Raw genomic sequence first — 115,343 nt, forward strand, 5'->3', positions numbered from 1 at the left:
TCCTACCCTGAGCACGAATCCAGTAGCCGGAGCTTATAATTCATCTCGAAATGTTTCTATTATTTGTTCGGACACTGGGGGAGCCGGTTGTGATAAGATCTCTTATGTTACTGACACTTCTACCCCAGATATTGATGGGGCAACTGGGACCATAAATGTAGGAACTCAATATTCTACTCCTATCAATGTCCCTGCAAATTCTACTACTTCATTTAAGTATGTTGCAAGAGATAAGGCGGGGAATGTAACCTCAGTTGATAGCGCCGATATATCAGTGGATACCGTGACTCCTACTATCTCGGCTACTAATCCGAGTAACAATGCGACTGGAGTAGCTCTTTCTCCAGGAGCAATCAGTTTAAGTTTTGCAGAACCTATGGACACATCTCTTACCATGTCCATGACTACAGAAATTTATAATGGAACATCTTGGGTAACTATTCCAAACAACAATACTATATTTGATTGGCAGGATTCCCAAACTTTAGTCATTACGATCAGTTGGACATACTTTCCAGAAGATTCGCAAATTCGTTGGACCATTCCTTCTAGTTCTTTGCAAGACTTAGCTGGCAATGGTGTCTCACAACAAGCCTCCTTTACTACTATAACCGGTGCCGCAATCACGGGAGCCCAGACATATTCCGGGCCAACTGCGCATGGAACTTATACAGCAGATATTACCACTACGGATACTTCTACAGGTTTAGTTTGGAAAACTTGTTGGGAAGGAAAAATGGGTGCCGGTTGCGCTTCCGGCTCTGCCACAAATTCTTCTTGGGCGGACGCATTAGACGGATGCTCCTACTTAAATTATATCCATGGCCCAGGGATAGGATATGCAGATCGAGAAAACTGGAGACTCCCTCGTGCAGAAGAATTATATTCTTTGGTAGAAGGAAGTGCTAATCCATACATAAACACGACTGCATTCCCGAATCCGGTATCTCCAGCAACTTGGACATCATCCCGAGGTGTCGCAGGCTCTCCATTGGAACAATTTGCTAGAACCGTTGTATTCGCGTACGGAATCTTAAATGAATTCGATAAGAGCCTAAGTTATGCAATTCACTGTGTAAGCGACTGATCTTACTTCGCTACTAAACTAGGATGATACCCTTCTGGAGTTTCATATCCCATAATATCTAATATCGTAGCCGCAACATTCGCAAGCCCAGGGTTTTGAAGATCTGTTCTCAATTTAATCTTGTTTTCAGGGTCCAAAACGCTGAAAGGAACCGGATTTAAGGTATGAGAAGTTTTAGGAACAGGTTTACCTTCTTTGTCCTTCTCTACATTTCCTTTTTTGTCTAGTTGATACATTTCATCTGCATTTCCGTGATCTGCACTCACTAACAGAACTACATTATTTTTTTTGCATGCTTCTGCAAGGCGAGCCATACATCCGTCCAGGAATTCCATTGCCTCGACTGTAGCTTTATAATTTCCAGTATGACCTACCATGTCACCGTTTGGAAAATTGATCCTATAGAAGTCTGAATGATTCTCTCCTAAAACTTTTTCAAGTTCCGCAGTGATAGCCTGCGCCTTCATCTCAGGAGTTTGATCGAAAGGAATTACATCAGAAGGAATTTCCTTATATTCTTCACTCTTGGAGTCAAACTTACCGGAACGATTTCCATTCCAGAAGAATGTTACGTGCCCATATTTTTGTGTTTCGGATAATGCGTATTGGTTAATCCCAGATTTAGCCATGTATTCACCCAAGGTACGATCAATCGCGGGTGGACTTACTAAAAAACGTTCAGGTAATTGCAAATCTCCGTCGTATTGCATCATCCCCGCGTAACATACTTCAGGAAAAATTCCTCTATCGAATTTGTCGAAATTTTTCTGAGTGAATGCTTGGGAGATCTCAATTGCTCTATCACCTCTGAAGTTTGTGAATACTACAGAGTCTCCACTTAGAATTTTCCCAACGGGTTTTCCTGATTCTTCTACTACAAAACTAGGAAGATATTGATCAATTACTGTAGGCTCTTCTTTTCTAAATGTTTCGATTGCCGTCTTTGCATCAGGGAAACTTCTGCCTTCTCCGTGGACGTGAATCTTCCATCCTCTTTCTACCATGGACCAGTCTGCTTCGTAACGATCCATGGTGATTGTCATTCTTCCTCCACCGGACGCGATCTTTATGTCAGCACCATTTGATCTGAGTGTGGTCAGCCATTCTTCGAAAGGATTCAAATATTCTAAAGCGGACTTTTCAGGCACATCCCTTCCGTCTAGAAGAATGTGCAATCTGATGCTTGGGACCTTGTCCTGTATTGCTGCTTGTATTAAAGACTTTGTATGATCTATATGTGCATGAACATTTCCGTCAGAAAACAAACCGATTAAATGAAGAGTGGAATTTTTAGTTTTTGTATTTTCTACAATTTCCTTCCAAGCTTTTCCTTCGAATAACAGTCCTTCGGCGATAGAGTTATTGACTAGCTTAGCGCCCTGATCGAAAATACGCCCGCAGCCTAAAACATTATGACCTACTTCTGAATTTCCCATATCCTCATCTGAAGGCATACCAACTGCGGTTCCATGTGCTTTTAATAGTATGGTAGGGGATTCTTTCCAAAGTTTATTAAGAAAAGGAAGATTGGCACCAGCGATTGCGTTCCCGAATTCGGGTCCTTTAGGAGTATAACCTACGCCGTCTAAAATTACGAATAATAGCTTTTTGGGAGAGAAGGGAGTCTTTTTCTTCAGTTGCATTCTATTCCAGGAAAGCTCTTCCCTATGCTTCGTCAAGAGGATTCATGTAGGGCCTTTGGCATACTTATTTCGGTTTATGCAGGTTTTATCGAAAAAGAAGTAGGATTTAGGTTTTTCGGTGGAAGCGTTTAGAATGCATTATATCATGGTTTTGAATATCCGGGAGGATACTCATATCTTCATGCGAATATCTTTCCGTAACTATATGCTAAATTTTTAATATTTAATTATTTATAGACAAAGATGAACGCAAAAGGCCCCAAACCCTTAGATCCGAACACAGGCAACGTAGCCGTTCCTAGCTTCTTAAAAGTTAAGAAGTTAAACGAAGTAGTGAGTTACTACATGAACGACAAGATAACTCACTCAGTTTACAAAGCCATTTCTGCTGCGACATCTTTTAAAAATGTAAAGAAGAGGCAATTATTCGAACCTCATCATAAAGTACCTGAAGTTGGAGAATTAGGTCCAAAGGACATAGACCTTCACTTAAAACGTCTGTTAGAAGACGGCACAATTTCTCAGCTAGCATACTTGATCAGCGATAGTGCAGAAAAACAACCAGAAGCACTTCCTTGTTATGCGTCCTTTCCGGAAGCAGAATCTTTAGATCTGAGCAGGATCTATCTTGAACTTCTGGATTATTCAGTATCTTCTCTTTTGAATTATCTAGACCGAAAAGAAGAAACAGGTAAAACCTTACTTTGGGAAAATTTGGAATCGGATCTAGAATGGGGAGCAAGGAAAGAATCTCCTTTTCCTCAGTTATTTTTGTATTTGAGACAAGCATTCCATAATGAACATTTTCGAATTGCTGCAAATCCAGAGTTTGTTAAAGATTTCTTATTTGAATTAGAAGACGATCTTCATAAAAAAGGAAGAGTAATAGATGTTCCAGGTTATGGATTATTCGGGATCAAAAATTCCAAAGAAGCAGTCCAAATCATGGATCATGTGGATGATTTTATTCAATCTAAAGGAACAAAACAATTACGTCATGTTCTGATAGAAGAATTTCAAAAGATCGCCATGGAAGAAAAATTATATTATTCTAATACTTCCAATCCTGAGACTACAAAGTTCAAAATAGAAAGAGCGGAAGCGTTTGCAAGAGCCCTGCCTGGCACTCCAAGCCCGGGAACTCCTGGAATGTTAAGTGTAGTTTTGATTCGTAGCCTTTCTGAACTCGCCGAAAAAGAACTTCATAAACAGTCCGCAGAAAGAGATCGAAATAAATTTCATGATATTAAAAGAAATCTTCTCTCCGAATCAGGTTCTTGGGAAAGGAAGGTTCTATTAGTTCCGGACAAAGAGTTTAAATCTTATCCAGAAGAATTAAAAAGAATGCTGATAGATGATCTGGAAATCGGTTATTCTACCTGGGAAACCAAGACCACGACTATACACGCATTCTTTCATAAAAATGCAAACAGCGTCAGACAGATCATCCTGAGTTTGGGAGCGGCCACAAATGTAGAAACCTGGAAAATTCTCTGCATCAGACAACTAGTAGAATCCAACGAACCTCAGATCAAATCAATATTCCGAGAACCTGATTTGGTCAAAGCTTACGGAAAAGTATTAAGAAAAGGTTATTTAGATTATTTCCCTTGGTATTATACCATCTTGGATCTGATCGGGATAGGAAGAATATTCCAAGACATGTTCTTTGCCCAAGCAAAAGAAAAAATAAAAGGCCAACAAAACCAACTCAAAGCCAGAAACCACGAGACTTCTAAAAAAGAAGAGCAGGCCAAAATACAGGAAAAGATCAAAGAAGAAGAAAAGATCCGCTCTGCAGAACAGAGAACTAAAATTTCTTCTGCAATGGATGAATTTTATTTTAGACGTGCCCTTCCACCTACTGCATCCGAGATCCAAGGAATTGTGGTAGAATTCCAAGCAGATCTATTTTACCAAATTCTGGATCGGGAAAAATTCGTTTTTATTCCTTGGGAAAAAGGAAAGGAAAGAATGGATCAGATCATTTGTTATCCTGCAAACGAATCGTTCAGGAACAAAGCTAGAGAATTACATCGTATTCTGTCCGAAAAAATGGAAGTCCTACAAAATAAAGTCAGGACGGCAGAGGAAGAAGATAGCAGAACTAGGATCTCAAAAGTAATTAAACATGTAGATGAATGGTTTGCTTCTTACAAATCTTCTGCAGACAAATCAACCCCTCAAAAAGGAAAAGTCGAATCTGACGATCCGTATGAGTCTTTCCGAAAGGAAATTGATAAATTAAGGAAAGTGGATAAACCTTAAAAAAATTTATTTTTTCCTAAAAATGTGAGCAAAAACTCGCAATTTAGTCTGTAATTCCTCATAAGAAATCACCCGACCAGGAACTATGAATTCGCATCCAAAGATCCTTTTCAGACTTATCCCGATCGTATCGCTATTTTCCCTATTCTCTTTTTGCAATCAGGCAAACCCGATCAATTTGGACGGCAGCAGCAGTGCTGCCGGCGTTCTTTTAAACGTTGTTTTACCGAATATTATCGGAGCTGAGGTAGTTCCCGAAGGTCTTCCAGAACTTTCTTCTAACACTATGTTTGATGCTGGAGACACTTATATAGATTTAAATTTTTCTGAAACAAGTGCAGTGGATGAAAACTTTAGTATGGTGATTGAATCTTATACCACGACGTATGAACCTCATTTTATAGGATACAATACATTCACTCTTCCGGCAAATACAATCACGCATTCTATCGGTTTTTCTTTAGAAGCAGATGATGACAACTGTTTAGATAATGCGGCAAGTAAGTTCAGTTTCAGAATTACGAAAGGTTCTACAGGAGATACCTTCGTATATAATGTAAATGTAAAGGATGGAGATTATTGTATTTTCGAATCTTCTGCCAAGACTCTGGCTCAATTAGGTGGACTAGGTGCAATGGATAATCATTGTAAAAACTTAGCCAGCTCAAAAGGACTTCCTAGAAACCCGGCTTATTATAAAGCAATGGTTGGTGCTCTTTCTGCTACTCTTGGAGATAGAAATCCTGGAGAATCATTATCTTCTACTTCCTTCTTCAGAAACAATAAAAGATATGTTCGCAAGCAAGGGAACGGAACTTGGGTAAAAACTTTTTCTATCTATGGCGCTTGGCCTCCAAGTTCAGATTTTGAGAATCCATTGATCGATTCAGGACAATATTGGACCGGAATGCATTCAGGTTGGGGCAGAATGGACAGTAATACCTGTCTGAATGGTTCCGAAAGTTGGACAAACTCAAGCAGTTCCTCAAGCGGAAACTTAGGCACTTCAAGCGTAGTGACCGGAGATGCTGCCTATATGACTCTTGCCAGTTGCGATTCTCCTATGGCTTTGCCGTTTATTTGTGTTTATTCCCCGGATTAAACCAAAAAATCGTTCAATTTTTTTCCTCCCTGTCTGTTTTCTTACTTTAGGGGTATTATCCTCTGAGAGATCGGGCGGGTGCAAATATGAAAGAATCTAAATTAGGACGAGCAGCTTTCATTCTATTATGTCTTACTTTATGGATTTCCAAGTGTAATAATGCAGAATCCACTGCCCTGGATGGAAGTAAGCCCAGTCTTGCAGGTGCAATTACAATAGATCCTTCGATTTTCTGGAATTTATTCGTTACTCTTCCCCCTTACCCTTTGGTTGGCTATTATGACGAAGGAGAAACTACCTTTACCGTCGAAGAAAATAATGAATCGGATATTCTGGTCGGCATCCAAAACCCTCCAACAGACGGAAGCGTGATCGAATATAGATTTTACCCTAATGACAATATTTATTTTTCAACAGATCTAGATCCTAATACCGGTGAATCTTTAGGTTATTCCACAATTAGTTTCGCTCCGAATCCTCAAAACGCTAACTTCGATTATAAGACCACTGTGAATATCAACGGAGCTGAAGACGCAAATTGCCTAAGCACAACATATGATCTTGTCACAGTAGAGGTATCCTCCGGAATTTCTCAGACACTTAAAGTTAAAATAAAAGATATTGATAAATGTATTTTCGTAGCTACGAATAACGGAGCAGGTTACGCAGGAAACTTTGCTAAAAAGGCAATGGATAATACAACCTTCGCAGGTCCGGTAGAAGTTGCAGACGATATTTGTAATTCGAATGTTCCTGACGGAGTAAACAAAGACGTAGGTTATAAGGCTATGCTTGCTGTAAGTTATAGCCCGAGTAATAATCTCAGAAACCCTTCTACAGATTGGGTGTTTAGCTCCTACCTTAAGTATTATAGCCAGGGTGGTAAGAAGTTGGCATATAGTTTTACTTCTGGCACTACTATTGGATTTGCAAATGCACAACAATGGACAAATGCTCTTGGAACTTCCGGTAGAATATGGACAGGATTTAGTTCGATAGACTGGACAACTGATACTCCTACAGTAACTCAATGTGCATCATTACAAGTAACCGGAGCGCCGTATTCTTCTTGGTATTCTGCTACTGCAACTGGGACTCAAGGAGTTCTGTCTGCAGTAGATGGAAACTCTATTGCAGAAATGACTACTACGGATCCAGCCATTGTGATCCCGACTCTATGTTCTCAGAGACGGAATATTGTCTGCGTCGGCCAATAGCCTTTTCCATTAACTGAATAAGCCTATCTGACAGAAGTCGAGAAAGCCCCTTCCAATAAGGGGCTTTTTTTTCGAACAAGCCTTCGATTTATATCTTATTCCAATACATTTTAGTAAAAAAATTATTCCCTCGGGAAAAAAGGATCAAAGAGCTTAGGATCGATTGTTGCCCTTGTTATGGGGAAAACTATCCGAATTTTCCCCTCTTCTAAGTGGAGAACTAAAATGAAAAAATTCCTGAATTCAAACAAGATCATAAATGGATTTTACCTATTAATTCACGGATGTTTTCTACTCTCGTTTTTATTGGTCCAAGGCTGTAATAATGCCAAGGCAATAAGTATAGACGCAAGTTCTTCAGCCATAGGCGCCCTACTCTCCGATGGTGACTTTGGTATATTTGGGAATCTCGGAAATGCCGGAGGAACTTCTCCTGCTGCTACTTCTGCCGTAAATGTTTCTTTAAGTGGTTACGTAAATGTTACTGCTAACGATCTAAGTCTTACTTTATCCGATTCGACCGATAGTACAACCCAAACCTTAGCATTAACTGCAGACGGTTCTTATTCTTTCTCCACAGAACTTACCAGTGGAGATTCCTATTCGATCACATTAGATTCTTACACTCAAGGACAGTCTTGTAGTATTTCTACAAATGCAAGTGGCACTGCTGGTACTACCGGAACTGCTACAATTGTTTGCGAAAGACAATTAGCGATCGCTGCGGGATGGAAAACAAATGCTGGAACTCCAGTTTTAAAATTGTTTGGAGTAAATCATTCTGCTTCTCCTTATGTGGTAACAAAAAATCTATCTATTACCGTTGGAGGAGCGCCAAGCTCAGTTGACCCTGAATTGGTATGGACCGGAAGCAATTATTTACTTGTTTGGAAGTCTGCTGATACAACTATCAAAGGACAGTTTTATGATATAAGGCTCACTGCGATAGGATCTGCATTTACGATCTATACATTAACTGGTGTAACTATCGGAAAAGTTTCCGCAGCATATAGTTCAAGCGGAGAATTTGCAATAGTCTGGACAGAGGCTGCTTCTACAAGAGCAGCGAAATACCAAAGGATTAATTCTTCTACTGGTGCTACTATTGGAGCTACGACAACCATTGCATCTTCAACTAGTACGAATTATTTTAATGCGGACGTTACCTTAAGTGGTAGCACTTATTATACTGCATTTCGCCAAAGAACAAGTGGAGGAGCAAATTCTTTACTCGCTTATAGCTTCTCAACTGGGGCAGCTACTTCTGTAAAAACTTATACGGCTACTAACGGAACAGATTCTCTGGCTTTGGATTACCCTTCTTTACTAACTCAAGGTTCTAATATTTGGTTATTCTATAGCCAAACAAATACTGACGGCTCCGGAAACGTAAATTCGGCTACTTTAAAAAGTTCTAATAACTTCCAAGTTACTCCTGCAACAATGAGAACGGAAACAAGTCCTTACGGTTGCGACCCGGTCAATAGTAGTGGGGACCAATATATGATTCCTTCCGTAGCAATTGCAAACAGCACGAATCTATTGGTTTCCTATGATTCATTCTGTGCGGATATGGGAGTATATAATGAAGTGTCCAATCTTCCGGTTACGATCACTTCCGGGGCGATCACTTCCGGGGCTGCAGGAACTCCTACAGACTATTCCGTCTCCGAAATAGGCTCAAGTAGCACTATGGGTTCTTCCATTACTTGCAGAACTACAGCTTGTTTTATCGCCACAGGAGATGAATACAATGACACGATCTACTTATTCGATCCGAATTTTGACGGTAGTATCGGAGGAACTTCTACCATTTATCCTAATGATGGAAACGGTATTCAAACTCCCGTAACTGTGATCCAATAATTAGCAATACCATTTAAAACAAAAAACCCGGGCACTCTTTACGGTGGTCCGGGTTTTTCTATTTAGGGCAGAAGAGACCTTCTACACTAAAATAACTTATTTCCTATCTTAACTTAATAGCGAATCTCGTATTTCAATTCTCCATTCCAACCTAAACCATTTCCTCCGACAGTCATAGGCTGGTAAGAAGGAGCAAAACTAAATCTAAAGCCTGAGCTTGGTCCTTCTGCAACCCCTTGCTCTGCTTTTACTCCCAAATAATAGGAATAGAAGAGTTGTAATCCATAAGCAATCCCAAACAAGTATTGGTAATTATTGGATTCTCCTGCAAGATTTTGGTAATGGTTGAACGCGCCCTTGTTTACCAAGAAGGCTCCGATCAAACGTTGTGTAGTATTTGCAGGTAAGGAAAGAACAGGGTCGTTCAACGCAAATATGAAATAATTTCTTGCATTCTCCTCATAAGCGCTTTTAGCAGCACCAAAATCGTTCTGAGCCTTGACCGCCAGATATGTTGCCCCTAAAACTGCTACAAATGCTGCAGTAGCCCTATATTTTTTGTCTGCCTTCCAAATTCCCCAACCTGGAACAACTGCTGATTTGAGAGAATAATCCCAACGAGGTTTTTGGTACCATCTCTGGACCGCTGGTTCCTCTTCAGTCTTTTTAGGTTCCTCTTTAGGTTTAACAGGATCCTTTTTCACTTCCTGTTTAGGGGTATCTTTTAAGTTCAATTCAGCAATCTCAGTTTTGGGAATGGTTAGAACCTTTCCATCCACTTCGATCTGAACATCCGTACGTGTTTGGTTTACCACTTTCCCTTGTAGTACCTTTCCGTTTTTTAAGGTTAGGCTAGAGCCAAAAATGGAATGGGAAACGATTAGGAAACAAATTGCAAAAAGCCAACGATAAGGCATAATCTATCTTAAATCCCTTTGGTCTAGGATTACAGACACTAAAATTGTCTGCCTATAACCGTTTTAAAACTGATTGCTTTCTACAAGAAAAAACCGAATTTACTTGAAAAAAGACCAATAGAAAAAAATTTCTATTCTACCGTGTCTGAAACCTTGTTTTTTGAAAAACTATACAATAAAAATAAGGATCACTTGTTTTCATTTATTCGGCGCTCCGTCCAAGATGAATCCACAGCCTTGGACCTATTACAAGACACTTTTTTGAACTTCTTTAAACATTATTCCGGCAAGGAATTACCGGATGAGCAAGTCTCCAGGATGATCTTATTTAGGATCTCCAGAAATTTAATGATAAACCACGGCAAGTCCTATTATCAAAAGAACGTTGCTCTCGTTGGAGAGGAAACTTCTTCTTTATTTAGCTCCAAAGGCCAAGGTCCTGAAAGCCAGGTATTGGATGAGATGGAAGCTCAAAATCTTGGAAAGATAGTAAGCGAATTATTAAGCACCCTACCGGAAGAACAGAAGACTGCTATAGATCTGCGTTATACCCAAGGATGCAAATTGGAAGAGATAGCCTCAGTATTGGACTTATCCGTATCTGGGGTTTCCAGACTTCTGGAAAGAGCCGAAAAACAGCTTTTACAAGAGGGAAAGAAGAGAGGCATACAACCTTCTTCTTTTCTAAAATCCTAGGATTTTCGCCAATATGTATTTCGAACAATCGATTCATTTCGTCAAAAAAGCTATCCTCACTCAAAAAAATGAGCAAGGTACGTTCCTTCAGTTTGTTGATCCAACTGAGCGGGCAGGACAATGTGAACAGGCCCGGAACTAAAGGATACGGTAAAGAGGATGGAAAGAATGAACCCTGAATTCCAAACATTCGCAGAGCTCCTCAAAAAGTCTCTACCGGATTCTAAGGCACCGGACTTCGATCCAAAATGGGTCGGCATGTCTCCTCGCTTCTCTGTGGAGGCAAATATTATGCAATCTCCTACTAAGGACAATGTAGTTCAACTGAGCGGCTCCAAAAATAAAGTATGGTTCTTAGCTGCGGCAGCAATCCTATTCGTAGGAATTGGAGCCGGAACTTATTTCACTATTTTCAAAAAAGAAGCCGCACCTGTAGCTGAAGGCACACTGCTTAAAGCGGCGGTCGTATTCGTTAAAGGCGAAGCAAAAAATGTAAAAGAGACTCCAGTCGCATTACATTTAGGTGATATACTTAGCGAAGGCGATAAGATCGTAACGGGCAAAGGTGGATCGATCGATATCGGTCTGACCGATTCCAGCGTCATTCGCTTAAAAGAAAACTCTGAGTTAGTTCTCAAAAGTTTAAGACAAACGGACGCTTCTCAAATCAGGATTTCCTTAATGTCAGGTAAGATCCTGAACTTAGTTGAGAAGGAAAAGAAAAACGCAAACTACTTCGTAGATACTCCTACTGTGGTGGCTGCGGTCCGAGGAACTTCTTTCGAAGTTAATGCTTCCGATAAAGAATCTTCTGTCTTCGTGGTCGAAGGTGCTGTAGAAGTAACTCCTTTGATCCATGACAAGACTGAAAAAGCTTTAATCACCGGCGGATTGATCATAGTCACAAACGAAAAAGTCATAGTGATCGAAGATACAAAACGTGCAAAAGCAGAAGGTCCTGAATACGGCGATATGCGCAAGAACTTGAGTGGTCTGGACAAAGAAGTTCTGGCATCTACTCAAAACTTAAAAACCGCAAAGACCGAACAAGAGCTGGAAGAAATTTATGATAAAAGTATCGAACAAATCATAATGAAAGATGGCCGCGAGCTTAGAGGTGTTGTGGTTTCTCAAAAGAAAGGAAAACTGATCGTTCAAACACTGAAAGGATCTTATATCCTGGATGAGAACTCAGTCGAAAAGATCATCTATTAAGAAAAATTAATAGATAGTTCTAAAGCGAAGACCCGGGATTTCTTTCCCGGGTTTTTTTATACCTACTCAAACAGACCATTCACCTAATTTTTTATCAAAGGAGAAGGATCCAGCTCCTCTGAATAAAAGAGAAAGCGCAGCAGACACTGCGAGAATATGGTATTCGAAACCTTCTCCACCTTTGTCCCCGAACCAATTCATAAAGAAGCCGTATTCTTTATGAGTGAAACCTGCTACTGTCAATGTGATTGCAAGTCCAAGAGCCCAGAACCTGGTTAAGAACCCGAATACAAAACAGATGGTCCCAATGAATTCAAAACCAATAACCATTACTCCTAAAACATAAGGAGCACCCAGGGTCTCAGTAAAATAGTCCATTGCGGTATAGAACCCGGAACCTTCGAACCAACCCAATGCCTTTTGGGCCCCATGTGGGAAGACACAAATAGCAAGGCCCAATCTTAGGAATAAGGGACCTAACCCTTCTTTCGTTTGAAATAAATTATATAACATGCCGAATCTGCATCCTATAGAACCCAAATCCGAACATATTTCCATTCTAATTTATCTGCGCCGAGACCGGAAGCCTGCTTAGAAGCCAAAATAGGTTGTCGAAAGGGGTATTTCCGTAAATTTTGGCAATACGAACGCATCGGAAGGTACCTATGTCTGAAGAGACAGCCGAAAAGAAGAATAAAAAAATCAACAAGATGAGCGCAGGCGAGCTTGATCAAGCTCTGAAAGACGCAGTCGAGAAGATGAACGGGGAAACGAGCAAGTACGTACAACATCTTAAAGCGAGAAAAGAAGAACTCGCGAATAAGAAGTAAGCACTACTTTCAAAACCCGCAAAACCCTCCGCGGACTCGTGCGGAGGGATCTCAATATTCTCAGGAACCATGCTACAATTCATCGATATCAAGCACCGGTTCGGTAGCTCTACACTTTTCGAAAACTTCTCCTGGCATATCAAACCAGGTTCCAAGATTGCCTTAGTAGGACCAAACGGTTCAGGCAAATCCACCCTATTCAAAATGGCTGTCGGAGAACTAAATCCTGAAGAAGGTTTAGTCAGTCGATCCAAACATACTGAAATTTCTTTATTCCAACAGATCCCTGATTTCAATTTCGAAGCAAGGGTAATCGATACAGCACTTTCTAAACATAAACATTATAACGAATATATAAAACGTGCAGAAGACATTCATGCAAGAATGGACCGCACTGATCATGATTCTCCTGAGTTTACAGCGTTATTAGAAGAACAAAGCTCTTTAGAAGAATATGCATTTACTTATGGTGTCCATGAATTAGAAGCACAGGCAAAGAAGATCATTGGTGGTTTAGGCTTTTCTAATGATCAAATGGAGAAGAAGGTAAAAGAATTTTCTCCTGGTTACCAACATAGACTTGGACTTGCAATTGCAATTCTGAATCCAGGAAACCTTCTTCTCTTAGATGAACCAACCAACCACCTGGATCATGCTTCTAAGGCATGGCTTGCAGAATATTTAGTAGATACAAATCGTTCTTTCGTTCTGGTGACTCACGATCCAGAGTTTTTGAATGCAACTACTGAGACGATCGCAGAATTAAATCCTTCCGGTGTTCTGGAATTTAAAGGAACCTTAGAAGATTATTTCGAACATAAAAATGAACTTTTAGATAAGTTAAGACTTCAATTCAAAAAAGAAGAAGCATACTTAAAGAAAAGGACTGAGTGGATAGAACGTTTCCGGTCCAAGGCTACAAAAGCAAAAGCAGTCCAAAGTGTTATTAAACGATTAGAAAAAAGAGATAAGGTAGAAGAACCTGAGGATTCTTTCTGGAATTCCAAAACCGAATACAGGTTCAATTATACTCCTTGCGGAAATCTTTCTTTTAGAATAGAAAATGCTTCCTTCGCTTATGAAAAAACAGGGAAGAATATTTTCTCAAACGCGGAACTTCATGTTTCAAATGGGGATAAAATCGCGATCATCGGCCCGAACGGTGCCGGTAAATCCACTTTTTTAAGAAACATATTAGGAATTCATAAATTATCTGAAGGTTCTGTTACTTTCGGACCTAAAACAAAGATCGGCTACTTCTCCCAAAATCATCACGAGCACCTGGATCCTGAAAAAAATCTTTTAGAAACTATTCTTTCCGTGTATCCGGATCTTCCGGATGTGGAAGCTCGAAAACTATTAGGTTATTTTTCTTTTAGCGATGATAGAGTTTTTAAAAAAGTAGGACTTCTTTCCGGAGGAGAACAGAGCAGATTAAGATTGGCTCTATTAGTTAGATTCTCCTCTAATACTTTGTTTTTGGATGAACCTACAAACCACTTGGACTTAGTAGTAAGAGATAATTTAAAACGTGCACTCCAAGAATATCCTGGAGCAGTTTTGGTCATCTCCCATGACCCTGATTTTTTAAAGGATCTGTGCACAAGGACCGTTTCTGTTTCCAACGGAAAAGTAAAAGATCTGAATACAAGCTTCTCTGATTATCTAAAATTCCCTCCGGAAGAATTAGAAGCAGAAGGCGGTTTTACTGTAAAAGCTCCAGCTGAAAACGCGAGCAGCGAGAACAAGAGCAGATCTCAAAAGAACGCTGACAAAAATCGGGTTAAAAAAATCCAAAAAGAAATAGAACAAATCGAAGCTAAGATCGCTCTATTAGAAAAGAATAAATCCAACTCAGAGGAACTTCTCGCAGATCCGGAGTTTTATAAAAAGCGCAGTTATCAAATGGAATTAGACACTTATAACGAGACCAAAAAAGAGATCTCTAAATTGACTGAAACCTGGGAAAAGCTGCAAATCGAAATGGAAGAACTTTCTTCCGTAGTATAACGAATCCATAAGGAGACTGAATGAATCCGAAAGAATTAAAAAACAGATTAGATGCCAGAAAATCGGGAAGTGATGATTTTTACCTTCTGGATGTACGTAACCCTAACGAACAAGAGATTAGCACTATTGATGGAACAGATCTTTTAATTCCTGTTGCTGAATTGCCTGGTCGAATCGGAGAATTGGATTCTTGGAAATCTTCCGGAAAAGAAATTATAGTATATTGCCGTTCCGGAGCAAGATCTGCAAATGCGTGTGGAGTTTTAAAATCCACAGGATTCTCCAAAGTATTTAACTTAGAAGGAGGGATCCTTTTATATTCTGATGAGGTGGATCCGTCCCTGGCTAAATATTAAGAATTTATCATTTACTTAGATAAAAACTTAGAGATGGCCGGAAGAACTACTTCCGGCTTTTCTATATGAGGTAAATGTCCAGCATCTTTCACCAAAACGAATTCGGCGTTCAAAAGCTCCTTCACATATTCTCCTTTTTCCAAAGGAGTAGTATGGTCCTGAGCTCCCCAAAAAACCAACACCTGCTTTTTAGTTAAGGCCAAACTTTCGAATTCAGGTTTAGGATCGAAAGAAATAATATTTCGGATCGTAGAAAGAATAGCTCTTCCAAAACCTTTAAAGCTAAGCTGAGTCTCGTATTTCTCCACCCAACCGCTCGGAACCTTAGAAGGATCTACAAAATCAGCAGAGATACCTTTAGGCAAAGAAGGAATATAAACAACAGAGCTTAAATATTCTCCAACCAAAGGAATAGTCAGAGGGAATGTATTCGTCTTTGAAGTAAAAGGATCTACTAAAACCACTTTGTTGATCTGGTCAGGATGTTTAGAAACATAATGAGCAACTATAGGACCTCCCATAGAAAGTCCCATTATATCGAAAGATGCATTTATATGCAGAAAATTTAATAGATCAGAGATCTGAGTTGTAAACAGGTCCAGATTATAAACTGTATCCGGTCTGTCAGAATACCCTCTACCATACAGATCAAAACGTAAAACTCGGAAACCCGCATCCGTAAGTGATTTTTGAACAGGGTCCCAAATAAAATATGGAGTAGAAAAACCGTGAACTAAAACTACAAGATTTCCTTTTTCAGGCCCGGACAATTCATAATGAGTCCAGCCTAAAGGAAGTTCTGCAAATTGTCCGGAGACTCCGGAACGGATCGATTCGTTTAATTCGATTTTTTCTCTAGAGCGTACAAATGGCAAAGCGGTAAGTACGATGAGTACAAATACCGCTAGGCCTAGGAGATATTTCTTTTTCATTCTTTATCTAAAAGAATTTTACGGAAAAATAAAAAGCCTTCGTCGAGAGGATCGCCGATCCCTCTTTTTTTCAACATTCCAGTCATATCCAAAACGATAATCCCATACATCCAGGAATACATTGTTCTCGCTAGAGAAGGATAATCTTCTTCTTTGATCTTGAATTCCCCCGATCTAACGCCCGCTCGGATAGTTTCCAAAAAAACGCGATAACTGGTTGGAAGTTTAGGGAACGCTTTTCTATGCATATGCCCATGAACTGTATTGAACATTACCTTATGCAACTCTTGGTTATTTCCCGAAAAATCGTAATAAGCCCTTGCGATCAGGGTCAATTTTTCGTAAGAATTTTTTCCGTTCAGTCTAGAAGCTCTAAGTGTTTCGGTTAACTGAGCTTCTCCCTGGGAAATGATAATTTTGATAATATCTTGCTGGCTTTTGAAATGAGAATAGGGACTCGCTACACTACAATCCAACTTCTCGGCGATCCTTCTCATGGAAAGCCCATCAATTCCCTCTTCGTTCAATATATCCAACGCCGCCTGGACGATGGATTCTTTATTTAAACTATTTCTAGTGCGCCTTCTTGGACGCGGAGCAGCTACTGCAGTCATAATTTTTGCCTTAAGAACGATCGAAAGCCGAGAACGGCTCGAATATCGTCCCCATTGTCCAGTTATCCCAAAAATGGGCAGGATGTTCAAGAGTTTCCTTTTCAAATTAAGGGATTTTCCTAGTATAGGATACAAAAAAAATAGAAACGGACCCCTAGAATGAAAGCAACTGCCTCTTCCAAGGTTAAACCAAAGACCAAAGCCTCAAAAAACACACAACAATCACCCAAAAAAGCCACAAACGCCAAAAATGGGGCCCAATCCTCTAAGAGACATTTTCCAGCTCCTTGGTCATTAACAGGAGAAGGATTCCTATTCCCCCTATTCGGTAGGAAGTCCTACAACTCTGAAATGGCATTTTTGGATGAAGAAGATCGTAAATCCTACAAAGGAGGACTTGGTTCTTTGATGTTAGTGAATTATGAAAGATCTGATGTAGGACCTTATCACGAACTTTTATATATCCCTGGGAATTTCGAACATAAGGATACAAATTATAAAAGGATCACTCGCATTTTTGTATCCAGCCAAACTTCTGTAGACGAAGGAATTCGTAACTGGGCTATTCCAAAAGAAAGAGCAGACTTCGTTTGGAAAAAAGAAGGCCGAGTAACTAAGATAGAAGTTTCCAGAGATGGAAAAACTTTTTTCAAAATTAAGATCCGCACATTAGGTTTTAATTTTCCCGTAAGCACTTCTATTCTTCCTTATGTACTTTTACAAAAAGCAGAAGATGGATCCAAACTTAGCACAGCATTTATAGGCACAGGAAAAGGAAAATTCGCAAGGATAGAATCCGTTTGGTCGGATGAAACAATCTTTCCTGACTTTATCAAAGGTGGAGGAATGAAAACTGGAATAGGAGCTTCTCCTTTCTATCTCACCTTCCCTGTCGCAGAACTTGTAGAATAAGCTAAACATTAAAATTTGATAAAATACCTTTTATAAAAAATCCGCGAGGAGTGTGCTATGAAGAAATTCCGTTTAGCGATTATTCTTCCGTTCTTATTTTTGCTTTTTTCCGGATCAGTATTTTCCGGAACAGCCAAACCTCAGATTAGAGATTTTAATTTTGAGGCTGGAATGTCCAAGGTAGACATCACTGGACCTCCAACAGGGATCATGTTCTGGGGTTACGCACAAGAAGGTCAAAAAGGAGAAGGTATACATCTCCGACAATTCGCAAGAGCCCTAGTTATCAAAGATCCTAAGAGCGGGAAAGTATTAGCTTATGTGACTGCGGAATTAGGTGGTGTTCCTCATGAAGTCCAGAGAGACGTAGTAGCTCGATTGAAGAAGGAAGTAGATCCTAATTTTAATTTGGCAAACGTTCTTTTGAACGCTTCTCATACTCATAGCGCTCCTGCCGGATTTTTCCATTATATTCAAAATTCAATATATACTACTAAGTTTTTTCCTGAATATTATTCGGTAATCACAAATGGTATCTTTCAGGCGATCAAAGAAGCTTATTCTAAAAAAGAAATAGCTCAGTTATTGATCGGAAGCGCAATTGTAGAAGGCGCTGGAGCAAATCGTTCTTTAGTAGCTTACCAAGCAAATCCTAAAGAAGAAAGAGATAAGTATAATTCAGATACTGATAAAACGATGATCCAAATCTCTGTGAATACAAGAAGAGGTGTTATCGGGATTGTAAACTGGTTCGGGGTGCACACAACAAGTATGACCTTCGACAATCATTTGGTTTCTACAGATAATAAAGGATATGCTTCTTATCTTTCAGAATTTGAAGCTTCGAAAAGAGGACAAAAAGATTTTATCGCAATCTTTGCTCAAGCAAACGAAGGGGATGTAACTCCAAACCTAAACCTGAATAATACTGGGCCCGGAAAAGATATGTTCGAGAGCACCAAGATCATTGGAGAAAGACAATATCATGCAAGTGCTAAGATCTTAAATGATGATAATCTCAGAGCATTACCTTCCGGCCTTAACTATACTCAGTCTTTTATAGATATGCCTAACTCAATTGTTCGTAAGGAATTTTCGGAAACTGGAAAGGACGAAAGAACTTGTTTGTCCGCATATGGATATGCTTTAGCTGCGGGTTCTACAGAAGAAGGTGGAGGACATTGGCTTTTCCATGAAGGAATGAAGGATGAGGATAGAAAATTCTATATTGATTGGTTAGCAGCAAGATTACTCCAAGCTCCAAGCGATGAATTGCGAGTTTGCCAAAAACCTAAGGCAATCCTATTTCCAATGGGAGAAACAAAACCGGATCCTTCTCTTTCTCAAATTCTTCCTTTGGGTCTTGCTACAATCGGTGATTTTGCTTTAATCGTTTCACCTAATGAAGTTACTACGATGTCTAGCAGAAGGATGAAAGAAACGGTTAAAAAAGTTTTAGGAACTAAGATCAAAGAGATCGTACTTTCAGGCTTAACTAACGATTTTGCAGGATATATCACTACCAAGGAAGAATATTCTACTCAACAATACGAGGGTGGACACACTCTTCATGGACCTTTTAGTTTGGATCTTTTCAGACAAGAATACGACAGACTTGCAAATGATCTTTTAAAGAACAAGACAAGCGTTCAAGGACCATCTCCTAAAGATTTGAGTTCTACAGTTATAGGCACTGATATTCCTCATAGAGATAGGATCTCTTCTTTCGAACCTAAAATCAAAACTCCGAATGAGAATATTGCAAAGACAGGAGAAACCGTTTCTTGCGAAGTCAGTTCCATAAATCCAAACATCTCTTATCCAAAACAAAAATCCTATTTTGATGTGGAGAAAAAAGAAGGAGATAAATGGATAACTGCTTATACGGATTCAAGCTGGGCCACTAAATTCTATTATAAAAAATCATTCTTACCTTTGTTTGATGATAAGATCCGATTGGTTTGGGAAACGGATAAGAATGATACGCCTGGAGTTTATAGGTTAAAACATTCTTCCTTCTATATTAACAAAGAAGGAAAAGAAGTCCCATTCTCTATTGATTGCCCCGAATTCGAATTAAAATAGTATGACTCGGAAACGGCGTAAATTGGAATGGTAGTACACCGTATTGATCTGCAGTTAATAACTGCGTTATGTTAATATTTTTAGGACTGGAAAATGGAAGAAGCAGTTTTGTTAGACGGAATCCGCACCCCTTTCGGAAATTTCGGCGGAACATTAAAAGATGTAAGCGCAGTGGATTTAGGAGTATTAGTTTCTAAATCATTGTTGGAAAGAACAGGAGTTAATCCTTCCGATATAGGTGAGTCTATTTTCGGAAACGTGGTCCCTACTGGAAAAGAAGCTATCTACTTAGCGAGACATATAGGACTCAAAACCGGATTACCTATCACAGTTCCAGCTTTGACCTTGAACAGGCTTTGCGGTTCCGGAATGGAAGCAATCATACAAGCAGCTAAAAAAATCTACTTGGGAGAATCTGAAGCGGTTCTTGCAGGTGGATCTGAATCCATGAGCAATGCACCTTATGTTGTGCGTAACGCAAGGTGGGGAGTTAAATATGGTTCTGCTGAATTCGAAGATTCATTAGAGCAAGGATTAACTGACCAATACGTTGGACTTATCATGGGTGCTACTGCAGAAAATCTTGCAGACCAATACAAGATCAGCAGAGCAGAACAAGATGAATGGGCTGGAATTTCCCAAACCAGAGCAGAAAAAGCTACAGTAGAAGGTAGACTAAAAGAAGAAATTCTTTCTGTAACCGTTGGCGGAAAGAAGCCAGTTACATTAGAAAAAGATGAATTTATCAAAGGTGCTGCTTCTATCGAAAAACTTTCAGGACTAAGACCTGCTTTTAGAGAAGGTGGAACAGTTACTGCTGGAAACGCATCTGGTCTAAATGATGGAGCTGCTGCTACTATCATTACTTCTGCTTCTTACGCTAAGAAGATTGGTAAAAAACCTTTAGCGATCATTAGAGGATACGGACACGCAGGATGTGATCCTGCGAAAATGGGAATCGGACCTGCATTAGCAATTCCTATCGCTCTTAAAAAAGCAGGCTTAAAACTTTCAGACATGAGCCTTGTAGAAGTAAACGAAGCGTTTGCTGCTCAGTATCTTGCAGTCCAAAAGGAATTAGGTCTAAATCCTGAGATCACAAACGTAAATGGTGGAGCAGTTGCGATCGGGCATCCGCTCGGGGCAAGTGGCGCAAGAGTAACTATAACTTTAGCTTACGAACTTAGAAGAAGAAAGGCAAAATACGGAGTCGCTTCTCTTTGTATCGGTGGTGGACAAGGGATAGCTCTTATCCTGGAAAACCCGGAAGCATAATAAAAAAGACTAGGTCCCGCTTGGTTTGCAGGACCTAGTCCAGTTCTCACTTCCCTAGTTTACGCTTTTATAATCTATTTTCCAATTCGAATGCTTCTGCCAAAAGTTCGTAAGAACGAACCCTGTCTTTAAAATCGTAAGTGATTGTAGAAACCACTACTTCATCTATCCCATATTCTTCAGTCAGATCTAAAATCCTTTTTTTAACTGTATCGGGAGTTCCTACAATCATTCTCCCCCGATTATGTAATAATCTGACCCTTTCCATATCAGAATATACGTAAGGTTTAATTTCTTCGTAAGAAAGTATACCTTCACTAATTCCTTTTTCAATATTTAAAAGTTGCCTGTCCATTACAGCCTGTAGTTCTTCTGCCTTCTCTTTTGTATCAGCACATAACACGAAAATACCTACACTTGCATGAGGAGTCGGAAGAGCTTCGGAAGGTTGGAATCTTTCTTTATAAGCCCGAATGCTAGCATATCCTCCTGTTGGATTGATAAACTGTGCGAAAGATAGAGCCATTCCAAAATGGGCCGCGATCAAAGCGCTTTCTCCACTCGAAGTTAATATCCAAAGTTCAGGACAAGTTTCTGCGACAGGGATCGCTTTTACCTTCTCTTGGATAGAATCAGGTTCTGCATTGTCCGTCAAGAAATCTCGTAAATCCATCAATTGTTGGATAAAATCATTTTGAACAAAACTGTTAGAAGGATTCAATATAGCAGCCGTTAGTCGATCTCCGCCAGGCGCCCTGCCAAGTCCAAGATCTATTCTTCCCGGAAACAAAGTCTCGAGCATTCTAAAATTTTCGGCCACCTTGAGAGAACTATGATTCGGAAGCATAATACCACCTGAACCCATTCGAATCCCTTTTGTTTCGCCAGCAAGATGAGAAATCAAAACTTCAGGAGAAGATCCGGCCAGTCCCAGAATATTATGATGTTCTGAAACCCAATATCTATGATAGCCTAACCTATCAGTAAGTTTTGCAAGTTCGATAGTCTCCTGGACCGCTTGGGATGCGGTCCCACCTTTACGAATTGGAGACTGATCTAAAACACTTAATCGGATCATATTAGAATGCAGACTTGACCACTCCCCCGTCTACTCTGAGTGCAGCACCATTTGTTGCGGAAGAAAGTGGAGAAGAAAGATAAACCGCAAGATTTGCGACTTCTTCTACTGTTGCGAATCTTTGTAAAAGAGAGGTAGGTCTTGCGTTTTTGAAAAATTCTTTTTCTACAGTTGAAGTGGAAACGTTTTGTTGTTTGGCAAGATCTTCTAAAAATCCTTCTACACCTTCGGAACGAGTTGGTCCTGGGAGAATAGAATTTACAGTAACATTGGTTCCTTTTGTGAGTTCTGCAATTCCTCTGCCTAAAGAAATCTGAGCACTTTTTGTGACTCCGTAATGGATCATTTCATTCGGGATCTGAATTCCGGATTCACTGGATATAAATAAGATCCTCCCCCAATTCTTTTTAAGCATAGAAGGTAGGTAAGCTCTGGAAAGTCTGACCCCACTCAAAACATTTACCTCGAAAAATCGGATCCAATCTTCGTCCGGGATATCTACAAAATCTTTAGGTTCGAAAATCCCAACATTATTCACAAGAATATCTACATTAGGAAATTTTGATGCAATTTTGTTTACTTCTTCTTTGTTAGAAAAATCTGCTTCCACTCCGAGAAGATTTGCTTTGGGGACTTTTTTCTGAATGGTAGAGATGGCTTCTTCCACCCTGGCTTTGGTCCTTCCATTTATAATGACCTGCGCTCCTTCTGCCGCGAGGCCCGTAGCGATTGCGAGGCCGATTCCGGCAGTTGATCCTGTGACTAATGCGATTTTATCTTTGAGTTGGGTATCCATGTATTATTTTCCATTACTTAGACGAAGCTAACGCAGATCTAGGCAAAAAGGGTTTTAGTCCGTGACTTGGCCTTAGGTCGGCTTTTAATTAAATCATAAGATCCATAGTAAGATATTTTACAGCAATTTTCGGGTTGTGCTAAATTCAAAAAATCTTTTATACTTAGGCAAAGAGATGGTCCTCAGTAAAGAAATCCAAACCCCTTTAGGAATACTTCTCGCGGGTGCCGTGGAAGAAGGTATCTGCCTTTTAGAATTCACGGAAAAAGAGAGGTTGGAACTCCAACTTACTCGGCTCAAAAAAGTTTTTGGCGAGGATATCCAACCGGGAGAGAGCAAGTTTTTTCATCCTTTGGAAGAACAGCTTCAGGAATATTTCGAAGGTAAAAGAAAGGACTTCGATGTTCCTCTGGTCGTCTTAGGCACTGATTTTCAGAAAAAAGCTTGGGAAGCTCTACATTCTGTAGTTTACGGTAAGACAAATTCTTACGAGGCCCAGGCAATCCGGGTCGGAGACAAAAATGCGGTTCGAGCAGTTGCAAAAGCGAATGGAGAAAATCGGATCGCGATCTTGATCCCATGCCATAGGATCGTTGGCAAAAGTGGAGACCTAACTGGATACGGCGGAGGACTTTGGAGAAAAAAATTCCTGCTCGAGTTAGAGCAAAAATTCTCAGATTCTCCTACTTTACCTTTTTTCCGAGGTGAATGACAGAAGCAATACTCCCTGGGAATGTAACCCCTTCGAAAGGAGACCAACCGCTCTTACTTTTTATATCTTCTTTTTTGAATGTAGTTGGAGTTTCAAAATCTAGAACAGTAAAACTTCCGCAGTAACCTTCTTCGATCTTTCCAAAACCTTTTCCATATTCTTTAGGCAAAAATTCTGCTACAAAATCTCCAGGATTCTCAGCGCAGATCTCCGAAATTTTTTCTAAAGAAATTCCTGCGGTCTTATACAACCATGTCACGAATAAAGAATACGTGTCGAGTTGAGAAATCCCAGATGTGCCCTTCAGTTTTTCTTCAATAGAATGAGGGGCATGATCAGTTGCTAGGAAGTCAATCCAACCTTCTTTTACTCCCTTGAGTAAAGCCTCTTTGTCTTCAGGTCCTCTCAACGGTGGATTCATCTGGAACCAATGACGGTTTTCGTCGGTGAGCATGGTTCGATCAAAGTACAAATGAGTAGGAGTCACTTCACATTTTACTTTGACTCCTCTCTTTCTAGCTTCAATGATTTTCTTTAAACCTTCTTCCGTAGAATAATGGCATAACTTTCCGACCAGTTCATATTTTTCGATCAGATAAAGTGCAAAGTCGGTAGCCAAAGTTTCAGCAATAGCGGGCCTTCTATCCTCATGATATGTTTCGTTTTGGCTTTTTTCTAAAATTTCAGGATCTTCACAATGAAAACTAATATTACATCCTTTATAATGACGGATCGTCTCTTCTAACTGCTCATTGGAATAAAAGAATAATTCTCCAATCGAAGGACCCATGAACGCTTTATACGGAACATGAGCTTTTAGAGGTTTTGTATGAGGACCTATACCCGCATATAAAGTGATACGAACAGGAGAATGATCTGCGAGTTCTCTCTTTTTAGAATAAGTAATATCGTCGGTAGGAGGGATCGGATTATTGGGCATGTCTGCGATATGGATCACACCTCCATTGATCGCAGCATTTCCCGCGGATAAAAAATCTTCTTTGTATTTATGTTTTCCAGATTCGTCTTCTCTTGCATGAACATGAATATCGCCGAAACCAGAAAAGATCGTAAACTTATCCGGATCAAATAACAATTCTTCTGCATTAGAAGATTGCAATACTTTGTCTTTTTGGATGGAGACTATGAGGCCTGTTTTCGGGTCCAATTCCACTGTGCCCATAAAAGATCCTTTGGAGTTTTGGAATTTTCCTGAAATTTTTCGAATCTGAAGAGCCATTTAGTACAGTTTATCTTAGGCGCCTTTTTTTTCTATCGCATTCAAAAGTTTCGTAACTGCCGCAGAAGGTCCCTGCTCTTTACGAATTTGGATAGCAAGATCCCTGGCTTCATCTAAACGATTTGTATGATAATACATATCCGCAAGATGTAAATTGTTTTGGGTATGACCGTCGGAGATTGATCTCAATTCTTCCGACAAACGGATGGCCTCTTGGATATCCCCCATTTTTTTAGCACAATAAGAGAGTATAAAAAGCATCTCAGGATCTTTCACGATCCCCATCTCTCTCAATTCTTGTGCTGCCAGATACGCGGTTTGATAATCTTTAATCTTCAATCCAAGTTTTAAGATCAACTTAGAACGAACTGGATGTGAATCTTGGCTTCCTTGTAGATCAGAAAGGAATCTTCTTAATTCTGAAACTGAACTGGTCTTTTTGATCCGATCTGAAATTTCTCTCCAAGAAGAAATTCCTTCATTTAATCTGGATGGAGTTTCGGCCCGATTAGAAGAATATTCTGAACCTTCTTCCGTTCGGATAGACTGGATCATTCTATTAAATTGATCAGCTAAACTTCCGATCTCATCCCAAGCTTCTGGATGTAATTCTCTTTGCAAATCTCCTTCGGTAGCAAGCTCCAAAGCAGAATATAATCTATCCAAAGGATGGATCACGAAGAATGAGAAAAACGAATTGATCGCAATCGAAAACAGAAGAATACAAACTAAAAATGCGAGCACTGGTTTTTTAAGTAATCCAGTCTCAAATGTCAAGAACTCTTGATAAGGAATTCCTATCTCTTTTACTTGAGTTTTACCTGGAGATTTCTGGATTACAGAATAATAATATTCTCCCATGGCAAGTCCAGGGATCCTTCTGAATCGAGGCTCCCCTTCAGGGACAAGTTCTCTCATTTGGTCCAATGTAAAACTTCGTAATGTCTCTCCTTCTGCAGAAGAATTTTTAACAGAACCGGAAAGTATTTTTAAGAATAATGCAAACTTCTCCTCTTTACCTTCAGGAGAGATTTGTTCCAAAATCCCATCTCGAATATCTTTAGGAGGAAGGTTCTTAACCTTTTTACGGACCTTCTCCAAACCTTTGGAAAAGTTAATTAGATTTTCAGAATATTTTTCTGAACCTTTTAAAGACTCAGCGACCTTTGCATAAGAAGGAAATTCTTTATTTAAAGCTGATGGATTATTCCAAATAAAAGAAAGGATCAAATCTCTTTTGGATTCTACAAAAAAAGAAGTTTCCAATCCACCGGAAGCAGTGAGAACAAACCCATCATTATCCTGAACAGAAAGTAAATAAGAATCAGGAGATAGATCCTGTGCTTTCAACTTTTCCTTAACTGTTTCATTAAAAGATTCTAATCCAGGTTGTAAAAATAACCAACTGCTTCCTTGGAATACGAATAATAATAACAATACGATCCCGAGTAAAATGGGAGATCTAAGACTGAAAGCTTCTCCAGAGGCTCTCAAATGAATCAGCCATGCTAAAAATAATGCGGTTAGAAAAATAGGATTCCAAAAGGACAGTCCGATAGCTCTGTCCAAAGGATAAGCAATTTCTTTTAGATGGAAAAGAATCGTTGTTCCAAGAAGAAGTAAAAACGGCACCCAAAGAGAAAGCGCCATTAGCTGAACATCTGATCTATGAGCCTGAAAACCTCTCCAAACACCGAAGAGTAATATTACAGAAACATAAATGATTCCAAACCAAAATATAACTTTTTCGTCGGCCCGATGGATTACGTCGTAGACTCCTCCACCAAAATCATAAACAGGTTTTGCAAATATTGTTCCTACTATATGAAGAACCAAAATACTTAGGGCCAGAAAATATCCAGCGCCCAATAAGATCCTTCCTGTCTTTTCGGAGGCCTGTGAATTCAGTAGGAAAAAGTATAAACATAGATGTGCGCAAAGTAAAAACGCAGACGGTAAAGAAAGCCATCTATGTAAAAAAGAAAGAGGGTGAAAAAAAGAGGTCCCGAGCAAAAAGGAAAGCTCGAGTAACGCACAATATAAGAATACCCAGCCTAAATGTAAGGTTGTTTCGTATTTTTCCTTTCTAATTAAAAGAAAAAAAGCGCAGAGTCCGGAAAGAAGAAATCCAGTAAGATAACTGACGCTGGAAAAAGTTAAAACAGCCATGATGTGTATTAAAGCATCATTTCACACAAATTACAGCGAATTTGTTTGTGCTGGGACTTGGAGAAAAATCTCCACTACCTAAGTTTACGGTCATATAATCCCCTTTGTCTCCAGCTGCACTCGTAGACCAAAACAATCCGATAGTTTTGATCTTCTTATCTGCTCTTTTGGAGAATGTCTTAAGCTCTTCCTTATCTGGAAGTCTCTTTCTTCTGGAAGAACAATAACGAACTGCATCTTCCCAAGCAACCGGAGATCCAGCTTCTTCGTCCCAACCATGTTTCCCATAAACAGGGGTCTTATCCAAATATTCTTGAACGATAAAATATCCGAAAAATACGATCAATGCTGCTGCGAGAAATCCAATCACTTTTACAAGAGTTCCTGAACTTCCCCCGGACTGTTGAGGAGCCTTCATTGGAAGTTCTTTCATCGTTTCTGAAATTTTAGTAGCTACAGTATGCTGTTGGTGACGATTCGGACGACCATGCTCCGGTCTTTTTTTCTGCTGGTGCCCGCGGTTTCCTCCGCCTGGATGTTTGTGGGAAGATTCTTGTTTTTTATTCCCGGAGGTTTTGCGAGGAGGCTTACGACGGTTCGCCATAAAGTGGATTATCCTTTCAGTCGATGGATTTGGACCTGTTTATTCTAAAAGGTCCTAAACGAATTTTAAAATCGTCCGTAAAAGAATCTCTACCAAGACTAGCTCATTTAGTAAAGAAAAAACCGCCAGGTCGAAAGGAAAGCCCCTACACATACTTAAAAAAGGTCGAATGTTTCCAGTATAGCCGAAAGGATTGTCCCAGAATGCAGACGATTCGAATCGGATTAATTGGCGCAGGCACGGTCGGCTCAGGAGTTCTTAAAATTCTTTCAGAAGAATCCGCAAGATTCGAAAAAGAATACGGTATCTCTCTAAATGTACATACAATTTGTACCAGAACTCCTTCAAAAATCGCCCCTATTTCTAAATTATTTTCTAAAGTAAAAATAACAGACGATTACAAACAAGTGGTGGGAAACCCCGAAATCGATACGATCATCGAACTTGTAGGAGGTACAACAATCTCCGAAGAGATCGTACTCGGTGCCTTACAATCCAAACAGACTGTAATCACAGCTAACAAGGCACTTCTTTCCGAAAAAGGTGAGATTATATATAAAACTGCAGAAGAGAATCATACCGAAATTGGATTCGAAGCTTCTGTTGGTGGTTCTATTCCGATCATCCGAGCTATACGGAATTGTTTGGCGGGAGATAAAGTTCTAGGACTTTACGGGATCTTAAACGGAACAACGAATTTCATTCTTTCCAAAATGGAAACAGAAGGTTTAGATTATAAAGAAGCTCTAAAACTGGCTCAGGAAAAGGGATTTGCAGAAGCAGACCCAAGCTTCGACGTAGAAGGTATAGACACAGCTCATAAGATCAGCATTCTAGGATCTTTGGCCTTCGGAGAAAAAATCCCTCTACAAAACATTGTGGTCGAAGGTATAACAAAGATTACACGATTAGACATCGCATTCGCTTCTGACCTGGGTTATAGGATCAAGTTACTCGGCCTTGTAAGAAAATTGGACGGCAAGGTAGAAGCCAGGGTCCAACCTGTAATGATACCAAAACATCATGCGTTCGCAAGTGTGATGAATGAGACAAATGCTGTGTATTACAAAACTGCATTTGCTGGCCCGGGTCTAATTGTAGGAAAAGGTGCAGGCGCTTTACCAACAGCTTCTGCAGTAGTTTCGGATCTGATCTATTACAGCTCAAGACGAGGCAAAAATCTTCCGATGGAAAAGAACAGATTTCCAAAAGCCTCTATTTCTGAAGCCAACCAAACAGAAGCTAGATATTATCTAAGATTTAATACCTTGGACCAGCCAGGGGTTTTAGCGGAAATTGCAAAAGATTTGGGAACAAACGGAGTATCTATATCTTCTGTTCGCCAAAACGAATCTGAAAAGGAACCTGCAGAAGTAGTCGTGGTCACACATCCATGTGTCGAAGCTTCAATTTCTGCGTCTTTAGGAAGGATAGATGCTTCTGAAGTGGTATTAGAACCCTCTGTTGCGATCCGCTTGGAAGACAAATTGTAAAAGTATGAACGAATTTCCCTGCACATTATCCTTACATGAAGGATTCGGGGATTCACATTTGGATTTATTTTTGGATATTGACGGAATTTCTCGTCTAATCACCTTCGGAACAGTCGCATCTTATTGGGAATTACTCCAAAGTGGATCGAAAATAACTTTTCAAAGAAAGAATGATCACAGAAGGATCTATCTGGACTTAGAAGGCGAAATCGAAGAGAAAGGACGACTGAGGATACTTTACCGCGGATCCGCCAAAACGGATTCCAAACCGGAAGAAGTCTCCAGCTGGACGGAATTGACAGCTACCATCAAAGATGGAACAATGATGCTTTAACGCGGATCGGGGCAAAATGGCAAAAACGGAATTCGAAGGCCTTTACATAGAAACTAAAAGAGACTCCGTCGGAGACAAAGAAGTTTTAGTCGTCATCATGAACGGAAAAGTGACGAATTCGAACGCTTTCGAAATTTCCAGAAAGATCAATTTCGTTTTCGACGAAGGGATCTACGAGATTATCTTAGACCTTTCTTCTTTGGAATATATCAATAGTGTTGGGGTTGCGACTCTTTTAACACTGATCAAAACTGTAGACCAGCATAACGGAAAGATCGTGATCGGAGGATTGAATCACTTCTTAGAGAATGTGATCCGATTGATGGAATTACCTAAAAAGGTAGCGATCTATCATACTCTAGACGAAGCCAAAGCAGTCTTTAAATAATATTATCTAATACTTTCTTGTTTAGAAAGAATATCCAAATATTCTAAAATACCTTTTGCAATGGTCTCCTTAGAAGCGGGACCTATTTCCTTTTTAAAACCTTCTTTTCCAAAAATGATCACGCTTGTATCCAGGTCTCCAAAACCTTTGGAGTCTTTACCCACGTAATTCCCTACGATAAAATCCAGATTTTTTCTTTTAAGTTTACCAAGTGCATTTTGATCCAATAAATCTGTTTCCGCGGAGAAGCCTATACGGAGAACATCTTTCAGATTTTGTTCCTGGATCTTTTCATGAACAGAAACAAGTATGTCTGGATTTTTGATCAGTTCCAGAACTAAGGTATCGCTACCTTCTTCTTTTTTGATCTTGGAATCGTTTGCATTTTTAGGACGAAAATCAGCCGGAGCTGCTGCCATGATAAGGATAGAAGAAGAATCCACTTCTTTCAGAACTGCGTCTCTCATTTCCAGAGTGGTTTCTACCTTAAGAATTCTTGCTCCCTTAGGTTCAGAATATTTTGGCTCAGTCAAACCACGAATATAAACTACATCTTTTACTAAATGGGCCGCTTCTTCGGCCAAACAATATCCCATTTTTCCTGAGGAAGCATTAGAAATAAATCGTACAGGATCAATCCACTCTCTAGTAGGCCCTGAACTTATTATAATTTTTGAATATTTAGCCAAGATAAAACATCTTATTGAGAAGTTTTGAGATACAATTCCAGGATCTTTTTTTGCATTACTGGAACGTCAGCAAGTTTGCCGTAACCTTCGTCACCACAAACCACAACTCCTTCTTGAGGATCCAAGATAATGACTCCGTCTTCTTTCAAACGCGCCAGATTTCTTTGTGTGGCTGGATGAGTGAACATATTCGGATTCATTGCAGGAGCAACTAATACAGGACATTTCGCGGCAAGATATGTAGAAGTTACAAGATCGTCCGCAATTCCGTTGGCCATTTTTGCGATAATATTTGCAGTCGCAGGAACAACAGCAATTACAGCTGCACGATTCCTTGCATCAATGTGAGCCATACCTTGCTCGTATTCATCTACCTGGACTTTTTTACCCGTAAGTGCTTCGAATGTGATCGGACCAATAAACTTGGTAGCATTCTGGGTCATAATCACAGAAACAGGATAACCTTCTTTAGTAAGATTACGCACCAGTTCGCAGGCCCTAAAAGCTGCAATACTTCCGCTGACTGCGATTAGAATATCCTTTTTATCCATAGTGCAGATCCAAAACCGATCTCGTAGTTTTACAACTTAAATCGCAAAAGAAGAAGGAGCAGAAAGTCTAGTAAAACGAACGGTCATAATCTTATTCCCATCCATTTTTTCTACAGTCAGCTTACCTTCAGGGATGGCGACTTCGGTCCCTTCCTTAGGCATATCTTCTAACTTCTCTAAAATAAAACCTGCGATAGTGCGAATATCGTTTAACTCGTCCTCTTCAATTCCAGTTAGGATCTCTTTTAATTCGTCGAGTTCGGTTTCTCCATCTATATCAAATGCATCAGGAGAATGTGATGGAACCGCATCTGTTTCATGATCGTCGGTCTCATCTCTGATCTCGCCGAAAACTTCTTCCACTATGTCTTCCATAGTTAGTAGTCCGGAAACTCCGCCATACTCATCGATCACAATCGCCATATGTTGTTTTGCGACTCGTAATTTCTGGAGAACCTTCTCGATGGACATACCTTCTGGAACTACGATAGGAGGTTGCATGATTGTAGTAACTTTTGCTTTCTTATTTCGTTTGGATTCGGAAAGCCAAGCAAGATAAGCCTGAACGTGAATAATACCTACAATATTGTCAGTTGTTCCATCATATACTGGATATCTGGAAAAATGATGTTCTGCGATAATAGAAAGAACTCCATCCATTTGGCTGTCGGCAGGAATTCCTACAATACTCAAACGATGAGTCATTACATCTTTCGCCAAATGTTCAGAGAACTGAAAAGTATTTTGTATGATCTGGAATTCTTCCTGATCTATATTTCCTTGTTTGTTCTGTTCCTGGATCAGGATCATCAATTCTTCGGGAGAATGAATGATACGATGAGAATCTTCCTTAAACCCGATCCTCTTCAAGATAAAAGAAGTCATTCCATTTAAGAAAAACGTAATGGGAAAAAATAAATAATAAAAGAAGAATATAGGAGCACTTGTCACCAAGGCCATGGTTTCTGTTTTCTGTATCGCAACTGTTTTAGGAAGAAGTTCTCCCAAAAGAATATGCAAAAATGTGATCAATGCAAATGAGATCGCTACTGCAATACCATGAACGGTTAGATCGGAATCAGGATATCCTGCGTAATGAAAAATAGGCTCTATCCAACTGGAAAGATAACCTTCTCCCACCCAACCTAAAAGTAAGCTCGCAATTGTGATCCCCACCTGGCAGACGGAGAGCATATCGTTCAACATTGTGGCCGCTTTTTTGGTAAGAACAGCCATAGGTCTGCCGTCTCGGATCAATTCTTCCAGACGAGAAGGTCTGATCGAGACCAGAGCAAATTCTGCGGACACAAAAAATCCGTTCGCAAAGATAAGAAGAAGTATTACTAAAAATCCAATCACGTCCATTAACGACAAAATCTTCCGAATGTAAGATTTAGGCGGATTGCTAGATCGAAAGAATAAAACAAGGAGGGTAAAATATCGCTTTGGTCCGGAAAATTCCGGCTTCTACTGTCGGGGTCCATCTATCTGTGATACGATCCATGAAAAACGGTGCATTGTCGAGTGTTTTGGAGACGAAAAAATGAAAATTTCCCCTTTTACGGAGCGGGATTTAAGCGGGTTATTCCGCGTTTCGAACCATTTTAAGGACTCTAGAATTCAAGTTTGGGTCCCCATTTTCATTCGCGAGTCTTTCTATTAAATTTATGTCGGATTCCGACTCTGGATTCCAGGATTTAACAAAATAAAGGCGAGAAGTTCCTACTGATAACCAGAACCTTGCCCAGTCCAGAAAGTCTTCTGATTTATCTCCCCAGCCCGTGCCGCTAAGAGAGTCCTTTGTAAATACAATCCTATCCGGCAAATTCCTAAAATCTAATCTACGTTTTGCCTTTCTGAAAGAAATGGAATCAGATCCGCAGGTCCATTCATAATCCCTAAGACCGTTAGGAGATTTAGAAGTCACCTTCATATTCCAAACAAGCAAAGCAGACTTTCCTTGGAGCAATTTAGATCCATCATAATATTGTAATGGAAAGGATTGCCAGCCCAAATGACTTTCCCCTTCCGGAAGGTTTTTAGGGAAAAGATTCTCACAAGCAGGACCGAATACTTTTTTAGCAGAATCTGACTCGTCTCTTTTATCGAATCTTAAAAATAACTTAATCTCAGAATCAGGGAATTCCTTTCTCAGATATTCTGCTGCTTCCACTCCAGGTGAATTCAGATAAATTTGAATTTTATCCTTCTTAGAAAATGATTCCAATGTACTCCTAAAAGCAGATTGAGCAGTGTAGCTAGTAGGATTGTCTGTATTCAACTCTCTTGCTTCCAGCTCGGAAGAATCTCCGTCCTTATGAAATAGAAATACTCTCTTATCTTTCACAAAGACCGCGATCAGTGGATGAGTTAACTTTTTGAAATTCGCATTTTTCAGAGGATCTGATTCTTCTCTGATGCGAGAAGATTCTTTGGTTCTCATTTCGGACCAAGCGGATTTCCAAGGCTCTCTTCCCGGAGGATAAAATCCTTTATATCTAGAAATTCTATTATGAGTTTTAAGGATAGCAAGGTCAGGAGGAGAATCCTCTTCCTGAAGTTCAGAATTTTCCTCATAATGGATCATAAAAGAAAGTAGATCGTTTGTATAACCATGTCTGGTATAAAAATCTATGGCGGAATTTTCTAAACTTTTACTTCCAAAAGAAGGAGGAAGATAATTTTTGATCTCGAAAGTTTTATCATCCGTATGACCAGACGCGGAAATTTTAAGAGCTTGGTCTAAGAAACTTTTTACTCCTCTTAAATTAGAGGATTCTTTATGAGAAAGAAATAATCCATTCAATCGGATCCATTCTTCTTTATACGAAGGATCTTCTTTTAAAATACCGCCTGCCTTGGTAAACTCTATGATCGCTTTTCTGAGATTATTCGTTTTTAACTGCAAAAACCCGTGGAGCAATGTGGCGGAATATTCTACTCTTCTCCAACCTTTACTTTGTGCAAGAAAGCTTAGGTCCATCGCAAGTTTGGAAGCAACTTCTGGTTCGTCTTCTGAAAGTATTTGAATAATTCTCAATTTAGTAAATAGATCGTCTTCGGTCAGATTTTTTGGAGTACTGACTGACTGCAGAGCATCCACTGCTTTATGAGAATTTTTAGATTTCCAAACTGCAACAGATACTAAATCGCGAGCACTATTGATCGGAATAGGTTCTCCCAAAAATGGATGAAGTATTTTAGTAGACCAATGTAAAAAATCTAAATTCAAATAATATTCAAGCGCTCTTGCAGGTTCACCTTGCAAGTAAGCAAGAGTTCCTAACTTCAGATATAATGAGTTTTTATAAGCGGGAGCCATCTCCCCTTGTCTTTCTATAATATACTTTAAAACTTTTTCGGCAGAATTCGGATCTCCATCTACCAAATAGTAATACGCCAATTTTTCGTAAGAATGAGAAAACATTCTTCCACCTAAATTTTCTGAAACAATACCAACTTTAGAAAATTGGATCGCATCTCTGGCAAATCCTAACTCCGAAAGATAATCCGCAATATTAGGAAGAAAATTAGATAAGAAAGGAATATGTTTTAGTTCCTTCTCCTCCGGATCAGTAACTCCAGGAAAAGGAGAAAGTATTCTTTGCAGATTTGTATATTCTCTATCATGGTTCGGATCAGAAAGTTTGAAATCCGCCATATAACTTCCTAAACGAAGCATTCTACAAAGAGAATAATATTGTTTTTTGGGAGAACATTTGATCTTATCTGCAGGCTTCTTATGAAGAAGAACGTTACGCGTCGATTCTACCAATTCTTTTTGATATGTGTCGCCTGCGGGAGGATTCCAAACTTTTAGGAAATTTTCCCCGTTAGATTTTTTGGAAAAGTAGATATCTTGAAAATAAAGTAAAAGAACTTCTGCGAAGCCTAGATCTTTTTCCTTTCGGATGGAATTGATCAGGTTAGAAAATTTTCCGGAATCTTTATTAAGAAGTAAATATTCACCAGCTAAAAGTGCAAACTCTGATTTTTGGACTGAGTTCAGGCCTTCTGGAAAGGAATTAAAATCGGTTTCCTTTGTAAGAACGTTTTTGCCATCCATCAAAAGATAAAAATTACCCGGAGAACCTGTCCAACCGTAATCACTACGGGTCTGGGCAGAGAGGGATGTACAAAAAGAACAGAACGAAATTAATAAAAATGGAATATACTTGAAAATTAGGCTAATGCCACCTAGTTTACGAATATTTAAAATTGCATTTTGCAAGGGAATCGATCGCGATTTAAGAGCGGTTTATAGACCTTCTCTTTTTAAGTCCCGGCCCATTAAATCTCTAACAACCTCCTTCGGATTCTTATGCTCGTAAAGCATTTTATACACCTCGGTGGTTATTGCCATTTCGATACCTAATTTCTGGGATAATTCGAATCCACTTTTTGCGGTTTTAACCCCTTCTGCAACTTCTACCATTCCACCTAAAATAGAATCCAAACTTTCTCCTTGTCCCAATCTAAAACCGACTGTCCTGTTTCTGGAAGCATCTCCACAACAAGTAAGGATCAAATCTCCCATTCCGGAAGGCCCTAAAAATGTAAGAGGATCCGCTCCCAATTTGACTCCTAACCTGGAAATTTCGGTTAATCCTCTTGTGATCAAAGCAGCTCTAGTATTCTGTCCGAATCCTAATCCGTCAGAAACTCCTGCAGCAATTGCGATCACATTTTTTAAAGAACCGCCAACTTCTACTCCGACCACATCTGGAGTCCAATAGGTCCTAAAATAAGTGAAACTGAATATTTCTTGTACCTTTCTTGCAGTTGCTTCATTCTTAGATGCGATACTCACTATCGTTGGTACACGTTTGACCAACTCTTTTGCAAAACTAGGTCCAGAAAGATAAGATAATTTGCTATGAAATTTGCCTGGAAGTTCTGCTTCAAAGATTTCGGAAACCAATCTAAGACTTCCATTTTCTATTCCTTTACTTGCGGAAACAATAGGAGCCTTTTCAGGTAGAAAGGATTTAATTTCTTTTAGAATATCAGTAATTGCGTGGGAAGGAGGAGCAGAAACGATCATGTCCTTGTCCCGAACAGCCTCTTCTAAACTTGTACTTCCTTTTAAATTTTTAGGAAGATCTATGCCTGGTAAATATTTTTCGTTCCGATGGTTCTCGTTAATCTCTTGGATCAGTCCAGAGTTCCTTCCCCAAATGGTAACATCATAACCTTTGTCTGCTAACAACACACCTAAAGAAGAACCAAAACTTCCAGATCCGATAACGCCGATTTGCATGAGATACCCTTTCCCCGACTAACCCTAAGGAGTGATGATCCTGACCTGGAAAGCCTAAACGGCAAGAAAAAAAAGCAGGGAAAAAGGAAGCTCATTCCATTCTTATTTTAGCATAAAACAGAAATGAAGTTTACCGACCAAATCCAAAGGATTAATTTTGTTCTCCATGCTCGATTTGCGGAAACTTTCGGGATTCAATCTTTTAGATTTTCTGACGGGGAAAAATTCCTTGGAAGAAAAAGCCTTAAAGAGCAATTACAGGATCGCCGTTTTACTTCATTCTTTGAATAAGGTTCTGCAAAAAAAAGTGGTAGAGGGAACTGAAGATCTAGAGTCCCTAGTAATGGATTCAGGTCGGGGTGTCTTATACCTTTCCGGACATTATTCTATCCAAGGATTGGCCTGGTCCAAAATTTTAAGAACAAATCATATCAGATACAAACTCTCTTTACGACCTGTAAAAGTGGACGGAAACAGAGTGGTGTTTCGAATAGAAGCATTTAGACTCTATGATCATAACCCAAGATCCATAGATCCAATACGGATTTTTTCTAAAGTTTTCAAATTCCATAGAAAATTAATATTAGAGGAAATAGTCGAAGAAATTCCTGAAATATTATCCCTTACGGAAGTCGGGAATGAGATCAGAGTCGACTTAAATTATTTTTTAGCAGAAATTCCGGAAGTAGCAGGAGCTGTTTCAGTCCAAAAGGTAATCCCCGAAAAAGGAAATGTATTCTTATTCGTGCGCTCTAATACAATTTTAAAACCATTATTGGATTTTTTTGGTCCGGACTATCTGAGAATAGAACCGATATCGGAGAACGAAGACAGCATGCTCATGCTGTGGAGGGATTAGAAAGATTGGACATTATCGTGGGTTTTTCAAGAATCAGTATAGAAAGGGTCGAACGGCTTTAAGTCGTTTAACATAAAATTAGGATAAGTCCAAATGAGGATCATTTACCTCACCGATATCCACGACGGACTCAGAGGATTGAAAGAAGTCCTTCTAGGAACCGAATGCGACTTGTACCTATTCTCCGGCGATATAATCTATAAAGCCTTTTTTAACCCAGAACGTATTATCGAATTTGTAACACTTCAAGAAGATATGTATCGGATCATGGATGATATCAAAGAAGAGATCAATCCTTATGATTACGCAACAAGAGCGGTACGTTTTCCGGAGAAGTACCAGCCTAACGTGGTAGAAAAATCCCACGATTACAGAAGATTATTCCACCAAGCCGCAAAAACGATGAAGGAAAAATACGAACTCATCGAGATCATTATCCAAAAATACGCAAAAGCTCCTGTATGGTTACTACCAGGAAATTATGATATAGATCTTCAATATTCCGCGTTATACGAAAGAGACCTGCACAGAAAAACCTTCGATATGGGAGGATTAAAATTTGCAGGTTATGGTGGAGCTCCAGTGATCACTTCTGGAATTCCAGAAAAGTTAGCAGTAAAATTCCACGAGTACAATCGTAACGGAAAAAATTACAGCGAACCAGAAGACTTTTTCAAAGAAGAAAATCCAGATGTGGTTGTGATCCATAATCCAGCTTATGGATTTTTAGATAAGATCCCAAGTTTTGGTAATGTAGGCTCCCAGGGGATCAGAAGATATTTAGACGATTATTCTCCTGCCTTAGTTGTCTCGGGCCATGTTCACGAAGACCAAGGGATCGTAAAAAAAGGAAAAACAGTGTTTTTGAATCCTTCTAATTTTGGACCGGTTGATTCAGTCTTCGGATTTCAACCTGGAGGCTTCTTCTCTGAAATAGAAATAGAAAACAATCTTGTAAAAAATGTAAAACTGAATAGACTATCGGATCACTCAATTCGCCACCTTTTAGAAGTCGATTGCTCTGGAGACAAGTTAGAGCTTGTCCATGCAAGCAGCGACTCAGAAGTTTCGGCGGAAGATTTTATCCGATAGTTATGACTCTTCCCAAACTAAGTTCAAACTCCAATATTATAAAATTTTTAGGTCTGAAAAAGTTTTTCAGATCTCACGAAACTGGAGTCTCCAGAGAAAGAATAGAAGATTTCAAAAAATTTAATAAACTCATCAATTACGGAGGAGACGAAGTAGCATTCGATATCTTAGGCTCCTTAAATTTCGGCCAGGCCACTTCTGATTCTGACACAGACATAGTAATGTATACCAGATGTGAAGAAGGTAAGATGGGAGAATGTGGACTGGAAAATTGTTATAAAATTGCACTTTTCAAACATATGTTCTTGAACCTGGTTACCTTTGAACATAATTCTCAAGCTTATAAATTGGAAATCGTGGATTGTATCAATCTAAACCAATTAGAAAAAGATATAAAAGATAAGAATGCTGATTCTGCTTTACTCATTCGTTTTTGCTTTTACAGATCTATTTGTAGAGGAGTGAATCGTAGGCTTCTTCATAAATACGAAAATATGATCTCAGAGAACCTTCCTCTTTGGGAAAAAATTTCAGAGTCACTAGAAGAATGTTTCGAAGGAATTATTAAATCTTCTCAGCATACTTATTCATTTCATAAATACGCAGGAAGATTAGCAGACAAGGGAATCAAATTGCCCGGTTCTATGGCGGAGAAAATAAAGGATTATCTAAAACAATGATCACCTTTCTCACCTTAGTTGCTTGTTTGGCCGCCGCCGCCATCTTCTTCCATGTTTTATATACTGTAGATACAAAACGTTTGGATAAAAAAGATTCCAAACGACCTAAAGACAAAGATTATGGAAATCCAAGAAAAGTATACGGTGGAAATTGGGACCCGAACATTCCTCGCCCCAGACTTTGTCCTGTATGTGGTCGGTTCTTGGATAAGAATGAATACTTATACGCAGTTCTTTTTGAACCTGCAACTCCTGGCGCAAAACGACAGGCGCGGATTTATGGTTGCCGTTACTGTTACCTAGGATTGGATGATTCAAGTTCGGCTCCAGAGGAGATGGTGCAAAATTCTCCTCAACCGAAACCAGTCCAGGATGAAGAACTCGGTCTCTGATAAAAAAAATTCTACCGTTTCCCTAACTAGCTCCATCGGAGTCGTTAAAGGTGTTGGTCCTAAAAAGCAGGAAGTTTTGGAATCCGTAGGGATCAAAACTATTCAGGATCTTTTAGGATGGTTTCCGCGCAGATACTTAGATCGGAACTTAACAGAAAACATTCTACTCAAGCAAGGAGAATCAGTTACCTTAATTTTAGAAGTAATCGATTCTTATCTGGCTCATGGAAAAAAATCCAGACTAGTAGTTTCTGCAAAAACAAAAAACAACGAACCTATCAGTTTAGTTTTCTTCAGAGGTATCCAGTTTTTTCGGCGAGTTTTCCAACCCGGAATTCTTGTAGCTGTAACCGGTAAATTGGAATATTTCAGAGGATTCCAACTCATGCATCCTGATTACGAAGTTCTATCTTATGGTGGGAACTCCGACATTTCAGAAGATGATCTTCCGGAAAGCATTCACACTGGTCGTATCATTCCTCTTTATCCTACAACGGAAGCGATGAGAGATGAACATCTTAACTCCAGAGAACTTCGCAAACTCATACACTTTGCTTTAAGACTTTTAGAAGGTAGAATCCAGGAAATCCTACCAGCACAAGTCGTTAAAAAAAGAAATCTAATGGATAGAGCCCAGGCTTATAATGAGATCCATTTTCCTACAGAAGATGAACAATTAGGAAGAGCAAGGACAAGATTTAAATACGAAGAACTATATTATTTCAATCTTCTGATAGAATATAAACGTTCTCAAAGAGCAAAAGTTCCCCGGCTTTTATGGCCTCTTCCTGAATCTAAAACGGCAAAAGATCTGATCAAAAATCTACCCTTCGAATTAACTCCGGACCAAAAAGAAAGCATCGCAAAAATTTCAGAATGGACCAAGTCAGATACTCCGGCTGCAATCCTATTGCAAGGAGATGTAGGTTCCGGAAAAACCTTGGTAGCACTTTTAACCGCGCTCAAATATACGGATAATCAAGTTCAAGTGTGTATGGTCGCACCTACAGAAATTTTAGCCAGACAACATTACCAAACTGTAATGAATTTTTTAGGAAACATGCCTTTCTTACGAATAGAACTTTTAGTAGGAAAAGAACCTAAAAAAACCAGGGCAGAAAAACTATTCAGGATCAAAACAGGAGAATCTTTATTTATTATAGGGACTCACAGTGTTTTCCAAGAAGACGTGATCTTCAAAGACCTGGGACTTGCAATCATAGATGAACAGCATAAGTTCGGAGTAGAACAAAGAGAAACATTAAGATCCAAAGGAAAAAATCCGGACATTCTCGCGATGACTGCGACTCCTATTCCAAGAACACTTTGTCTTACTCTGTACGGCGACTTAGAATTAGTGACCTTAAAAAATCGACCTGCTGGCAGAATCCCGATCAAAACATTATGGTTCACAGAAGGTAAAAGATCCGGAGTTTATAAATCCATCCAAAAATACGTCTCCCAAGGAAGACAATGTTATATTGTTTACCCTTTGGTAGAAGAATCCGAAAAATCGGATCTTAAATCCTGTATAGAAGCATACGAAACATTAAGAAAAGATGTTTTTCCAGAATTCAAAGTGGGACTTCTTCACGGGAAAATGGAAACTTCCGAAAAAGATAGGGTCATGAAATTGTTCCAACAAAATGAGATCCAAATATTAGTCAGCACCACAGTTATAGAAGTAGGTGTAGACGTTCCGAATGCTTCTGTAATGGTAATAGAACACTCAGACAGATTCGGGATCTCTCAACTTCACCAGCTAAGAGGGCGTGTGGGCCGGGGAAAACATGAGAGCTTTTGTATCTTAATTTCAGACTCCAAAATTACAGAAGAAGCAAGATATCGCATCCAAGCCTTAGTCGATTCTGATGATGGCTTCTTCTTATCCGAAGCTGACCTAAAATTGAGAGGCCCCGGAGAACTTTTAGGCGTAAGACAAAGTGGACTGCCAGACTTTAAGATCGCTGACTTAAGAGAAGATAGCCAATGGATTGAGATTTCCAGAGAAGATGCGAATCAATTTGGGAATTTGGGAGATCTTGAAAAATCGGAAATCGTTTCCAGATTTTCGGAAGGCGCTTTATTGTTTTCGAATTAAGAGGAAAAATTTCCGGCCGACTAAGAATGTTCAGTCGACCGAAAATTAACGATCCGCGAACGGATCAGTAGATAAACGGAATAATTGTCGGTCTAGGGTTTAGATCGCAAGTAAAACCACCTAAATCCACAGTAAGTATGTTAATGATCAATGCTTCATTTGCACAATCGTCAACATCTGCTTTGTTATAGTATTTATCTTCTTCTACTTTTGCTAATTGAGGAGCAAGAATAGAAAGAACTTCGAAACCGCCCACTGCGGATCCAATAACTGCACTTGTCAGGATAATACTTTTTGCTTCTTTTCCATCTACGGTATCCGGATAGGATAGACCAATTGCATCGAATAGAACACAATTAAAAGTTAGGAACAGGGGCAGAAGAAGAGCGATGATTTTTTTCATCCAGGGTTCTCCCAATTTGTTTTTTACAAAAAATTTCCAATTAGAGCTTAACTTCAACCGAATTTCATAAGTAATGCAATACAAATTTCCAGATTTCAAGGCCGGAGTTTGTCATAAAGTCCCAGAAATTTCTGTAGTAGCATTTGTGTCTTTAACAGATTAGGGCTACTAGAAAATCCCTTTTCTCCAAGTCGCCGAAGAAGAATATGGAATTATGCCGTTCCTATTCCGATGTTTAGTACTTGTTCTGATTTTCGGTACCTTCTCCTTATTTTCGCAAACAACAGACGAAATCTACCAAGGTATCGCTGAAACTTCTTACCTGATTGGAGATTTTCCTAGGGAAAAAGCTCTCGTGTCTTTTACAAACCCTGGAGATCCAAGACAGTTCTTTCTAAGAAAGGAAACCAAAGCTGCATTTATAAAATTAAAAGAAGAATATAAAAAAGACCATCCTCAAGAAAGGCAAGAGCCGTTTTTAATTTCCGCTCATAGATCTTTTGCAGACCAAAAATCCATCTGGGACGATAAGTATTCTGGAAAGAAGAAGATGAGAGAACCAGTAAAAGATAAAACTCCTTCTCAGATCATCTCCTTAATATTGGAATTTTCCAGCGCACCTGGAACTTCTCGACATCACTGGGGAACTGACATTGATATCAATGCTTTGGAAAACTCCTATTTTGAAAAAGGAGGAAGAGGAGAAACATTCTATACTTGGATGAAGAAGAATGCGCACAGATTTGGATTCTGCCAGCCTTATTCTCCCAAATCAGAAAGAGCAGGAAAAGGTTATAATGAAGAGAAATGGCATTGGTCTTATGCCCCTTTATCTAATAAATTCCAAAAAGCTTGGGTAGATTCTTATAAAAAGGGAAAATTGAATTTTAAAGGAAAATTCCAGGGATCCGACTTTTTAGGAGATCTTCCCCTGGAATATGTAACATCTATTAATCCGGACTGTGCCAGGATAGATTGAGATAAGCGAGCGTGTCGGAGTTCCAACACGCAGAAACTTTCGATTATCTGTGGTTCATTACTCCACGATCACTATTTCTAAAGAATTTAATGATCTGCAGAACTTCAGCAGGATGGCCTGATTCCTTCTCCAATTGATCCAATGCAGTTCTATAATTCAATCCTGAATGATAGATCGTCTTGTATGCGTTCTTGATCGCTGATCTGGTTTCAGGAGAAAATCCTCCCCTTTTCAAACCAACAGTATTTAAACCGATGATTGTGCAAGGGTTTCCATCTGCAGTAGCAAAAGGAGGAACGTCCTGCACTACTTTGGAGCAACCTGCTATCATTGCATAATCACCCACAAAACAAAATTGGTGAACTGCAACTAAACCTGAAATGAATGCCTTATTACCAACTGTAACGTGTCCTGCCAAAACAAGACCATGAGTTAGAATATTATCATCTCCTAAAATACAATCATGACCTACGTGAGCATTTCCCATCACATAGTTCCGGTTTCCGATAATAGTGGGAGAATCTACCTTGGTTCCCTTATGAATATTGGAATATTCCTTAAAAGTATTATTATCTCCGATGATTGTTTTACTCGGAGTGCTAGGATCAAAACCTAAATCCTGAGGACCTACTCCGATTACCGCTCCATGATGTACTTTGTTGAATTTACCTAATTTAGTACCTGCGAAAATTCGGGCTCCGGTTTCGATTACGGTTCCTTCGCCGATTACCACATCTTTTTCTATAATTGTATACGCACCGACTTCGACGGACTCGTGTAGTTCCGCTTTCGAATCGACGATGGCTGTTGGGTGAATTTTCATTAAGTTTCGCCTCTTAAATCTTCCATAATACGAAAATCGACGTGGATTTTTTATTCAAGCTATAAATAATTGGGGTCGGTAAACGGTTTAGCGCTTCGTCGAATTTGGGAAGCCGCAACCATTTACCAAACGCGGTTCGGGAAGGAGAATTCTATGCTAGTGGATTGGTCTCGTCTAGATTCCCTAAAACAAGGCGATGATGAAGATGATATTATTTGGCTGGAAGAAATGGTACGTTCTTTACGTAAGAACATGAACAGCCGTTTAGAGAATATCAAAACTTTCACTGAAGAAAAGAAAGACGTAGAACTCCAAGCAGAATTACACCAAACAAAAGGTGTCGCAGCAAATTTCGGGCTCGCAGCGGTTCAGAAGAATGTTACGGAGGCTGAACTGAAATTAAAGGAAGGAAACTTAGAAGCTTGTTTAGCTCTTTGTCAGGAACTTCCGAGTCTTTGGGAGCAAACCAAAAAAGAATTAGCTCCCAAATTTCCGGAATAAGTCAGAACTTTCCGACTTATTTTTTCCCCTTACGTTCCAAAAAATAAGAATCTACCTTATCAGTTATAGGTTTGATTTTATCTTCGTAGGTTAAAATAGCTTCTACTGTTTTTTCGTAAAGAGTCATGAGAAGTGCCTGAGCCGCATCACACATCTGTTCTTTACGGAACTCTTCTACATGTAAAGTTTCAGTAATGGATCCATCCGGATTAAACGGAAGAGAAGCCAATAAATTAGAAACCACAATCTTATCGTCACCAGCAACATGGCTTGGGTCGAAGATCACAGGAAGAATTGTTTGGTTCTTAGCATGAGTGATCACATTCAGATCCGGAGTGTTACGGCAATATCCTTCCTTGATGAAAAGAGTTTTTACTCCTCTTTCACAAAGAACTATATTCAAATTTCCTTGATTAGCAATATATTCTGCAGCGGAAAACCATTCGATAGCTTCGTTACCGAAACCTCTTTTTAAGATCACAGGTTTACCAGTGCGACCAACTGCTTCTAAAAGTTCGAAGTCTTGAGCATTTCTTGTTCCGATCTGGATCATGTCCGCATGTTTGGAAACTTCTTCCGCCATGGTATGGTCCATAACTTCGGTTACATAAGGAAGTCCGGTTTCTTCTTTTACTCTATCGAGTAATTTGATTCCGTCCCAACCCATTCCTCTCCAATCAGTCGGACGAGTTCTAGGTTTGAATGCTCCACCTCTAAAGATGATACGATCTAAGATCCCAAATTTTTTACCAATCTCCACCGCTTGTTTCGCGATAGTAACGGTTTGCTCATAAGTCTGAGGAGAATCCGGACCAACTAGGAAGATATGTTTTCCAGTTCCAAACTTACGAACTAATCCATCTTTTCCGTGAACTTCTACAATTCGGTTCTCACGATGGACCACTTCTCCGTTTTTACCCGCAGCAGTACGAGCGATATTTTTATAAGGCAATGATACGTTCCAGATTCTAGTCACACCAGGAAGTTCTTTTACATAACCTTCCTTGTCGGAGATCTTACGGGTATCCCCGATAAAATGAATGGTATCGGATACAACCGCTCCGCGAATAATCTCGGTGGCGTTCCCACATTCGGATGCTAAAGCCTTTATTTTTGCTTCAGTTTCCGGATATCCCTTCTCCAGTTCGACTATGTCCACGTATCTTCCGTCCTATCTTTGTTCGATTTTACAATCGGGATTGATTCTCTCTCCAGCCTTTACTTCACACATGGAACGTCAAGAAATCCGCAGAGAAAAGAAATTAATGAGAATGTTCCGGCCCAGGAAAACTTCCATTTCTCACTTCCTGAATATAGTTTTTGACTGCGCCGAAGACATCATCGTATCCATTCAGGAAAGTTTTTAAGAACTTAGGCTTAAAGCCCTTATTCAATCCAAGAAAATCGTAAATTACCAGCACCTGTCCATCGGTCGCTGCTCCCGCTCCTATCCCGATCGTAGGAATTGGGACAGATTCAGAAATTTCTTTAGCGAGAGCAGAAGGTATTAGCTCGAAAACAATGGAGAAGGCTCCGGCGTCGGAGATCCCTTTTGCTTCGCTTATCAATCTCGCCTTATCTTGTTCAGCTTTTCCTTGGATTTTATGTCCTCCGAAAACGTTCACGGATTGAGGGGTAAGACCTATATGTCCCATAACTGGGATGCCTATTCTTTCCAATTTATAGATAAGTTCCAATATCTCAGGGCCGCCGCCTTCGAATTTTACTGCGTCGCATCCGCTTTCTTTCATTACCTTTCCGGCAGAGCGGATCCCTTCTTCCAAAGAAACCTGATAGCTTAAAAACGGAAGATCCACGACTACGAATGTATTCGGTGCACCTCTTCTGACCGCCTTTGCATGATAGATCATCTCATCCAAGGTAACGGGTAAGGTGGTTGGTTGGCCTTGGTAAACAACTCCAAGAGTGTCTCCAACGAGAATACAATCCACGCCCGAATCTTCTAAAATCCGAGCGAACATAAAATCATAGCAGGTCAATACCGTGATCTTTTTCTCTACAGGTTTTGGCCCTCTGGGAAATATTTTGCTAACATCTCTCATATCATCCCTCCGAAGGATTCCCAAAAGCTTGGATCAGGGAACCTTCTCCGAGTTCATTTAAAAGTTCTAATATAAAAGGACGGGTAAACAGACTATGATGGGGAAGATGTAAACCCTTCTCATGGACTTTCATATCGTCGATGGACAAAATATCTATATCGATAACACGAGGGCCTTTGTCTCTTGTGCGGATCCTTCCCATTTCATTTTCAATTCCTAATAAAAAATCCAAAAGTTCTTTAGGAGAAAGATGAGTGGATATTTGCAGAAGTTGATTTAAAAAGTCAGGTTGGTCCGTAACTTCTAATGCTTCTGTGTTTAAAGCAGTTCCCTTTTTTAGGATCTCTATCTCGGGATGAGCACCGATCTTTTGGATCGCATCAGAAAGATATAATTCACGATCTCCTAGATTGGTTCCCAAACACAAAAATGCGATGTGATTATTTTTATCCATCAATGATTTCCGAAAGCACTATGACTTAGACGATAATCAGGACAATCTAAATGGATTTGTTTTGCCATCTCCATTAATCTAGAAAAGATCCTTCCTTCTGCTTTATCCTTCCAGTCACTCGGAGGAATATTAGAAGTGAGAATGGTTACCTTCTCTTCTTCATATCTTGCATCTATTAGGTCATATAACTGAGAGTTAGCCCAATCGGACTCTTTATTTGCTCCGAAATCGTCTAAAACCAAAACTTCCACATCAGTGAATTGTTTTTTTATAGTTTGCTCCATACCATGGAGTTCACTTTCTTTTTGATAACTATCTCGGATGGTAGAAAGAAAGTCACGATTGATCTTTGCGTATTTACATTCCAAACCGTAACGAAGAATGAGTTCGTTTAAGATAGCGCATGCAAGTAATGTTTTTCCGGAACCAGTTCCGCCCCAAAGATACAAACCTTGTTGTATTCTTTCTCTTTCTTTCCATTGTACTACGATATCATTTGCCCAGTCATGAGCCGCTAAAAAAGAAAGTTCAGTGGTATCCATTCGATCCAAGGTTCTGTACTTGTATCTAGCTGGGATCCCTGCCTTCTTCACCAAATATTCTACCCTGCCGAGTTCCACTCTAGCGTTATGACAGACGCAAGGTAACATTCTATTTTGACTTTCGTCATAGACCATGTAAGGAGCCTTTCCACCACAAGGGCAGGACTCTCCCACGCAGGAACAAAGTAACAGAACTCCAGAGCTAGAATTCTTTACGTTCTCTTCTAAAAGGAATCCGACTCCCGCACAGAATTTACAACTGGGAGAACCTTCTCGGATCGGGGTTAAATTCTTTAAATTCATGGTCTAGATCCAGACTGGAAAAAAGGAAAGTAATAGAAAGAAAGAAATCTAAGAGCCAATCATTTCCTAGGAATTCCTAAAAATCTGCTGACAAGTTCTGCTTTAAGCAAGATTCTGGAGGAGTCTCTGAACGGATTCGGAGAACAAAATTAGCAAAAAATGATAGAATTTCGCTAATGGATAGAGTAAAAAGATCCTCGTTTATGTCCCTTGTATAGGAAAAGTGGGAAATTTTTTCTAATCCAGGTTTATATCTAAAGGTCCCTGACCGATAGATAAACAGAAGAAAAGGACTTTGCTGTCTTTTTTCTAAATCCTATCTTTGAAAGAGAAGGCACAGGTGTGAGCACTATGAAGGTGATGAAGACTATATTCGTTCTTCTGGCCGTGGTCGGACTCAACCTCTCCTTGTTCGCACAGAACCAAGGGGGGCAGGATACGACAGATGCCAAGGCGGCAGCTGATAAGATCGACGAACTGCTGAAAGGTGAGCTCGTTCCGGAAGACGACGACAAGAATCTAACGGAAGAAGCTAAGAAACGTAAAAAAGAAATCCAGGAGCAGGAAGCGATCTGGAAGAACCCTGACTTCAAAGGTTACGACAAGAACTTCCAAGAACTCCATCAGCTTTCTAAGGCTTTCGCGAACAACAAGTTCCGCCTGGCCCTGACTAGCTATCAATCCGGAGTTAATACCGTCCTCAAGATGAGGGAAGCTGTTGAGCAGTACCGTAAAGAGGAAGCGGAGAAGAAACGTCTAGACGAGAAATGGTACTGGCAAAAGGTCGACCGTAAAGCTCGCGAGGATCGTGTCGTTTCCCGCCAAAAGTTGGAAGCAAAACAACAAGCATTGAATTATTTCACCAAGGCAATCAACCATTTGGATGAGATCAAGAACCCGGATTTACGTGAACGTGCCGAGTTCAAAAGACTTCTTTCAGATGTATACAGATCTTGGATTGTTACTGAATACGATCTACAAAACTTACCTCAGTGTATTCCTATATTGGAACTTTACATCGAGGTTAATGAAAATGAGAAAGAATACCCAGCTCACAAGTATCTTGCAAGCTGCTACGCTTTCGAAGAAAACATGATCAAGAAATACGGTGGAGCAAGCGAAGACCAGATGTTTAAATTCCGTCACAAGAAAAACATCCACCTTCTCCGCGCTACCGAGCTGAAATATGGAAAGGATTCCCCGGAATATAAACACATCGTTGCTTTGATTAACAAAGACGAAGTGATTTCGGTTCGCCCATAATCCTCTCTTTTCATTTCAATGTAGGAAAAAACCCCGGCTTTAAACCCGGGGTTTTTTTATACCCAAGCAGAATGGAATTCCTTACTGATTCCGGAATTTATTAGTATTTCCCGGTATCAAATCCTAAGATCGGACGATCCTTTTCCAAAAAGATTGTATTCTATATCTCACAGAACACCGGAATTTCCGGAAAGAATGTTTAGAGGAGAGAATAAGAATGGTAGCTCAGACATTAGAAAGACCGAGCCTCAACCAGAACTCCCAAGCGGAAAAAGTATATGATGTAGTCATCATAGGAACTGGATTCGCTGGGTTATGTATGGGAATCCGTTTGAAACAAGCGGGAATAGAATCTTTTGTTATTTTAGAAAAAGGAAATGGGGTTGGAGGAACCTGGAGAGATAATACTTATCCTGGAGCGGCCTGTGATGTTCAGTCCCATCTGTATTCTTTCTCCTTCGCACCCAAATCGGATTGGTCCAGACTTTTCGGACCTCAAGAAGAAATCCTAAATTATATGAATCAATGTACGGACCATTTCGGGATCCGTTCTTATATCCGCACAAACTCAGAAGTGAGTGGAGCCTCATTTGATGAAAAAACAGGTTTATGGGAAATCAATATTGTAGGTGGAAAATCCTACAAAACAAAATCTGTAGTAAGCGGCACAGGCGGTTTGAGTAGACCAGTTCTTCCAAATATCAAAGGAATTGATACTTTTAAAGGAGCAAAATTCCACTCTGCAAAATGGGATCATAGTTATAATCTTCAAGGGAAGAAGGTAGCAGTGATCGGAACAGGAGCAAGCGCAATCCAGATCGTACCTACAATCGCTCCTATCGTAGGAACATTAAAACTTTTTCAAAGAACTCCTGCTTGGATCATACCGAAACCAGATAGTAATATCTCTGGTTCCGTAAAAGGGATCTTTAAATTCATTCCTCCATTAAGATGGTTATTTAGAAAAGCAATCTATTGGTTGAACGAAATCGGAGTATTAGCTTTCGCAATCAATCCAAAGCTAATGAGAATTTTTGAGAAGTTCGCTAGAAGTTTTATCAACAAAAGTATCCATAACGAAGAACTTAAGAAAAAGCTAACTCCGAATTATACAATTGGATGTAAACGGATCCTTCTTTCAAACGACTATTATCCTGCATTGAACCGGGAGAATGTTGAATTGGTTACTGATGGAATAGAAGAGATCACTTCTTCCGGAATTAAAACAAAGGACGGAGTAGAACATAAGGTAGATGCGATCATTTTCGCTACAGGATTCCAAGCAGCAGAAGCAGTTTCTCCTTTTGAGATCAGAGGAAGAGGCGGAAAACTTTTAGCAGATGTTTGGAAAGATGCTGCAGAAGCTTATTTAGGAACCACAGTTTCCGGTTTTCCAAATATGTTCATGATCGTAGGCCCAAATACTGGTTTAGGTCATAGTTCTATGATCCTAATGATAGAATCCCAAGTGCAATATACTCTCCAAGGGATTCGTTATCTACTTAATAAGAATATAAAGTTCATAGATGTTCGTAAAGATGTTCAGGACCATTATAACGAAGAGATCCAAAGACGTCTTAACAAATCCATTTGGTTGACCGGAGGATGCGTAAGCTGGTATAATACTAGTTCTGGTAGAAATACGACTCTCTGGCCAGGATTCACTTTCGAATTTAAGGCCAGAACGTTCTTCCTTCGTCCTAAAGATTACGAATTTGTTCGTGCAGATGGAAAGATAAAAAAACCTGGGATCGGATCCAGAGTTTCTATGGCTTTAGATGCAACCTTTGGTTAAGCGTATCGCCTAAATTAAAGAGTCCAGTATACCAAGATTTCCCGGTTACCATCTCTCCCGGTAATTGGGGAATCTTCCAAACCTATCCGTTTTCCTTTAATTTCACTTTTCAAAAACCGCAAAAAAGAACGGATCGTTTTCCAACGTATCCAAGGATCTCGCAAGACACCTTTATCCAAATTTCTGGATTCAGTTTCGAACTGAGGTTTGAATAGACTAACTATATTCCATCGAACGTCAGGATTTTTACTTTTGAGTTCAGAAAGAACAGGAAGAACAATACGAAGAGAAATAAAACTCAAATCCATTACGAGAAAGATCTCATCCGGAAACTTTTTCTCTGTTTTTTCAGCCCATAAAGAAGACAATAATTTCCAACTAGTATCTCTAATATGGAATCTATCTCTAACGGTAACCTTTGGATTCATCGCGACTTTGGAAGCCATCTGTCCATAGCCAACATCGAAGGCGAAAACTAACTCTGCTCCTTCTTCCAAAAGAACCTGAGTGAATCCCCCAGTCGAAGCTCCCCAATCTATACAAAGTTTTTCTTTAACGGATATATTCCATTTTTCGAATGCGGCTTTAAGTTTGTAAGCTCCCCTACTTACATATTTAGGAATAATCTCTCTAATACGGATCTCTACCGACTCTTCGAATAATGTACCAACCTTGTCGGACATTCTATCGTTCACAAGAACTGAACCGGATAAGATTAGGCTTCGAGCCTTGGAAATATCTTCAGCCAAACCCTTTTTCAAGAGTAAGTCATCTAGTCTAATTTTTTCTTTTGCCAATGTTAGAAGGTAAGGATTGAAAGAATTCTGGAAATTCGGAAACTTCTATTTTAGAAGAAGAAGTATCCAAATCGAATCCTAATTCTTCCAATTCAGAAACTATATGTGAAACCATCTGTTTGCAAGTTTCCATTCCATATAAAGAAGGGTAAGTGATCTTTCCTGATTTTCCATCTTTTCCTGGAGTTTTTCCGAGATCTTCTTTAGTACCTTCGATATCCAAAATATCGTCTGTGATTTGAAATAATAAACCAAGCTTAGCACCATATTCGGAAATAGTTACTTCTCTTTCTAGGAAATCTTCTCTCAATCGATTTCCCATTAGAAAGGACGCCTGGATCAAAGCTCCGGTTTTCAATCTATGAGTTTTAGAAAGTAACTCTTCTTTTGTTCCAGTTAAAGAAGAAGGATTTCTCTCCAATAATAGATCATACATTTGTCCGGAAACCATTCCCGCGGCACCGGCACCTTTTGCCAAAGTCCTAACCAAATCCTTATGTAAATTTTTTTCAGAAGAATCGATCCCGGTCAACCAATCAAACGCATACGCCTGCAAAGCATCTCCAGCAAGTATCGCAGTTGCCTCTGAAAATTGTTTATGAAGAGAAGGTTTACCTCTTCTGAAATCATCATCATCCATACTAGGAAGATCATCATGGATCAAACTATATGTATGAACAAATTCTAATGCAGCTCCGATCGAAAGAGAATCATTATCTATCTTTCCAAAAGACGCGAAGGCAAGAATCGGCCTTAATCTTTTTCCACCAGCTCTCAGACTATATTCCATGGCTGCAGCAAGTTCAGGAGCAGATTCTTTTTTAAAAAACGGATATACTTGGTTTTCTAAGTAATCTTCGAAACGATCTTTAGAACGTTTTAGTAGTTGAGAAAGTTCGTTTGTTTCCGTTCGATTTGTCATTTTCCCGATTCGACAGTAATCACCACTTTGCCGGTAGTATTTCCAGTTTGGAAATGTCGGACTGCTTCCGGAAGATCCACAAAAGGGTATACGGAACCGATATGAGGTGGTTGCAAATTTAATTTTAAAAGTGCTTTTAGATGAACAGTTAGTTCATCGATCTTCTCATATAACCAGATCAGATTGAATCCCATGACAGCTTTATTTTCAGAGACAATCTCTAATGTATCTACTTTAGGTCTGGTCAAATATCTCCAAGCTAAAGTCAGCCAATTGACCTTATCTCCCTGGCTCATAAAAGAAGCGGAGCCATAAACTACCATGCGACCCATAGGAGAAAGAGCGTCGTAGCTTGCTTTGAAAATTTTACCGCCGATACATTCTAAAACTAAATGTAATTCTCTGCCACCTAGTGCGGTTTTTAATTCTTCTGGAAACCGAGAAGATCGAATGATCCAAGCATCATAACCTTCCTTCTCCAAAAGAGAAATTTTAGAATGATTTCCTACAGAACCTAAAGTCCAAGCTCCGAATTTTTTAGCGATACGATTAGCGTAAATTCCTACTCCACCCGCAGCACTATGTATCAAAACGTTTTGACCTTTTCTTAGATCTCCTAAAGGAAGAAGAGCATAATAAGCAGTAAGTCCTTGGACTAAAAATCCCGCTCCTTGCTCAAAACTCCATTTTGATGGAAGTGGGAAAATATATCTAGAGTCTATGTTTATATAATCCGCATAAGCTCCGAATCTGGTCACTCCCATGACCTTGTCATTTTTTTTGAAGTTTTTGACCTTCTTACCAACAGCGATCACCTTGCCGGAATATTCCAAACCTGGAATAAAAGAACCTTTAGGTGTAGCGCTATACAATCCTTGGATCGCAAAAATATCTGCAAAATTCAGACCGATTGCACGGATCTCTATAGTGACTTCATTATCCTGCGGAGGGGGAAGTTCCTCTTCTCTTCTTTCCAGAGAATCTAAAGAACCCTTGGTATCGACTCTATAAACGGAGCGAATCATGAGGGCATTCTGCTCTTTTAATTCCTATCCTAAAAGGAAAAAATAGATACGAACGGAGGAAAAATTTCCTCCGTTTCTTGGATGGTTACTTAGAAGGGAAAATTTCTTTTAGGAAATTCTTGAGCTCCAACCAGGAACGTTTATCCGCTTTTTCATTATAAGCCGCCCCTTTAGAGTTATCATTCCCTGCTTCTTTGATGGTGAAAGAATGAACCGCTCCTCCGTAAGAAACAAGCTGCCAATCCACTCCAGCATTTCTCATTTCTTCTTGGAAAGCTGCCACCTCATCCGGTTTTACAAAAGGATCATCTGCTCCATGAAGTGCCAAAACTTTGCCTTTAATATTTTTTGCATCTTCTGCCTTAGGAGCAGATAGACCACCATGAAAGCTGATGGTTCCTTTTAGCGGAGCTCCACTTCTTGCCAACTCTAGGGCAGTGGTTCCGCCAAAACAATATCCTAAGATCGCGAGATTTTTTGGGTCCACACCAGTTTGGGATTTTAACGCGTCTAACGCGGCCTGGCCTCTGGCTCTCAATAATTTGCGGTCGCCTTCTCTAAAAGAAGCAGCTAATTTAGAAGCTTCTTCCATAGATTTAGGACGTACACCTTTTCCATAAATATCCGCAGCAAAAGCAACATAACCTAATTCTGCGAGTTGTTCTGCTCTTGCCTTTGTATTTTCTCCTAAGCCCATCCAATCATGGACAAGCACAATACCTGGAGCTTTTTTGGCTCCTTCCGGATAAGCAACAAAACCTTCTAAGACAGTGTCGCCTTGTTTGTATTCTACGAATTCGGATTTAACTTTTGCAGATAAAACATTCGTCGCTAAAAGAAACGTTATACTGAACCAAATGATCTTTTTCATGCTTATATTCCTCGGGAATTCCCGTTTGAAAAATAAATTTGATATTAGACTGATTCGAAATTTAAAGCGAAAAACTTAAGATCAAAAATAAACTACACGAAGATCCAAACCACCATGAGTGATATGTACTGTTTGTAATTTAGAGCTAATTCCTTTTAAAAAAGCAGACCAAGTTTCTTCGTCTGGGCAAAGAATAAATCCGGAAACTTCGCAAGGAAGCTCCCACCAAACTTTTAAAGTTTCTGCGATACGTTTGTACAATCCAAGGTCGGAACCTTTTTGTATTCTCAAACCATAAGGTGGATTAAGAGGCATCCAGATTTTTCCTGGTTTGCCTGCGGATTCCCAGACTTCTTTAGGAGATAAAGAGAAGAAGTCACCACCTTTCCCGATAAATCGATTTTGTGAACTCAAAGGAAATTGTTTTATAAATTTCTGATATTCTTCGCTTCTTTCGTTTAGATAGGAGAAAATTTCCGGTTCTGAATCGTTATACCAGAATGTGAATTTTTTATTTTCTTCTTCCGGTCCTATCTTACGTTTTAAAAAATCCCAACTAGGCGCTGGAAATTCTTTCAGTTCTTGGAACATATAGTTCCTATCTAAATGAGGAAATCCAAGTTTAAAAAGTAAAGAAGCTGATTCCCAAATAAATGTCCCTGAACCTGCAAATGGTACAAATACTCCATCAGGATCTGGCATACTTTTCTTTAATAAATGTAAAAGAAAAGCGGCGGTATCTTCCCTGACAGGAGCAGATTTAGATAGAGGTTTAAAATTTCCCCTTTGGAACAGGGGAGCGCCTGCCAAACTTAAAGAAAGAATGATACTTTCTCCAAGAGCAAGTGCATTCAGTTCAGTGTTTTTAGAATCAGGATCTCCAGATGAGGAATAAGATTCTTCCCAAAAAGAATATAATTCTTCTCTGGAAATTTCTTTTCTTCCCCGCACCTGTGGATGGAAGTTTATCCCCCAACCTTCTGGTAAAATTTCATTTTCTCTTAAAGATTCTATCAAACCGGAGAAATTAAACTCTTCATCCAAAGGGAATTTACCCAGGTTCAAACGAAAATCTCTGATCCAAGGAATTCTAACCAATACTTCTAACGCTTGGCGAAAATTCGTTTTTTCTAATATAAACTTCTCTGGAAAAACCTTAAATTCAGGAGTATGATTTCTAGGAAGAAATGGATCGGAAATAATTTGAGAAAGTAAAACTTCCGTTTCTTTAGCAGAGCCAGGAGGAACTAAAAATTCCCATCTAAGAGGTTTGCCGGATTTAAACTTGGGAATTTTCCAATCCATAGAGATATTTTTTTAAAATCGATTCTCCAGGAAAGGAAAAAGTCCCAGATACTTCTCACTTAGAATTTAAAGCGGAAACTCCTGCTCTGGCTACTTGCCCATCTTGAGTAGATTGGGCTCCCGAAACTCCAATCGCCCCTATAATTTTTCCGTCCAGAAGGATCAGCTCTCCACCTTCTAAAGGAAAAACTCCTGGAACAGCTAAAAGCCTGAGACCAATACCACCTTTTTCAACCGCCTCTTCCAATGCGCGGCTCGGTCTTTTAAAATTATTAGCGGTCGCAGCTTTTCCCTTTGCGATATCAATGGAACCTATCTGAGTATTATCCATTTTTTGAAGTAATACCAAATTTCCTCCTGTATCAACAATAGCGATCGCCATATTCCATTGGTTTTTCTTTGCTTCAGCTTCTGCGGCAGCGATTACCTTTTTGGCCTGTTCCAAATTAATATTGGGTCCATAACTTAAAGGTTGGGCATGGGAGGGTAAGACAATTCCGAAAAATAAAAAGCAGAAGGCCAAAAACTTTGGGAATAAATTTACAAATATCGAATGTTTTCTTTTCAAAAGAATTCTCCTTAAACACAAAAACGCACTTTCTGATCTCTCAAAAAGGACTATAGTGTTAGATTTTGGATTTTAGTCTGAGAAGCGGAAAAATCTATCTGTCAATTAAAAAGAAGATCTTTCCGCCTTTGTAGATTTAGAATTCTGGAGAAACGAACTTGGCTTGGCCAGCGCGAGGACGGATCACAAATCTATATTTACGTTTTGCAATTTGTTCCGGGTTGTACCAACGAACTTGATAAACTGCCATTCCTTTTCCTGAGTTAGAAGTTTTTCTCACTTCTATATCAACTCCCTTATCGTCTACAGGTTCTCCATCCAGGGTTAACTCTTTCCAATCATTACCTTCTTTGTATTCAATAGAAACTAAAGATTCATGTAAGGAAATTTCAGAACGACCCACATCTTTATAACGGAAGACCCAATGTTTTTCCAGATTTTCTTCTGCTAAGATTAGCTCAGGAGAATCTACTAATTCTCTTACGCCTTCTGATTTTTCAGTTTCAGGAAAACGATCAGAACGATCCAATTCGTAATTCCAAGACGCAGGGAATGCTTCTTTTCCTCCAGCAGCTGGAAGATTTTTGGTCAGGTCAGCAAGATGTGCCTGTAAGAATGGTTGGGTGCCTGGTCCGTAAAGAGTATGACCACCTTCATAATGTTGGCGAGTATATTCTTCTGGAGTAGTTACATAACCGAAGTATCCGTTTGCACAACTGATCACAGATGCATTCTTGATCGGTTGAGAGCTGGACTTTAATGCCTCATCCACAAATCTTTTTCCAGATTCTTTAGTAACTTCAAAAGGAACAGGAAGAAGAAGTGTGTCTGCAATTTTCACAGACTGTAAAAGAAGTTTATGAGGGAACTTTGATTTTGGAAGAACGATAGGTTGAAGATATTTGAAACCTACTATTCTTTTATGACCTTGGCAACCACCTGTCAAAAACCAACGAGGCCAACCTTCTGCAAAGAATGGTAACCAGCTCAATACTGGAGTGAGTCCATCTTCAGCTCCGCCTGTTAATGCAGTTCCTACATAAGGACGATCACAAACTTCTGCATCAGCTATCTTTTGGTTTTCATACAGATCCACTTCTCTTGTATTAAAAGAAAGATTAGCTTCAGTGCTTAGAGAGTTTTGCAAAGAATCAAAAAGTTTGGAAGCTTCTGCCCCGATTGCTTCTCCAATTCTTCTGGATTCTATGAATCCTTGCATGTCTTCACGATAATCGGGAGAATTATCTCCGTGGGTAGAATTGTTTAGAGCATGGATTGGATCCCAGCTTGGTTTAAAATCTTTACGGATTTTCTTCTCTAAAATTCGAGTTGGATAAGCAAACACATCTGCGTTCGCAACATCATTTGAATTAGGTACAGTCGTCCCGTGAACAGAGAATGTAGAGAATGCACCAAGAGGTTTGTATCTTCCGTCTTTATCTTGTGCATCAATGCGGATCATCACTAGATCAGGATTGATTGCTTGGTATTGGATCTCTGGTTTTAATTCTTCGAATCCAGAGTTTTTATTAGCTCGATAAGCATCCAAAGATCTGTTTCTGGTCAGTCCCCAAATAGCGGTTTTTCCAGAGGCGATCTTAGCTGGTTTTGCAGATTTGTATGCTTCTTCTACTCCATTGGTCAAACGATCCAATACGAAATCAGTCCAACCCTTATCGAATCCAGGTTTGTTAGAAGCAAACTCGTTATAAAAATTATTATCGTAAAAGTTAGCAGGAGCAGAGTGTGTATGAGTTCCTGCAAACACTATCCCACCAAAAGAAATATCTGTCTTAGAAGCCAAACGTTCTGCAAGCAAATGATGGATCAAAAGTGATCCGGATAAAAGATCACTTTGGATCAGAACGACTGGCTCATTTGCATCTTTTCTAATATAGAAAATCCTAGCATAAAGACGAGTGCGGAAACCTTTTTCGGTCTCAGCCATTTTGGAATAACCTGCTAAAGGTAAACCGGGAGGAGGAGTTAAATCCACCTTGGAAATTCCAGCAACCAGCCCTCTGGTTTTGGATATGACTTCCGGTTTTTTATAAGCGATCTTATATTCGGCGACGGTTCCGCAAGCGACTGCAGAAAAGATTAGAAGGATCGAAATTAGGTACGGTTGTATTTTCTTCACTATTTGATTCGGTTTCATTCCCCCTCCGGGAATTCTTTGGTTTTTTTAGCCTCTACTTGCTATCAGAAGGGTAAGTTCTTAGCAAGAATTTTCGGATACGAGTATGTTATCGATCCGTCTTACAAACCAATTATATTCTCCAAAAATAGCTCGGATTTTTGACCCTCTTATTAGTTTGAGACAAAATAAGAAATAAAGATCAGGAATCTTCTATGTCCCAACCGGGCTTTTTACAAAGACTTAAATTTCATTTTTTCAATTTCTATCCTCCTTACTTCGGTGCGGGTATCAAGGTGAAAGCTTTAAACAAAGATAGGACCTTATTCTCCACTACAATGAAACTCACACCATTCAATAAGAACTATGTGGGAACACAATTCGGAGGATCTCTCTACTCCATGTGTGATCCTTTTTATATGTTGATCCTAATGGAACATTTAGGGTCCGGATATTTGGTCTGGGACAAAGCAGCAACTATCAGATTCATAAAACCAGGAGAAGGTACTGTAAGAGCTGAATTCCATATCCCTAAGGAAAAAATCCAAGAGATCAAAGAAGAAACAGATCGTAAAAGAAAAATGGACGTTACATTCACGGCTCAGATCGTCGATGTGAAAACAGGCAAGCTCGTGGCAGAAGTAGACAAAGTTATCTATGTCAGAAAAAAATTGAAAGAGTAAGATCTTAAACTCTTCCGCCCAAATTTCGTCAGTGCGGAATTTGTTGGAGTTCCTACAAAGCCTAGGACCTTCTACTCGAATGATCCTAAAGAAAGCCCTTTAAATCTTTTTTAAAGGGGCCTAAAATTGTTTTTCCCTAGGAACTACGATGAAATGATGGCCCCAAACGCTTATGTCCCAATGGAAAACCACACCTCTGTATGAGGAGCATAAACTTTTAGGCGCTAAGATGATACCTTTCGGCGGCTGGGATATGCCTGTTCAATATTCAGGAATCATCGCTGAACATACAGCGACTAGAGAAGCTGCCGGTCTCTTCGATGTTTCCCATATGGGGGAAATTTTTATCGAAGGCCAGGCTGATATTATTCTCGGCTTTCTCGAATCGGTTACCTGCAATTCTGTTTCTTCTTTAGCAAATGGACAAGTGCAGTACAATGCAATCATCAATGAGAATGGCGGACTAGTCGACGATATCACTCTCTACAAGTTTAACGATCAAAAATATATGATCTGCGCAAACGCGTCCAATGTGGATTCAGTTTATGCGTATCTAAAAAAGTATGTACCAAGTTCTGCAAAATTAGAAAACCAAAGTTCATCGTGGCATCAGATCGCGATCCAAGGCCCCAAAGCAGATTCCATTCTTTCTTCTTATTTTAAATCTGATCTAAGCCATATCGGATATTATAAATTCGTGTTATTCTCCTTTGCGGGAGAAGAGATCATTCTTTCCAGGACTGGTTATACAGGCGAAGACGGATTCGAAATTTACAGTTCTAATTCTACTGGTGTTAGAATCTGGAAGGAACTATTAGAGTTCGGAAAAACAGAAGGACTTCTTCCTGTAGGTTTAGGCGCGAGAGACACACTTCGTATTGAAGCAAAATATCCTCTTTACGGTCATGAGTTGGACGAGAACAGAAGTCCAATCCAATCCGGGATAGGCTGGATCGTAAAAGAAAAGAAAACACCTTATCCTAAATACGAACAGATCATCTCCGAAAAAAAAGAAGGGCCTAAAAGAAAGATCGTGGCATTCGAGCTGCAAGAAGCAGGTGTTCCAAGAGAGAATATGCCAGTATTAGATTCTAACGGCAAAAATATCGGGATCACAACTTCCGGTACCTTCTCCCCCTCCTTAAAAAAAGGAATAGGGCTTGCTCTCGTTGACTCTGAAAAGATCCAACATGGAGAATCCATCCAAATCGAGATCAGAGGACAGGCAAAGTCCGCAATTATATTCACCCAATCTTTCATTCCGGGTAGCATTCGGAAAAATTAAACTAAGGATTTTCAAATGGCAGTAACTAACGCACCTCCGGGTTATAAGTTCACAGAAAAACACGAATGGGTAAAAGTAGAAGGAGATACCGCATTGATCGGGATCTCTGACTATGCTCAGGCGGCACTTGGAGATATCGTTTTTGTGGACCTTCCAAAAGTAGGAAAATCTATCAAACAATCGGATACATTCGGAACAATCGAATCCGTAAAGGCTGCAGAAGATTTATACGCTCCTATCAGCGGAGAAGTAGTCGAAGTTAATGGAAACCTTTCCAAAAACCCGGCTGAAGTGAATTCAGATCCTTTTGGATCTTGGATGATCCGAGTCAAAGGGATCAATTCTTCCGAGTTGGAGAAATTATTAGATCCCGAATCTTACAGAGAATTAGTAAGCAAACTGGATTAGGAAAATAGAATGAGTACGGCAACTTGGAACGAATCCGGCAAACAAACTGAAATGAAGAATCCACTCGATCCTTTGGATACTTTTTCCAGAAGACATATAGGTCCTGATGAAGATCAGATCAAAGAAATGTTATCCACACTCGGATTGTCCGGGTTGGAAGAATTGGTGGCAAAAGCAGTTCCAGAAGGAATTCGTTTGGAAAAAGCTTTGGATCTTCCTAAGGCTTCTACCGAAAGAAAGATCTTAAACGATCTGAAAAAGATCGCTTCCAAGAACAAGTTGTATCGCTCTTATATCGGTTCCGGTTACCAAGCGAGTGTAATGCCAGGAGTCATCCAAAGAAATATTTTGGAAAACCCAGGTTGGTATACTGCCTATACTCCTTACCAAGCAGAAATTTCCCAAGGAAGATTAGAGGCACTTCTAAACTTCCAAACTATGATCATGGATCTAACCGGTTTGGAAATTTCTAATGCTTCTCTTTTGGACGAGGCTACCGCTGCTGCAGAAGCAGTATTCTTAGCTTATGGAATTCGTAAAAACGAAACATCCAAATTACTTTTTATCTCTGAGTTATGCCATCCTCAAACAATTGATGTGGTCCGTACAAGAGCACTTCCACTTGGGATCGAAGTAAAAATCGGAAACCATTTAAACGCAGAATTAAACGAAGATTATTTTGCAGTATTAGTTCAGTATCCAGGAACAGAAGGAACCATTTATAATTACGAAAGTTTCTTCCAGTTAGCTCATAATATTGGAGCTCTAACAATCTGTGCTGCTGATCTACTTTCACTCACAGTTTTAAAAGCTCCTGGAGAATTCGGAGCAGATATCGCTGTAGGAAGTTCCCAAAGATTCGGGTTACCTTTTGGATTCGGCGGACCTCACGCAGGTTATTTTGCGACCAAAAATGAATTCAAAAGAAATATGCCAGGAAGACTTGTAGGAGTTTCCAAGGATAGTCAAGGAAATCCAGGACTCAGACTTTCTCTACAAACAAGAGAGCAACATATCAGAAGAGATAAAGCTACTTCTAATATCTGTACCGCACAGGTTCTATTAGCTGTTCTTTCCTCTATGTATGCGGTTTATCATGGACCTAAAGGTTTAAAAGATATCGCCCTTAGAGTTCATAGACTTACAGAAACATTGGCTAAAAATTTGGAGAAGGCAGGCTTTGCTATCGAAAACAAAACCTTCTTTGATACAATTGTTTTAGATTTAGGATCCAAGGCTCAAACTTACATAGATGCCGCTTCTAAAAAAGAGATCAATTTCAGAAGTTTAGGAAATGGCAAAATTTCTATCGCCCTAGACGAAACTGTAGAAGTTTCCGATCTGGAAGATATTCTTTCTGTGTTTGGAATCTCTAAGATCGACCTTTCTCTAGAAGGAATTTCTATTTCGAACGAATTTGCCAGAACTTCTGAATATCTTACTCATCCTGTATTCAATTCTCATCATACAGAAACAAAGATGTTGAGATATATTAGAAAATTGGAATCTAGAGACCTTTCTCTTACAACTTCCATGATCCCTTTGGGTTCTTGTACAATGAAACTCAATGCAACAGTGGAAATGTTCCCTGTTACCTGGCCTGAGTTTTCCAATATTCATCCATTCGCGCCTGCTTCCCAAACAGAAGGATACAGAACTGTATTCTCTCAATTAGAATCTTGGCTTTCTCAGGTAACTGGATTTCCAGGAATTTCACTACAACCAAACGCTGGTTCTCAAGGAGAATATGCGGGACTTCTCGCAATTCGAAACTATCATATTAGCAGAGGAGATAAGGATAGAGATATTTGTTTGATCCCAATCTCTGCTCACGGAACCAACCCTGCTTCTGCAGCGATGGTTGGATTCAAAGTGGTAGTCGTTGCTTGTGATGCAGAAGGAAACGTAGACTTAGAAGATCTAAAAGCGAAAGCAAAAGAACATTCTAAAGATCTAGCGGCATTGATGATCACCTACCCTTCTACACATGGAGTGTATGAAGAACCTATTAAAGAAATCTGTTCCATCATTCATGAGAATGGAGGACAGGTTTATATGGACGGAGCGAATATGAACGCTCAAGTAGGGATCACAAGACCTGCAAATATCGGAGCCGATGTTTGCCATCTGAACTTACATAAAACTTTCTGTATTCCTCACGGCGGTGGTGGTCCTGGTGTAGGACCAATCGGAGTCGCGGAACATTTGAAACCATTCTTACCTGGTCACCCTCTTGTAGATAACGGAACAGGAAACGAACATGGTGCCGTCTCCGCTGCTCCTTGGGGAAGTGCAAGTATCGTTCTGATCTCTTGGGTGTACATTGCACTTTTAGGAACAGAAGGTTTGGAACAAGCAACCAAAGCTGCGATCTTAAATGCGAACTATATCGCTAAACGTTTAGAAAACTATTTCCCAGTTCTTTATAAAGGTAAAAACGGATTTGTTGCCCACGAATGTATCCTGGATGTAAGACCGTTCAAAAAGACTAGCGGAATAGAAGTCGAAGATATTGCAAAACGCCTGATGGACTATGGATTCCACGCGCCTACAATGTCCTTCCCTGTTCCTGGAACTTTGATGATAGAGCCTACTGAATCGGAGTCCCAAGAAGAATTGGATCGTTTTTGTGAAGCTATGATTTCTATCCACTCAGAGATCCAAGAGATAGAGCAAGGCAAAGCGGATGCAAAAGATAACCCTTTAAAGAACGCACCTCATACTTCTGCGATGGTGATCTCTGATAATTGGGAACATGCTTATTCCAGAGAAAAAGCTGCTTATCCTGCGCCTTGGACCAAAGAGCATAAATTCTGGCCTTATGTAGGGAGAATAGATAACGTATATGGAGATAGGAACCTGGTTTGTTCCTGCCTTCCTTTAGAATCGTATCTTTAATTTTTTCTAAAAGCCAGAAGACAATAAAAAAGACCGGGGCAAAAACCTCGGTCTTTTGTTTTAAGAAGAATGAAGATTAGGAATTAATCGTTTTTCTTTTTCTTTTTGGATTTTTTAGACTTCTTGGAGTCATCGTCATCATCTTTGTCTATTTTAGACTTCTTTGACTTTTTAGATTTTTTGGAATCTCCATCATCATCGTCCTTATCTTTATCCTTCTTGGATTTTTTGGACTTCTTAGAATCAGAATCGTCGTCATCTTTATCTTTTTTGGATTTCTTGGATTCCTTATCGTCATCCTCGTCCTTGTCTTTCTTAGCCTTTTTCTTTTTCTTAGGCTCGTCTTTATCGTCGTCTTCGTCCTTATCTTTGGACTTCTTAGCCTTAGATTTTTTTACCGAATCTCCTGAATCAGAAGCCTTTCCAGGTTTAGCCCTGCAATAAGCATCTACATTAGTTCCGTCTTGTTTACTATAACCGGAAACCCAAGTACAATCTGAATCGGATTCACATTGGCCTTTAGATAAACCTTGGCATTGGGATTCTGCAGAAAGAGAAGTCCCACTTAAAATAAGCAGACCTGCAAAGAGAATACTAGTTATGAATTTTAAAAGATATATCGGCTTACGATACATTCTATCGACTCCTAAATCGAATGGTTCGACAAGGTTCTATGTCGAAAAAGAATTTGCGATCTGAAATATTCCTATATTTCAAAAAAATTATATTAGAATCATTTTAAAAAGGTGGGTCGGGAGGGGAATTCCTCCCGACCAAACACAGTCAGGAATCAACCGCCATAGTACATTAACTGGAACCCGTATATAGGATATAAAATGCCCATCTAATCTAACATTAACTCCCCGGGTCCATACCTTCAGAGCGGTCCGCATTCTACTATCGAGTCTTCGAAACGTCAAGCTCACAAAATAAATAAGATGTGATTTTTGGAAAAAAATTTCATTTGGAAATATCTTTTTTCGAACGGTCGATATTCCATCGGCGGCCAAAAAGATTATATTCACTATTTGTAATGGTCTTTTATGCAGATCGGCCGTGTTCCAAACTTTATACAGGTCGTTCAGATTCTTAATCGGAGCGGAATTAACAGGATATATACATCCCAGTTTCAAATCTGAAATATATCATAAGGCAAGGTTCAGAATTGGAGTTATGTTATAGGGAAAATGTAAGAAGAAATAAAAAAGGCCGGAGGTTAGTCCGGCCTTATATAATTACAGTAGAAACCCGGCAACGTCCTACTCTCCCACACAGCGAACCATGCAGTACCATTAGCGATGAGAGGCTTAACTTCCGTGTTCGGGATGGGAACGGGTGTGACCCTCTCTCTATAATCACCGAGAATCTATAACCAGTATTCCCGGCGGACCTCGGAAGTCTACCTTTTTTCATAGAAAAAGAAGAAGTTTTTAGGGAGAAGAAGAAGGCGGATTTTTAAAATTTTTGCTCCGCTAGGCAGAATCGATCTAAGTTTTAATATTCTAAAGAAAGTGATCTGACTTCTTCTCTGGAATAGGCATCTGGTTTTTTTAATATTTGGACCAATGCTTTGAATTCTCTTGGAAGAAGTTTCCCTGGATGTTTATTAAAATAATATTTAGAAGATCTATAGATTCCATTTAATCCGCGGCCCCAGTACACTAAATTCAGATAATACTCTAAAACTCCCTTCTTACCTAATTCTTCATCGAGAGCTTGTGCAATTCGGATCTCTCTTAATTTACGAGTTAATGTTTTGTCTCTGGATAAAAATAATGTTCTAGCAAGCTGTTGGTCTAAAGTGCTAGCTCCTCTTAACCTTCTGAATAAAAAGACAGCTTGTATGATAGAAGATTGGATATCAGCTAAAGAATATCCTCTATGTCTGTAGAATCTATAGTCTTCTACTTCTACCAGGTATTCTAAACTTCCTGGAGGTAATTCTTCGAGCCTTACCCAATCGTTTTCGAGAGGAACTGACTCTAAATTTTCGGGTAGATAGACTAATTTGTTCTCTCTGAATAAGATCCTTTTTTCAGGAAAAGTTTGGTAATAGACAAGAAGAAGGAATACTAAGACCAGAATACTTCTGATCCCAAAGAAAAACCATCTATGTAAAAAATGATTTCCTTCGCTCATTGAACTTCAGGGTTTTTTTGTTTGTCGTATATCAAAAATACTTCCTGCTCTATCTGCTCGGAAGATACAAGTTTCCAATCCGCTTTATCAAAGTTAAAATATGCAGATTCTCCTCCAGTAATTGAAGGCAAACCGACTTGTCCTATAAAGAACGGAACTATTGTAAGATAGAGTCTATCCACAAGTCCCTGCCTAAAAAAGGAATCATTCAGTCTAGGTCCGCCTTCTAAAAGTATTTTGGAATGTCCTCTTGTTTCCAATTCTTTCAGAATGATCTCTGGATCCAGATCTTCTCCCTGCAAAGGAATAATCTCTGCAAACTCTGATAATTCTGATCTAACCTGGGATTCGTTTTTAAAAGTGCAAAATAGAAGTGGTTTAACTTTAGAAAAATGGAATACTTTTCTGTCAGAAGGTAATGTCCCAGTTCTAAGGAGGATAATGGCACGGGGCTCCTTCTCCGATTCAACATATCTTAGATGAGTGACTGGATCGTCGTTGAGTAAGCTGTTTTTTCCGAGGATAAGAGCATCTGCTTCGGAACGGATCTGGTCCATTCTTCTTTTATCATTTCTGGAAGATAGGCCATACCATTTTCCGTCGGGACGGCATACCTTTCCGTCCAAGGTCATTGCCATATTCACGGCTAAAAAAGGACGACTCATTGAGGTTTAGATGAGAGGGTTTCGGAAAGCAATTTGAGAACTCTTCCTCTGCAGGTACCACAACCGGTACAACAACTTGTGTCTCTCATCAACTTACCCAAAGTATCATTCCCTCTGCGGATAGAATTTGTAATATCCTCTTCGGATACTTGGTTGCATACGCAAACCTTTCTAGGTCGCATCAGGGCGTTCAGGTCTATTTGACTAAAGTCGGAAGAATTCATCAGGCCTTCTAATTATTGGACGCCGAAAGCAAAACCATCACTCAAGCTAAACATTAGAAGGTCAGGATCAAGAGAATTTTTTTCCAATCCGGTGAAAGCCCGACATGCCGGTTCCGAGGAACTTACAGGCTTTTATAACGGATTCCAGAAGAGATATTTCTCGTTGACAGCCGGACTTTCGAGCTCATCCTCATTCGGAAAATTCCATAAAGGAAACTTACAGAATGCAAGTGACCAAACGCGCTCCCTTAAGGGAAATATTCGGATGGTGCATGTTCGATTTCGCCAATTCTAGTTATACCACTGTAATTATAACAGTCATCTACTGCAGAGTTTTCGCAGAAGTAATCGTTCCAATCTCCTCTAATCCTGCAAATCCATACGAGGATGGAAATTTTTTATTTGGACTAGCTTTATTTTTCTCTTATTTATTGGTTGTACTGACCGGTCCGTTATTCGGAGCTATCTCAGACTTCTCCGCTAAAAAGAAAACATTCCTTTTCTGGAGTTATATCAGCTGTGTCATCAGTACCGCAGCCTTCTGGTTAGTGACAACCCCAGGTTCTTGGGAATTAGGTTTTGCTTTAATCATTCTTTCCAACTTCTTCTTTGCTTCCGGAGAAAACTTTGCTTCTTCTTTCTTACCTCATTTGGGGCCTAAGGAAGAATTAGGAAAAATTTCAGGATATGCGTGGGGAGTTGGATATATGGGAGGACTTCTTTCTGTATTCCTAGTCCAAACTCTTGTGGCACCTTCGATTGATCCTGCGATCTACGGTTCTCTTAGATTTGTAGGACCTCTAACAGCACTGTTCTTCTTGCTTGCTGGAATTCCAACATTCTTACTTTTGAAAGAATACCAACCTGCTATTAAAATACCGACGGGAGAAAGTTATCTCACTATCGGTTTTAAACAATTATCAGAGAGTATTAAATCGATAAAACATTTCAAAGATCTAGTCATCTATTTGATCTCTCTATTCTTCTCTATGGCTGCGCTTGCTATCGTGATCGCATTTGCATTCTTATATGGAAACCAAGAGATCAAGATCACATCCGGACAAGAAGCTACCCTATTCGTAATGCTTCAGTTTTTTGCAATGATAGGTGCGATATTTTTCGGATTCGTTCAGGATAAGATCGGAGCCAAAAAAACTTTTAATATCACTTTGGTATTTTGGATCTTCTGCCTGCTCGGAATTTATTTCGTAAGAGAGATTACTGGTTTTGTAAACGGACTAGGCGTGGATATCTCAGTACAATGGGTATTCGTAATTTTTGGAACTCTTGCAGGTTCAGGAGTTGGATCTACCCAATCAGCAAGTAGAGCAATTGTCGGGGTCTTCTCCCCTGAATCCAAGTCTGGAGAATTTTTCGGTCTTTGGGGTCTTTCCGGAAAACTGGCAGCTGCCATCGGAGTTTTTGCGATCGGTATATTACAGAAAATTTTCGATCTAAGAAATGCATTTTTAGTGGTCGCTGTATTTTTCTTTATCTCTTTGATCATTAATACATTCGTGAATGAAAAAAGAGGGATTGAAAAGGCTAAGGATTGGGAAAGAAACGGAGGGCATTAGTCCTCCTTCTTCCAAGCTTTTGCTTGAAAATCTGAAACTACTCGTTTATAATTAAATCGTGGCTGGCGAGTTTAATACAGAAGATGAGTTCGAGTCCCATCAAAGCCAAAGAAAATTGGCTTTGGCGACTATGGACGAATTGACTCAAACCAAATTAGATCTTTTAGATTCCGGTAAAGAAGTTCCTAAATTTCTAAACTACGCCATCTCTTACTTAAACCGTAAATATCTAACAGAAGAAAAAGTGATCAGCGATCTGATCGTACGAAGAGACTCTTCGAATTAATTATTCGTCATCATCATCCTTTTCTTTTTCAGCTTCTATTCGAATTTCAGAAATTACTGCTTGGGCTTCGTCAAAAATCGGAGTCAGGGTAGAAGTATCCGAATCTATCTCACGAACCGTATCTTCCAGATAGTACGTGCCTTGCGTTGTTAGGAAAAAGAATCTCACTTGATCCAAGTCTGGATTTGGGGTCCAGCGGACCTTCTTCCCTTGTTTCCAAAGATAAGCATATTTGTGGATCAAACGTGTGGAACTTTTTTGGATACGTTCTCTTCCACCGCCTCCTATAAAAGAAGCTCCTGAAGTTAAGAATAAGCTAGCATCTCCAGAAAGAAACGTAGCTAAAGTGACGATCTCTCTTTGAGTAGGCCAGTCCATGATGATACCGTATACGACTGTTTTATTTTTCGGATTTTGAATACCTATATCATCGTATTCTGTTTCGAATGCGAGCTCTCTTAATTCTTTATAAGGAGTCTTATCAATGGAAGGAGTACAGGCTGAGATCAGCATTATGCTGATTATATTATAAAAACTAAATTTGGATAGAAGGCTCAAAAACTTCTCTGACATGAGAGTATACCGCTTTGTTTTCAAAGGAATATCTTTGAAAACCTATCCTGATAGACATCAGGAAAGACTCCTTTTTATAAAAAGAAGGAAAGGAAGTTAAGAAAAATTGTTAGATCCGAAAAATCAAATCCTTCTTATTTCTTTTTGGCCTTTTTCTTAGGAGCTTTGGATGCTGCTTTTTTCTTTGGAGAAGCTTTTTTAGGAACAGTTTTCTTTTTAGCAGGTTTTTTAGGAGCTGTCTTTTTTTTGCCGTCTTCACTTACAGTGAGGCTTGGGTCTCTTTCCATATTTTTAACAAGAGAAGAATGTCTGAATCTAAGTGCAGACCAGTCATCATCTATGGAAATCAATCTTACACCTTCGAAACTGATCTTTCCAAGTGGGTCCCAACCGGCATCTCTATGAATGGATACATTATATTTACGGGAAGTTTTTTTAGGATAAGCTAACCATAACAGCCCGTCTTCTATCAAAGTGGTAGGCACCATAGAAGCTATATTCCTGATCTCAACTTCGGTTTGCACGAATGCAAGTATGAGTCTATATCTTTTTCCGGACCTTAGCGCTCGATCGACCGGAGCCCCTAAACTGGAAAGTGCAGGTTCGAATTCGTAAGGAGAAGATAAAACACAAATCTCCCCTTCGCCAGGTTTGAATTGTAATTTACCGAACACGGAATGGATAGCCATCGGTAAATAGAATCCTTTTCGCCAGGAAAAGGCAAGCGAGAAACCGAAAACATTATTTGGTTCGATTGCCTATCTATTGGATATTCTTAAATTACCGACCTTCTCCCTGTTCATGGGATACATTCTTTTACCCTAGGTAGATAACAATTGTTATCCAATGAGTAAGAACTAACGTCATGCGTAAGAGGATAATCGTTTAGGAAGTTAACAAGACAAGAGATACTGCTAGTTTTGCCACAGATTTTCCTTTTTCTGGTTCTAGTAGAAACCATAGTATACTGTGATATATCTCAATAACAAAAAGGCGAACCGATTGGTCCGCCTTTTGCCTTATTCTAATGTTATAAAATTCTCTTATTGGAATTCTAACATTTTAGAAACGAGTCTTTTTTGATTCAGTTCCAGATCTCTCAGCTTATGGCGAACATTCTTATCTACCTTACGCAGGTATTTTTTATATGTTACAATAATCTGTTTTTGTTTATTATAAGGAAGTGGATTAGTTTCCTCATGTAGTTTAGTCTCCACACTAGGTGCAATAGATTGAACAGGAGTATCTGGCCAGATCAATTCAGTATCATGGCTGGAATAATATTCCAATTTGATCTCTTTGTTATTATTCGGAGTTCTTTTTCCTTCACTTCCGATCTGAGGTCCCTTAGGATCTATATTGATCACCCTACGCATTTCTCTTACGAAAATTTCTCCATTGGAGTTCGTACGTTTGAATTGCATAATGATCTTTTCTAGTTTTTCAGGATTACTTCCTGGATAGATAAAGATACGTGCATTATAAAGATAAGTTTTTGGGAAGTCCCAGAAAGATTCGCCGGAACCCATATCTAATTCTAGATACGGTTTATTATCTCTATCTGTTTTTAAGAATTGAGGCAATTCTTGAGGCTCATCACCAATATATCTTAGCGCTTTTTTGGTTGTATCCATCTGAAGGATCTTATTGATCTGATGGATATTTTGAGAGATAGAAGCGTGCAAATTATCTATCTCGATATCTGAAAACCCCGCCTTGCGGATAGCTTCGATCTGACGTTCTATTTCTCTTTCTTCCATTGTTAGGATTTTAGGAGCCGCGTCTATTTGTATGAATACGGCCAAAAGAGAAATTATGAGAAAGATAAGGGTTTTCATGAGATGCCTTCCTTCTAAATATCGAAAAGACTATACCCCATTCTTGATCCTAAAAAGGATTTTTTCAAGGGTTCTTTCTTTATTATGCCTCGAATCTTCCGCCCGAATGCCTATTTCGAAGAAGAACTCCGACTTGGAAAATTATTTCCTAGAGAGCTGGAGGCTAGGAATTCCGTCTTAGAATCCTCTTTTTCAGTCCTAAATTCTTTTCCGGACTCTGCAAAGATCTTAGCCCATTCTCCTCCTGAAGAAAACTGGATCAAATATTGGAAGGAGAAAGGAATACAGATCCCAAAACCGATCCTTCTTAGAAATATAAAACAATCTTTGCAAAAAGAGAAAGAGATCCAATTAGAAGAATGGGGAAAAATCTCCCGTTGGAATTCCAACAATAACGAATTAGAGATAGATCCCGCATCTTCAGATCCTGCAAAAATATACGGATCTAAATTAAACCAAAACGATTGGAACCAAGAATCTAATTCTGATCTAATTTCTTATTCAATTCGAACTTCAGAAGATTGGGAAACATTCTTACAAAAGGAAAAAGATCGATTCTCTCCGGATCAAAAATTCGTTTTTAAAACTGAGTTCGGATTTGCTGGCGCTCAGAAATTTAGAGATGTTGCCGGGTTAAAAGATCTGGCCTATCTATTCCTAAAAGTAAAAAGAGAACCTTTTTTGATCGAAACCTGGGTAGATAGAACCAAAGATTTCAGCTTATTATTCTCCGCAAAAAACGGAAAATATAAAATAGAAGAAGGTACCATTCTACTCAACGATCATAAAGGAAAATACTCCGGGACTTGGATGGGAGAATTTTCAGAAATCGAAAATTACCTTTCTGGAATGTCTGAAAGTTTTTCGAAGATCTCCAAATTCCATCCTAACTATGAAGGGTATGGTTCAGTAGATTCTTTCTTTTATAGATCTAAAGGGACCCAAGTTTTACGGAAAATTTCGGAAGTCAATTATAGATGGACAATGGGCTGCTTATTGTTGGAGCTCCGACGTAAATTTCCTAAGAAGGGAAACGACCTTCTTCTTTTCTTACCCAAAGTCCAAAACTCAGATCCTTATTCTAGATTAAAAATTTGGGAGAAGGAAACAGGTTGGGAAATTCTTCCACTTTCCGCATTCTTCTCCCCTTATAGAAGACCGAACCAGAAAAACCTAATTTGGGTCCGACTTCCAGCAGGCAAAACCCAGGATCCTTGGGAAGAGGCCAAAATTGTTTCGGAAAGTGGCATCCGAGTTCTGGGCCCCTGAAATGTACTTGTGATTCTTTACCTGCCTCCGAGACTGGTTCCAATCCCTTCGGGGAACTCAGCCTGCAGATATTACTCAGGTTTCAGGAAAAGAGATGGAACTGTTTCTCAATTACGCGCTGTATATTATCGTAAGTATCGGATTCTTGATTCCCTTCACTGGATTTGTTGTCGGAGCGGGAGCGATTGTAAATGCTACCGTTGCTGGATTTGCCGTTAACTTGTTGGCTCAAATCGTAGAAGAGGACAGACTCAAGGCTTATCTCGAAAAGAATAAGTCAACTATGATCGGCCAGGCTTTATTAAAAGCAGTCGAAGCAGGTAAAACTAAACTGGCACCTGGTTCAGTTGTTTCTCACGCAGAAGAGCATGGACATGACGGACATCATCTGATCTCTGTTCAAACTTACTCTCTTGTGTTTGCTGCATTGATCGTTGGAACTGTAATCACCGTATTAGTAGCTCAAGTAGACTTTGGAGCAATGAACACTGTGATCGCTATGCTTGTGGCGACCATCAAAGCTTCCTTAGTATTAGCTTACTTCATGCACCTTAAATATGATAACGTAATGAACAGAGTGATCTTCGGATCTGGCTTCTTGTTCTTACTTCTTCTTTTTGGATTCTCTGTAGCAGACATCTACACAAGAGCGAAAATTTTCGCTGGCTTCCCTTACTAAGAAGAATTAAATACTTCCTTTGTATTTCAAAAGAACCGGCTTTACAGCCGGTTTTTTTGTAGCCTGAGGTTTTCCTTCCAGCTTTCTTATCCGAATCGAATAGAGGAACTATGGCAGGATATTCAGGCACACCCTTGGCCAAAAAGTTAGGATTTAAAGAAGGCCAGAACGCAATCATCATTAACGAGCCAAAAGAATTTAAAGACTTACTGGAAGACCTTCCTTCCAATATTACATTCAAGAAGAAGCTTGTGGGAAGTTTTGACTATATTCATTTTTTCTGTAAAAGCAAAGATGAACTTTCTAAAAACTTTTCTAAGTTCCCGGACTTTCTCGCTGACAAAGGAATGGTTTGGATCTCTTGGCCTAAAATGAGTTCAGGTGTGAAAACCGACTTAAAAGAAGATACAATCAGAGAAATAGGCTTGAAGACAGGGTTGGTAGACGTTAAAGTCTGCGCAATCGATTCGACTTGGTCCGGATTACTTTTCAGAAGAAGAAAGAGTTAATCTACACCTCATATTCGAAGATTTGAACATGATCCTATTACAACGTTACAGTCTGGGTTTCCTATTATCAGGGATCATTTTATGTTTTGCCTGTATCGAAAAAGTACCTGAGATCAAAAAAACAATCGAGATCCCTGAACTCGGCTTAGTTTTAAATTATGAAGGTTGGATCTATGAAGAATATGATCCAAATAGAGATAATTCGGATCCCAATCGTTCCAAAAACAAAAGAGAATTCTCAAATGATAAAAATATTAAGGTAATGTTCTATCTTTTTGAACCAGAACAAAACAAAGGTTCAGAGATCAGGACTAATATCAATTTTGTATCAGAGCCAATTCCTGCAAAATATTCCAAAGCAACCTTAGAAGATTACGTGGCTTCTATCAGTGGATTGTATTCAAATATATATAAAGAATACGAAATACTTTCCGTTCCTCAAAAATGTAGTTTCGGAAAAGAGAAATGTATCTTTTTTGAGTCCAAATTTGTTCTTCCAAATACTGCAGAAAGACAACAAATCCGAACTCTTCAATGGATCTTTTTTAAAGAAGGTTCTGTATATATTTTTACAGGGACCATACCAGAGTCAGAATTTTCAGAAAAAAATAAGAAGATCCTGAACACAATCCAAACATTGACTGAAAAGATATAACTCTAAATTAGTTACGTCTCAGCGACTTAGGCTTTTTATCCTCAGTAATATCTTCGTAGTCTACCAGAAGTTTATAGATTGCGACTGCATCCTTCCAAATATGGATTCTTCCTTCTTTATTTAGATTCCGAACATATTCATTTACTTCTGAAAGACGAGATCTGAAAAAATAGAATAATTTTTTATCTTCTATCGCAATATGACTTACAAGCCAATCCTTTAAGTCCTGTATCAAAATTGCCAAAGATTCCAGTTCTTCTTTTTCACTTCTTTCTATCATATCATTGATGAGTATATTAAATCTCTCATGTTGTTTCTGGTGGTTTTTTTCACCGATATAATGGAAATTATGCATGATCGCTTCTTCGGTATTAAAATGTTCACGGATATATTCTATCGTCTCGTAGATTGCTTCTTTTAATTGAGCGCTTAAGGATTCAGAATCGATCTCTTGTTTTAATCTTTGTTTATATAGTTTATCCGTTTTTACTAGTAGCTGCAAAAGCCATAAATGTTGGATATCTACGATTGCGATCCCAGTTTTGAGTTTATAACGATACCATAGGTCAGAGATCAGTTTTAGATTTTCTTCTCCCAGTTTCTTGAATTCTACAGAGACCTCTTGTTTTCCCGAGAAAAGAACCAGTTGGTATAATTTTTCGATCTCATCTGCATAGATAGACGCGTTCAAATGTCTTTGCATCCAATCTGTGAGTTTATCATCCACATGGACCATTGCGGCGTCCACATACTGTCTGTCCTCACTCAGTATATGTCTAAACAGCCATTTTTTTAGGTTTTTCAGAAGATCCAAAACTGCGTTCTCAAAATCTCCTTCGAAACTTTTTCGGACACGATTTCTCAAAGCAGTAATGAACCGCATATGTTGTAATCTATGTTGCCCTAACTTTGTGTAACCTATGCTCTCTAAAAGTTTTTCTTCCAGAGCGAAATGTTCGGTTGCATAATCCAAGGTTTTAGAAAGTGCATTCGTAAATGTGGTCTCTAATTCAGACCTGGTTCCCGACTCCAGTTTATCTTCAAGATCAGCAAGAATTCCAATCAACCAAAGATGTTGCTTATCTATTTCAGGAATTCCTAAAGAAAGATCGAATGTCTTCCAAATACCTCTGATTTTTTCTATAACCCTTTCGTCATACATGAGTTAATCCTTATAACTGTTTTACGAAAAACTGTTACAAGGATTCGCGAGTAAGCTTCAGAACGAATCAGAAATCGAGTGAAAGGAATTGATTTATATCAAATGGATAGAAGCGAGATATTAAGAAAGTAAATTAGATGTTGTATCTTTTGATGATAGATTTTGCTTCTTCTACAAAAGAACTTTCTTCTTCTTTCGTGAAAGGTTTGAATACATTCTCTTGGAATCTTTTTGCTAATTGTATGTATTCCAAACAACCAGCGATGCTCATTTCAGGTTTTGCTTTTTTTTCGTAGATTACGATATCGCCGTTCTTAGGGAGCACCATAGCTCTAGGCGGGATCTTTTTGCCTCCGCGGATCATACAACCCGCAAGTATCATGGCACCGTCTCCGATCACTGCATCATCTAAAATGATCGCGCCTATTCCAATCAAACAACCCTTACCGATCTTACAACCGTGAAGCATCGTATTATGACCTACTAATGTATAATCATCTATGAATAAACTACCAGTGGAATCAGTATGAAGAGTGCTATTATCTTGGATATTAACACCTTCGCCCAATTTGATCTCATTTAGATCTGCACGAACTACAGCTCCCGGCCAGAGAGAAGATAAAGGTCCCATCTCTAACATTCCGAACGCAGTTGCAGCCGGATGGATAAACGCTGTTTCGTGAATTTTCATTGTTTAACGAAGAGGATAACCGGAAGAATTCGCGATCTGGATCAAACGATCCGTGATCTCTTTGATCCTTTCTTGAGTTAAGTTCTTATCCTGGCTTAAAAGTTTAAATCTATAAGAAACTGACTTTTTATCTTCAGGAAGGTTTCCACCTGTAAATACAACTGTAACTTTTACATCCTGCAATTCTTGGAATTTTTCTTGGACGGCCAAATCACTAAACTTGGAAGAAGATTCATTCAGATCCATTACCAAAGAAAGATCTATCTCTGTTTGAGGGAAATGAGAAGGAGCAGCAAAATAATTTTTGTTTCTATCTTCAGTCCAAACTTCTAATAAAGAAGCAAATTCAAATCTTCCTAAAATAACTCTCTTTTTAATATCAGCGGTATCTAAAGCAGCAGGATGAGCATATCCTAACTCTCCTACTTTTTTGCCGGAAACAAATAAAGAAAGGGAAGCCTTAGGATGGAAATAGCTTTTTTCCTCTATCTTCCATTCGGTCTCTCTTAAGTTTAAATGTCTTAATACTTTTTCGACACCGGTTCTAACTTCAAAAAAATCTGACTCTAAAACGTTTAGATCTTTCTCGTTGGATTTCCTACCAAAAGAAACTGCCCATACAAACCATTTAGATTCGTTAAAAGGTTCTTCTGCCTTTTTATAAGTGCGACCAAATTCAAAAATTTTCAGTTTTTCAAAACGGTCAGAATTGAATCTGATATTTTTCAATAGAGAAGGATATAAAGAAGTTCGTAAATATGCCTGCTCATCCGGCATTGCATTTAGGATCTTGATTGAATCTTTCACTTCTTCTTCGAAAGAATTATCTTTAGAAGAAGCATAAGAATAATTGAATACTTCGTTATATCCCAAGTTTTGAGAAAATGCTCTTTTTAGATGTTTTTCCAACTCTCTGGAGAAATTGCGAGCAGGAGGTTTTACATCGGAAGCCAATGGACGAACGGGAATAGATGCGTATCCTAAAGTACGACCTATTTCTTCTACTATGTCTTCCGGAATGGTGATATCGTAGTTCTGCCTGTATTTAGGAACAAGAACCTTAACTGTGTCTCCTTTCCATTCAGTGGAGAAGGAAAGTTGTTTTAGAATTTCATCCGATGTCGATTGATCAATCTCTGTTCCGAGTTTTTTATTCAAGAAGTCTAGGGTGACTTCTATCTCTACTTTTTTATCTGCAGTATGAATATAACCAGCAGGCAAGCTCGCTTTCAGATCAGGACATCCATTTTCTTTCAAAAGATTTAATGCTCTTTTGACGATAGGGAGAGTGGTTGTTGCTTCCAGACCTTTCTCATAACGAACAGAAGATTCAGAACGAATTCCTGTTTTCCGAATAGACTTACGAACAAACTCTCTTGGGAAAACTGCAGATTCTAAAATAACTTTTTTGGAATTAGAGTCTACTGCCGTATCTGCCCCGCCCATCACTCCTGCGATCGCCACACCTTTTTTAGAGTTACGAATAATTAATATCTCAGGATCAAGTTTGGGAGAAGTTTCGTCTAGAAGAGGAAAACTTTCGTCTTTCTTTGCATAATCCACTTCTAATTCAATTCCACCTTGAGCGGATAATTTATCAGAATCAAAGAAGTGAGTAGGCTGTCCTGCTTCTAATAATAGGTAGTTGGAAACATCTACTACGTTATTGATTACTCTCACTCCACATTTTTTCAAACGAGAACGAACAGTTTTATTAGAAGGTTTGATTTGAATTCCTTCAATAGAAGAAGAATAATAAGAATGTGCGTATTCTGTTTCTTTTACCTTTGGAGAAGCAACATCTTTAGAAAAATCCCAATTGGTCTCGAAAGGGTTAAATTTGATCGGCAAAATTAATTGAGCTGCAAGTTCTCTTGCAAATCCAAAATGACTCCATAGATCCGGGCGATGTGTAATTGATTTATTATCAATATCTAAAATAGTATCTCTGAATCCAAAATACTCTCTTAGATTCAAACCGGGTTTTGCTTCCGGATCGTCCAGAACCATAACGCCTGCATCTTCTTCAGAGAGTCCTAATTCCTTTTCGGAACAAAGCATACCGGAGCTTTTTACTCCTCTAAGTTCAGACTCTAGGATTTTTTTATCTCCAAGCTCCGCACCTGGAATAGCTAAAGGAACCAAGTCCCCTACTTTTAGATTAGGAGCACCTGAAACGATTTGGATCTTATTTTTGCCGTCAGAAACTTGCGCAACTTGGAGTTTGTCTGCCTGAGGATGTTTTTCTAAAGATTCGATCTTAACTAAAACGACCTTCTCCAAATGAGAAAAATAATCTTCGACCCCGTCCACTTCACATATAGAAGCCGCAATTTTTTTCAGGATATCCTCGAGGGGCACATCCTTAATAGGGGTAAAATCGTTAATCCAATCCAGGGATAATTTCACGTAAACTGTCTCCTAAGGCCGAATATCTGGCGGAGTAGTTTAACAAAAGCGGATAGAGGGGGCTAATGTCCAGCAGTAAAAACAGAGATCTATAAGCTTTGAAGCGGCTCTTTATTTAAATCAGTTTGAGCCAGGAAGATAAGCTTGGAAAAGTTCGAACCGATGGTGGATCTCTTTTCCTACTTTAACCTTTCTTAACTCTACTTCGAAATCCTCTTTTACTTTTTGGATCTCGTTTTTAGTTCGATTCATCGCGGATTTTTTCTCGGGTCTTCCTTCCCATTTGAAAGCAGCCTCTTGCCTCATTAGTTTTTCTTCTAACTGGCGAAGGGTGTTTTGATTGCTGTTTCGGATCTTGTATTCTTCTTTTTGGAATAGATCTTTGGTTTGTTCGTATAATTCCTTTTTTCTATCTTCTAATGCAAGTTCTAAGGTCTCACAAGCAGTCACAAAATATTTTTCAATATCATCCGGTAGTTCAGTCTCGGCGGATTTGAATCGGTTTTCTCTCACAGTATCAGGAAGATTTTCTAATACCTTAGAACTTCCGCTTCGTCGGTTTACTTCCACCACGAACAATTCTTTTCTGTCTAAGGAAAACTTGAATTCTACTATAAATACGAAGTATAAGAAGTTGCTGGAAGTTCTATAAAATCCCACTTTCCAACCGGATCTATCTTTTAAAAAGGATTGGACAGCTTCTTCAATTAATGGATGCCCGAATGCTAAAAATTCCAATCCGTCGTCTGCGAGTGCAAGTTCCGAATTAAATGTAGCCTTCTTCCCTTTGTAATTTACTCCATCAAGTTCATACACTTGAGGTTTCAAAGTTTTAAGTTTAAAGTTCAGTCGATCTGAATACTTCTTAGCGTATCTGACAAAGAAAGTTTCTAAGTGTTGGTTCGTAAAAGATCTTTCTTGAAGAGTGGTCTTATAATAATCTTCTAAATTAAAATCTAATAGTTTAGGAGTGACCAAGGAACCAAGTTTTTCGAAACCTTTTTTGGCGATCTTAATCCTTTGGTCGATCTCTTCTTCTACTTCCTTTAACTTTTTGTTTCCTGTAACAAATCTCATGAAGCTAGAGTGGAAATCTAATTCATCTTCTATTGCTCCAAGTAACTCGTCTGAACCTCCGATAGATTCCTCAAAAAGTTTGATCTTATTGGATAGAACTTCTAAAATTCTCTCAGCAACTGTATCTTTAGAAGCGAAGTTAAAAATAAATACATTATCCTTTTGGCCGAATCTATGAATTCTTCCGATCCTTTGTTCAATCTTCAAAGGACTCCAAGGTAAATCATAATTGAACAGAACATTTGCAAACTGAAGGTTACGTCCTTCTCCACCTGCTTCTGTACAGATCAATATTTCAGAAGTTTTTCTGAATTCAGAAATTGCTTCTTCTTTTGCATCTGCGCTTAAAGATCCGTGAAATAATGTAACCTTGTATTCGGATAAGGTAGAAGCTAAAAAATCTTGGGTACTTCTGAACTGAGTAAATATGATAAATTTAGGATGCCCTTCTTTTTTGAGCTTCGCGATTGTCTCTTTCAGTTTCTGACTTTTACGATCTTCTTTGATCTTTTTGCCTAAAAGAATCAATCTGTTTAAGGATAATAATTCTCTTCTAAGATTTGCAAGATCAGAAGGAGCGGATTCATCCAAATCGGAGACAAAATCTTCGACTCCTTCTGTTTCGTCCAGATCCCATTCTTCTAATTTATTTCCAACTGCCTGCAAACGATGGAGTCGATTCTCCAACATAAATTTACGTTTGGATAATGCTGAAAGAAGTGCAAATACAGAAGAATCCAATAATTTCTGGAATACTATCATCACGAATCCGATCGCCCGATTTTGGGTTCTCATCGCGAGATTATATTCTCGACGAACATACTCAGTAGTCTCGTCGTAAAATTGCCTTTCTACATCGGACAATTCTATCTTTACTGTTTTGGCAAATCTTTTGGTGAATCCACCTACTTCTACTTTTCTTCTTCTTAAAAGGACCTTGGAGATTTTTTCTTTTAAGCCACTCTTATTTCCAAGAACATAGTCGTTTATAAAAGTATGATATGGCCCAAGCAAATTCGGATCTACCAAGTGGACCAGATAATATAACTCTTCTAATTTTCCTCTAAAAGGTGTTGCGGTAAGAAGAAGTAAACATTCACATTTTTTGGCGATCTTCTCCGCGAATAAATAAGCTCTGGTAACCTTATGATAATCCCTTCTTAAACGATGTGCCTCGTCAAAAACTACAATATCCCATTTTGTTTTTAGGATCTCTTCTGCGTATTTGGGATTTTTAATAAAGTCTACGGAAGTGATTACATGTTTGAAATTTTTCCAGTTCTTCTCTCCGCTAGCTAAGAAGTTCCTACGTTTAACGATCTCAAAGTCTTCGTTAAATTTGTTTTTTAATTCCTGTTTCCATTGAACAAGAAGCGGAGAAGGTGCCACGACCAAAACCTTTTTGTAACCTCTACGAAAGATCAGCTCTTTCATAACTAAAGCTGCTTCTATCGTTTTACCTAGACCCACCTCGTCAGCCAAAATGAATCTAGGCCTAAGCGAATTCACCACCACGAATGTGGATTCTATTTGGTGAGGAAGTAGTCTTGTTCTTGAATTAGATAATGCAGATAGTTTGTCGTAGGCATGAGTAAGTTTTAACTCAAATGCTTGAAGACTTAGATCTAGTAATTCTGGATCTGCAAAAGATTCAGTAAATGCGGTAGGATAAGATCCTATAATTTTCAGTCTGTTAGAATTTTCAGAAACAGTTTTTCTGGTATCTGAAGATGGAAAATAGATCTGGAATTTTCCCGAATCGGAACTTTCTATCCTTCCAATTCCTAATTCAGGTTCATCCTTGAGATAACAGGAATCACCTCTGAATCCACTCGAGGAATCGGATTCGAAATCTAGACTGAGCTGCAAAGTTGAGTCCAAGATCAAACTCCCCTTTTTTCTCCCCAGATATATTTATGGGTCTGCAAAGAAAGACGCAGATCCGTTCTATTATTTTCTTTGATCCAATTTACAAGGATTTCAGGAGCTAGCTCTCCGAATACAGGAGAAGCCAGAAGATTTCCCTTTAATTTAAAACCGTCTATCACTTCCAAAGTTCTATCAAAATCCTTTCTATCTCTAATTACGAATTTGATCTCATCCAAATTATCGTTTCTATCCCGGACAAATTCTAAATTCTCCGTGATCATTTTGTTTTCCATTCCGGAACCGGGGAGTTTGTAATCCAGGGTAAAAACCATATTTTCCAAATTGGAGATCGGTTCTGCCCCATTTGTTTCCACCCTCACCCTCGTATAAAGCCCCGAAACTTGCCTGGACTGTTTCAATTTTTCTGCCAATGTTTGGCTGAAAATCCTATTCGAATTTTCTAATGGTTCTCCGCCCGTTAGAAGTATTTGTGTAGGAGAAGAAGAAATGGATCCTATCTCGGAGATCACATCTTCTAACTCCAATTCTTTCCCCGCATTTGGAGAAAGAGCGTACGGAGTGTCACACCAAAGTTTGCGATTTCCATCCATTCCGCATCTGAGAGAACATCCTGCGAACCGGACAAAAATTGTAGGCAAACCTGTAGAAATTCCTTCTCCAGAAACAGAGAGATAAATTTCATGAACGACGGATTTCATACTAAGGAATTGCTCTCCAAGGTACAAGATTTTTACCTGCTTTCTTACCAGAATCCAGAAAAAACCGTTTATTAGAATACCAGAATGATTTTTGGTCCGATCCAGTCAAGATGGGGCTATCAAAATCCCGAAAAAAGCTTGTTGAAAGACCTATGTACGTGTAATAAATTTGGGAGCCTTTTTGAAATCATTTTAACGTTTCAAATATGCTAGAACGCCCTTCATGAAATTTTCCTTTTTAGAAAAAATTAAAGAAAAATCCCAATTCTTGCAATGGAAAGTGCTGATCGGTTTTTTCTCCCTTACCTTACTATTGATCATCGCAAGTTTGATCAGTTTGTATGGAATGATAGAGTTGAAGGACTCAGGGGTTTTAATAGAACATACATTTACAGTCATCGAAGAAATAGACCAATGTAAGAGTATCACTAGAGAGATTGGGATTGCCCAAGCTTATACAGAAGATGTGGCATCCGATAATACCAGATCCTTATTTTCCAACTTAAAGAGCGAAATTAAGATCCTACAAAATCTCACAAAAGACAATCAGATCCAACAAGTTAGGATCCTAGGAATTTCAAATCTAATTGCAACTGCGGAAAAACAACCTGGTTCTTTCGAATCTAAAAAAGGGATCATACTAATAGAGATAGCGGAACTTCTGAACAATATGCAGGAAGAAGAATTGAGACTTCTGAACAGCAGAAACGCTACAAATTCCGCAAGAGGGACAAGAGTTGCTTATTCACTGCTTACTTTAGTTATAGTTTCTTTTCTTGTAGTAGGCTACGGCTCTTTTGCGGTCCAAAAAGATATCAAAGAGAAAAGAAGGATTACTGACAGATTGATCGAAAGTGAATCCAGACTTCTTTCCATTTTGGACAATCTACCTTCTGCATTTTGTATGATGGATCTGGACGGAAGAACTCTATTTCATAACCAAGTATTTGCAAATCGATTTTTGGGAAGCAAAGATAAAAGACAGGATATGGGCCTGGAAAATCTTTTTGGAAGTGAGAAGGCAGAATTCATTTCTACCATAATTGCGAAATCCTTAGATAAACAAGGCCCTTTAGATTTTGAATTAGACCTAATCGTTTCAGAAGAAGAAAAAACATTCTACTGTGTGATCGTTCCTTTGGTGGACTTAGAGGGAGAAGTTTATTCAGTCTGCGGATTATTCACTGACATTTCTGTACGTAAAAACTATGAGTACGATCTCAAAAAAGCAAAAGAAGAAGCTGAAAAAGCAAATCGTGCTAAGTCAGAATTTTTGGCGATGATGAGCCACGAGATCAGGACTCCTATGAACGGAGTGATCGGAATGACTGAACTACTGATCGATTCCAATCTGAATAAGGAACAAAAGGAATACGCAGAGATTATACAAAAAAGTGGGGAGAGCCTACTCAATATCATCAATGACATTTTAGATTATTCTAAAATTGAATCCGGAACTCTGTCTCTGGAAATCAGAGAATTTTCCGTCATCGAAACTATCGAAGAGGTTTTGGATCTATTCAGATCTCGTGCTGCTCAAAAGCAGATCGATCTGGTCTACTATCTGGATCCAAATGTACCTGACAGGATCTTATGCGATAGTCTCCGACTAAAACAGATCTTTATTAACCTGATCGGGAATGCGTTAAAATTCACAGAACAAGGTGAAATATTCCTATCTGCAGAAGTTTCCAAATTAGAAGGGAATTTATATACAATCCTATTTGCGATTAGAGATACCGGGATTGGAATTCCTTCCGAAAAACAAAAGGAACTATTCCAACCATTCTACCAAGTGGATACATCTTCGACCAGAAGATATGGAGGAACAGGACTTGGACTTTCTATTTCTTCTCGTTTGATCGAAATGATGGGAGGGGTCATCTGGGTAGAAAGTGAACTGAATATTGGCACAACCTTCTCCTTTTATATCCAAGTAGAAGGTAATAATCAGGCAAAGAACAAAGAAAAAGCGGCAAACTCAGAATTAGAAAATAAGAAAGTTCTTATAATAGATGATAATCCTACCAATCTTAGGATCCTCGCGTATCAGCTACAAATTTTAGGACTTATAACCTTCTCTGCTAAATCAAAAGAAGAAGCATTGAACCTGCTTGATCTAGATATCACGCCAGACCTGGGAATTTTAGATTATAATCTTCCTGGAAATACTGGAATAGAGATCGCTCAGGAAATTCGTAAAAGAAATTTTCATTTTCCATTAGTTCTTCTATCTTCTTCGTTTCTGGATCCTAAAGATAAAGAGATCGCAGGAGAATTATTCGCAGGAGAATTAAGCAAACCTGTTAAGAAAAAAGATATAGAAAGGATCGTAACTGAAATATTAGCAGAAGGCGAGAGCGGAACTAAAGCAAAGGCGAATACAAGATCTTCTTATCTTGCCAGCCAAAAAGAAATTTTAAGTTCTCAATTTCCTTTCAAGATCATGGTTGCGGAAGACAACGAGATCAATCAAACTCTGGCCAAAAGGATTATCCAAAAATTAGGCTACGAAGCATTGATCGTTCCGAATGGAAAAGAGGCTTTGATCTCTCTCAGAGAAAAAAAGGTCAACCTGATCTTCATGGATGTTCATATGCCTGAGATGGATGGGCTGCAAGCAACCCAGGTCATTCGAAATACTTGGCCTGTGGAATCCCAACCTTATATAATTGCAATGACTGCGGCCGCAATGCAAGGGGACAGAGATCTATGTATTCGTGCTGGAATGAACGACTATATTTCTAAGCCAATTGTATTCGAAGAGTTAGTCCATGTGATGAGAAAGGCAGGAAATACTCTCTTTCCTAAATCTAAAACCTAAGCTTTTAACGCCAGTTTCCGCTAGCTTCAAGGTATAAAAAACCATCCAAAAATCTAAGATTTCTGCCGATCTTTAAGTTTAGAGGACCTTACTCTTCCATGTCCAGGACCAGAACTATTATATTTATTTCATTCTGTTTGGTTTTTCTATTTTCGGAAACCGGGACAAGCCAAGAAGAAAAGGAAATCACGTCTTCATCTTCTGATACAAGAAAGACTGTACTTTGGACAGGAGAAGTTCTTTCCGTTTATAGAAACAAAGGAAAGGCAAAGATCAAGATAGGTAGGAACTCCTACTTTTCGGAACGTTCTGAAGAAGAGATCAAAGGTATCCTGAATGAAAAATCGAATCTACCTCTATTCAGAAAACCTAAAATGGAAGAAATTGGTGCCTTCCAAATAGAGAACATAGAAGTTGAATTCGGAAAAGTGGGAAAACTCACTAAACCCGTTTCTATAGAACTCAGAGGAAGTTTTTCCATAGCAGAAGGTAAACCTGCGAGATTGATCAGTGTAGGACTTTTGATCGGAGCTTATGGAGAAGAAACATTCTACCAAGATCCTTCTAGATTTGATGCAACAGATGTGGTCCGAAATCGTTTAGCTAAAAACATTCTTCATCCAAAAGACGGAAAAGAAATGGTGCTCGTTCATACAGGTTACGAATCCAACGGTAAAATTTTATACGAGCATATGGGATATTTCCTATACGGACAAGGTTCTGATCCTGGAGACGATAGTTATAATCCTAAATTCGGAGTTCCCGACAGAAGTAGTCTAGAAGAAATTCCTTCCTTTTACATTGATAAATATGAAGTCACAAACAAAGAATATAATAAATTCTTAAAGGAAACCGGCACTCCTCCTCCTCCTCATTGGGAAAACGGAAATTTTCCTAGAGGAAAAGAATATCACCCTGTTACTAACTTAACTTACAGAGAAGCAGAAGCTTATTCTAAATGGGCCGGAAAAAAGATCCCGAGCGAATGGCAATGGGAGAAGGCCGCCAGAGGAACAGGACTCGTCTGGAGATTATTGAAAGACGAAAGTTACGAATTTATCTCTCAACCACAAGATTATCCATTCGGAAATGAATTCGATTCTGCACTTTGTAATACAAGAGAAAGTGGAAGTAGAGGAACTATCTCTGTATTTGAACTTCCTTCCAAAGGCCAGAGTCCTTATGGTGCGATCGGAATGTGCGGCAATGTTGCAGAATGGACTAGCTCTGCTTATATACCTTATCCAGGACATAGACCAAACTCAGGAAGATTTGGAAAACATCTGAAAGTGATCCGAGGTGGTTCTTATTCAGGAACCAAAGAAGAAGGTAAAGCTTACGCAAGAGACTTCGGAGGAATTCCGAATCTATTGAATGATAGAAAAGCAGGTCTTAGGCTAATCACAGAAGTGAAAAACTAAGAGCCTTTTAAGAGATCCTTACCTTCACTAAAATTTTATCCAAAGTTTTAGGAGAAATCCTACTCAAGAAATAACCGAATTTTTCCTTAAATTTGGAAGGAATGATTTCACGTTTTCTTTTCTCGATCCCTTTTAAGATCTTCTTAGCGACCAACTCAGGTTCTAATCCGTTCTTCTGTCCTTCGTCCATAATTCCGTGAGGAGTTCCATTCCCCTCTAACGCTTTTACTGAAATTTCAGTTTTTACAAAACCTGGACACACAGTCAAAACATGGATGCCTGTTTTGGCGTTTTCCAATCGGATACTATCCATAAACCCTTGCATCGCATGTTTACTTGCGGCATATCCAGATCTCAATTGTGTCGCAAACTTTCCTTGTATAGAAGAGATCGCAACCACATGTCCTTCACTTTGGCGAAGATCAGATTCCAAAAGACGATACAATAACACTAATGGAAAATAATTTGAGTCCATAATGGATCTAAAAATTTTTACTTCCGTCTCCGCAGCTGTTCCTCTCATAGAAATTCCTGCGTTATGTATAAAGCCGTCTATCCTCTTGAATTTTTTTCTAAATTCTTCGACTACTTTTTTCAATTCCGATTCCGACATTACATCGGCTTGAAAAACGGAAATTCTTTCCGGATGAGAAGCGGAAAGTTTCAGCTCTTTAAGCGCCTCTTTCCTTCTCGCAATCACTCCTACAAATGCGCCTTCCTTTTCCAACTCAGATGCCAGAGCTCGACCTATCCCGGAGCTTGCTCCTGTGACTAAAAAAACCTTATCTTGAAAAAACGACCCCATCCCAAAATCCGTAAAGTAGGTAGAAGAATAGGTAAGAATGGTAAAAAAGCAAATCAAAACACGGTAAAATCCTTTCAGGTCTATCTCTTGGGGAAAAAAAGGAACCAGGAGAATGTATGGCACTTTCCCAATTAAAACAAAAGATCAGATACAAAGACTGTGGTTTTCAGCGCAGGTACGAAAGTAGATACTATTGGTTTCCGGAAGAAAGTCCTCCGACTTGCCTTATAGAAGTCAGTCAAAGAGATCCTTATCATGACATGACCCTGTACTTGTTAGTGAACTTAGCCACGATGAAAATTATGGACTTGGACGTAGAGGAAGATAGAGTTCCTTACGAAACCTGCCCTCATGCAATCAAAACATATTCTTACCTGATCGGAGAAGATATATCTTATAATAAAATTATGAGAAAATTTCCCGAAGATAAAACGATGGGTTGTCTTCATATAAACGAACTTCTACAAAACGCTGCCCAAAGTTTTTCTTCTGCATATGCATTTTTCTTAAAGGAAAGAAATTTCCCAGCTGAATGGGATGAGTATAGAATGTACCAAGGTGACTTAGATCCAAAATCCAGAAGAGAGATCGGAAGACATTGGTGGATGAAAGATAAGGGTGTTCGAAATTCTTGTTATAGTTTTTCAGACAGACATGAAACTACTGATTTGAAACAACAAGTGAAACCTCTTGACAGTATCACTTCTTTAATGGTAAAAGAATTCCGCAATTCCAGAGGAAAATGATAATACGAAGTTTTACGATATTTATTTTATCCATTTGGTTCTGCCCTTTATTTGCAGATATTAACCAAAACTGTGATAAAAAAAATATATGTTCTTCGATCGAAACGGAGAACAACGAAACCTCAGTTTATCTCCAGGCCAAAAATCTAATCCCTGGAACTCATATCACAGTTTATACTGCAATCGAAGGTTCTAATATAGAAACAGAACCCCAAAGCCCAATCTCTTTTGTATTAAACGATCCAGAAAAGAAGAAGGTACTGACATTCAAAAAGAAAGAGAATACGGATGCTCCCATTTCGGTAGCAGTATTGGCAGTTGCCTATTATGGGGACTTATCTGCAAAACATGACGAAACTTATGTATATACTCTTCCTTACGAAGGCAAGTCTTGGATCTCAGTAGGTTATAATAGCGGAGAAGAACATAAAGGTGGAGGAGCCTATTCACTGGACTTTGTCCTCCCGGAAGGAACTCCACTTTTAGCTGCAAGAGATGGGATCGTAGTAGAAACAGAGGATAAATTTACAGAAGGAAGAAGAGATCCTAAACTAATAGATAAAGCAAACCGTATCGTGATAGAACATTCCGACGGAACAGTTGCAATCTATGGACATCTAAAACTCCAAGGCGTATTTGTAAAACCTGGAGATAAGGTTATCGCAGGACAAAAAATTGGACTCTCCGGAAACACAGGATTTAGCACAGGCCCCCATCTACATTTCGAAGTTTATAAACCGGAAGAGAATCGGAAGAAAAAAAGTTTTGCCACCTTATTCAAAACGGAATCGGAAGAAAAAGAATATTTAAGCGAGGAGAATGCTTACTGGACTCCAGACGGAAAAACTCCTCCAGGATTTCCGATCACAAACTTGGAAGTATTTTGTATCAGTCATTCCATTCCAGATCCGGACAAACTGGCGACTTGTACTGATAAGCTCCAAACAAAACGTAAATTTTATCTTTCTATCCCGATCTATAAATCCGGGCCTTATACTTTTAAGGCAGAGTTCATCCATTTAAAAACTAAAAAGGTAAGTTTTACTTTTCAGGAAAAAATCCCGAGTGGGATCAATTTCGAGGCTTGGGAAATACAGCCAGTTTTGAACGCAGGAAAGTATAAGATCAAATTCTATCTAGAAGAAAAAGAGATCGGGGAAAGATCCCTACAAATCCTTCCTTGACCTAAATTCGCTTTCAGGTGAAAAGGATCGATCCATGTCTAATTTTATAGCAATCGGACTTTGTTTTCTGTTCGGGATGCTGATCCGTAAAAAAGGAAAGTTTCCTGCCGATTCCCATAAAGTTATCAATTCATTTATCATTTCAGTTTCTTTACCTTGTATGGAGTTCGGACCTTTACGTCATGCTCCTCTGGATGGGAACTTCTTAATATTCGCAGCAATGCCTTGGGTGCTTTTTGGATTCGGATTTTTGTTTTTCAGTTTTTTCGGAAAACTATTGAATTGGAAAGAAAGTACAGTCGTATGCCTTTGCCTTTCTGCAGGACTTGGAAACACTTCCTTTTTAGGAATTCCTTTGATCGAATCCTATTACTCGAAAGAGGGACTTCCTACAGTTCTGATCATTGATCAACTCGGAACATTTCTAACTCTTGCAATTCCTGGAACTTATTTAGGAACAAAAGCAAGACATGCTCTCCGATCTTCGGAAACCAAATCCTCTCTTTGGAAGACATTATTCACATTCCCCCCGTTTATTGCATTATTGGTTTCTTTGGCTTCTCGTCCTTTTCCCGTTCCACCAGAACTTGAATCTGCAATCTCAAGGGTTGGTGACACCCTCATCCCACTTGCTCTTTTTTCAGTAGGATACCAACTTCCTGGGACCATTCGAATCAATTCCCAAGAACCAAATGCCGAAAATCCCAACAGGGAATCAGACGATTCTTTTAGGATAAGAATTCCTTTGTTATTTGGCTTAGTATTTAAACTTATAATCGGCCCCATCTTGGTTTGGCTTTGTTTCGGAACATTCTTACATTATTCAGAAAAGAATGTAGGCGAAAATTTTCTCAGAAACTTTAAGATCCTGATTATGGAATCTGCAATGGCTCCTATGATCACCGGAAGTCTTCTTGCTGCAGAGTGGGGACTTTCACCTAGATTAGCTGTTTCCCTAGTCGGAATTGGAATACCGCTTTCTTTTCTAACGACCTTGGGATTGTATTACCTCCTGGAGAATCAGGCGTGGACTGGAACGATCTTTTTCGGGCAGTAAAAACAGGTAACAACGGAACACTTCGCGCCTTATTATCAGAGGCAGCGACTAGAGATGGTTTCGCGGAAGAATTTCCTGAACTCAGAGATTCATACGGTTGCGGGCTTTTGTACTGGGCCATCAAAGAAGGAAATAAAGAAGCCACAAATCTTTTAGTAGAATATGGCTCTGATCCGAATGAGACAAGCTCCAGAGGAGAGACTGCACTACTTCTCGCATTAGAATCTGAGAACACAGAACTCACCACAATTCTTTTAGATTATGGCGCGGACCCTGAACTCAGGGATATGGATGGAAACACTCCATTAACCAGAGCAATCAGTTCAGGAACATTAGAATTAGTAGAGATCTTATTCGATCTACCAAATCATCCTCCAGATTTAGAATCCAGAAATGGAGAAGGTTATTCTCCTCTTCTACTCGCAGTGGACATGGGCCATTTAGAAATCGCAGAATATCTGGTTTCAAAAGGTGCAGATCCTAAAAAGAAAAACTCCGAAGGGCGGACAATTCTTCATCTAACTGCATTACATAATGATTATGAAATATTGGATCTATTCTCGGAGAACAAAGAAGTTCGTTCTTTAATGGAGAATAAGGACCAGGACGGAAATACCCCTCTTCTTCTTTCCGCTTTATATGATAGCGTAGAATGTCTGGAAAGATTACTGAACCTGGGGGCAGATCCCTTGGCTAGAAACCTAAGTGGTAAAACTGCTAAAGAAGAAGCTGATAGAATGAAATTCCATCATACTTTAAAAGTCATAAATAAGGCCACTCTCACTTTATTGTTCAGAGCTTCTTCTGAAGGAAAAACAGAAACAGTGGAAAAAATCCTAAGCAACGGTTACGAAGCAGAAGTTCGTGATATGCTTGGTCGCACTCCATTACTTCTCGCCGTAAAATCTGGAAAAACAGATTTGATTGAATTATTAGTAAAGAATGGAGCTTCTCCTTATTCTACAGATAAGGAAGGAAATTCTCCTTTAGCTCTTGCAGAAGCTTCTGAAAGTCCAGCTCTACATCAGATATTTAAACAATTCCTGAATCCAGAAGAAGGAAAGTAATTAGATCCTACTTCTTTTGATAATCTTTTCGAAAAGTTCTTCTGGATCCGCGCTGACTTCTATCCATTCTCTGGTTTGAGAATCTAGGAAACCTTCTGCTACCATATGATCCAATTGTTGTAATAGTGGATCAAAAAATCCGTTTACATTTAGTATTCCGATTGGTTTGGAAAGAACTCCAAGCTGATTCCAAGAAGTTACTTCTACCAATTCTTCTAAGGTTCCGATCCCGCCTGGCAAAGCAATAAACGCGATGGACTTTTCATACATTAGAAGTTTTCTTTCATGCATTGTAGGAACTAGGATCAATTCCGTAATTTCTTTATGAGCGATTTCTTTACTGGAAAGAAACTCAGGAAGAACTCCAATTACAGTCCCACCTTTCTCTAAAACAGAATCAGCAATGGCTCCCATCAAACCGGAGGTAGCCCCACCATACACCAGCCCTATTCCTTCAGAGACCATTAAGTGACCTAAGAATACTGCGGCTTGAAGATAACGAGGTTCCTTGCCAGGTCTGGAACCGCAGAATACACAAATGGCTGGTTTCATCTGAGTCAGGATCGATTTTGATTTAGGTTTGGCAACCTGATTTGAGAGAAGGAGTAGATTAAGGAAAAATTTTGGATCTATCTTTGGTTCGGATAAATGATGATCTCTGTATAAGGGAATTCTTGTTTTAGATCGTCTAGTAAAGATTCTAAGATCTTAGGGTCTTCTAAAGGATGAGAGTCCTTTTTGAATTCCAATCTGAACTCAAGAAATTTCCTTTCTCCTTTGGATCTGGCTTTTAGATCGTAGATCTTAGAAACCTGTGGAAACCGATCCGAAAGAATGTTTTGGACGATCTCTTTGTATTCATCCGAAAAATCGAAAGGCATACCTCAAAACTTTCGATTTTAGGAAAATACTTCCTCCCTTTTTTCATTCTTTCTATAAAAAAGAATTGGAGTATTGCGTCCAAGATACTTAGTCTTTCCGTTTACAAAGCCACGCGAAATACTTAGAGGTAGACCTTGCAGACTTTACTGAAACTTTCCGCATCCATATTCTTAGGGATCTTTCTATTTGTATCCGGCCCCGTATATTCTCAGGGCAAACTACCAGATCCAGATGCCTTAGAAAAAGAAGCGGACGAACTGGAATACCAAGCTGGTAAATCCCAAGTCCAAGCAGAAAGAAGAAGGCTTGCATTACTCGCGGCAGAAAAGAGAAAACAAGCAGTTGATATCCGAAACGATCTGCATGACCAAGAATTATCCAAACCTTATAACCGACCTACCTTAGATATCCAGTTCGCGGCGTTACAATCCACTTGGGAATCCGAAGTATTAGCCAGACAAAAGAATATAGGAGTCAATAATTACAATACTATCCTATCTGCATCTGGAGCTTATCAGAATGCACAAACAACTGCTGCTGGTGCAGGTGTAAATCCGAACTTACTAAATGACAGCATTACAAGTTATTCCAGTCCGCAAGGAAATACTAAGACTGCGTTCCCTATAAAACTTTCTTATCTAAACACAGCCAAAACTTTCGGGATAGAATTCAATTATTTAGATCTAAAGATCAGACCTTCTTACACGACTGTGGATACTGCTTCTGTATTGTCTGCACTTGCTCCAGTCCAATATCATTCCGTTCAATACAGAAGATTAGATTATTCTTTAAACTTCGCTTGGTACATGCAAACAGCAACCGGAAGGATTGGTGTAGCAGTAGGTGCAAGAAACTTAGATATCACATCCAGCGAATATGGAGTGATCCCAGGAAATTATGGATTCGGAAAATCAGAAGAAAAAGCGGGCGGATTAGGTCCTCAAATAGGAATTAGGATCTTCAAAAATTTCAACTCATTCTTATTAGGACATTTTAAAGCCGATTACTTCAGAACGTTAGGGCATTATAATCGAAACACTCAAGGAGTTCTGAACGGGATCACGGGACCTTATATTTTAGATACTTCCCCTCCTGGCGGACTCAAAGAGAACGTGCTTAGCAGAACAGGATATGAAATCGATTTTGGTCTTTCCTTACTTAGAAGCCGTTGGATGAAATATACTTTAGGATTTCAATATACGGAATTGATCTCCAAAGTTTCGGGTTATAATTATAATGGAAATGTTTTTCCAGGAGCACCTGGTGATGCATTATTTTTAAATCAAGTATCCAAACCTTTAGATCAGATCTCTACAGGCTCAGCCTTAAAAAAAGAAGTACATGATAAATTCTATGGAATTTACTTAAGTATAACTTTGACTATTTAAAAGATAAGAAGAAGGAAAGCGCCGCTTGAGAATGCGGCGCTGTATTAAAGGAAATTAAGCTGCTTGAGTAGAAGCCACAAATCCGTTCTTTTCCAATAGATAATAGGAACCGAACAGAACGGAAACATAAGTAAAGTCTCCGAGTAAGCTATATTTGAAGAAAGGAATCGCAGCAATATAACATTCTACTAATCCTTGGACGTTCAAAGTATACATTCCAGAAGTTAACCAAACAAAGAAGTTTGTAATCACAAAGAATGAAACAGAACCTGCAAGACCCGCAATCGCCAGAGATCCAAGACCTAAACGATCTTTGATCTTCATTCCTACGATCGCATACACAACGAACAATCCGTAAATCACTGGGATCATATCGTGAAGACCGATCACTAGATCGCTGATCAACATAATTCCCAAAGGAAGAGCGATCGCTAACCAACGGTTAGAGAAATAAACCCCAGCGAAAATAGAAATCGCCAAAACCGGAGTGAAGTTCGGTAAGTGAGGAAGAAAACGACTGAGAACCGCAAATACGAGTAATGCGAAAGCTACCAAATTTTTAGATAGTGACATGTTCTTTCTGGTATCCTTTTACCCGATCTTATCATACGCCCTCTAAAATGAAAAGCACTTAGATTCGAACGGGGACTTTCGGATAGGATGTTAGGATAAATCCACCAGTCAATCTTCATTTCCGGGAAAAAGGCTGGGAATTCGGAATCGAAAATCGAGCCTAGTACTTAATGAAAGCTCCTGACCCGAAAGACTATCCAAACTCGATGGCATTTCTCCAAGACATAACTTCCAAACTTAGAAGTCCGGAAGGTTGCCCTTGGGATAGAGAGCAGACACATTCTACCCTAGTTCCTTATCTGATAGAAGAATCCCAAGAAGTGGTGGATGCAATACTCAAAGAAAACGACGAACATACAAAGGAAGAACTGGGAGATCTATTATTCCAAGTGGTTCTTCATTCCCAAATTGCATCCGAAAGAGGAGCATTCGGTTTAGAAGAAGTAGCAAAGGACGTAGCAGAAAAACTTGTGCTACGACACCCTCATGTATTCGATCCTGAAACAAAAGACATTTCTTCCGCAGACGAAGTGGTCGCAAACTGGGATCTATTTAAAGAGAAAGAAAAACAACTCCGACAAAAAACTTCCAAACCTAAATCCATTTTATCCGAAGTCCCAGAAACATTCCCTTCTCTATTAAAGGCAGAAAAATTCCAGAAGAAGGCTGCAAAAGCAGGTTTCGATTGGGAAGATATAAAAGGTGTAGAAGAAAAACTGAATGAAGAATTGCAGGAGTTTTTAGATGAGATCAGAGGAATCTCGGATCCTTCTTCCAATCAAATCAGGATAGAAGAAGAATTGGGAGATCTACTTTTTACTATTGTCAATCTTGCAAGAAAGTTAGGAGTCTCTGCAGAATCTTCTCTCACAAGAACCAATATAAAGTTCAAACATAGAATAGAATATATAGAAGCAAAACTTGGAGAATCTGATCGTAAATTTTCTGAAACTCCTTTAGATGAACTGGAAAAACTTTGGAACCAGGCAAAAACTGGGATCCAAAAACAAACTCAAAATCCATTAGAAGAAAGGCAAACATACGTTTCAGAATTGATCCGTGGACTTTCTTCTTTTTTAATTTGGAAACATACGACTGAAACAGACTGGCCCAAAACATATAGTTTTTCCTATAAATCCAACGAGTATTCTTTAGTATTTTCCGCATTCGGATCTATGACAGTATTGCCGAGTACAGATCCTTGGGGTAGAAAGGCCCAGCCGATCTTCTACCTAAATTTATCCGAAAAGAATCCTGGAACCTGGGAAGATTTGTCTGGAAATTCCTATAAAACTCAGGAAGATATATACGAGGCAATTTTAGGATCGATTGGTGATTATAGTCGCTTCGCTCCTGAAGCCCAATAAGGTGGACTATAGTCACTTGCTCCTGGAGCCTGCGAACAAAAAGAGTGATCCGTTATGGGATACAGCGTAAATAAATTGTTTAGTAAATTTCCTTAATAAAGACACGGATTTTCCAATCTAGATCGAAAGTTCTATCCGTCTCCATTAACATGAACGCAAACGAGGAAATACCACATAAAGGCGACTTTAAGAAAGGTGCCGGTTTGCCTTCAGAAAAACTTAAAATACTCATCGTAGATACAAGCAAGGTCATCCTTGAAATTATCTCCTCAGAATTCTCTTCTTCCTTATTTGAGGTCCAAAAAGTATCTCTAATGGAAGAAGCCGCACAACTTGCCAAAGAGAATAAATTCGACCTAATCACATTAGGCATTCATTTGGAAGGCGGAACAGGATTTAATCTTTGTAAAGAGATCAGGAGTAAAGGTAAGAAGGAAAAAATCGTATCTTCAGGTGCCAGGATCATTTTTGTAACTTCTGACTTTACTGAAGAGAATAGAATGATCGCTCATAACGCAGGTGCAGACGGATTTATAGAAAAAACTCAAGAACTGAGTTCATTTCAATCCACAATAGGTGAGATCATAAAAGATCTGATAGAAGAGAAGAAGGACATAGTTCAAAAAAATCCTAGCTTAGCAAAACGGAAAATACTCATCATAGACGATTCTGAACTGAATCTTGTGTTGTTCAGAAGATTACTTGAATCCAAAGGTGCAGAGGTCCAAACCGCAATCTCTGGAAAACATGCACTCCAAATTTTGGAAGAGAATCCGAGTGATTTCGAGGCAATCTTTACTGATATGTACATGCCTGGAATGAATGGGAATGAACTCTGTAGTATCGTCCAAAAGAATCCAACATTTTCTCAAATTAGATTAGGAATTACTTCTGCGGCAGAGGAATCTTCTTTTACTCGGGACAAGATCCCAAGTGGTGTGGAATTATTTTCTAAACCTTATAATATACAAGAGATTTGCAATTTTATGAAATAAGCGGTTATAGTCGCTTTGCTCCTAAAACCTGCGTAGCGGGTTAGAGAAACTCGATGCTGACGATTACGTCCGGATGGCATTCTCTTCTAATATCACCTTCTATCTTAGGCAATTTAGAAAACCAAGTTTTGTTTTCGAATAATAGATCGATCCAATAGAAGAATAAATTCGCTTCTCCCAATTCATTTTGGATTTTCAGTTCTCCAAAATCTTTTTTGATCTCTCCTATTCTTTCGAATGTTTCTCCATTTTTAGTTTTATAATGTATCTCCCAAGGTTCTGCCTTATAAGGAACACCTTGAGAATTTGGTTTGCCTTGGACCAGTTTCCAAGCCTTGAGAAGTATCCTGGATATATCCTCAGACTTTAAGGTTTTAGAATATTGCACATTCTCTCTTGTATGTTTAAATGAGAATTCTTTTGGAGCAGCTTTCCAGGTTCCAGTGATTGTTCTACCATCACAAAAGAATGCCTTCACATTTGGGCCTGAGTTTTGGTTATTCGAAGAATTAGATGAATTAGAAGCGTCCCCTCTTGCGTCCAAACTTGGTTCATTCGGAAGAGTCGGATCTTTCGGTAAGCTGAGTTTTTGACCAAAAATCGGAGTGATCAAAAATAAAAAAAGAAGGAGCCGTAAATGGCTCCCTCTTCTGCTTGTGTCTTTAGATTTCAAGGATGAAATTCCCATCGTCCACTAAAGGCGTTTTTGGATCGCCTCCATAAACTGGAAGGTATCCAACTGTTTCGGGCCTTTGGTTGTGGTAAGTAGGACTAAGTCCTTGGTCATCTCTCCCGCTTGGATAGTATCGATTACCGCCTTCTCCAATTTTTGAGCGAAAGAAACAACATCAGGAGTTCCATCTAATTCTCCTCTCTTAGCAAGAGCTCCGGTCCATGCAAAGATAGAAGCTACAGAGTTAGTAGAAGTGGTTTCTCCTTTTTGATACTGACGGTAGTGACGAGTCACAGTTCCGTGAGCCGCTTCGTATTCGAATTTTCCGTCTGGAGAAACAAGAACAGAAGTCATTAGTCCAAGTGATCCGAATCCGGAAGCCACCATATCGGACATCACGTCGCCATCATAGTTCATTAGAGCCCAAAGCATTCCACCTGGGTTCTTAACAATCTGAGCAACAGCATCGTCGATTAAGTAGTACCAGTATTCGATTCCCGCAGCCTTTAGTTCTGCAGCTCTTTTAGTGGAAACTTCGTCGAAGATCGCACGGAAACGAGCGTGGTATTTTTTAGAAATGGTATCTTTAGTTGCAAACCATACATTGATCTTTTCAGAGATCGCATAGTTGAAACAAGCTTCTGCGAAGCTATAGATGGACTTGTCCAAGTTGAACTGTCCCATCACAACACCAGGTCCGTCGAAATCGTTAATAGTAACTCTTTCTTTTTCTTTTCCGTCTTTAGTTGTGAAAACGATCTCTACTTTTCCAGCTTCTGGAATATAAAGTTCAGTGTCTTTGTAAAGATCACCGAATGCGTGACGACCAACAACGATCGGTTTTTCCCAGGATCTAACTCCGGAAGGGATATTGTTTACGATGATAGGTTTACGGAAAACAGTTCCGTCCAGAATGGAACGAATAGTTCCGTTAGGAGACTTCCATTCTTTTTTGAGTTTGTATTCTACAACTCGATCTTGGTTCGGAGTGATAGTAGCACACTTAACGCCCACACCGTATTTTAAAATAGCATTAGCGGAATCTACAGTAACCTTATCGTCGGTTTTGTCGCGATATTCTACGCCTAGATCATAATAATCTAATTCAATATCAAGATAAGGATGAATGAAACGATCCTTAATTTCTTTCCAAATTATACGTGTCATCTCGTCCCCGTCGAGTTCGACGAGAGGAGTTTTCACCTTAATTTTAGCCATTGGAATTCTCCTTAGAATGTCAGATGGATTATAGGTTTAAACCTTAGGTTTTTCCATCTTCTAAGGACTTAGGACTTCGGGAAAGAAGGATTCTCCTTTATTTTCAAGATTCCGCTTCGGAGATAGTATAGGTTTTGGGTGGAGAAGTAATTGATGGCGACCGGAAGGGAAACAATCCCCAGGACTGAAAAATAGCGATACTTTAAGGAATCTTTTCCATTCAGACCGGCGATGGACTTTTCTAAACGTAAAAGTATCTTTTTCCAGCGTTGTAATGTGGGAAGAAGAGAAGGATTACATCCTTCGAAATACAGGCCTTCTGCTGCGCTAACAATTATATCTTTTAAATTGCTGGGAAGTGCCGGAGAACCGAATAGGTCTCTTACCTTCACTAGGTCTTTTTCGACCTCGGACTCTGTTTGTCTAGGAATGGGGAGAATAGAACTGATCCCTAAGGAAACCGGAAGAGAAAGACGGAATAAAAAGTCAGAAGCGACTATCGAATTCAGATATCTGCGAATTGTTTCGCCCAACGCGTCGGTATGATCCAGCTGTGAATCGCTTAGATCCTTTACGGTTTGGATAGTGTACTGGCTGAGCTTGATCTTTTCTGTCCAGAACAGGCCCAGTAATTCCGTTTCCATGTGGGTAAAGAGTACATTTTTTGCTCGGCCTTTTTTGGCAATCTCTATCTTGAGATTCAAATTCCGTTTGGACTATGCTACTTATGGTAAAGGTTTGCCACCCAAGGAATAAGCCCATCTTAGGAAGATTGGACCTATTCTTCTTCGCACATTAGTTCAACTAAGTATCCGTCGGGGTCTTGGAAATTTAGAAAAAGTGTCTTAGAAGATTTACGAACACCATATTCTAATCTTTGTGAGAATAATCTTTGTTCAATCTCACGAAAACTTTTTGGATCTACTTTGATAGCAAAATCACATCCTGATCCGAATACGGGAGAAGAAGGATCATCCTTTTCTCCGTAAATCGCTATATTCGATTTTCCGATGCCTAAAACTTTCGCAGCCTTTTCGGTCTCCTCCTCTTGGGGGAGACCGAAAATTTCACGATAAAAATTTGCACTTACTTCCGGATCACGGGAGGTGATACCGATATGATTTACTTCCATAAACATAATTTTACTCCCTTAATTCGCGATCGATTTGATCTAACTTCTGTTGAAGTTTGTGTCTCATCTTTTCTTTCATCCTACGTTTCCAGTGTGCTCTTTCTCGATGACCATGGTGGTGGCCTGGACCAAACCAATGTCCGCCTTTAAACAATATATGTGAAAGAACGAACAAACCTAAAGCTTGCCAGTAACTGATCTGCTTGATCCCGAAAATATCAGGAAGCAACCAGTTCCAAAGTTGCCAAACCGCGTAAGCCAAACCGAAGAAGAACAACGGCATAAAAAAGATGATCAGAAAAAATTTCCCTATTTTATGTCTAAACTCATCCGAACCGTGCATGGTTTTCCTCCAAAATTCAAAACTCATCCAGAAAGAAAACCTTCAGGTCCTTCAAACGTTTTGCTAAAAAATCCTTAGCGTAAGATTTTCGTGCTGAGAGAGTTCCTTCTGGAATTCCGGTGGCTTCCGAAATTTCTCTGAAGGATTTTCCTTCGAACACGTTTTGTACAAACGCAGATTTTTGTTCTTCAGGAAGTTCTTCAACAGCGATCGCTAATTCCTGGAGCACAAGACTTCTGTAAAATTCCTTTTCAGGTCCTGCTGCTTTATCAGGTAATGCATCCTCTAAAAAAAACTCCTGCTCTAAACGAGAGTTAGAATATTTCCCCGCTTTTTTAAATCTATACCAGTCCCCGACTTTATTGCGAAGAACCGCATACACATAAGCTAAAAGATATTCAATAGACCCAGCGGAATCCAGTTCAGTTACAGCGGTTAAAAAAGATTCCTGAAGAAGATCTTCTGCTTCTTCCGGATCCGCAACCCTGGAACGAACCCATGCTAGGATTCTATCTCTTTCCCGTCTGTATATCGTGTCCAAGGATCCCAATGTGTTTCTCTTTCCTTAAAGAGGTAGTTGTTGCGATGGGATTTTCCTTGGATTTTTTTTAATAAGAATTGGTTTGAAACGGAAAAAAAATGATCCAAAAAGGAAAAATTCCGGACCAGAACCCATTCGAATTTAAAATGCTCTGCATGAAAACTCCTGAAGTTCGATTCAAAGGTCCCATGTGAGAAAGCTAAGTTTATCCCTTAGGTCCCATTTTTTTTTAAAACCTCTAAATTTTTTTCTGCCATTCCCTTCTGCCAAAACCCGTTTCCCAGGAGGATTTTATGAAGGCGAGAAGAAGCAAAGATATAGAGGAACATTTCGGTTGGATGAAATTGAAAACGGACCAGCTGGGTTTTTTAGGAATTATACATTCCGTAAACAGATTTTATGATTCTCTCCAAGGCTCTCAATCCAATCAGCTTCGTTACTTCCGAAGAAAATTGGTAAAAACAGATTTTAGATATTCTAAAATTTTTATGAAGAAGTTCGGAGATTATGAATTTCTGATCTATGCTCGAATAGAAACAGAAGGAAAATCTGAATCAGATTCTTGGATACATGTGGATGGGATCAGAATGGAAAGGGATGAAATGAAAGCAAAAGGAGTAAAGGACCACCCTTCCTATGAAATTAGATGCTTGAGTGATATTTTTGAAACCTCGTGTGTGCCAGCATCAAGATCAGAGGAAGACAAAATAGACTCAGATTGTAGCTAAGCCCAAAAATTGCTTGCCTGAGAATAAAACCAGGGTTAGGAATTGATCCCCATGTTTTTCTCATCCGAAAATTCTTCGGCGAACGATTGTTCTTTTAAACGACCTAAATCCATTCTCCCCAGATTTATTTTGGGCTTCTTACTAATATTCTACACATTAGGAGAATGGAAACTTTCCGCAGACGAGACAAAGATCCAGGCCAGAAAAACAAGCAAACACGAAATGGGGTTTCATCCCTATGCTCAAGAAGGTTATTTTCAAGCCTGGAACTATTCCTTTACGGATGATAAAACCTGGATCTTTGCAACATTCATAGTGAGCAATTTAGGTCCGGGCACAAGAAACTGCGGAGTAAGCTTAGTCGTTTACGATAAAGAGAATGGAACACAATTTTCCACCAGAGAATATTCTAAAGACGAACTCAAAACAGAGACTGGAAATCTAGAATTAGAAATTTATGATAGTTCAGTTTATAAAGGAGAAGCAGGACCCGAGATCAAAATGATCACTGATACTGCTGAGCTTGTTATTAGTTTTAAAACTGGTTGGTCCAAAGCGGTTTCTCTCTCCGGAGGAAAGATACATTTACCTGAAAAAGATAGTTTCGTACAAGCAGATATGGCATTCTCTTCTGTTCCTGCAAAAGGATATCTGGTATTGAACGGAAATAGAATGGAGCTGAATGGTAGAGGTGGAATGGAACATCTTCTTACTAATTACGAAGTATATAAATACAGCAGACGCTGGGAGTTATATCGTTCCATTAATAGTGCGGGAGAAAGATTATTTGCAGGCGGCTTTATAGGGAACGAAAACTTTCCAGGAGAAGAGGTCAGAACTGTAAGTGCATTAGATCCTGCAGGAAAAATGTTATTCTCTGCAAAAGTTTTAAAGTCAGAAGTCCTAGAATCAGAAACAGAACCTTTTTCAGGTTATCATTTACCGATCAAAGAAAAGTTTTATTTAGATGAAAGTGGATCTTGTAGTTTAACAGTTTCTCGAAGGCATACTATAGGACAGATCTATGTTCTTTCCAATATATCAGCAGTGCTTAGATTCTTTGTTCGTTTGTTTTTTACGAAACCTTACCAGCTTTATTATATCACTGATTCAAAACTGGATTGTGCCCAAGTTCCGGAAGGAAATCTCCCGAAAGATAAAAACTTCCGGGGGATTTTTTCCTATTATCTGATCAATCCTTAGGCTTCAGACTTTTTGTTACGAAGCAATATATTTCCGTAATAGATTGCAGTCAGAATGATCATGATCCAAGGGATCAGGTTTCCATATAGAATATAAAAACCAGGAGGAGAATCGATCACTTGGATCTGTTGCCAACTGGTTTCCGCTTTCATAAGAGAAGTGGATTTACCTTCTATAAAATTGCCTAGATGATCCACGTAACCTGAGATACCGGAGTTGGTAGAACGAACCAGCCATCTTCTCCATTCTATCGCTCTTAATCTTCCTAACTCAAAATGTTGGTCACTTTCAGTAGTAGTCCCATACCATTTATCATTTGTAAGATTTGCAATGAACTGGGGATTTCCTGAGTCTTTGAACTTTCTTACAAACTCCGGAACGATTACTTCATAACAGATCAAAGGAAGGAATAAACCTTCGTCCTTTAATTCTGTATGAGTTGGTGAATAATAATTTCTTACAAATTCTGCATCTATCCCTTCTGTTTTTTCCCAAGTAACAGGTAAAACAGTAGGAGAATTTTCCTTAGGAATATCAGAATAATAATGTAGAAGATCGAAAGATTCTCCCGGATCGAACCTTCCAGTTTGAGGGCTCAGATCATACATGAACTCAAAAGGCATTGTCTCTCCGAACATTACCAAATATTGTTTTTGATAAGCTTGCCTTCTGACACCATTCGGATCGTATACTACGTTATTATTAAAGTACCTTAGATATTCTTTTCCGGAACTTTTGGTTTTATAAGCCGCATCTATTTCATTAAAGAATACAGTAGCTTTATACCTATTCGCAAATGAAACCATTAAGGAATCAAACCTAGGCCAATAGATACGATCTCCCATTCTGATTTTCAGTAATTCTCGGTTCGCAGAAAAATATGGGATCCCTGCTTCTGGGAGAACGATCAGGTCTGGATTTTTTCCTGCTCTTTGAACAGCATTCTCCACCATCTTGTCCATTCTATCCATCAGATCTTCGATTACTTCTCTAGGAGATCTTCCTCTTTCGTCACGAATACTCATAGGAGCATCCGGCTGGACTACCAGGACTTCTAATGTTTTAGTTGGAGTTACATTCTTCCATTTTAAATATAATAAGGAACCACCGACCACGAAAAGAAGAAGTAACGCAAATGGTAAGGTCCAGAATTTTATAAAATGAGATCTTTTATCCTTGGATCTTAAGATCTCAGGAAGGTGTAATAGATTTGTTTCAAAAAGTGTATAAGAGATTACGAATACTAAGAATGAAAGTCCGTAAACTCCTGTGATCTCTACAGTTTGAGCAAGTATGATATTGCCAGCTGCAAGATTTCCCCAATACCAAGGAAATAATTGGTAACCAATCATGTCTGCAGCCATTCCACAAACTCCAGCTACCCAAACGCTATGTTTACCTGCTCTTCTAGAAAGGAAGGAATAAGAGACCAAAAATATTGGGAATTTAGCTCCGAACAAAACTCCTGCTAAAAGAAGAATGATAAATGCGAGAGGCCAAGGGAAATTTCCAAAGACCATTGCCATATGATGGATCCAATGGAATGCGATCGCGTAGAAGAATACCCCAAATAGGAAACCGTATCCTACCAATCTCCAATATCTTCCGGAATATTTATGAGTGATCCAAAATAGACCGAAAGGTGCAATCCAAACTAAATGGCTGAGATAAAAAGGAGCAAATGCTAAGAACGCAAACGCCCCCATCCAGAGAAAACAAAAGAAGTCGAAAAACAGTGTTTTTTGAAACTCTCTAAAACGATGTAAAAAAGAATCCATGGGTACCAACGTTGATCGGAAAAAAAACCTTTTGAGTCAATCTATTTAGGTTCTGATGAAGTGCTTGCCGTAGGAGAAGGAGGCATGAGTATACCAATAACACTGGTCGAATCATGAGCTCTCCATACTTCAAAATTGTCGGTAAAAATCCTCTTCACGGAACTGTAATGCCCCAAGGGAATAAAAACGAGGCCTTACCTATTTTAGGTGCTGTCTGTTTAGTTCCTGGCGAAGTAATTATCGAAAATATTCCACTGATCTCCGACGTACTAATGCTCATGGACGTTCTACGCCATTTAGGAATGGAAGTAGAAGATAAGGGAGAAGGAACGTTTTTATTTCGTAATAATGGACAACTAAAATCCGATCTTCCCGCAGAACTATGTTCCAAGATCAGAGGAGCTGTTACGCTTGCAGGTCCAATTCTCGCAAAAACCGGAAGAGTGTTTTTACCAAGACCAGGTGGAGACAAGATCGGGCGGAGAAGAATGGACACTCACCTTCTCGCACTCCAAGCACTTGGCGCTCAGATAGAAGTATTTCCAGACGGTTACGAAATCAAAGGTGATAGACTTAGAGGCACGGACCTTCTTATGGACGAGGCTTCTGTTACTGCTACTGAAAACGCAGTCATGGCGGCGGTACTTTCAGAAGGAGTTACAATCTTACGTCATGCAGCAAGTGAACCTCATGTGCAAAGGCTTTGTAAATTTTTAGTTTCTGCTGGTGCAAAAATTTCTGGGATCGGTTCTAATATCCTAACTATCGAAGGTGTAAGCTCTTTAAAAACTCCTGAAAAATCTCATAGGATCGGATCTGATTATTTAGAGATCGGAAGTTTTATCAGTTTAGCTGCAGTCACTGGCGGAGAAATTTTTATCGGAGATGTGGACCTGGAAGATATCCGGATGATCCGCATGGTATATTCTCGCTTAGGAATAGAAGTTCGTCCTCAAGATGGAGGCATCTTAGTTCCTACTGACCAAAAAATGGAAATCATTCCTGATTATCATGGAGCCACTCCTAAAATAGATGATTCTCCTTGGCCTGGTTTCCCTGCGGATATGACTTCTGTTGCGTTAGTCACTGCTACACAATGTAAAGGAACTGTTCTCATTCACGAAAAAATGTTCGAATCTAGATTATTCTTCGTAGATAATATAATCTCAATGGGCGCTCAAATTATTCTCTGCGATCCCCATAGGGCGATCGTGATCGGACCTAATCGTCTTTATGGACAAAAAGTAGCAAGTCCAGATATCAGAGCTGGAATGGCAATGATCATCGCGGCGCTTTGTGCAGAAGGTACAAGCTCTATCCATAATATCGTTCAGATAGACAGAGGATTCCAAGACATAGATACTAGACTTAGATCTCTAGGCGCTCATATTGAGAGGATAGGTGAAGAATGAACCGAAAAGACTTCTTCCGGAAAGGCTTAGCAAAAGCTTTTTCCGTAATGGAAGAAGGCGTTAATGAAATTTCGGAAACCTGGAAAACTGCTGTAGAGGAAGATAAAAAAGCAGAACCAAAAGAGGCCCCGCCTAAAAAAACTCAGATCAAGGTTCCTAAACCTAAAACAGTTAAAAGTAAATTTAAAGGTTTTAGAAATTTACAATTTCCTCCCGGAGCGGACGCAAAAGGAAAACGATTCTTTTCCAAATGTACTGCTTGCAGTGATTGTATATATGCATGTCCTTATTCGGTTCTGTTTCCAGTTCCTGACGATAAGACCGGTAAACATTTTCCTCATATGGATGTGAATCTGAATGCATGTATGTTATGCAAAGATTATCCATGTATCTCAGCTTGCGAGACCGGCGCTCTTTTACCTTATAAAGAAAATCAATCTCCTAAATTCGGAAAGGCAAAAGGTTTCTTCCAACATTGTATCAATTCCAGAACTGGAGAGAAAACCTGCGAGACTTGTTCCATTACTTGTCCGATCCCAAATGTAGTTCAGTTCAAAGGAAACAAGCCCAACTTTTCGAATGATTGTGTAGGCTGCGGCTTGTGTGTTTCTTCTTGTCCTACATTTCCTAAGGCAATTCAAGTACAATGAGTCGCCTTTCCAAACTTTCAGGTTTGGTATTTCTATTTTTATTCTCTAATTCTTTAATCTCAGATCCAATTCCTAATAAACTTAAGATCGGGATTTTATCTAAATATTATCCAGATACAGTCCGGGTCATTGCAAAAGGCTCCAGAATACAATATTCAGGCAAAAATAGTTTAGAAAAAGATAAAACAGTTTTGGTCCGAGCAGAAGAAGATCAAATCAGAATTATAGACGGAGCCAAAAATTCAAGATCTGAACATATCTTATTTTCAGGTGGGGAATACGAACTCGAAGTTCCAAAAGACCAAAGCCCTAAAAAATACCGAGGAGATCTGGAAATCAGTTCTGCGAAAGGAAAACTAAAACTCATACTTACAGTTCCATTAGAAGAATATGTGCAGATCGGAATGGCCTCAGAATTCGGAGATTTATTTTATCCTAAAAATGAGAAGAACCTAAATCCAAACTGGAAGCAGGAATATTCAATCGTTGCATCTTCTATGATCCGCTCTTATGCATTAGCAAACCTAGGAAGACATTCCAAAGACGGGCATGATCTTTGCGATCTAACTCATTGTCTCCAGTTTTCAGGAAAATTAAAAAAGGAGAATATAAACTTCTCCCCATCTAAAAAAGTAATTTTGCAAGACAAAGGTGGAAAAGTGTTGGAAACATTTTTTCATTCTACCTGCGGAGGAAATTTATCCTCTCCTTCTGTTCTTTGGAAAAATTTCAAAAATCCACAATATTATAGATCTGGTTCCGATACACGAGGTGGAGATATTCAGTGTAAAAATTCTCCTTATTTCTCATGGGAAACTTTTATCTCGAAGGAAGAATTAGAATCTGCCTTAGAAACAAAACAAATCATTGAATTAGATCCCAAGTATTCCGAATCCAGAGTAATATCCTTAGAATATAAAGATAATTCTGGAAAAAAGAATATCCAAGCATCTGAATTCCTATCTAAAATCGGTAAAAAACTGGGCTGGAATAAAACCAAGAGTAACGATTTCAAAATCGAAACAAGCGCTCGAGGATTTTATTTTAAAGGAAAAGGATTCGGACATGGGATCGGCCTTTGCCAATATGGAGCAAGAGAAATGGCGTTTCAAGGAGCGAAATCGGAAGAGATACTTCGATTTTATTTTCCGGGCGCAGAATTGAGGCAAATCCCTTGAAGCTAATTCTCACTGCATCCGTAACATATTTACTTTTTATAATATTATTCTTCGAAATAACGGACGCACAAGCCGCAAGAAGAAAACTAGAAGGATTTGAATTTTACTTTTTAGATGATTGGAACAAACAAAAAAATCCCGACAAATTACTCGAAACATTTGCAGAAAAATTTGTAGCAGAGATTCGATCCGAATCAGAAAGATTAGAAAGAAGAATTCCCGGAGATGCGCAAATCTTTGTGTCAGAAAACTCTGAAACATTCAGAAAATACTCAGGCCAACCCGGAACGATAGCAGCGTTCTATTCTCCAGAAAGTAATAAATTCTTTTTTCAAAATCCAGAGAGTTTAACTAAAAGAGGAATTTTAGATACAGTGATCAAACATGAGATCTGTCATTTTTTAGCTCCGGAATCTAAATCAGAATCTTCCTTCTGGATGCAGGAATCTTATTGCGAGTCTTTGTATCCTACAAATCCAAAACCTACATCAGCAGATCTGAAATTTCCTTGGAGCTGGGAAAAATTCGACGAAGAATGTATAAAAGAGATCCATACAAGAAATGGATCTAAAAAGAAAATCATATACCAGAAACTTTATCTATGGGGCTCCTGGCTTTTAAAAACAAAAGGAGAAGCAAGATTTAGAGCCTTTATAGAAGCTCCAAATCCTGAAATCCAAAATATATATTCACAATTTGTAAAGTCGAGGTATTAACTTTGCAACGCGTGTTGGAGCTCCTACAATTCTTAGAAAACTTTTAATTTTCCCCAATCTTCTCCTTCTTTTCCGGAACCAAAAGAGATCACTAATCTTTCAAAAACTTTCAATTTGTCTAAGATAGGCTGCACATCTCTATCAATTGTTTTGGAAGTATATTCAGGAGAACCTTCTGCTCCGTATAAATAAAAACTTTTAAGATCATCTAGAATTCCTGGAACACGAACCACCAAATGATGTGGATAATAAGCTAACTCTTTTGCAGGACCTGAAGAGAATAGATCCGCTTGGTTAGGTCTATTTCCATTTCCAGAAGAAACAGTTTCTTCTGCACTTTTTCTATCGGAAGCCAAGTATTTCCAGTTTCCCACTCTCAATGAAGCAGGAGTATAGAATCCACCTTTTCTCAAAGGATAAGATTCTAAGTTTGTATTTTGATAAGAAACCTTGATTGGATTTCCAACTTTGAATATTGCTTTTAAAAGTTTATCATCCGGAACAGAAGCAGGTAAAGAAATCCCGAATCTTGGGTAAACCATCCCAGACTTGTATTCCAATCCATTAAAACTGAGAGCTATTCCTTTTTCAGAACCGAAATATTGTTCATGGATGCCAGCATTTTTACCGAATTCATTCAAACCTTCTCCAAAGTTTTCCCATTCTCCACTTATAGATTCTAAAGACTTCCAAACTTCTGATGGTTTTAATTCTTCAGAATAAAATACTAAGTTTGTTTCTCGAGGTATAACTTTGGAAAGACCAGGACCGGAACTAACTACTTGGTTTTTATCCCCGCCTATTTTAAAAACTTTCCCTTCTAGATTTTTTGCAGTTTCCCAACCTAAAAGTAAAGCCGCTCCTGAATTCCCGAATGAGGGTTTAAGAAATGGAGCAACCAAAGAATCAGTTCCTGCATAAAGTAGAACTTTGTTTTCCTTTTTAGAAGCTTCTTTTCTTAGAACATCAAAACCATTTTGATTTCCCAAAGAATCATTGTTTGCCGAAGAAGCCAGATCCAAAGATTTTTCCAAAAGATCTTCTGAATCTGTGAGGATGATAAAATCTCCCAGCACGATCGCTAAAATTTTTCCAGAACCAAATTCATATTTAAATGCTTCTAAGTTTCCAAATTTTTCAGAGCCTGCCGCAAATTGATCGGCGAAATCATCTGCAGAATGTGTATTTTCGGAACCTGTAGGAGTATAATATCCTTCTTCTGTTTGCGGAGGAGTTTGAGGTTTTTCTACTTTGGGAGTTTCTTTAATTACGATCTTTTCTCCCTTGAATGCAGTGATCAAACTCACTCCTAGCTTGGAACTGGCGCTTGCTTTACCTACGAGTAAAAAATTAGATTTAGGAAAGGTTGCAACAGCAACCGGTCCATCGAATAAAGCGGCAAGCCTGGATGGTTTAGTCATCACTCCTGCTTTTGCTTCTAATAAATAAAGGACAGAACTGATCTTTCTAAGTTCAGGCAAAGTCAGGATTTTTTGGAAAGTACCATCATCTGAAAGTTCTCTTCCTAAATTCGTTTTTTCCAGATCTTCTACAAACTCTTCAGGGCGATATACTTCTACAAGCAAGCCTGCTTTTTTAGGAATGAGAAGAGCAGGATCTTTGATCGATGAATCTATGGAATATCCTTTAAAGGAAAGATAAAATCCGATCGCCAGAAAAACAATCCCTGCACCAGCAGGAACTCCAACTTTAGGATCTCCTAATATGTTTTCCTTAAATCCGGTCTTTAAATTTTTCAGCGATTCTTTTGAGAAAAAGGATTTAATCTTAGGAAGTATTCTTGTTTTGAAAATTTGAATGCAAGTTCTCATTTTATTTACCTGATTTTATTGCAGAATTTTTACTTTTTGAATCGATCTTATCCAGAAGGATCGCAGCCAATGATTTGGCCTGGTTCCCTCCGGAGCCATTGTCCACAAAAACGGTCAGTACGTATAATTTTCGATCTTTACGAAAAGATAATACTGTCCATCCATGGGTTTCATATTTATGCATAAATTTAGTGCCGGTCCCAGTTTTCCCGCCCAGCATCTCTAAATTTCCTTTCTCGGGAATATACAGATCTTTTAAAGTTCCGGTTTTAGGAACCTCAGAAAGAACTGAAGCGACCCATCTTAAATCTCTTCCAGAATATGGGTTTTCTTCCGATCTGATAGGCTCCTGGCTTGCTCCCCAATAAGGAGAAAGTCTTGGGCCTTCTTTCCAAATAGATGAATACAATTGTGAAATTTTTAAAGGACTAAGAAGAAGTCCGCCTTCTCCTATAGAAGCAGCTACTTTACGAAGTCGGCTGATAGAGTTAAAATTCGTATCAGAAGGTTCTATATAAGAATCCAATCTGGACCGAGTTGATTTTCCTAAACTCCAATCTTCATACAACTTGGAATAAAACAGATCTGGATCAGAAGAAACACTCGTTAAAAAATATACATTGCAAGACTGAATTAATGCAGATCTGAGATCCATTTCTCCATGACCTTTTGCCAAGGCACATCTTAAATACTCTTTTCCATTTTCATCTTTAGGTAAATGTAATGTGTTTAGATCCGATTTAGTAGGAGTTGAATTTTCCTTAGGATAAAATCTACCTTTGCATGTGACTTTTTTTTCAGGAGAAAATGCAAGTCTGTCTTTATATTTCAATAAAGTTAAAGCTGAGAATACTTTTACCAAGGAACCTGGAGGTAATTTTTTAGAAACTGCAATCTCCGGTCTGTAGATGTAATCCACTTTTCCGGAATCAATTTCCATCAGCACTACGGAAGATGTAGAATTTTTAGATTCAAATTCTTTTACGGCCTCATCCAGATAAGAATAAGAAAATTTAGGAGCAGCACTTGCCCCCGCCGCGTAAAGAAAGATCACTAAGGCTAAAATTTCTATTTTATAATATACTTTGGAATTCATTCTGATCAGTCCGGCTCTATCTCAAAATTTCCCAGATGATATACTTGCTGGGCCCTGGTCATTGTGAATTGGTATTGTTTTCTTTTTTCTCTTGGAGTTCCTTCATATAGGACTACATACACTTTGGCTCTTGTTACTTGCGAATTAAATGGAGCATAGTATTGTGCTTGGACCGCATAATTTCCTGGCAAGGCCTTGGACATCGTAAAAGTCTGAGGAGCAAAAGTGGCATCGTCATAAACAAGATTGCCTCCCGACTTAGTAGAAGTATGAGCCCAGTAACATTTCTCTCCAGAAGGATCAATTACCCAAAGATCTGTATAACTTGCAGTATCCCAAGTCAGAATTACTTTGATATCTCGCGAAGGGACCTTTGCAAAAAAGCTGACCTTGTCGTAAGCCTTGCCCGCACGAACCTCTACCAGATTGTCTCCGGGAGAAGCTACAGTGCTAAATGAAAATTTACCTGCATACAAAGGCACCATCTGAGGAATACCATTAATAACTACAGTGACTTTTTCAGGATTAATTCCTATCACAGTTCCGGAAATTTTCTGTATTCTCTCAGTAGTAAAACCACCATGAGGAGAATCTATAGAAACAGTTTCTGCATCCAAATACATTATGGAAAACGAATATATGACTGCAAAAGAAGCCAGAAAATGTATTCCAAAGCCCCTACTCGACTTTCCAAAAGAAATATTTGGATGAGAAAAAAACATCTCAGGATTCCGGATCTATCTCAAAGTTTGCGATATGATATACTTGTTGGGAACGAGTCATTACGAATTGAAATTGTTTTCTTCTTTCGTTCGGTTTTCCTTCGTTCAATACAACATACACATTTACTCTGGTAACCGGTTTATCATAAGAACCGTAATACTGCACTTGGATAGAATAATTTCCAGGTAACGCCTTGGACATGGTAAAAGTTTCCGGACCATATCCATCCACTACGTCTACATCGAGATTTCCTCCAGACTTGGTGGAGCGATTCGCGTAAAAACATTTTTCTCCGGTAGGATCTAAGACCCAAAGATCCACATCTGTCGCGGTATCCCAGGTTAGAACCACTTTGATATCTCGTGGGGGAACAGCAGCGAAGAAGGAAACTCTATCACTTGCGTTACCCGCTTTTACTTCTATCAGATTTGTTCCAGGAGCAACTACTGTGCTTAAGGAAAATTTTCCACCTTGTAAACGGATCATTTGGGGAATTCCGTTAATTACGATAGTTGCCTTTTCCAGATTTCCACTAACAGACCCTGAAACAGTTTGGATCCTTTCAGTCGTGAAACCGCCATGAGGAGAATCTATAGTCACCGTTTGCGCAAATGTTGCAGATCCAAAAAGTAAAATAGCAACCAGGAGTGAATTATTGACCAATGTTGATTTCATCGTCTGAACTCGCTCCTGTTACTTCTGAATAATACATTAAAGAAGCTCTGGCTGGAATTACCTTATACTTTCCACCCACTTCTGCTCTGATAAAATATCTGACCTTAAATTCTTTTGTAGGACCTCCTACAAAGAAAACAGCTCGATCGTCGTAAACCTGACGACTTAGATATTCCATCTTTAGATCCCCTGCATAATACTCTGCATCTCTTTGTAGGAAAGAGAATCCAGGTAGCAGAGAATCTTCTACTTGGTAATAAGAATCTACATCGCCTTCTTTCTGAACTGAAACTTCGACCATAACAAGATCGCCTGGTTGGAAAGATTTGGATTCCACAGGAGTGATATCATTCGAATCCACTTTTAATTTATAATAGGTTCGTTTTACTTTGATACCATTAGTGTAAGCTTGTATTTTTTTGCTTCTATCCGTGTAATACAAAGAAGCAGTTGCATAAAGTACAGGCCCGTCCTTCTTCAAAACTTCTACTTTGTTTGGTCCCGAACGTATCAGCTCGGAAGGGATCGGGATCTTATACAATTCTCCCTGTTCTGACTTAGGAGGAAGAGTTACTGTTTTTAAACTGGTTCCGTTTAGTACAATCTCCACATTAGCAGGTGTTTCAGATTCGCGAACAGAAGCTAAAAACTCAGATAACGCTAATACAGCAGCAGAGGTATCTCTTGAGTTATTCCAAGCTAACTCAATACGATTGGATAAAAGAGAAGAGGCAAGATTTGCAAGAATGACCTTATCTTCTCCCAATCGAACTCCTGCACTCAATAGTGCAGAAATAGTTTCGATCCTGTCTTCTTCCCAACGAGGATTTTTACCATAAGAAGTAAGTTTGAAGAAGGCCTTCTTTCCAAATCCACTGGATTCTATACCTTTTTTAAACCAAGTAGAACCTTCTGCCTTTTTACCTTTATTAGCTAATGTTAATGCAAGCAACGCCTGCCCATATTGATTCAATTTGGCAGAAGATTTTACTAGACCATCTACAATTGAGTCTTCTAAATTTCCGCCTTCACTTAAGGAGAATATGATATATGCTTTTGCATTCGGAGAAAGATCTCCTTTGCCTAAGACATCATACAAATACGCCCTGGCTCGATTCAATACTGGAGCCGAAACCTTGGCTCCATTTTTCTGACTAACTGCTAATCCTCTATAAACATAAGCGGACATCAGAACATCACTTTCCACTCCTCCTTCGAACCAACCGAATCCACCATCAGTTCGTTGGAGTTCCGACACTCTTTTCAATCCTACATCTATCATCTTAGGAAGTTCCTTCCTAAGTCTTTCATTGATGAACCCTGCTTTTTGAGCGGATAGAAGAGGATAAAATCTACTCATAGTTTGTTCCACACAACCATAAGGATAATCGGCAAGATAATCCAAAGATTGTCTTAAGGCAGGTAAAGAAGCAGGGCTCAATCGAATTTCCAAACGAGGATCTCCCAATTCTTTAGGTGCTTCTAAGTTTAGAACTCCGGAATGTTCTCCTTCTTCCATTCCTAAACTATCCGAAATGGTTTTAGGCAATCCCCAAGTCTTGAGTGGAATTTCTGATTTAAGTAAATCTTGGTAGCCGGAACCCGCGGCAAGAATACTGATCTTTGCGGATTTGATCTTAGGATCTGCAATAGTCTGAACATCAAAATGTAAAGATTGGTTTTGGCCAGGTTCCAAATTGATCGTAGTCTCAGAGTTACCTAAAATTTTTGCGCCTTCTGCTTTTACTGTAACTTTGATAGGAAGTTTGGTTGGAGATTGATTGGAAATCGTAGCGGAAACTTTTTGGGTCTCCCCTTTGATGATAAATCTTGGCATTCCGCCTAAGATCATTAGATCCTTTTTAGTAATAAAACTAGTTTGTCCTCTTCCTACTTTTGTATCAGGAGTGATTGCAATCGCAGTCACTCTCCAAGAAGTTAAATTATCCGGAAGATTAAAACTAACTGTTGCAGTTCCATCAGGCCCTGTTTTTACTTTTGCATTCCAATAACTTGTATCTTTAAAACGATCCCGAGCCTGGTCCTCGTTTTTCATTGCAGAATAAACAGAATCTCCCTTTTTACCCAAAGCCAGTTTTAATCTTTTGTTCTCTGAATAACCAAAGAATTTATAGGCAGAAGCCAAAGTGGTCTGCACGTTATTCCTTCTTGGATGATAGAAGAATGTTCCTATATTAGGGGTTTTCTCCTCTTTAATTTGATAAATTGCTTCATCTACAATCGCGAGAGAAACTTCTGCAGAAACTCCAGCGCCACCCAGGCCAGTAGTTTTCAAACGAATCTCTGCCTTATCACCTGGACGATATACTTTGCGTCCTGGTTCCAGAGCCACTTTCAAGAACTTCTGCTCAGGAGGAGCGACCACTCTTACTTGGCTTTTATAAACATCATTTCCAGAGAACTGAACAGCAGATAACGTGAAGTTTGGACTCATCTCCGCTGTGATCGGAACTGCATATTTCAAAGCATTTCCTTTCATCTTTACGACTTCTTTTTTAAAGATACGATTTCCTTCTAATGTTAAGATCATATGTCCGTTGGAAACAGGACTTAAAACAAGGATCTCAGCAGTGTCTCCTACAGAATAAATATCTTTACCTGGTTTTAGAGTAATATCTTTGAAAGGAATTTCGATAGAATCGGAAACTGAAGAAGCCCAGAAAAATGTTTCTGACTTTGTAAGATTTCCACTCGGATCTTTTGTCTCAGCGACCAAAACAAATTGTCCTCTTTTAGGAATTGTGAAAGAAGCAGTCCCAACTCCAGAAGCGGAAGTCATCACAGACAAAGAAGAAATTTTAGAACGATTTGCCTCTTTTACAAATTGAATATCTCTATTATAAAGAATAAGATCTACATTTCTATTTCCCACCATTTTCTGGCGTTCGACTTCGCTCAAAGTTTTGTCATAAGCGATCAAATTTACTGTTAACTTTGCTTCCTTACCTGGCTCATAAACTGAATTATCTTTAGAGATCCTCACAAAGAATGCACTTCGATTTACGGAGAAGGAAGCGGATCCATCTAAGGTCATATCCTCAGCCTGAACAGAAGCAATTACTGTATAAATAGAATCCGCATCTGATTTATCCGGCTTAAAGCTGATAGAATATTGCCCTTTGGAATCTAATTTTCCTTTTCCATCCAAGACCAACTCTTGTTTATCACTTTGACCGGACTGCTCCAAATAATCGGAAGAAGCATCAAAGTTAATCGTTCCCACAGGAGAATAATCGAATTTAGGTCTGCGAAATACCCTATAAGCAACCTCTTGTCCTGCAACTGG

107 protein-coding genes and 1 rRNA gene (2 of these 108 cut by a window edge) are annotated in these 115,343 nt (G+C 39.1%); 51 read left to right on the plus strand and 57 right to left on the minus strand.

The genetic code is table 11. The features are described 5' to 3' along the window. Positions 1 to 1,087, plus strand: the 3' portion of a protein-coding gene (locus CH362_RS00210; RefSeq protein ID WP_100708365.1) for an Lcl domain-containing protein. The gene continues 455 nt to the left of window position 1, outside the view; the window shows 1,087 of its 1,542 coding nt (coding positions 456-1,542); the start codon falls outside the window, past its left edge; its stop codon occupies positions 1,085 to 1,087. A gap of 2 nt (positions 1,088 to 1,089) precedes the next feature. On the opposite strand, the gene gpmI is transcribed toward CH362_RS00210, so the two are convergent. After that, positions 1,090 to 2,730, minus strand: a complete 1,641-nt coding sequence (gene gpmI / locus CH362_RS00215) for a 2,3-bisphosphoglycerate-independent phosphoglycerate mutase (RefSeq protein ID WP_100708366.1) — start codon at positions 2,728 to 2,730, stop codon at positions 1,090 to 1,092. Positions 2,731 to 2,973: 243 nt separating this feature from the next. Here gpmI and CH362_RS00220 point away from each other — a divergent pair, with 243 nt between their 5' ends. From CH362_RS00220 to CH362_RS00235, 4 genes are all read left to right on the plus strand, one after another. Continuing rightward, on the plus strand, positions 2,974 to 4,998 hold the full coding sequence (locus CH362_RS00220; RefSeq protein WP_100708367.1) for a hypothetical protein: 2,025 nt from the start codon (positions 2,974 to 2,976) through the stop codon (positions 4,996 to 4,998). Positions 4,999 to 5,083: 85 nt separating this feature from the next. Beyond that, positions 5,084 to 6,100 (plus strand): DUF1554 domain-containing protein, encoded by a 1,017-nt coding sequence (locus CH362_RS00225; protein WP_100708368.1) that lies wholly within the window; start codon positions 5,084 to 5,086, stop codon positions 6,098 to 6,100. A gap of 86 nt (positions 6,101 to 6,186) precedes the next feature. Then, positions 6,187 to 7,317 (plus strand): DUF1554 domain-containing protein, encoded by a 1,131-nt coding sequence (locus tag CH362_RS00230; RefSeq protein WP_100708369.1) that lies wholly within the window; start codon positions 6,187 to 6,189, stop codon positions 7,315 to 7,317. Positions 7,318 to 7,542: 225 nt separating this feature from the next. After that, on the plus strand, positions 7,543 to 9,183 hold the full coding sequence (locus CH362_RS00235; protein ID WP_100709208.1) for a hypothetical protein: 1,641 nt from the start codon (positions 7,543 to 7,545) through the stop codon (positions 9,181 to 9,183). A gap of 113 nt (positions 9,184 to 9,296) precedes the next feature. On the opposite strand, the gene CH362_RS00240 is transcribed toward CH362_RS00235, so the two are convergent. After that, positions 9,297 to 10,100, minus strand: a complete 804-nt coding sequence (locus tag CH362_RS00240; RefSeq protein ID WP_100708370.1) for an LA_0442/LA_0875 N-terminal domain-containing protein — start codon at positions 10,098 to 10,100, stop codon at positions 9,297 to 9,299. A 141-nt stretch (positions 10,101 to 10,241) separates the two neighbouring features. Between CH362_RS00240 and CH362_RS00245 the strand changes: the two genes are divergently transcribed. Both CH362_RS00245 and CH362_RS00250 read left to right on the plus strand, forming a co-directional pair. Further along, positions 10,242 to 10,796 carry an RNA polymerase sigma factor gene (locus CH362_RS00245; RefSeq protein ID WP_425269001.1) on the plus strand — a complete coding sequence of 185 codons (555 nt, stop codon included), beginning with the start codon at positions 10,242 to 10,244 and terminating at the stop codon, positions 10,794 to 10,796. Positions 10,797 to 10,955: 159 nt separating this feature from the next. Then, on the plus strand, positions 10,956 to 12,011 hold the full coding sequence (locus tag CH362_RS00250) for a FecR family protein (RefSeq protein WP_100708371.1): 1,056 nt from the start codon (positions 10,956 to 10,958) through the stop codon (positions 12,009 to 12,011). A gap of 66 nt (positions 12,012 to 12,077) precedes the next feature. Here CH362_RS00250 and CH362_RS00255 read toward each other — a convergent pair whose 3' ends face one another. Beyond that, complete coding sequence (locus CH362_RS00255) at positions 12,078 to 12,524, minus strand: DoxX family protein (protein WP_100708372.1); 447 nt, start codon at positions 12,522 to 12,524, stop codon at positions 12,078 to 12,080. Between the two features lie 152 nt (positions 12,525 to 12,676). Here CH362_RS00255 and CH362_RS19200 point away from each other — a divergent pair, with 152 nt between their 5' ends. The 3 genes from CH362_RS19200 (at position 12,677) to CH362_RS00265 (ending at position 15,207) form a co-directional block, all read left to right on the plus strand. After that, on the plus strand, positions 12,677 to 12,841 hold the full coding sequence (locus tag CH362_RS19200; protein ID WP_165780203.1) for a hypothetical protein: 165 nt from the start codon (positions 12,677 to 12,679) through the stop codon (positions 12,839 to 12,841). Between the two features lie 69 nt (positions 12,842 to 12,910). After that, positions 12,911 to 14,851 (plus strand): ABC-F family ATP-binding cassette domain-containing protein, encoded by a 1,941-nt coding sequence (locus CH362_RS00260; protein WP_100708373.1) that lies wholly within the window; start codon positions 12,911 to 12,913, stop codon positions 14,849 to 14,851. Positions 14,852 to 14,871: 20 nt separating this feature from the next. Then, complete coding sequence (locus tag CH362_RS00265; protein WP_100708374.1) at positions 14,872 to 15,207, plus strand: rhodanese-like domain-containing protein; 336 nt, start codon at positions 14,872 to 14,874, stop codon at positions 15,205 to 15,207. An 11-nt stretch (positions 15,208 to 15,218) separates the two neighbouring features. Here CH362_RS00265 and CH362_RS00270 read toward each other — a convergent pair whose 3' ends face one another. Both CH362_RS00270 and CH362_RS00275 read right to left on the minus strand, forming a co-directional pair. Then, entirely contained in the window at positions 15,219 to 16,139 is a 921-nt protein-coding gene (locus CH362_RS00270; protein ID WP_100708375.1) for an alpha/beta fold hydrolase, read from the minus strand. Continuing rightward, positions 16,136 to 16,753 carry a TetR/AcrR family transcriptional regulator gene (locus CH362_RS00275; protein ID WP_020769708.1) on the minus strand — a complete coding sequence of 206 codons (618 nt, stop codon included), beginning with the start codon at positions 16,751 to 16,753 and terminating at the stop codon, positions 16,136 to 16,138. The genes CH362_RS00270 and CH362_RS00275 overlap by 4 nt, the downstream gene beginning before the upstream one ends. A gap of 159 nt (positions 16,754 to 16,912) precedes the next feature. Between CH362_RS00275 and CH362_RS00280 the strand changes: the two genes are divergently transcribed. From CH362_RS00280 to CH362_RS00290, 3 genes are all read left to right on the plus strand, one after another. Next, positions 16,913 to 17,665 carry an acetoacetate decarboxylase family protein gene (locus CH362_RS00280; protein ID WP_100708376.1) on the plus strand — a complete coding sequence of 251 codons (753 nt, stop codon included), beginning with the start codon at positions 16,913 to 16,915 and terminating at the stop codon, positions 17,663 to 17,665. 57 nt (positions 17,666 to 17,722) lie between these two features. Beyond that, positions 17,723 to 19,750, plus strand: a complete 2,028-nt coding sequence (locus CH362_RS00285) for a neutral/alkaline non-lysosomal ceramidase N-terminal domain-containing protein (RefSeq protein ID WP_100708377.1) — start codon at positions 17,723 to 17,725, stop codon at positions 19,748 to 19,750. A 93-nt stretch (positions 19,751 to 19,843) separates the two neighbouring features. Beyond that, a complete protein-coding gene (locus CH362_RS00290; protein ID WP_100708378.1) occupies positions 19,844 to 21,025 on the plus strand; it encodes an acetyl-CoA C-acetyltransferase in 1,182 nt (393 codons plus the stop codon). A 67-nt stretch (positions 21,026 to 21,092) separates the two neighbouring features. On the opposite strand, the gene CH362_RS00295 is transcribed toward CH362_RS00290, so the two are convergent. After that, positions 21,093 to 22,103, minus strand: a complete 1,011-nt coding sequence (locus CH362_RS00295; RefSeq protein WP_100708379.1) for an LLM class flavin-dependent oxidoreductase — start codon at positions 22,101 to 22,103, stop codon at positions 21,093 to 21,095. 1 nt (position 22,104) lies between these two features. Continuing rightward, positions 22,105 to 22,899, minus strand: coding sequence for an SDR family NAD(P)-dependent oxidoreductase (locus CH362_RS00300; RefSeq protein WP_100708380.1), 795 nt, complete (start codon positions 22,897 to 22,899; stop codon positions 22,105 to 22,107). A 175-nt stretch (positions 22,900 to 23,074) separates the two neighbouring features. Between CH362_RS00300 and CH362_RS00305 the strand changes: the two genes are divergently transcribed. Further along, on the plus strand, positions 23,075 to 23,611 hold the full coding sequence (locus CH362_RS00305; RefSeq protein WP_100709210.1) for a methylated-DNA--[protein]-cysteine S-methyltransferase: 537 nt from the start codon (positions 23,075 to 23,077) through the stop codon (positions 23,609 to 23,611). Here CH362_RS00305 and CH362_RS00310 read toward each other — a convergent pair. The 3 genes from CH362_RS00310 to CH362_RS00320 are packed head-to-tail and all read right to left on the minus strand — an operon-like array spanning position 23,583 to position 27,624. Next, a complete protein-coding gene (locus CH362_RS00310) occupies positions 23,583 to 24,851 on the minus strand; it encodes an amidohydrolase family protein (RefSeq protein WP_100708381.1) in 1,269 nt (422 codons plus the stop codon). The genes CH362_RS00305 and CH362_RS00310 overlap by 29 nt on opposite strands. A gap of 15 nt (positions 24,852 to 24,866) precedes the next feature. Further along, positions 24,867 to 27,020 (minus strand): tetratricopeptide repeat protein, encoded by a 2,154-nt coding sequence (locus tag CH362_RS00315; RefSeq protein WP_100708382.1) that lies wholly within the window; start codon positions 27,018 to 27,020, stop codon positions 24,867 to 24,869. 16 nt (positions 27,021 to 27,036) lie between these two features. Beyond that, positions 27,037 to 27,624 carry an LIC_10572 family protein gene (locus tag CH362_RS00320; RefSeq protein WP_100708383.1) on the minus strand — a complete coding sequence of 196 codons (588 nt, stop codon included), beginning with the start codon at positions 27,622 to 27,624 and terminating at the stop codon, positions 27,037 to 27,039. Positions 27,625 to 27,827: 203 nt separating this feature from the next. Here CH362_RS00320 and CH362_RS00325 point away from each other — a divergent pair, with 203 nt between their 5' ends. From CH362_RS00325 to CH362_RS00335, 3 genes are read left to right on the plus strand one after another with little or no spacing between them, the layout of a single operon-like run. After that, entirely contained in the window at positions 27,828 to 29,117 is a 1,290-nt protein-coding gene (locus CH362_RS00325) for a homoserine dehydrogenase (protein ID WP_100708384.1), read from the plus strand. 4 nt (positions 29,118 to 29,121) lie between these two features. Then, positions 29,122 to 29,451 (plus strand): hypothetical protein, encoded by a 330-nt coding sequence (locus tag CH362_RS00330; RefSeq protein ID WP_100708385.1) that lies wholly within the window; start codon positions 29,122 to 29,124, stop codon positions 29,449 to 29,451. 16 nt (positions 29,452 to 29,467) lie between these two features. Further along, positions 29,468 to 29,839 carry an STAS domain-containing protein gene (locus CH362_RS00335; RefSeq protein ID WP_086447319.1) on the plus strand — a complete coding sequence of 124 codons (372 nt, stop codon included), beginning with the start codon at positions 29,468 to 29,470 and terminating at the stop codon, positions 29,837 to 29,839. Between the two features lie 2 nt (positions 29,840 to 29,841). On the opposite strand, the gene CH362_RS00340 is transcribed toward CH362_RS00335, so the two are convergent. The 5 genes from CH362_RS00340 to CH362_RS00360 form a co-directional block, all read right to left on the minus strand. Then, positions 29,842 to 30,528, minus strand: a complete 687-nt coding sequence (locus tag CH362_RS00340; RefSeq protein WP_100708386.1) for a phosphopantothenoylcysteine decarboxylase domain-containing protein — start codon at positions 30,526 to 30,528, stop codon at positions 29,842 to 29,844. Between the two features lie 11 nt (positions 30,529 to 30,539). After that, on the minus strand, positions 30,540 to 31,079 hold the full coding sequence (locus tag CH362_RS00345) for a phosphopantothenoylcysteine decarboxylase (RefSeq protein WP_100708387.1): 540 nt from the start codon (positions 31,077 to 31,079) through the stop codon (positions 30,540 to 30,542). A 36-nt stretch (positions 31,080 to 31,115) separates the two neighbouring features. After that, entirely contained in the window at positions 31,116 to 32,444 is a 1,329-nt protein-coding gene (locus tag CH362_RS00350; RefSeq protein WP_100708388.1) for a hemolysin family protein, read from the minus strand. Positions 32,445 to 32,661: 217 nt separating this feature from the next. Further along, the gene (locus tag CH362_RS00355) at positions 32,662 to 35,310 is read right to left on the minus strand and encodes a tetratricopeptide repeat protein (RefSeq protein WP_100708389.1); all 2,649 of its coding nucleotides are present in this window, start codon (positions 35,308 to 35,310) and stop codon (positions 32,662 to 32,664) included. Between the two features lie 27 nt (positions 35,311 to 35,337). Next, positions 35,338 to 36,339: an NAD(P)H-dependent glycerol-3-phosphate dehydrogenase gene (locus CH362_RS00360; RefSeq protein WP_100708390.1), complete on the minus strand. Its 1,002-nt coding sequence runs from the start codon at positions 36,337 to 36,339 to the stop codon at positions 35,338 to 35,340. A gap of 166 nt (positions 36,340 to 36,505) precedes the next feature. Here CH362_RS00360 and CH362_RS00365 point away from each other — a divergent pair, with 166 nt between their 5' ends. From CH362_RS00365 to recG, 5 genes are all read left to right on the plus strand, one after another. Next, positions 36,506 to 37,198 (plus strand): hypothetical protein, encoded by a 693-nt coding sequence (locus CH362_RS00365; RefSeq protein WP_100708391.1) that lies wholly within the window; start codon positions 36,506 to 36,508, stop codon positions 37,196 to 37,198. Between the two features lie 93 nt (positions 37,199 to 37,291). After that, positions 37,292 to 38,290 (plus strand): metallophosphoesterase family protein, encoded by a 999-nt coding sequence (locus tag CH362_RS00370; RefSeq protein WP_100708392.1) that lies wholly within the window; start codon positions 37,292 to 37,294, stop codon positions 38,288 to 38,290. 2 nt (positions 38,291 to 38,292) lie between these two features. Further along, positions 38,293 to 38,970: a hypothetical protein gene (locus CH362_RS00375; protein ID WP_100708393.1), complete on the plus strand. Its 678-nt coding sequence runs from the start codon at positions 38,293 to 38,295 to the stop codon at positions 38,968 to 38,970. Next, complete coding sequence (locus CH362_RS00380) at positions 38,967 to 39,362, plus strand: hypothetical protein (protein ID WP_100708394.1); 396 nt, start codon at positions 38,967 to 38,969, stop codon at positions 39,360 to 39,362. Before CH362_RS00375 ends, CH362_RS00380 begins: the two co-directional genes overlap by 4 nt. Then, on the plus strand, positions 39,343 to 41,463 hold the full coding sequence (gene recG / locus CH362_RS00385) for an ATP-dependent DNA helicase RecG (protein ID WP_100708395.1): 2,121 nt from the start codon (positions 39,343 to 39,345) through the stop codon (positions 41,461 to 41,463). The genes CH362_RS00380 and recG overlap by 20 nt, the downstream gene beginning before the upstream one ends. A gap of 64 nt (positions 41,464 to 41,527) precedes the next feature. Here the strand turns inward: recG and CH362_RS00390 are convergent, their stop codons facing one another. Beyond that, positions 41,528 to 41,866 carry a TIGR04452 family lipoprotein gene (locus CH362_RS00390; RefSeq protein WP_100709211.1) on the minus strand — a complete coding sequence of 113 codons (339 nt, stop codon included), beginning with the start codon at positions 41,864 to 41,866 and terminating at the stop codon, positions 41,528 to 41,530. Positions 41,867 to 42,080: 214 nt separating this feature from the next. Here CH362_RS00390 and CH362_RS00395 point away from each other — a divergent pair, with 214 nt between their 5' ends. Beyond that, on the plus strand, positions 42,081 to 42,845 hold the full coding sequence (locus tag CH362_RS00395) for a M15 family metallopeptidase (RefSeq protein WP_100708396.1): 765 nt from the start codon (positions 42,081 to 42,083) through the stop codon (positions 42,843 to 42,845). A gap of 43 nt (positions 42,846 to 42,888) precedes the next feature. Here the strand turns inward: CH362_RS00395 and lpxA are convergent, their stop codons facing one another. After that, positions 42,889 to 43,668: an acyl-ACP--UDP-N-acetylglucosamine O-acyltransferase gene (gene lpxA / locus CH362_RS00400; RefSeq protein WP_100708397.1), complete on the minus strand. Its 780-nt coding sequence runs from the start codon at positions 43,666 to 43,668 to the stop codon at positions 42,889 to 42,891. A gap of 153 nt (positions 43,669 to 43,821) precedes the next feature. On the opposite strand from lpxA, the gene CH362_RS00405 reads away from it, so the two are divergent. Next, positions 43,822 to 44,169 (plus strand): Hpt domain-containing protein, encoded by a 348-nt coding sequence (locus CH362_RS00405; RefSeq protein ID WP_100708398.1) that lies wholly within the window; start codon positions 43,822 to 43,824, stop codon positions 44,167 to 44,169. A gap of 16 nt (positions 44,170 to 44,185) precedes the next feature. On the opposite strand, the gene CH362_RS00410 is transcribed toward CH362_RS00405, so the two are convergent. The 4 genes from CH362_RS00410 to zapE form a co-directional block, all read right to left on the minus strand. Further along, on the minus strand, positions 44,186 to 45,328 hold the full coding sequence (locus CH362_RS00410) for an N-acetylneuraminate synthase family protein (protein ID WP_100708399.1): 1,143 nt from the start codon (positions 45,326 to 45,328) through the stop codon (positions 44,186 to 44,188). 103 nt (positions 45,329 to 45,431) lie between these two features. Further along, positions 45,432 to 46,232: a 3-methyl-2-oxobutanoate hydroxymethyltransferase gene (panB, locus tag CH362_RS00415; protein ID WP_100708400.1), complete on the minus strand. Its 801-nt coding sequence runs from the start codon at positions 46,230 to 46,232 to the stop codon at positions 45,432 to 45,434. 1 nt (position 46,233) lies between these two features. Next, positions 46,234 to 46,686 carry a 2-amino-4-hydroxy-6-hydroxymethyldihydropteridine diphosphokinase gene (gene folK / locus CH362_RS00420; protein WP_100708401.1) on the minus strand — a complete coding sequence of 151 codons (453 nt, stop codon included), beginning with the start codon at positions 46,684 to 46,686 and terminating at the stop codon, positions 46,234 to 46,236. After that, positions 46,686 to 47,531: an AFG1/ZapE family ATPase gene (gene zapE, locus CH362_RS00425; protein WP_100708402.1), complete on the minus strand. Its 846-nt coding sequence runs from the start codon at positions 47,529 to 47,531 to the stop codon at positions 46,686 to 46,688. The genes folK and zapE overlap by 1 nt, the downstream gene beginning before the upstream one ends. Before the next feature lie 351 nt (positions 47,532 to 47,882). On the opposite strand from zapE, the gene fcpA reads away from it, so the two are divergent. Next, positions 47,883 to 48,794 carry a flagellar coiling protein FcpA gene (gene fcpA / locus CH362_RS00430; protein WP_008589523.1) on the plus strand — a complete coding sequence of 304 codons (912 nt, stop codon included), beginning with the start codon at positions 47,883 to 47,885 and terminating at the stop codon, positions 48,792 to 48,794. Between the two features lie 217 nt (positions 48,795 to 49,011). Beyond that, positions 49,012 to 50,589: a flavin-containing monooxygenase gene (locus CH362_RS00435; protein WP_100708403.1), complete on the plus strand. Its 1,578-nt coding sequence runs from the start codon at positions 49,012 to 49,014 to the stop codon at positions 50,587 to 50,589. Between the two features lie 14 nt (positions 50,590 to 50,603). Here CH362_RS00435 and CH362_RS00440 read toward each other — a convergent pair whose 3' ends face one another. The 7 genes from CH362_RS00440 to CH362_RS00470 all read right to left on the minus strand — a co-directional run bounded on the left by CH362_RS00440 (position 50,604) and on the right by CH362_RS00470 (position 58,235). Beyond that, positions 50,604 to 51,386 carry a TlyA family RNA methyltransferase gene (locus CH362_RS00440; RefSeq protein WP_100708404.1) on the minus strand — a complete coding sequence of 261 codons (783 nt, stop codon included), beginning with the start codon at positions 51,384 to 51,386 and terminating at the stop codon, positions 50,604 to 50,606. Then, positions 51,367 to 52,308: a polyprenyl synthetase family protein gene (locus CH362_RS00445; RefSeq protein WP_100708405.1), complete on the minus strand. Its 942-nt coding sequence runs from the start codon at positions 52,306 to 52,308 to the stop codon at positions 51,367 to 51,369. The genes CH362_RS00440 and CH362_RS00445 overlap by 20 nt, the downstream gene beginning before the upstream one ends. Continuing rightward, a complete protein-coding gene (locus CH362_RS00450) occupies positions 52,305 to 53,333 on the minus strand; it encodes a synaptic vesicle VAT-1 family membrane protein (RefSeq protein WP_100708406.1) in 1,029 nt (342 codons plus the stop codon). Before CH362_RS00450 ends, CH362_RS00445 begins: the two co-directional genes overlap by 4 nt. Positions 53,334 to 53,418: 85 nt before the next feature. Beyond that, complete coding sequence (locus CH362_RS00455) at positions 53,419 to 54,204, minus strand: dienelactone hydrolase family protein (RefSeq protein ID WP_100708407.1); 786 nt, start codon at positions 54,202 to 54,204, stop codon at positions 53,419 to 53,421. An 81-nt stretch (positions 54,205 to 54,285) separates the two neighbouring features. After that, the gene (locus CH362_RS00460; protein WP_100708408.1) at positions 54,286 to 55,509 is read right to left on the minus strand and encodes a hypothetical protein; all 1,224 of its coding nucleotides are present in this window, start codon (positions 55,507 to 55,509) and stop codon (positions 54,286 to 54,288) included. Between the two features lie 55 nt (positions 55,510 to 55,564). Continuing rightward, positions 55,565 to 56,077, minus strand: coding sequence for a GlcG/HbpS family heme-binding protein (locus tag CH362_RS00465; RefSeq protein WP_100709212.1), 513 nt, complete (start codon positions 56,075 to 56,077; stop codon positions 55,565 to 55,567). A 136-nt stretch (positions 56,078 to 56,213) separates the two neighbouring features. Further along, positions 56,214 to 58,235, minus strand: a complete 2,022-nt coding sequence (locus CH362_RS00470) for a neutral/alkaline non-lysosomal ceramidase N-terminal domain-containing protein (RefSeq protein WP_100708409.1) — start codon at positions 58,233 to 58,235, stop codon at positions 56,214 to 56,216. 194 nt (positions 58,236 to 58,429) lie between these two features. Here CH362_RS00470 and CH362_RS00475 point away from each other — a divergent pair, with 194 nt between their 5' ends. The 4 genes from CH362_RS00475 (at position 58,430) to gcvP (ending at position 63,488) form a co-directional block, all read left to right on the plus strand. Further along, positions 58,430 to 58,897, plus strand: a complete 468-nt coding sequence (locus CH362_RS00475; RefSeq protein ID WP_100708410.1) for a YiiD C-terminal domain-containing protein — start codon at positions 58,430 to 58,432, stop codon at positions 58,895 to 58,897. A gap of 172 nt (positions 58,898 to 59,069) precedes the next feature. After that, positions 59,070 to 60,182, plus strand: a complete 1,113-nt coding sequence (gene gcvT / locus CH362_RS00480; protein ID WP_100708411.1) for a glycine cleavage system aminomethyltransferase GcvT — start codon at positions 59,070 to 59,072, stop codon at positions 60,180 to 60,182. 15 nt (positions 60,183 to 60,197) lie between these two features. Beyond that, positions 60,198 to 60,590 carry a glycine cleavage system protein GcvH gene (gene gcvH / locus CH362_RS00485; RefSeq protein WP_100708412.1) on the plus strand — a complete coding sequence of 131 codons (393 nt, stop codon included), beginning with the start codon at positions 60,198 to 60,200 and terminating at the stop codon, positions 60,588 to 60,590. Between the two features lie 9 nt (positions 60,591 to 60,599). Then, positions 60,600 to 63,488 carry an aminomethyl-transferring glycine dehydrogenase gene (gene gcvP / locus CH362_RS00490; RefSeq protein WP_100708413.1) on the plus strand — a complete coding sequence of 963 codons (2,889 nt, stop codon included), beginning with the start codon at positions 60,600 to 60,602 and terminating at the stop codon, positions 63,486 to 63,488. An 83-nt stretch (positions 63,489 to 63,571) separates the two neighbouring features. Here gcvP and CH362_RS00495 read toward each other — a convergent pair whose 3' ends face one another. From CH362_RS00495 to CH362_RS00520, 5 genes are all read right to left on the minus strand, one after another. Beyond that, a complete protein-coding gene (locus CH362_RS00495; protein ID WP_100708414.1) occupies positions 63,572 to 64,123 on the minus strand; it encodes a hypothetical protein in 552 nt (183 codons plus the stop codon). 611 nt (positions 64,124 to 64,734) lie between these two features. Next, a 5S ribosomal RNA gene (gene rrf / locus CH362_RS00505) occupies positions 64,735 to 64,851 on the minus strand. A 131-nt stretch (positions 64,852 to 64,982) separates the two neighbouring features. Continuing rightward, a complete protein-coding gene (locus CH362_RS00510) occupies positions 64,983 to 65,627 on the minus strand; it encodes a biosynthetic peptidoglycan transglycosylase (protein WP_100708416.1) in 645 nt (214 codons plus the stop codon). Beyond that, on the minus strand, positions 65,624 to 66,292 hold the full coding sequence (locus CH362_RS00515; protein ID WP_100708417.1) for a RibD family protein: 669 nt from the start codon (positions 66,290 to 66,292) through the stop codon (positions 65,624 to 65,626). The genes CH362_RS00510 and CH362_RS00515 overlap by 4 nt, the downstream gene beginning before the upstream one ends. Continuing rightward, positions 66,289 to 66,516, minus strand: a complete 228-nt coding sequence (locus CH362_RS00520) for a (2Fe-2S)-binding protein (RefSeq protein ID WP_100708418.1) — start codon at positions 66,514 to 66,516, stop codon at positions 66,289 to 66,291. The genes CH362_RS00515 and CH362_RS00520 overlap by 4 nt, the downstream gene beginning before the upstream one ends. Before the next feature lie 224 nt (positions 66,517 to 66,740). Between CH362_RS00520 and CH362_RS00525 the strand changes: the two genes are divergently transcribed. Both CH362_RS00525 and CH362_RS00530 read left to right on the plus strand, forming a co-directional pair. Next, positions 66,741 to 68,093, plus strand: a complete 1,353-nt coding sequence (locus CH362_RS00525) for an MFS transporter (RefSeq protein ID WP_100708419.1) — start codon at positions 66,741 to 66,743, stop codon at positions 68,091 to 68,093. A gap of 58 nt (positions 68,094 to 68,151) precedes the next feature. Continuing rightward, the gene (locus CH362_RS00530) at positions 68,152 to 68,379 is read left to right on the plus strand and encodes a hypothetical protein (protein WP_100708420.1); all 228 of its coding nucleotides are present in this window, start codon (positions 68,152 to 68,154) and stop codon (positions 68,377 to 68,379) included. Here CH362_RS00530 and CH362_RS00535 read toward each other — a convergent pair whose 3' ends face one another. From CH362_RS00535 to CH362_RS00545, 3 genes are all read right to left on the minus strand, one after another. Then, positions 68,380 to 68,952, minus strand: a complete 573-nt coding sequence (locus CH362_RS00535) for a hypothetical protein (RefSeq protein ID WP_100708421.1) — start codon at positions 68,950 to 68,952, stop codon at positions 68,380 to 68,382. Between the two features lie 134 nt (positions 68,953 to 69,086). After that, complete coding sequence (locus tag CH362_RS00540) at positions 69,087 to 69,641, minus strand: hypothetical protein (protein ID WP_100708422.1); 555 nt, start codon at positions 69,639 to 69,641, stop codon at positions 69,087 to 69,089. 354 nt (positions 69,642 to 69,995) lie between these two features. Further along, positions 69,996 to 70,790 carry an LIC13212 family protein gene (locus CH362_RS00545; RefSeq protein WP_100708423.1) on the minus strand — a complete coding sequence of 265 codons (795 nt, stop codon included), beginning with the start codon at positions 70,788 to 70,790 and terminating at the stop codon, positions 69,996 to 69,998. 84 nt (positions 70,791 to 70,874) lie between these two features. Between CH362_RS00545 and CH362_RS00550 the strand changes: the two genes are divergently transcribed. The 4 genes from CH362_RS00550 (at position 70,875) to CH362_RS00565 (ending at position 73,902) form a co-directional block, all read left to right on the plus strand. Continuing rightward, positions 70,875 to 72,059: a hypothetical protein gene (locus CH362_RS00550; protein WP_100708424.1), complete on the plus strand. Its 1,185-nt coding sequence runs from the start codon at positions 70,875 to 70,877 to the stop codon at positions 72,057 to 72,059. A 94-nt stretch (positions 72,060 to 72,153) separates the two neighbouring features. After that, on the plus strand, positions 72,154 to 72,738 hold the full coding sequence (locus CH362_RS00555) for a cytochrome C oxidase subunit IV family protein (RefSeq protein ID WP_100708425.1): 585 nt from the start codon (positions 72,154 to 72,156) through the stop codon (positions 72,736 to 72,738). Positions 72,739 to 72,848: 110 nt separating this feature from the next. Continuing rightward, a complete protein-coding gene (locus CH362_RS00560; protein ID WP_100708426.1) occupies positions 72,849 to 73,247 on the plus strand; it encodes a DUF3052 family protein in 399 nt (132 codons plus the stop codon). A 28-nt stretch (positions 73,248 to 73,275) separates the two neighbouring features. After that, entirely contained in the window at positions 73,276 to 73,902 is a 627-nt protein-coding gene (locus tag CH362_RS00565) for an LIC_13215 family putative lipoprotein (protein WP_100708427.1), read from the plus strand. Between the two features lie 7 nt (positions 73,903 to 73,909). On the opposite strand, the gene CH362_RS00570 is transcribed toward CH362_RS00565, so the two are convergent. The 5 genes from CH362_RS00570 to CH362_RS00590 all read right to left on the minus strand — a co-directional run bounded on the left by CH362_RS00570 (position 73,910) and on the right by CH362_RS00590 (position 81,829). Further along, positions 73,910 to 75,064: a bacteriohemerythrin gene (locus CH362_RS00570; RefSeq protein ID WP_100708428.1), complete on the minus strand. Its 1,155-nt coding sequence runs from the start codon at positions 75,062 to 75,064 to the stop codon at positions 73,910 to 73,912. A 133-nt stretch (positions 75,065 to 75,197) separates the two neighbouring features. Beyond that, a complete protein-coding gene (locus CH362_RS00575) occupies positions 75,198 to 75,755 on the minus strand; it encodes a gamma carbonic anhydrase family protein (RefSeq protein ID WP_100708429.1) in 558 nt (185 codons plus the stop codon). A gap of 3 nt (positions 75,756 to 75,758) precedes the next feature. Then, complete coding sequence (pheT, locus tag CH362_RS00580; RefSeq protein ID WP_100708430.1) at positions 75,759 to 78,164, minus strand: phenylalanine--tRNA ligase subunit beta; 2,406 nt, start codon at positions 78,162 to 78,164, stop codon at positions 75,759 to 75,761. 120 nt (positions 78,165 to 78,284) lie between these two features. After that, positions 78,285 to 81,122, minus strand: coding sequence for a DEAD/DEAH box helicase (locus CH362_RS00585; RefSeq protein ID WP_100709213.1), 2,838 nt, complete (start codon positions 81,120 to 81,122; stop codon positions 78,285 to 78,287). A 2-nt stretch (positions 81,123 to 81,124) separates the two neighbouring features. Beyond that, on the minus strand, positions 81,125 to 81,829 hold the full coding sequence (locus CH362_RS00590) for a 7-carboxy-7-deazaguanine synthase QueE (RefSeq protein WP_100708431.1): 705 nt from the start codon (positions 81,827 to 81,829) through the stop codon (positions 81,125 to 81,127). A 223-nt stretch (positions 81,830 to 82,052) separates the two neighbouring features. Here CH362_RS00590 and CH362_RS00595 point away from each other — a divergent pair, with 223 nt between their 5' ends. Together CH362_RS00595 and CH362_RS00600 are read left to right on the plus strand one after the other, a co-directional pair. Then, complete coding sequence (locus CH362_RS00595) at positions 82,053 to 84,653, plus strand: response regulator (RefSeq protein ID WP_100708432.1); 2,601 nt, start codon at positions 82,053 to 82,055, stop codon at positions 84,651 to 84,653. A 98-nt stretch (positions 84,654 to 84,751) separates the two neighbouring features. Next, on the plus strand, positions 84,752 to 86,074 hold the full coding sequence (locus tag CH362_RS00600; RefSeq protein ID WP_100708433.1) for a formylglycine-generating enzyme family protein: 1,323 nt from the start codon (positions 84,752 to 84,754) through the stop codon (positions 86,072 to 86,074). Between the two features lie 7 nt (positions 86,075 to 86,081). Here the strand turns inward: CH362_RS00600 and CH362_RS00605 are convergent, their stop codons facing one another. Beyond that, on the minus strand, positions 86,082 to 86,879 hold the full coding sequence (locus tag CH362_RS00605) for an SDR family oxidoreductase (RefSeq protein WP_100708434.1): 798 nt from the start codon (positions 86,877 to 86,879) through the stop codon (positions 86,082 to 86,084). Positions 86,880 to 86,995: 116 nt separating this feature from the next. On the opposite strand from CH362_RS00605, the gene CH362_RS00610 reads away from it, so the two are divergent. From CH362_RS00610 to CH362_RS00625, 4 genes are read left to right on the plus strand one after another with little or no spacing between them, the layout of a single operon-like run. Next, entirely contained in the window at positions 86,996 to 87,625 is a 630-nt protein-coding gene (locus CH362_RS00610; RefSeq protein WP_100708435.1) for a DUF2889 domain-containing protein, read from the plus strand. Further along, the gene (locus tag CH362_RS00615; protein ID WP_208859509.1) at positions 87,622 to 88,809 is read left to right on the plus strand and encodes a M23 family metallopeptidase; all 1,188 of its coding nucleotides are present in this window, start codon (positions 87,622 to 87,624) and stop codon (positions 88,807 to 88,809) included. The genes CH362_RS00610 and CH362_RS00615 overlap by 4 nt, the downstream gene beginning before the upstream one ends. A gap of 34 nt (positions 88,810 to 88,843) precedes the next feature. Beyond that, on the plus strand, positions 88,844 to 89,866 hold the full coding sequence (locus tag CH362_RS00620; RefSeq protein ID WP_100708436.1) for an AEC family transporter: 1,023 nt from the start codon (positions 88,844 to 88,846) through the stop codon (positions 89,864 to 89,866). Beyond that, positions 89,836 to 90,933 (plus strand): ankyrin repeat domain-containing protein, encoded by a 1,098-nt coding sequence (locus CH362_RS00625; protein ID WP_100708437.1) that lies wholly within the window; start codon positions 89,836 to 89,838, stop codon positions 90,931 to 90,933. Before CH362_RS00620 ends, CH362_RS00625 begins: the two co-directional genes overlap by 31 nt. On the opposite strand, the gene CH362_RS00630 is transcribed toward CH362_RS00625, so the two are convergent. Together CH362_RS00630 and CH362_RS00635 are read right to left on the minus strand one after the other, a co-directional pair. Beyond that, on the minus strand, positions 90,934 to 91,494 hold the full coding sequence (locus tag CH362_RS00630; RefSeq protein WP_208859525.1) for an LOG family protein: 561 nt from the start codon (positions 91,492 to 91,494) through the stop codon (positions 90,934 to 90,936). A 68-nt stretch (positions 91,495 to 91,562) separates the two neighbouring features. After that, complete coding sequence (locus CH362_RS00635; protein ID WP_100708439.1) at positions 91,563 to 91,814, minus strand: cation transporter dimerization domain-containing protein; 252 nt, start codon at positions 91,812 to 91,814, stop codon at positions 91,563 to 91,565. 135 nt (positions 91,815 to 91,949) lie between these two features. Between CH362_RS00635 and CH362_RS00640 the strand changes: the two genes are divergently transcribed. After that, positions 91,950 to 93,203: an LA_2444/LA_4059 family outer membrane protein gene (locus CH362_RS00640; protein WP_100708440.1), complete on the plus strand. Its 1,254-nt coding sequence runs from the start codon at positions 91,950 to 91,952 to the stop codon at positions 93,201 to 93,203. Between the two features lie 54 nt (positions 93,204 to 93,257). On the opposite strand, the gene CH362_RS00645 is transcribed toward CH362_RS00640, so the two are convergent. After that, on the minus strand, positions 93,258 to 93,776 hold the full coding sequence (locus CH362_RS00645) for a DUF6580 family putative transport protein (RefSeq protein WP_100708441.1): 519 nt from the start codon (positions 93,774 to 93,776) through the stop codon (positions 93,258 to 93,260). 170 nt (positions 93,777 to 93,946) lie between these two features. Here CH362_RS00645 and mazG point away from each other — a divergent pair, with 170 nt between their 5' ends. Both mazG and CH362_RS00655 read left to right on the plus strand, forming a co-directional pair. After that, the gene (gene mazG / locus CH362_RS00650) at positions 93,947 to 95,143 is read left to right on the plus strand and encodes a nucleoside triphosphate pyrophosphohydrolase (RefSeq protein ID WP_100708442.1); all 1,197 of its coding nucleotides are present in this window, start codon (positions 93,947 to 93,949) and stop codon (positions 95,141 to 95,143) included. 203 nt (positions 95,144 to 95,346) lie between these two features. Further along, on the plus strand, positions 95,347 to 96,138 hold the full coding sequence (locus tag CH362_RS00655; protein WP_100709215.1) for a response regulator: 792 nt from the start codon (positions 95,347 to 95,349) through the stop codon (positions 96,136 to 96,138). A gap of 40 nt (positions 96,139 to 96,178) precedes the next feature. Here CH362_RS00655 and CH362_RS00660 read toward each other — a convergent pair whose 3' ends face one another. The 6 genes from CH362_RS00660 to CH362_RS00685 all read right to left on the minus strand — a co-directional run bounded on the left by CH362_RS00660 (position 96,179) and on the right by CH362_RS00685 (position 100,054). After that, positions 96,179 to 96,811 (minus strand): hypothetical protein, encoded by a 633-nt coding sequence (locus CH362_RS00660; RefSeq protein ID WP_100709216.1) that lies wholly within the window; start codon positions 96,809 to 96,811, stop codon positions 96,179 to 96,181. 21 nt (positions 96,812 to 96,832) lie between these two features. Continuing rightward, a complete protein-coding gene (locus CH362_RS00665) occupies positions 96,833 to 98,029 on the minus strand; it encodes an NADP-dependent isocitrate dehydrogenase (RefSeq protein ID WP_086447378.1) in 1,197 nt (398 codons plus the stop codon). 68 nt (positions 98,030 to 98,097) lie between these two features. After that, the gene (locus tag CH362_RS00670; protein ID WP_100709217.1) at positions 98,098 to 98,673 is read right to left on the minus strand and encodes a hypothetical protein; all 576 of its coding nucleotides are present in this window, start codon (positions 98,671 to 98,673) and stop codon (positions 98,098 to 98,100) included. Positions 98,674 to 98,807: 134 nt separating this feature from the next. Beyond that, the gene (locus CH362_RS00675; RefSeq protein WP_244243501.1) at positions 98,808 to 99,161 is read right to left on the minus strand and encodes a VOC family protein; all 354 of its coding nucleotides are present in this window, start codon (positions 99,159 to 99,161) and stop codon (positions 98,808 to 98,810) included. Positions 99,162 to 99,171: 10 nt separating this feature from the next. After that, positions 99,172 to 99,504 carry a hypothetical protein gene (locus CH362_RS00680; protein ID WP_100709218.1) on the minus strand — a complete coding sequence of 111 codons (333 nt, stop codon included), beginning with the start codon at positions 99,502 to 99,504 and terminating at the stop codon, positions 99,172 to 99,174. Between the two features lie 16 nt (positions 99,505 to 99,520). Further along, entirely contained in the window at positions 99,521 to 100,054 is a 534-nt protein-coding gene (locus tag CH362_RS00685) for an RNA polymerase sigma factor (RefSeq protein WP_100708444.1), read from the minus strand. A 284-nt stretch (positions 100,055 to 100,338) separates the two neighbouring features. Here CH362_RS00685 and CH362_RS00690 point away from each other — a divergent pair, with 284 nt between their 5' ends. Both CH362_RS00690 and CH362_RS00695 read left to right on the plus strand, forming a co-directional pair. After that, positions 100,339 to 100,773: an LIC_13246 family protein gene (locus CH362_RS00690; RefSeq protein WP_100708445.1), complete on the plus strand. Its 435-nt coding sequence runs from the start codon at positions 100,339 to 100,341 to the stop codon at positions 100,771 to 100,773. A 51-nt stretch (positions 100,774 to 100,824) separates the two neighbouring features. Then, on the plus strand, positions 100,825 to 101,976 hold the full coding sequence (locus CH362_RS00695) for a hypothetical protein (protein WP_100708446.1): 1,152 nt from the start codon (positions 100,825 to 100,827) through the stop codon (positions 101,974 to 101,976). Here CH362_RS00695 and CH362_RS00700 read toward each other — a convergent pair. Further along, positions 101,973 to 103,754 carry an apolipoprotein N-acyltransferase gene (locus CH362_RS00700; protein WP_100708447.1) on the minus strand — a complete coding sequence of 594 codons (1,782 nt, stop codon included), beginning with the start codon at positions 103,752 to 103,754 and terminating at the stop codon, positions 101,973 to 101,975. The two genes, CH362_RS00695 and CH362_RS00700, sit on opposite strands and share 4 nt — an antisense overlap. A gap of 113 nt (positions 103,755 to 103,867) precedes the next feature. On the opposite strand from CH362_RS00700, the gene murA reads away from it, so the two are divergent. From murA to CH362_RS00720, 4 genes are read left to right on the plus strand one after another with little or no spacing between them, the layout of a single operon-like run. Beyond that, positions 103,868 to 105,166, plus strand: coding sequence for a UDP-N-acetylglucosamine 1-carboxyvinyltransferase (gene murA, locus CH362_RS00705; RefSeq protein WP_100708448.1), 1,299 nt, complete (start codon positions 103,868 to 103,870; stop codon positions 105,164 to 105,166). Next, positions 105,163 to 105,816, plus strand: coding sequence for a 4Fe-4S dicluster domain-containing protein (locus CH362_RS00710; protein WP_100708449.1), 654 nt, complete (start codon positions 105,163 to 105,165; stop codon positions 105,814 to 105,816). The genes murA and CH362_RS00710 overlap by 4 nt, the downstream gene beginning before the upstream one ends. Then, on the plus strand, positions 105,813 to 106,994 hold the full coding sequence (locus CH362_RS00715) for a SpoIID/LytB domain-containing protein (protein WP_100708450.1): 1,182 nt from the start codon (positions 105,813 to 105,815) through the stop codon (positions 106,992 to 106,994). The genes CH362_RS00710 and CH362_RS00715 overlap by 4 nt, the downstream gene beginning before the upstream one ends. Beyond that, a complete protein-coding gene (locus CH362_RS00720) occupies positions 106,991 to 107,710 on the plus strand; it encodes a hypothetical protein (RefSeq protein WP_100708451.1) in 720 nt (239 codons plus the stop codon). Before CH362_RS00715 ends, CH362_RS00720 begins: the two co-directional genes overlap by 4 nt. 32 nt (positions 107,711 to 107,742) lie before the next feature. On the opposite strand, the gene CH362_RS00725 is transcribed toward CH362_RS00720, so the two are convergent. The 5 genes in view from CH362_RS00725 to CH362_RS00745 are tightly spaced (at most 5 nt apart) and all read right to left on the minus strand, a layout consistent with a single transcriptional unit that may run on beyond the window. Next, positions 107,743 to 109,542: a hypothetical protein gene (locus CH362_RS00725; RefSeq protein ID WP_100708452.1), complete on the minus strand. Its 1,800-nt coding sequence runs from the start codon at positions 109,540 to 109,542 to the stop codon at positions 107,743 to 107,745. 1 nt (position 109,543) lies between these two features. Continuing rightward, positions 109,544 to 110,638 carry a penicillin-binding transpeptidase domain-containing protein gene (locus tag CH362_RS00730; RefSeq protein ID WP_100708453.1) on the minus strand — a complete coding sequence of 365 codons (1,095 nt, stop codon included), beginning with the start codon at positions 110,636 to 110,638 and terminating at the stop codon, positions 109,544 to 109,546. Positions 110,639 to 110,643: 5 nt separating this feature from the next. Beyond that, on the minus strand, positions 110,644 to 111,360 hold the full coding sequence (locus tag CH362_RS00735) for a DUF2135 domain-containing protein (RefSeq protein WP_100708454.1): 717 nt from the start codon (positions 111,358 to 111,360) through the stop codon (positions 110,644 to 110,646). A gap of 1 nt (position 111,361) precedes the next feature. Further along, positions 111,362 to 112,036, minus strand: coding sequence for a YfaP family protein (locus CH362_RS00740; protein ID WP_100708455.1), 675 nt, complete (start codon positions 112,034 to 112,036; stop codon positions 111,362 to 111,364). Further along, positions 112,014 to 115,343 carry the 3' portion of an alpha-2-macroglobulin family protein gene (locus tag CH362_RS00745; protein WP_100708456.1) on the minus strand. Its footprint extends 1,290 nt past the window's final position, so only the last 3,330 of its 4,620 coding nucleotides appear in the window; its start codon lies off the right edge, out of view; the stop codon is at positions 112,014 to 112,016. The genes CH362_RS00740 and CH362_RS00745 overlap by 23 nt, the downstream gene beginning before the upstream one ends.

The organism is Leptospira saintgironsiae (assembly GCF_002811765.1).
GTDB lineage: Bacteria > Spirochaetota > Leptospiria > Leptospirales > Leptospiraceae > Leptospira_B > Leptospira_B saintgironsiae.

Bases quoted from the DNA above. Each gene is read 5' to 3' on its own strand.
- CH362_RS00475 (WP_100708410.1), top strand. From the start codon at position 58,430: ATGTCCCAACCGGGCTTTTTACAAAGACTTAAATTTCATTTTTTCAAT.
- CH362_RS00305 (WP_100709210.1), top strand. From the start codon at position 23,075: ATGGTCCTCAGTAAAGAAATCCAAACCCCTTTAGGAATACTTCTCGCG.
- CH362_RS00435 (WP_100708403.1), top strand. From the start codon at position 49,012: ATGGTAGCTCAGACATTAGAAAGACCGAGCCTCAACCAGAACTCCCAA.
- CH362_RS00300 (WP_100708380.1), bottom strand. From the start codon at position 22,899: ATGGATACCCAACTCAAAGATAAAATCGCATTAGTCACAGGATCAACT.
- CH362_RS00390 (WP_100709211.1), bottom strand. From the start codon at position 41,866: ATGAAAAAAATCATCGCTCTTCTTCTGCCCCTGTTCCTAACTTTTAAT.
- CH362_RS00260 (WP_100708373.1), top strand. From the start codon at position 12,911: ATGCTACAATTCATCGATATCAAGCACCGGTTCGGTAGCTCTACACTT.
- CH362_RS00540 (WP_100708422.1), bottom strand. From the start codon at position 69,641: ATGGCTATCCATTCCGTGTTCGGTAAATTACAATTCAAACCTGGCGAA.
- CH362_RS00380 (WP_100708394.1), top strand. From the start codon at position 38,967: ATGATCACCTTTCTCACCTTAGTTGCTTGTTTGGCCGCCGCCGCCATC.
- CH362_RS00270 (WP_100708375.1), bottom strand. From the start codon at position 16,139: ATGAAAAAGAAATATCTCCTAGGCCTAGCGGTATTTGTACTCATCGTA.
- CH362_RS00535 (WP_100708421.1), bottom strand. From the start codon at position 68,952: ATGTCAGAGAAGTTTTTGAGCCTTCTATCCAAATTTAGTTTTTATAAT.
- CH362_RS00545 (WP_100708423.1), bottom strand. From the start codon at position 70,790: ATGAAAACCCTTATCTTTCTCATAATTTCTCTTTTGGCCGTATTCATA.
- CH362_RS00515 (WP_100708417.1), bottom strand. From the start codon at position 66,292: ATGAGTCGTCCTTTTTTAGCCGTGAATATGGCAATGACCTTGGACGGA.
- CH362_RS00365 (WP_100708391.1), top strand. From the start codon at position 36,506: ATGCTCGATTTGCGGAAACTTTCGGGATTCAATCTTTTAGATTTTCTG.
- CH362_RS00680 (WP_100709218.1), bottom strand. From the start codon at position 99,504: ATGCACGGTTCGGATGAGTTTAGACATAAAATAGGGAAATTTTTTCTG.
- CH362_RS00375 (WP_100708393.1), top strand. From the start codon at position 38,293: ATGACTCTTCCCAAACTAAGTTCAAACTCCAATATTATAAAATTTTTA.
- CH362_RS00220 (WP_100708367.1), top strand. From the start codon at position 2,974: ATGAACGCAAAAGGCCCCAAACCCTTAGATCCGAACACAGGCAACGTA.
- CH362_RS00710 (WP_100708449.1), top strand. From the start codon at position 105,163: ATGAACCGAAAAGACTTCTTCCGGAAAGGCTTAGCAAAAGCTTTTTCC.
- CH362_RS00325 (WP_100708384.1), top strand. From the start codon at position 27,828: ATGCAGACGATTCGAATCGGATTAATTGGCGCAGGCACGGTCGGCTCA.
- fcpA (WP_008589523.1), top strand. From the start codon at position 47,883: ATGAAGGTGATGAAGACTATATTCGTTCTTCTGGCCGTGGTCGGACTC.
- CH362_RS00695 (WP_100708446.1), top strand. From the start codon at position 100,825: ATGTTTTTCTCATCCGAAAATTCTTCGGCGAACGATTGTTCTTTTAAA.
- CH362_RS00495 (WP_100708414.1), bottom strand. From the start codon at position 64,123: ATGTATCGTAAGCCGATATATCTTTTAAAATTCATAACTAGTATTCTC.
- CH362_RS00735 (WP_100708454.1), bottom strand. From the start codon at position 111,360: ATGTTTTTTTCTCATCCAAATATTTCTTTTGGAAAGTCGAGTAGGGGC.
- recG (WP_100708395.1), top strand. From the start codon at position 39,343: ATGAAGAACTCGGTCTCTGATAAAAAAAATTCTACCGTTTCCCTAACT.
- CH362_RS00345 (WP_100708387.1), bottom strand. From the start codon at position 31,079: ATGGATAAAAAGGATATTCTAATCGCAGTCAGCGGAAGTATTGCAGCT.
- CH362_RS00460 (WP_100708408.1), bottom strand. From the start codon at position 55,509: ATGGATTGGAAAATTCCCAAGTTTAAATCCGGCAAACCTCTTAGATGG.
- CH362_RS00330 (WP_100708385.1), top strand. From the start codon at position 29,122: ATGAACGAATTTCCCTGCACATTATCCTTACATGAAGGATTCGGGGAT.
- CH362_RS00275 (WP_020769708.1), bottom strand. From the start codon at position 16,753: ATGACTGCAGTAGCTGCTCCGCGTCCAAGAAGGCGCACTAGAAATAGT.
- CH362_RS00740 (WP_100708455.1), bottom strand. From the start codon at position 112,036: ATGAAATCAACATTGGTCAATAATTCACTCCTGGTTGCTATTTTACTT.
- panB (WP_100708400.1), bottom strand. From the start codon at position 46,232: ATGAGAGATGTTAGCAAAATATTTCCCAGAGGGCCAAAACCTGTAGAG.
- CH362_RS00455 (WP_100708407.1), bottom strand. From the start codon at position 54,204: ATGAAAAAGATCATTTGGTTCAGTATAACGTTTCTTTTAGCGACGAAT.
- CH362_RS00265 (WP_100708374.1), top strand. From the start codon at position 14,872: ATGAATCCGAAAGAATTAAAAAACAGATTAGATGCCAGAAAATCGGGA.
- CH362_RS00645 (WP_100708441.1), bottom strand. From the start codon at position 93,776: ATGTCACTATCTAAAAATTTGGTAGCTTTCGCATTACTCGTATTTGCG.
- CH362_RS00560 (WP_100708426.1), top strand. From the start codon at position 72,849: ATGGCAGGATATTCAGGCACACCCTTGGCCAAAAAGTTAGGATTTAAA.
- CH362_RS00730 (WP_100708453.1), bottom strand. From the start codon at position 110,638: ATGAATTCCAAAGTATATTATAAAATAGAAATTTTAGCCTTAGTGATC.
- lpxA (WP_100708397.1), bottom strand. From the start codon at position 43,668: ATGAAAATTCACCCAACAGCCATCGTCGATTCGAAAGCGGAACTACAC.
- CH362_RS00280 (WP_100708376.1), top strand. From the start codon at position 16,913: ATGAAAGCAACTGCCTCTTCCAAGGTTAAACCAAAGACCAAAGCCTCA.
- CH362_RS00445 (WP_100708405.1), bottom strand. From the start codon at position 52,308: ATGACAAATCGAACGGAAACAAACGAACTTTCTCAACTACTAAAACGT.
- CH362_RS00225 (WP_100708368.1), top strand. From the start codon at position 5,084: ATGAATTCGCATCCAAAGATCCTTTTCAGACTTATCCCGATCGTATCG.
- gcvP (WP_100708413.1), top strand. From the start codon at position 60,600: ATGAGTACGGCAACTTGGAACGAATCCGGCAAACAAACTGAAATGAAG.
- zapE (WP_100708402.1), bottom strand. From the start codon at position 47,531: ATGAATTTAAAGAATTTAACCCCGATCCGAGAAGGTTCTCCCAGTTGT.
- murA (WP_100708448.1), top strand. From the start codon at position 103,868: ATGAGCTCTCCATACTTCAAAATTGTCGGTAAAAATCCTCTTCACGGA.
- CH362_RS00510 (WP_100708416.1), bottom strand. From the start codon at position 65,627: ATGAGCGAAGGAAATCATTTTTTACATAGATGGTTTTTCTTTGGGATC.
- CH362_RS00235 (WP_100709208.1), top strand. From the start codon at position 7,543: ATGAAAAAATTCCTGAATTCAAACAAGATCATAAATGGATTTTACCTA.
- CH362_RS00230 (WP_100708369.1), top strand. From the start codon at position 6,187: ATGAAAGAATCTAAATTAGGACGAGCAGCTTTCATTCTATTATGTCTT.
- CH362_RS00370 (WP_100708392.1), top strand. From the start codon at position 37,292: ATGAGGATCATTTACCTCACCGATATCCACGACGGACTCAGAGGATTG.
- CH362_RS00255 (WP_100708372.1), bottom strand. From the start codon at position 12,524: ATGTTATATAATTTATTTCAAACGAAAGAAGGGTTAGGTCCCTTATTC.
- CH362_RS00670 (WP_100709217.1), bottom strand. From the start codon at position 98,673: ATGGAAACGGAATTACTGGGCCTGTTCTGGACAGAAAAGATCAAGCTC.
- CH362_RS00405 (WP_100708398.1), top strand. From the start codon at position 43,822: ATGCTAGTGGATTGGTCTCGTCTAGATTCCCTAAAACAAGGCGATGAT.
- CH362_RS00520 (WP_100708418.1), bottom strand. From the start codon at position 66,516: ATGAATTCTTCCGACTTTAGTCAAATAGACCTGAACGCCCTGATGCGA.
- CH362_RS19200 (WP_165780203.1), top strand. From the start codon at position 12,677: ATGTCTGAAGAGACAGCCGAAAAGAAGAATAAAAAAATCAACAAGATG.
- CH362_RS00570 (WP_100708428.1), bottom strand. From the start codon at position 75,064: ATGTATGACGAAAGGGTTATAGAAAAAATCAGAGGTATTTGGAAGACA.
- CH362_RS00525 (WP_100708419.1), top strand. From the start codon at position 66,741: ATGCAAGTGACCAAACGCGCTCCCTTAAGGGAAATATTCGGATGGTGC.
- CH362_RS00450 (WP_100708406.1), bottom strand. From the start codon at position 53,333: ATGATTCGCTCCGTTTATAGAGTCGATACCAAGGGTTCTTTAGATTCT.
- CH362_RS00615 (WP_208859509.1), top strand. From the start codon at position 87,622: ATGATAATACGAAGTTTTACGATATTTATTTTATCCATTTGGTTCTGC.
- CH362_RS00240 (WP_100708370.1), bottom strand. From the start codon at position 10,100: ATGCCTTATCGTTGGCTTTTTGCAATTTGTTTCCTAATCGTTTCCCAT.
- CH362_RS00285 (WP_100708377.1), top strand. From the start codon at position 17,723: ATGAAGAAATTCCGTTTAGCGATTATTCTTCCGTTCTTATTTTTGCTT.
- CH362_RS00700 (WP_100708447.1), bottom strand. From the start codon at position 103,754: ATGGATTCTTTTTTACATCGTTTTAGAGAGTTTCAAAAAACACTGTTT.
- CH362_RS00600 (WP_100708433.1), top strand. From the start codon at position 84,752: ATGTCCAGGACCAGAACTATTATATTTATTTCATTCTGTTTGGTTTTT.
- CH362_RS00335 (WP_086447319.1), top strand. From the start codon at position 29,468: ATGGCAAAAACGGAATTCGAAGGCCTTTACATAGAAACTAAAAGAGAC.
- CH362_RS00320 (WP_100708383.1), bottom strand. From the start codon at position 27,624: ATGGCGAACCGTCGTAAGCCTCCTCGCAAAACCTCCGGGAATAAAAAA.
- gcvT (WP_100708411.1), top strand. From the start codon at position 59,070: ATGTCCCAATGGAAAACCACACCTCTGTATGAGGAGCATAAACTTTTA.
- CH362_RS00470 (WP_100708409.1), bottom strand. From the start codon at position 58,235: ATGAAACCGAATCAAATAGTGAAGAAAATACAACCGTACCTAATTTCG.
- CH362_RS00595 (WP_100708432.1), top strand. From the start codon at position 82,053: ATGAAATTTTCCTTTTTAGAAAAAATTAAAGAAAAATCCCAATTCTTG.
- mazG (WP_100708442.1), top strand. From the start codon at position 93,947: ATGAAAGCTCCTGACCCGAAAGACTATCCAAACTCGATGGCATTTCTC.
- CH362_RS00315 (WP_100708382.1), bottom strand. From the start codon at position 27,020: ATGGCTGTTTTAACTTTTTCCAGCGTCAGTTATCTTACTGGATTTCTT.
- CH362_RS00715 (WP_100708450.1), top strand. From the start codon at position 105,813: ATGAGTCGCCTTTCCAAACTTTCAGGTTTGGTATTTCTATTTTTATTC.
- CH362_RS00590 (WP_100708431.1), bottom strand. From the start codon at position 81,829: ATGAAATCCGTCGTTCATGAAATTTATCTCTCTGTTTCTGGAGAAGGA.
- CH362_RS00605 (WP_100708434.1), bottom strand. From the start codon at position 86,879: ATGGGGTCGTTTTTTCAAGATAAGGTTTTTTTAGTCACAGGAGCAAGC.
- CH362_RS00665 (WP_086447378.1), bottom strand. From the start codon at position 98,029: ATGGCTAAAATTAAGGTGAAAACTCCTCTCGTCGAACTCGACGGGGAC.
- CH362_RS00725 (WP_100708452.1), bottom strand. From the start codon at position 109,542: ATGAGAACTTGCATTCAAATTTTCAAAACAAGAATACTTCCTAAGATT.
- CH362_RS00550 (WP_100708424.1), top strand. From the start codon at position 70,875: ATGCCTCGAATCTTCCGCCCGAATGCCTATTTCGAAGAAGAACTCCGA.
- gpmI (WP_100708366.1), bottom strand. From the start codon at position 2,730: ATGCAACTGAAGAAAAAGACTCCCTTCTCTCCCAAAAAGCTATTATTC.
- CH362_RS00350 (WP_100708388.1), bottom strand. From the start codon at position 32,444: ATGGACGTGATTGGATTTTTAGTAATACTTCTTCTTATCTTTGCGAAC.
- CH362_RS00395 (WP_100708396.1), top strand. From the start codon at position 42,081: ATGCCGTTCCTATTCCGATGTTTAGTACTTGTTCTGATTTTCGGTACC.
- CH362_RS00290 (WP_100708378.1), top strand. From the start codon at position 19,844: ATGGAAGAAGCAGTTTTGTTAGACGGAATCCGCACCCCTTTCGGAAAT.
- CH362_RS00295 (WP_100708379.1), bottom strand. From the start codon at position 22,103: ATGATCCGATTAAGTGTTTTAGATCAGTCTCCAATTCGTAAAGGTGGG.
- CH362_RS00575 (WP_100708429.1), bottom strand. From the start codon at position 75,755: ATGAAAATTCACGAAACAGCGTTTATCCATCCGGCTGCAACTGCGTTC.
- CH362_RS00360 (WP_100708390.1), bottom strand. From the start codon at position 36,339: ATGCAAATCGGCGTTATCGGATCTGGAAGTTTTGGTTCTTCTTTAGGT.
- gcvH (WP_100708412.1), top strand. From the start codon at position 60,198: ATGGCAGTAACTAACGCACCTCCGGGTTATAAGTTCACAGAAAAACAC.
- CH362_RS00610 (WP_100708435.1), top strand. From the start codon at position 86,996: ATGGCACTTTCCCAATTAAAACAAAAGATCAGATACAAAGACTGTGGT.
- CH362_RS00250 (WP_100708371.1), top strand. From the start codon at position 10,956: ATGGAAAGAATGAACCCTGAATTCCAAACATTCGCAGAGCTCCTCAAA.
- CH362_RS00675 (WP_244243501.1), bottom strand. From the start codon at position 99,161: ATGGAAGTAAATCATATCGGTATCACCTCCCGTGATCCGGAAGTAAGT.
- CH362_RS00635 (WP_100708439.1), bottom strand. From the start codon at position 91,814: ATGCCTTTCGATTTTTCGGATGAATACAAAGAGATCGTCCAAAACATT.
- CH362_RS00565 (WP_100708427.1), top strand. From the start codon at position 73,276: ATGATCCTATTACAACGTTACAGTCTGGGTTTCCTATTATCAGGGATC.
- CH362_RS00555 (WP_100708425.1), top strand. From the start codon at position 72,154: ATGGAACTGTTTCTCAATTACGCGCTGTATATTATCGTAAGTATCGGA.
- CH362_RS00690 (WP_100708445.1), top strand. From the start codon at position 100,339: ATGAAGGCGAGAAGAAGCAAAGATATAGAGGAACATTTCGGTTGGATG.
- CH362_RS00310 (WP_100708381.1), bottom strand. From the start codon at position 24,851: ATGGCTCTTCAGATTCGAAAAATTTCAGGAAAATTCCAAAACTCCAAA.
- CH362_RS00620 (WP_100708436.1), top strand. From the start codon at position 88,844: ATGTCTAATTTTATAGCAATCGGACTTTGTTTTCTGTTCGGGATGCTG.
- folK (WP_100708401.1), bottom strand. From the start codon at position 46,686: ATGGATAAAAATAATCACATCGCATTTTTGTGTTTGGGAACCAATCTA.